Origin of the sequence: Cupriavidus necator, assembly GCF_016127575.1 — a bacterium.
Lineage (GTDB): Bacteria > Pseudomonadota > Gammaproteobacteria > Burkholderiales > Burkholderiaceae > Cupriavidus > Cupriavidus necator_D.
This window is the reverse complement of record NZ_CP066019.1, coordinates 2,723,887-2,835,014: the sequence shown is the minus strand read 5'-3', so window position 1 is coordinate 2,835,014 and position 111,128 is coordinate 2,723,887. Positions and strand designations below refer to the sequence as shown.

105 protein-coding genes and 2 pseudogenes (1 of these 107 running past the window's edge) are annotated in these 111,128 nt (G+C 68.1%); 62 read left to right on the top strand and 45 right to left on the bottom strand.

Going from position 1 to position 111,128, the window contains the following annotated elements:
* Positions 1 to 118: 118 nt before the first annotated feature.
* Both I6H87_RS31730 and I6H87_RS31725 read left to right on the top strand, forming a co-directional pair.
* Complete coding sequence (locus I6H87_RS31730; protein ID WP_011617970.1) at positions 119 to 589, top strand: hypothetical protein; 471 nt, start codon at positions 119 to 121, stop codon at positions 587 to 589.
* Positions 590 to 714: 125 nt separating this feature from the next.
* Complete coding sequence (locus tag I6H87_RS31725; protein WP_010811152.1) at positions 715 to 2,082, top strand: sigma-54 dependent transcriptional regulator; 1,368 nt, start codon at positions 715 to 717, stop codon at positions 2,080 to 2,082.
* Between the two features lie 113 nt (positions 2,083 to 2,195).
* On the opposite strand, the gene I6H87_RS31720 is transcribed toward I6H87_RS31725, so the two are convergent.
* From I6H87_RS31720 to I6H87_RS31710, 3 genes are all read right to left on the bottom strand, one after another.
* The gene (locus tag I6H87_RS31720) at positions 2,196 to 2,585 is read right to left on the bottom strand and encodes a hypothetical protein (protein ID WP_011617969.1); all 390 of its coding nucleotides are present in this window, start codon (positions 2,583 to 2,585) and stop codon (positions 2,196 to 2,198) included.
* Between the two features lie 146 nt (positions 2,586 to 2,731).
* Positions 2,732 to 2,956: a hypothetical protein gene (locus tag I6H87_RS31715; RefSeq protein ID WP_231881471.1), complete on the bottom strand. Its 225-nt coding sequence runs from the start codon at positions 2,954 to 2,956 to the stop codon at positions 2,732 to 2,734.
* 416 nt (positions 2,957 to 3,372) lie between these two features.
* Positions 3,373 to 3,567, bottom strand: coding sequence for a hypothetical protein (locus I6H87_RS31710; protein WP_010811154.1), 195 nt, complete (start codon positions 3,565 to 3,567; stop codon positions 3,373 to 3,375).
* Positions 3,568 to 3,669: 102 nt separating this feature from the next.
* On the opposite strand from I6H87_RS31710, the gene I6H87_RS31705 reads away from it, so the two are divergent.
* Both I6H87_RS31705 and I6H87_RS31700 read left to right on the top strand, forming a co-directional pair.
* Positions 3,670 to 4,743, top strand: a complete 1,074-nt coding sequence (locus I6H87_RS31705; protein ID WP_011617967.1) for a YihY/virulence factor BrkB family protein — start codon at positions 3,670 to 3,672, stop codon at positions 4,741 to 4,743.
* A 173-nt stretch (positions 4,744 to 4,916) separates the two neighbouring features.
* A complete protein-coding gene (locus tag I6H87_RS31700; protein ID WP_010811156.1) occupies positions 4,917 to 6,518 on the top strand; it encodes a peptide chain release factor 3 in 1,602 nt (533 codons plus the stop codon).
* A gap of 90 nt (positions 6,519 to 6,608) precedes the next feature.
* Here the strand turns inward: I6H87_RS31700 and I6H87_RS31695 are convergent, their stop codons facing one another.
* Positions 6,609 to 8,765 (bottom strand): TonB-dependent receptor family protein, encoded by a 2,157-nt coding sequence (locus I6H87_RS31695; protein WP_011617966.1) that lies wholly within the window; start codon positions 8,763 to 8,765, stop codon positions 6,609 to 6,611.
* Positions 8,766 to 9,116: 351 nt separating this feature from the next.
* Here I6H87_RS31695 and I6H87_RS31690 point away from each other — a divergent pair, with 351 nt between their 5' ends.
* Both I6H87_RS31690 and I6H87_RS31685 read left to right on the top strand, forming a co-directional pair.
* On the top strand, positions 9,117 to 10,364 hold the full coding sequence (locus tag I6H87_RS31690) for an MFS transporter (RefSeq protein ID WP_041688258.1): 1,248 nt from the start codon (positions 9,117 to 9,119) through the stop codon (positions 10,362 to 10,364).
* A gap of 459 nt (positions 10,365 to 10,823) precedes the next feature.
* Positions 10,824 to 11,762, top strand: a complete 939-nt coding sequence (locus I6H87_RS31685) for a mechanosensitive ion channel family protein (RefSeq protein WP_011617964.1) — start codon at positions 10,824 to 10,826, stop codon at positions 11,760 to 11,762.
* Here the strand turns inward: I6H87_RS31685 and edd are convergent.
* Positions 11,759 to 13,615 carry a phosphogluconate dehydratase gene (gene edd / locus I6H87_RS31680; protein ID WP_011617963.1) on the bottom strand — a complete coding sequence of 619 codons (1,857 nt, stop codon included), beginning with the start codon at positions 13,613 to 13,615 and terminating at the stop codon, positions 11,759 to 11,761. The genes I6H87_RS31685 and edd overlap by 4 nt on opposite strands.
* A gap of 226 nt (positions 13,616 to 13,841) precedes the next feature.
* Here edd and zwf point away from each other — a divergent pair, with 226 nt between their 5' ends.
* The 5 genes from zwf to I6H87_RS31655 are packed head-to-tail and all read left to right on the top strand — an operon-like array spanning position 13,842 to position 19,107.
* Positions 13,842 to 15,299: a glucose-6-phosphate dehydrogenase gene (gene zwf, locus I6H87_RS31675; protein WP_011617962.1), complete on the top strand. Its 1,458-nt coding sequence runs from the start codon at positions 13,842 to 13,844 to the stop codon at positions 15,297 to 15,299.
* Positions 15,300 to 15,333: 34 nt separating this feature from the next.
* Entirely contained in the window at positions 15,334 to 16,014 is a 681-nt protein-coding gene (pgl, locus tag I6H87_RS31670; RefSeq protein ID WP_011617961.1) for a 6-phosphogluconolactonase, read from the top strand.
* 35 nt (positions 16,015 to 16,049) lie between these two features.
* Positions 16,050 to 17,063 carry a glucokinase gene (gene glk, locus I6H87_RS31665; RefSeq protein ID WP_011617960.1) on the top strand — a complete coding sequence of 338 codons (1,014 nt, stop codon included), beginning with the start codon at positions 16,050 to 16,052 and terminating at the stop codon, positions 17,061 to 17,063.
* Between the two features lie 2 nt (positions 17,064 to 17,065).
* Positions 17,066 to 17,779 carry a response regulator transcription factor gene (locus tag I6H87_RS31660; RefSeq protein WP_011617959.1) on the top strand — a complete coding sequence of 238 codons (714 nt, stop codon included), beginning with the start codon at positions 17,066 to 17,068 and terminating at the stop codon, positions 17,777 to 17,779.
* Positions 17,779 to 19,107, top strand: a complete 1,329-nt coding sequence (locus tag I6H87_RS31655; RefSeq protein WP_011617958.1) for a sensor histidine kinase — start codon at positions 17,779 to 17,781, stop codon at positions 19,105 to 19,107. The genes I6H87_RS31660 and I6H87_RS31655 overlap by 1 nt, the downstream gene beginning before the upstream one ends.
* Before the next feature lie 60 nt (positions 19,108 to 19,167).
* Here I6H87_RS31655 and I6H87_RS31650 read toward each other — a convergent pair whose 3' ends face one another.
* Positions 19,168 to 20,103: a 2-hydroxyacid dehydrogenase gene (locus I6H87_RS31650; protein WP_011617957.1), complete on the bottom strand. Its 936-nt coding sequence runs from the start codon at positions 20,101 to 20,103 to the stop codon at positions 19,168 to 19,170.
* A gap of 385 nt (positions 20,104 to 20,488) precedes the next feature.
* On the opposite strand from I6H87_RS31650, the gene I6H87_RS31645 reads away from it, so the two are divergent.
* Positions 20,489 to 20,944 carry a YccF domain-containing protein gene (locus tag I6H87_RS31645; protein ID WP_010811167.1) on the top strand — a complete coding sequence of 152 codons (456 nt, stop codon included), beginning with the start codon at positions 20,489 to 20,491 and terminating at the stop codon, positions 20,942 to 20,944.
* A gap of 4 nt (positions 20,945 to 20,948) precedes the next feature.
* Here I6H87_RS31645 and I6H87_RS31640 read toward each other — a convergent pair whose 3' ends face one another.
* The 3 genes from I6H87_RS31640 to I6H87_RS31630 are packed head-to-tail and all read right to left on the bottom strand — an operon-like array spanning position 20,949 to position 23,313.
* Positions 20,949 to 21,419 (bottom strand): MarR family winged helix-turn-helix transcriptional regulator, encoded by a 471-nt coding sequence (locus I6H87_RS31640; RefSeq protein ID WP_010811168.1) that lies wholly within the window; start codon positions 21,417 to 21,419, stop codon positions 20,949 to 20,951.
* Positions 21,420 to 21,461: 42 nt separating this feature from the next.
* The gene (locus I6H87_RS31635) at positions 21,462 to 21,641 is read right to left on the bottom strand and encodes a hypothetical protein (RefSeq protein ID WP_011617955.1); all 180 of its coding nucleotides are present in this window, start codon (positions 21,639 to 21,641) and stop codon (positions 21,462 to 21,464) included.
* Positions 21,631 to 23,313: an FAD-dependent oxidoreductase gene (locus I6H87_RS31630; RefSeq protein ID WP_011617954.1), complete on the bottom strand. Its 1,683-nt coding sequence runs from the start codon at positions 23,311 to 23,313 to the stop codon at positions 21,631 to 21,633. Before I6H87_RS31630 ends, I6H87_RS31635 begins: the two co-directional genes overlap by 11 nt.
* 194 nt (positions 23,314 to 23,507) lie before the next feature.
* On the opposite strand from I6H87_RS31630, the gene I6H87_RS31625 reads away from it, so the two are divergent.
* From I6H87_RS31625 to I6H87_RS31615, 3 genes are all read left to right on the top strand, one after another.
* A complete protein-coding gene (locus tag I6H87_RS31625) occupies positions 23,508 to 25,286 on the top strand; it encodes an OPT/YSL family transporter (RefSeq protein ID WP_011617953.1) in 1,779 nt (592 codons plus the stop codon).
* A 123-nt stretch (positions 25,287 to 25,409) separates the two neighbouring features.
* Positions 25,410 to 26,567 (top strand): acyl-CoA dehydrogenase family protein, encoded by a 1,158-nt coding sequence (locus I6H87_RS31620; protein ID WP_010811172.1) that lies wholly within the window; start codon positions 25,410 to 25,412, stop codon positions 26,565 to 26,567.
* 32 nt (positions 26,568 to 26,599) lie between these two features.
* Entirely contained in the window at positions 26,600 to 27,175 is a 576-nt protein-coding gene (locus I6H87_RS31615; protein WP_011617952.1) for a hypothetical protein, read from the top strand.
* Between the two features lie 101 nt (positions 27,176 to 27,276).
* On the opposite strand, the gene I6H87_RS31610 is transcribed toward I6H87_RS31615, so the two are convergent.
* Both I6H87_RS31610 and I6H87_RS31605 read right to left on the bottom strand, forming a co-directional pair.
* On the bottom strand, positions 27,277 to 27,651 hold the full coding sequence (locus I6H87_RS31610) for a hypothetical protein (RefSeq protein WP_010811174.1): 375 nt from the start codon (positions 27,649 to 27,651) through the stop codon (positions 27,277 to 27,279).
* Between the two features lie 171 nt (positions 27,652 to 27,822).
* A complete protein-coding gene (locus I6H87_RS31605; RefSeq protein ID WP_011617950.1) occupies positions 27,823 to 30,669 on the bottom strand; it encodes a M16 family metallopeptidase in 2,847 nt (948 codons plus the stop codon).
* 163 nt (positions 30,670 to 30,832) lie between these two features.
* Here I6H87_RS31605 and I6H87_RS31600 point away from each other — a divergent pair, with 163 nt between their 5' ends.
* Genes I6H87_RS31600 through thpR form a run of 3 tightly spaced genes read left to right on the top strand, consistent with a single transcriptional unit; the run spans position 30,833 to position 33,400 of the window.
* Positions 30,833 to 32,314, top strand: a complete 1,482-nt coding sequence (locus I6H87_RS31600) for an AlkA N-terminal domain-containing protein (protein ID WP_010811176.1) — start codon at positions 30,833 to 30,835, stop codon at positions 32,312 to 32,314.
* On the top strand, positions 32,311 to 32,811 hold the full coding sequence (locus I6H87_RS31595; protein WP_011617949.1) for a methylated-DNA--[protein]-cysteine S-methyltransferase: 501 nt from the start codon (positions 32,311 to 32,313) through the stop codon (positions 32,809 to 32,811). The genes I6H87_RS31600 and I6H87_RS31595 overlap by 4 nt, the downstream gene beginning before the upstream one ends.
* A 19-nt stretch (positions 32,812 to 32,830) precedes the next feature.
* Entirely contained in the window at positions 32,831 to 33,400 is a 570-nt protein-coding gene (thpR, locus tag I6H87_RS31590; protein WP_010811178.1) for an RNA 2',3'-cyclic phosphodiesterase, read from the top strand.
* On the opposite strand, the gene I6H87_RS31585 is transcribed toward thpR, so the two are convergent.
* Positions 33,384 to 34,007, bottom strand: coding sequence for a LysE family transporter (locus I6H87_RS31585; protein ID WP_041688256.1), 624 nt, complete (start codon positions 34,005 to 34,007; stop codon positions 33,384 to 33,386). The genes thpR and I6H87_RS31585 overlap by 17 nt on opposite strands.
* Before the next feature lie 132 nt (positions 34,008 to 34,139).
* Between I6H87_RS31585 and I6H87_RS31580 the strand changes: the two genes are divergently transcribed.
* Both I6H87_RS31580 and I6H87_RS31575 read left to right on the top strand, forming a co-directional pair.
* Positions 34,140 to 35,033: a LysR substrate-binding domain-containing protein gene (locus I6H87_RS31580; protein WP_010811180.1), complete on the top strand. Its 894-nt coding sequence runs from the start codon at positions 34,140 to 34,142 to the stop codon at positions 35,031 to 35,033.
* A gap of 159 nt (positions 35,034 to 35,192) precedes the next feature.
* On the top strand, positions 35,193 to 35,966 hold the full coding sequence (locus I6H87_RS31575; protein ID WP_037025021.1) for a flagellar brake protein: 774 nt from the start codon (positions 35,193 to 35,195) through the stop codon (positions 35,964 to 35,966).
* A 77-nt stretch (positions 35,967 to 36,043) separates the two neighbouring features.
* Here I6H87_RS31575 and I6H87_RS31570 read toward each other — a convergent pair whose 3' ends face one another.
* The 4 genes and pseudogenes from I6H87_RS31570 to I6H87_RS31560 all read right to left on the bottom strand — a co-directional run bounded on the left by I6H87_RS31570 (position 36,044) and on the right by I6H87_RS31560 (position 39,939).
* Complete coding sequence (locus I6H87_RS31570; RefSeq protein WP_010811182.1) at positions 36,044 to 36,892, bottom strand: IclR family transcriptional regulator domain-containing protein; 849 nt, start codon at positions 36,890 to 36,892, stop codon at positions 36,044 to 36,046.
* 177 nt (positions 36,893 to 37,069) lie between these two features.
* Positions 37,070 to 37,283, bottom strand: a pseudogene (locus I6H87_RS34550) (DUF6691 family protein); the annotation flags it as partial.
* A 3-nt stretch (positions 37,284 to 37,286) separates the two neighbouring features.
* Positions 37,287 to 37,412: pseudogene (locus I6H87_RS31565) on the bottom strand (YeeE/YedE family protein); the annotation flags it as partial.
* A gap of 232 nt (positions 37,413 to 37,644) precedes the next feature.
* The gene (locus I6H87_RS31560; RefSeq protein WP_011617946.1) at positions 37,645 to 39,939 is read right to left on the bottom strand and encodes a patatin-like phospholipase family protein; all 2,295 of its coding nucleotides are present in this window, start codon (positions 39,937 to 39,939) and stop codon (positions 37,645 to 37,647) included.
* Positions 39,940 to 40,163: 224 nt separating this feature from the next.
* Between I6H87_RS31560 and I6H87_RS31555 the strand changes: the two genes are divergently transcribed.
* The 5 genes from I6H87_RS31555 to I6H87_RS31535 all read left to right on the top strand — a co-directional run bounded on the left by I6H87_RS31555 (position 40,164) and on the right by I6H87_RS31535 (position 43,166).
* Positions 40,164 to 40,400: a hypothetical protein gene (locus I6H87_RS31555; RefSeq protein ID WP_010811185.1), complete on the top strand. Its 237-nt coding sequence runs from the start codon at positions 40,164 to 40,166 to the stop codon at positions 40,398 to 40,400.
* A 45-nt stretch (positions 40,401 to 40,445) separates the two neighbouring features.
* Positions 40,446 to 40,772, top strand: coding sequence for a hypothetical protein (locus tag I6H87_RS31550; protein WP_010811186.1), 327 nt, complete (start codon positions 40,446 to 40,448; stop codon positions 40,770 to 40,772).
* A gap of 98 nt (positions 40,773 to 40,870) precedes the next feature.
* Complete coding sequence (locus tag I6H87_RS31545) at positions 40,871 to 41,053, top strand: oxidoreductase-like domain-containing protein (protein WP_338031253.1); 183 nt, start codon at positions 40,871 to 40,873, stop codon at positions 41,051 to 41,053.
* Entirely contained in the window at positions 41,050 to 41,913 is an 864-nt protein-coding gene (locus I6H87_RS31540) for an NAD-dependent protein deacetylase (protein ID WP_010811188.1), read from the top strand. The genes I6H87_RS31545 and I6H87_RS31540 overlap by 4 nt, the downstream gene beginning before the upstream one ends.
* 353 nt (positions 41,914 to 42,266) lie before the next feature.
* Entirely contained in the window at positions 42,267 to 43,166 is a 900-nt protein-coding gene (locus tag I6H87_RS31535) for a DMT family transporter (RefSeq protein WP_041688254.1), read from the top strand.
* A 40-nt stretch (positions 43,167 to 43,206) separates the two neighbouring features.
* Here the strand turns inward: I6H87_RS31535 and I6H87_RS31530 are convergent, their stop codons facing one another.
* The 3 genes from I6H87_RS31530 to I6H87_RS31520 form a co-directional block, all read right to left on the bottom strand.
* Entirely contained in the window at positions 43,207 to 43,761 is a 555-nt protein-coding gene (locus tag I6H87_RS31530) for a DUF1439 domain-containing protein (RefSeq protein ID WP_010811190.1), read from the bottom strand.
* Positions 43,762 to 43,881: 120 nt separating this feature from the next.
* A complete protein-coding gene (locus I6H87_RS31525) occupies positions 43,882 to 44,085 on the bottom strand; it encodes a SlyX family protein (RefSeq protein WP_011617943.1) in 204 nt (67 codons plus the stop codon).
* Positions 44,086 to 44,171: 86 nt separating this feature from the next.
* On the bottom strand, positions 44,172 to 44,597 hold the full coding sequence (locus I6H87_RS31520; protein ID WP_011617942.1) for a VOC family protein: 426 nt from the start codon (positions 44,595 to 44,597) through the stop codon (positions 44,172 to 44,174).
* Positions 44,598 to 44,862: 265 nt separating this feature from the next.
* Here I6H87_RS31520 and I6H87_RS31515 point away from each other — a divergent pair, with 265 nt between their 5' ends.
* Complete coding sequence (locus tag I6H87_RS31515) at positions 44,863 to 45,810, top strand: LysR family transcriptional regulator (RefSeq protein ID WP_011617941.1); 948 nt, start codon at positions 44,863 to 44,865, stop codon at positions 45,808 to 45,810.
* A gap of 16 nt (positions 45,811 to 45,826) precedes the next feature.
* Here the strand turns inward: I6H87_RS31515 and I6H87_RS31510 are convergent, their stop codons facing one another.
* The 3 genes from I6H87_RS31510 to I6H87_RS31500 are packed head-to-tail and all read right to left on the bottom strand — an operon-like array spanning position 45,827 to position 48,800.
* Positions 45,827 to 46,603: an enoyl-CoA hydratase gene (locus I6H87_RS31510; RefSeq protein ID WP_010811194.1), complete on the bottom strand. Its 777-nt coding sequence runs from the start codon at positions 46,601 to 46,603 to the stop codon at positions 45,827 to 45,829.
* A 15-nt stretch (positions 46,604 to 46,618) separates the two neighbouring features.
* Entirely contained in the window at positions 46,619 to 47,587 is a 969-nt protein-coding gene (locus tag I6H87_RS31505; RefSeq protein ID WP_010811195.1) for a tripartite tricarboxylate transporter substrate binding protein, read from the bottom strand.
* A gap of 49 nt (positions 47,588 to 47,636) precedes the next feature.
* A complete protein-coding gene (locus I6H87_RS31500; RefSeq protein WP_011617940.1) occupies positions 47,637 to 48,800 on the bottom strand; it encodes a CaiB/BaiF CoA transferase family protein in 1,164 nt (387 codons plus the stop codon).
* A 302-nt stretch (positions 48,801 to 49,102) separates the two neighbouring features.
* Between I6H87_RS31500 and argG the strand changes: the two genes are divergently transcribed.
* The 4 genes from argG to I6H87_RS31480 all read left to right on the top strand — a co-directional run bounded on the left by argG (position 49,103) and on the right by I6H87_RS31480 (position 53,840).
* Positions 49,103 to 50,428 carry an argininosuccinate synthase gene (gene argG, locus I6H87_RS31495; RefSeq protein WP_010811197.1) on the top strand — a complete coding sequence of 442 codons (1,326 nt, stop codon included), beginning with the start codon at positions 49,103 to 49,105 and terminating at the stop codon, positions 50,426 to 50,428.
* A gap of 232 nt (positions 50,429 to 50,660) precedes the next feature.
* Positions 50,661 to 52,001: an MFS transporter gene (locus I6H87_RS31490; RefSeq protein WP_011617939.1), complete on the top strand. Its 1,341-nt coding sequence runs from the start codon at positions 50,661 to 50,663 to the stop codon at positions 51,999 to 52,001.
* Positions 52,002 to 52,018: 17 nt separating this feature from the next.
* Complete coding sequence (locus I6H87_RS31485) at positions 52,019 to 52,609, top strand: RBBP9/YdeN family alpha/beta hydrolase (RefSeq protein ID WP_011617938.1); 591 nt, start codon at positions 52,019 to 52,021, stop codon at positions 52,607 to 52,609.
* Between the two features lie 67 nt (positions 52,610 to 52,676).
* On the top strand, positions 52,677 to 53,840 hold the full coding sequence (locus I6H87_RS31480) for a porin (RefSeq protein ID WP_010811200.1): 1,164 nt from the start codon (positions 52,677 to 52,679) through the stop codon (positions 53,838 to 53,840).
* Positions 53,841 to 54,408: 568 nt separating this feature from the next.
* On the opposite strand, the gene I6H87_RS31475 is transcribed toward I6H87_RS31480, so the two are convergent.
* Positions 54,409 to 55,410 (bottom strand): AraC family transcriptional regulator, encoded by a 1,002-nt coding sequence (locus I6H87_RS31475; protein ID WP_010810820.1) that lies wholly within the window; start codon positions 55,408 to 55,410, stop codon positions 54,409 to 54,411.
* A gap of 116 nt (positions 55,411 to 55,526) precedes the next feature.
* Here I6H87_RS31475 and I6H87_RS31470 point away from each other — a divergent pair, with 116 nt between their 5' ends.
* From I6H87_RS31470 to I6H87_RS31455, 4 genes are read left to right on the top strand one after another with little or no spacing between them, the layout of a single operon-like run.
* The gene (locus I6H87_RS31470) at positions 55,527 to 56,585 is read left to right on the top strand and encodes a beta-keto acid cleavage family enzyme (protein WP_010810819.1); all 1,059 of its coding nucleotides are present in this window, start codon (positions 55,527 to 55,529) and stop codon (positions 56,583 to 56,585) included.
* Between the two features lie 58 nt (positions 56,586 to 56,643).
* Entirely contained in the window at positions 56,644 to 56,844 is a 201-nt protein-coding gene (locus I6H87_RS31465) for a DUF1289 domain-containing protein (RefSeq protein ID WP_010810818.1), read from the top strand.
* A complete protein-coding gene (locus I6H87_RS31460; protein WP_011617937.1) occupies positions 56,841 to 57,557 on the top strand; it encodes a DsbA family oxidoreductase in 717 nt (238 codons plus the stop codon). Before I6H87_RS31465 ends, I6H87_RS31460 begins: the two co-directional genes overlap by 4 nt.
* A 53-nt stretch (positions 57,558 to 57,610) precedes the next feature.
* Positions 57,611 to 58,585, top strand: coding sequence for a Bug family tripartite tricarboxylate transporter substrate binding protein (locus I6H87_RS31455; RefSeq protein ID WP_011617936.1), 975 nt, complete (start codon positions 57,611 to 57,613; stop codon positions 58,583 to 58,585).
* A 67-nt stretch (positions 58,586 to 58,652) separates the two neighbouring features.
* Here I6H87_RS31455 and I6H87_RS31450 read toward each other — a convergent pair whose 3' ends face one another.
* The 3 genes from I6H87_RS31450 to I6H87_RS31440 are packed head-to-tail and all read right to left on the bottom strand — an operon-like array spanning position 58,653 to position 62,165.
* Positions 58,653 to 60,299, bottom strand: a complete 1,647-nt coding sequence (locus tag I6H87_RS31450; RefSeq protein WP_011617935.1) for a fatty acid--CoA ligase — start codon at positions 60,297 to 60,299, stop codon at positions 58,653 to 58,655.
* 11 nt (positions 60,300 to 60,310) lie between these two features.
* Complete coding sequence (locus I6H87_RS31445) at positions 60,311 to 61,159, bottom strand: TauD/TfdA dioxygenase family protein (protein ID WP_011617934.1); 849 nt, start codon at positions 61,157 to 61,159, stop codon at positions 60,311 to 60,313.
* Positions 61,160 to 61,184: 25 nt separating this feature from the next.
* Positions 61,185 to 62,165: a quinone oxidoreductase family protein gene (locus I6H87_RS31440; RefSeq protein ID WP_010810813.1), complete on the bottom strand. Its 981-nt coding sequence runs from the start codon at positions 62,163 to 62,165 to the stop codon at positions 61,185 to 61,187.
* Positions 62,166 to 62,355: 190 nt separating this feature from the next.
* Between I6H87_RS31440 and I6H87_RS31435 the strand changes: the two genes are divergently transcribed.
* Entirely contained in the window at positions 62,356 to 63,354 is a 999-nt protein-coding gene (locus I6H87_RS31435; RefSeq protein WP_037024847.1) for an AraC family transcriptional regulator, read from the top strand.
* Between the two features lie 14 nt (positions 63,355 to 63,368).
* On the opposite strand, the gene I6H87_RS31430 is transcribed toward I6H87_RS31435, so the two are convergent.
* Complete coding sequence (locus I6H87_RS31430; RefSeq protein ID WP_011617932.1) at positions 63,369 to 64,502, bottom strand: NADH:flavin oxidoreductase; 1,134 nt, start codon at positions 64,500 to 64,502, stop codon at positions 63,369 to 63,371.
* On the bottom strand, positions 64,499 to 64,897 hold the full coding sequence (locus I6H87_RS31425) for a RidA family protein (RefSeq protein ID WP_010810810.1): 399 nt from the start codon (positions 64,895 to 64,897) through the stop codon (positions 64,499 to 64,501). The genes I6H87_RS31430 and I6H87_RS31425 overlap by 4 nt, the downstream gene beginning before the upstream one ends.
* 146 nt (positions 64,898 to 65,043) lie before the next feature.
* On the opposite strand from I6H87_RS31425, the gene I6H87_RS31420 reads away from it, so the two are divergent.
* From I6H87_RS31420 to I6H87_RS31410, 3 genes are all read left to right on the top strand, one after another.
* The gene (locus I6H87_RS31420) at positions 65,044 to 65,931 is read left to right on the top strand and encodes a LysR substrate-binding domain-containing protein (RefSeq protein WP_010810809.1); all 888 of its coding nucleotides are present in this window, start codon (positions 65,044 to 65,046) and stop codon (positions 65,929 to 65,931) included.
* Between the two features lie 69 nt (positions 65,932 to 66,000).
* Positions 66,001 to 66,957 (top strand): prolyl aminopeptidase, encoded by a 957-nt coding sequence (gene pip / locus I6H87_RS31415; RefSeq protein ID WP_011617931.1) that lies wholly within the window; start codon positions 66,001 to 66,003, stop codon positions 66,955 to 66,957.
* 42 nt (positions 66,958 to 66,999) lie between these two features.
* Positions 67,000 to 67,653, top strand: coding sequence for a glutathione S-transferase family protein (locus I6H87_RS31410; protein WP_010810807.1), 654 nt, complete (start codon positions 67,000 to 67,002; stop codon positions 67,651 to 67,653).
* Here the strand turns inward: I6H87_RS31410 and I6H87_RS31405 are convergent.
* A complete protein-coding gene (locus I6H87_RS31405; protein ID WP_011617930.1) occupies positions 67,611 to 68,918 on the bottom strand; it encodes an SGNH/GDSL hydrolase family protein in 1,308 nt (435 codons plus the stop codon). The two genes, I6H87_RS31410 and I6H87_RS31405, sit on opposite strands and share 43 nt — an antisense overlap.
* A gap of 135 nt (positions 68,919 to 69,053) precedes the next feature.
* Between I6H87_RS31405 and I6H87_RS31400 the strand changes: the two genes are divergently transcribed.
* A complete protein-coding gene (locus tag I6H87_RS31400) occupies positions 69,054 to 69,959 on the top strand; it encodes a LysR family transcriptional regulator (RefSeq protein WP_011617929.1) in 906 nt (301 codons plus the stop codon).
* A 15-nt stretch (positions 69,960 to 69,974) separates the two neighbouring features.
* Here I6H87_RS31400 and I6H87_RS31395 read toward each other — a convergent pair whose 3' ends face one another.
* From I6H87_RS31395 to I6H87_RS31385, 3 genes are all read right to left on the bottom strand, one after another.
* A complete protein-coding gene (locus I6H87_RS31395) occupies positions 69,975 to 71,192 on the bottom strand; it encodes a cation:proton antiporter (protein WP_011617928.1) in 1,218 nt (405 codons plus the stop codon).
* Between the two features lie 25 nt (positions 71,193 to 71,217).
* Positions 71,218 to 71,949, bottom strand: coding sequence for a 3-oxoacyl-ACP reductase FabG (fabG, locus tag I6H87_RS31390; RefSeq protein WP_011617927.1), 732 nt, complete (start codon positions 71,947 to 71,949; stop codon positions 71,218 to 71,220).
* 70 nt (positions 71,950 to 72,019) lie between these two features.
* Positions 72,020 to 73,249 (bottom strand): NAD(P)/FAD-dependent oxidoreductase, encoded by a 1,230-nt coding sequence (locus I6H87_RS31385; RefSeq protein ID WP_011617926.1) that lies wholly within the window; start codon positions 73,247 to 73,249, stop codon positions 72,020 to 72,022.
* A gap of 296 nt (positions 73,250 to 73,545) precedes the next feature.
* Between I6H87_RS31385 and I6H87_RS31380 the strand changes: the two genes are divergently transcribed.
* Together I6H87_RS31380 and I6H87_RS31375 are read left to right on the top strand one after the other, a co-directional pair.
* Complete coding sequence (locus I6H87_RS31380) at positions 73,546 to 74,580, top strand: aldo/keto reductase (protein WP_010810784.1); 1,035 nt, start codon at positions 73,546 to 73,548, stop codon at positions 74,578 to 74,580.
* 223 nt (positions 74,581 to 74,803) lie between these two features.
* Entirely contained in the window at positions 74,804 to 78,079 is a 3,276-nt protein-coding gene (locus tag I6H87_RS31375; protein WP_011617925.1) for a transglycosylase domain-containing protein, read from the top strand.
* Here the strand turns inward: I6H87_RS31375 and I6H87_RS31370 are convergent.
* Both I6H87_RS31370 and I6H87_RS31365 read right to left on the bottom strand, forming a co-directional pair.
* Positions 78,052 to 78,303: a GlsB/YeaQ/YmgE family stress response membrane protein gene (locus I6H87_RS31370; RefSeq protein ID WP_011617924.1), complete on the bottom strand. Its 252-nt coding sequence runs from the start codon at positions 78,301 to 78,303 to the stop codon at positions 78,052 to 78,054. The two genes, I6H87_RS31375 and I6H87_RS31370, sit on opposite strands and share 28 nt — an antisense overlap.
* Positions 78,304 to 78,425: 122 nt before the next feature.
* Complete coding sequence (locus I6H87_RS31365; protein WP_011617923.1) at positions 78,426 to 79,982, bottom strand: methyl-accepting chemotaxis protein; 1,557 nt, start codon at positions 79,980 to 79,982, stop codon at positions 78,426 to 78,428.
* Between the two features lie 459 nt (positions 79,983 to 80,441).
* Here I6H87_RS31365 and I6H87_RS31360 point away from each other — a divergent pair, with 459 nt between their 5' ends.
* The 6 genes from I6H87_RS31360 to I6H87_RS31335 all read left to right on the top strand — a co-directional run bounded on the left by I6H87_RS31360 (position 80,442) and on the right by I6H87_RS31335 (position 87,711).
* Complete coding sequence (locus I6H87_RS31360; protein WP_011617922.1) at positions 80,442 to 81,098, top strand: PepSY-associated TM helix domain-containing protein; 657 nt, start codon at positions 80,442 to 80,444, stop codon at positions 81,096 to 81,098.
* A 55-nt stretch (positions 81,099 to 81,153) separates the two neighbouring features.
* The gene (locus I6H87_RS31355; RefSeq protein WP_010810779.1) at positions 81,154 to 81,678 is read left to right on the top strand and encodes a DUF2271 domain-containing protein; all 525 of its coding nucleotides are present in this window, start codon (positions 81,154 to 81,156) and stop codon (positions 81,676 to 81,678) included.
* Between the two features lie 18 nt (positions 81,679 to 81,696).
* The gene (locus tag I6H87_RS31350; protein ID WP_011617921.1) at positions 81,697 to 82,536 is read left to right on the top strand and encodes a DUF4198 domain-containing protein; all 840 of its coding nucleotides are present in this window, start codon (positions 81,697 to 81,699) and stop codon (positions 82,534 to 82,536) included.
* Positions 82,537 to 82,550: 14 nt separating this feature from the next.
* Positions 82,551 to 83,558: an FAD:protein FMN transferase gene (locus tag I6H87_RS31345; protein ID WP_174549445.1), complete on the top strand. Its 1,008-nt coding sequence runs from the start codon at positions 82,551 to 82,553 to the stop codon at positions 83,556 to 83,558.
* Positions 83,559 to 83,569: 11 nt separating this feature from the next.
* Entirely contained in the window at positions 83,570 to 85,153 is a 1,584-nt protein-coding gene (locus tag I6H87_RS31340; RefSeq protein ID WP_011617919.1) for a sulfite reductase subunit alpha, read from the top strand.
* A gap of 125 nt (positions 85,154 to 85,278) precedes the next feature.
* The gene (locus I6H87_RS31335; protein WP_011617918.1) at positions 85,279 to 87,711 is read left to right on the top strand and encodes a penicillin acylase family protein; all 2,433 of its coding nucleotides are present in this window, start codon (positions 85,279 to 85,281) and stop codon (positions 87,709 to 87,711) included.
* Between the two features lie 108 nt (positions 87,712 to 87,819).
* On the opposite strand, the gene I6H87_RS31330 is transcribed toward I6H87_RS31335, so the two are convergent.
* Positions 87,820 to 88,497 carry a type 1 glutamine amidotransferase domain-containing protein gene (locus I6H87_RS31330; protein ID WP_010810774.1) on the bottom strand — a complete coding sequence of 226 codons (678 nt, stop codon included), beginning with the start codon at positions 88,495 to 88,497 and terminating at the stop codon, positions 87,820 to 87,822.
* A 119-nt stretch (positions 88,498 to 88,616) separates the two neighbouring features.
* On the opposite strand from I6H87_RS31330, the gene I6H87_RS31325 reads away from it, so the two are divergent.
* The gene (locus I6H87_RS31325) at positions 88,617 to 89,573 is read left to right on the top strand and encodes a LysR family transcriptional regulator (RefSeq protein WP_010810773.1); all 957 of its coding nucleotides are present in this window, start codon (positions 88,617 to 88,619) and stop codon (positions 89,571 to 89,573) included.
* Here I6H87_RS31325 and I6H87_RS31320 read toward each other — a convergent pair.
* Positions 89,560 to 90,252, bottom strand: coding sequence for an SDR family NAD(P)-dependent oxidoreductase (locus I6H87_RS31320; protein WP_011617917.1), 693 nt, complete (start codon positions 90,250 to 90,252; stop codon positions 89,560 to 89,562). The two genes, I6H87_RS31325 and I6H87_RS31320, sit on opposite strands and share 14 nt — an antisense overlap.
* Before the next feature lie 183 nt (positions 90,253 to 90,435).
* A complete protein-coding gene (locus I6H87_RS31315) occupies positions 90,436 to 91,398 on the bottom strand; it encodes a LysR family transcriptional regulator (protein ID WP_011617916.1) in 963 nt (320 codons plus the stop codon).
* 216 nt (positions 91,399 to 91,614) lie between these two features.
* On the opposite strand from I6H87_RS31315, the gene I6H87_RS31310 reads away from it, so the two are divergent.
* The 8 genes from I6H87_RS31310 (at position 91,615) to I6H87_RS31275 (ending at position 98,446) form a co-directional block, all read left to right on the top strand.
* Positions 91,615 to 92,562, top strand: a complete 948-nt coding sequence (locus I6H87_RS31310) for a hydroxymethylglutaryl-CoA lyase (protein ID WP_011617915.1) — start codon at positions 91,615 to 91,617, stop codon at positions 92,560 to 92,562.
* Between the two features lie 8 nt (positions 92,563 to 92,570).
* The gene (locus I6H87_RS31305; protein ID WP_011617914.1) at positions 92,571 to 93,728 is read left to right on the top strand and encodes a CaiB/BaiF CoA transferase family protein; all 1,158 of its coding nucleotides are present in this window, start codon (positions 92,571 to 92,573) and stop codon (positions 93,726 to 93,728) included.
* Positions 93,729 to 93,804: 76 nt separating this feature from the next.
* Positions 93,805 to 94,797, top strand: coding sequence for a tripartite tricarboxylate transporter substrate binding protein (locus I6H87_RS31300; RefSeq protein WP_011617913.1), 993 nt, complete (start codon positions 93,805 to 93,807; stop codon positions 94,795 to 94,797).
* Between the two features lie 101 nt (positions 94,798 to 94,898).
* Entirely contained in the window at positions 94,899 to 95,279 is a 381-nt protein-coding gene (locus I6H87_RS31295) for a DUF427 domain-containing protein (protein ID WP_011617912.1), read from the top strand.
* Between the two features lie 107 nt (positions 95,280 to 95,386).
* On the top strand, positions 95,387 to 96,211 hold the full coding sequence (locus tag I6H87_RS31290; protein WP_010810766.1) for an ABC transporter substrate-binding protein: 825 nt from the start codon (positions 95,387 to 95,389) through the stop codon (positions 96,209 to 96,211).
* A gap of 29 nt (positions 96,212 to 96,240) precedes the next feature.
* Positions 96,241 to 96,981 carry an ABC transporter permease subunit gene (locus tag I6H87_RS31285; protein ID WP_011617911.1) on the top strand — a complete coding sequence of 247 codons (741 nt, stop codon included), beginning with the start codon at positions 96,241 to 96,243 and terminating at the stop codon, positions 96,979 to 96,981.
* Positions 96,974 to 97,759, top strand: coding sequence for an amino acid ABC transporter permease (locus I6H87_RS31280; protein WP_136227892.1), 786 nt, complete (start codon positions 96,974 to 96,976; stop codon positions 97,757 to 97,759). The genes I6H87_RS31285 and I6H87_RS31280 overlap by 8 nt, the downstream gene beginning before the upstream one ends.
* 171 nt (positions 97,760 to 97,930) lie before the next feature.
* A complete protein-coding gene (locus I6H87_RS31275; protein ID WP_011617909.1) occupies positions 97,931 to 98,446 on the top strand; it encodes a DUF2306 domain-containing protein in 516 nt (171 codons plus the stop codon).
* A 12-nt stretch (positions 98,447 to 98,458) separates the two neighbouring features.
* Here I6H87_RS31275 and I6H87_RS31270 read toward each other — a convergent pair whose 3' ends face one another.
* The 6 genes from I6H87_RS31270 to I6H87_RS31245 form a co-directional block, all read right to left on the bottom strand.
* On the bottom strand, positions 98,459 to 98,809 hold the full coding sequence (locus I6H87_RS31270) for a hypothetical protein (protein WP_037024831.1): 351 nt from the start codon (positions 98,807 to 98,809) through the stop codon (positions 98,459 to 98,461).
* Between the two features lie 55 nt (positions 98,810 to 98,864).
* Positions 98,865 to 99,284 (bottom strand): cupin domain-containing protein, encoded by a 420-nt coding sequence (locus I6H87_RS31265; protein WP_010810761.1) that lies wholly within the window; start codon positions 99,282 to 99,284, stop codon positions 98,865 to 98,867.
* A 115-nt stretch (positions 99,285 to 99,399) separates the two neighbouring features.
* Positions 99,400 to 100,218 carry a GntR family transcriptional regulator gene (locus I6H87_RS31260; RefSeq protein WP_011617908.1) on the bottom strand — a complete coding sequence of 273 codons (819 nt, stop codon included), beginning with the start codon at positions 100,216 to 100,218 and terminating at the stop codon, positions 99,400 to 99,402.
* Positions 100,219 to 100,308: 90 nt separating this feature from the next.
* On the bottom strand, positions 100,309 to 101,298 hold the full coding sequence (gene puuE / locus I6H87_RS31255; RefSeq protein WP_051398616.1) for an allantoinase PuuE: 990 nt from the start codon (positions 101,296 to 101,298) through the stop codon (positions 100,309 to 100,311).
* A gap of 38 nt (positions 101,299 to 101,336) precedes the next feature.
* Positions 101,337 to 102,071 carry an aspartate/glutamate racemase family protein gene (locus I6H87_RS31250; RefSeq protein WP_010810757.1) on the bottom strand — a complete coding sequence of 245 codons (735 nt, stop codon included), beginning with the start codon at positions 102,069 to 102,071 and terminating at the stop codon, positions 101,337 to 101,339.
* A 58-nt stretch (positions 102,072 to 102,129) separates the two neighbouring features.
* The gene (locus I6H87_RS31245) at positions 102,130 to 103,653 is read right to left on the bottom strand and encodes an NCS1 family nucleobase:cation symporter-1 (protein WP_041688251.1); all 1,524 of its coding nucleotides are present in this window, start codon (positions 103,651 to 103,653) and stop codon (positions 102,130 to 102,132) included.
* A gap of 308 nt (positions 103,654 to 103,961) precedes the next feature.
* Between I6H87_RS31245 and I6H87_RS31240 the strand changes: the two genes are divergently transcribed.
* From I6H87_RS31240 to I6H87_RS31225, 4 genes are all read left to right on the top strand, one after another.
* Positions 103,962 to 105,143, top strand: a complete 1,182-nt coding sequence (locus I6H87_RS31240; protein WP_010810755.1) for a CaiB/BaiF CoA transferase family protein — start codon at positions 103,962 to 103,964, stop codon at positions 105,141 to 105,143.
* Between the two features lie 65 nt (positions 105,144 to 105,208).
* On the top strand, positions 105,209 to 105,952 hold the full coding sequence (locus I6H87_RS31235) for a FadR/GntR family transcriptional regulator (RefSeq protein ID WP_010810754.1): 744 nt from the start codon (positions 105,209 to 105,211) through the stop codon (positions 105,950 to 105,952).
* Positions 105,949 to 106,764: an enoyl-CoA hydratase gene (locus I6H87_RS31230; protein WP_011617905.1), complete on the top strand. Its 816-nt coding sequence runs from the start codon at positions 105,949 to 105,951 to the stop codon at positions 106,762 to 106,764. Before I6H87_RS31235 ends, I6H87_RS31230 begins: the two co-directional genes overlap by 4 nt.
* Positions 106,765 to 106,847: 83 nt before the next feature.
* Positions 106,848 to 107,825 (top strand): Bug family tripartite tricarboxylate transporter substrate binding protein, encoded by a 978-nt coding sequence (locus tag I6H87_RS31225; protein WP_010810752.1) that lies wholly within the window; start codon positions 106,848 to 106,850, stop codon positions 107,823 to 107,825.
* A gap of 56 nt (positions 107,826 to 107,881) precedes the next feature.
* On the opposite strand, the gene I6H87_RS31220 is transcribed toward I6H87_RS31225, so the two are convergent.
* On the bottom strand, positions 107,882 to 110,044 hold the full coding sequence (locus I6H87_RS31220) for a TonB-dependent siderophore receptor (RefSeq protein WP_011617904.1): 2,163 nt from the start codon (positions 110,042 to 110,044) through the stop codon (positions 107,882 to 107,884).
* A 281-nt stretch (positions 110,045 to 110,325) separates the two neighbouring features.
* On the opposite strand from I6H87_RS31220, the gene I6H87_RS31215 reads away from it, so the two are divergent.
* A complete protein-coding gene (locus tag I6H87_RS31215; RefSeq protein WP_010810750.1) occupies positions 110,326 to 110,592 on the top strand; it encodes a type II toxin-antitoxin system RelB/DinJ family antitoxin in 267 nt (88 codons plus the stop codon).
* A complete protein-coding gene (locus tag I6H87_RS31210; protein ID WP_011617903.1) occupies positions 110,579 to 110,869 on the top strand; it encodes a type II toxin-antitoxin system YafQ family toxin in 291 nt (96 codons plus the stop codon). Before I6H87_RS31215 ends, I6H87_RS31210 begins: the two co-directional genes overlap by 14 nt.
* 111 nt (positions 110,870 to 110,980) lie before the next feature.
* On the opposite strand, the gene I6H87_RS31205 is transcribed toward I6H87_RS31210, so the two are convergent.
* A protein-coding gene (locus I6H87_RS31205; protein WP_037024735.1) for an amidohydrolase crosses the window boundary here: on the bottom strand, positions 110,981 to 111,128 show its final stretch. 1,529 nt of this gene lie beyond the right edge of the window; only the last 148 of its 1,677 coding nucleotides appear in the window; its start codon lies off the right edge, out of view; the stop codon is at positions 110,981 to 110,983.

Below are 111,128 nucleotides of genomic sequence, written 5' to 3'. Positions count from 1 at the left end.
ACCATCCGGGAGCGTGCGGGAAACACGCGCGCCACGCAGACAAAAAACCAGTTCAAAGACTGACAAGTGGTAACCGCAGACGTGTAGTGCCGGGGGATGTTGTTCAACGGGGATTATCATGACCGCAGGAGAGATCCGGCGACCCGCTATCGGGCCTGTCAGGGAGACTAATAACCGCTCCATCCGAGCCATCCATCATGCCTGGGCTGCCGTGGGGGAAGCCGCAGGCGAAGCACCCAGCAAGCGGACCGTCCAAGATGGCGCGACGGCCGAGGTGGCCGCCCTGCTTGCCGACGACAGCGAACTCAGCGACAGCGCACGCGCGGCCGTGGCCAACCTGCTGCGCCGCCATCGCCTGCTCGAAGGCGAACTGACACGCCAGCGCACGCTGTTGCAGGAATGGATCCTGAGCCAACAGACCTACAAGACGCTCTACTACCAATACTCCGGCCAGTCGCAGCAGGCGCCGCGCCTGGAGTTGATGCGTGAAAAGGAGGCTGTGCGGCGGCGTATCCGCGCTCAGCTCCAGGTGGGTGCGGACGATCTTGCCGCGCCCGATGAGCAACTCCGCAGTCTGTCCAGCTCGTGATACCGACGTCGCGCGCGGGTGCGTGCCCGCAGCCAGTTCAGCCCCACCGTCCGCCGCGGCTGCAGGCCGCGACGGCGGACACGGGTGCCCGAACCAAGAACAAGCCTAACGTCCGGGAGATCGTGATGGACCGACTGTGCAAGGCGTCACGCACTGCACAGATCGTGGTCGTGTCGCGTCATGAAGATTTTGGTTTTGACCCGTCTGGCACAGCCACGGGATGGGAAATCCGCCGGATCCAGCAGATTCGCGACCTTGAACGCGTGGTGCGGGCCTGCCCGCCCATGGCAGGCGTGATCGACCTGCAGTCCGACTACAGCGATGCCGAGTTCGCGCAACTCGAACAGGCACTGCAGTACCTGCACATTACGTGGGTGGCCATCACCTCCGATGAAATGCTGGCGCAGGAGCGCGTGCGCCGGCTGATCCGCGACTACTGCGTCGACTACGTGCGCATGCCGTTCTCGATGCCTGAACTGCTCTACACGCTCAAGCATGCGCAGGGCATGGCGTCGCTGCACGGCACGCGCCCGCAGGAGACCGCCTCGCGCGGCACCATGATCGGCGAGTGCGCGGCGATGCGGGCGATGTTCCGCTCGCTGGCCAAGGTGGCGCACAACGAGGCACCGGTGTTCATTTCCGGAGAGTCCGGCACCGGCAAGGAACTCGCCGCGCAGGCGATCCACGATGCCTCGAGCCGGCGCAAGGGACCGTTCATTGCCATCAACTGCGGTGCGATTCCCTCGCACCTGGTGCAGTCCGAGCTGTTCGGGTATGAGAAGGGCGCGTTCACTGGCGCCAACCAGCGCAAGATCGGCTGGATCGAGCAGGCGCAGGGCGGCACGCTGTTCCTCGACGAGATCGGCGACCTGCCGCTGGAAAGCCAGGTGGCGCTGCTGCGTTTCCTGCAGCAGGGCATGATCACCCGCCTGGGCGGGCACCAGTCGATCCCGCTGAACCTGCGCATCATCTCGGCCACGCACGTGGACCTGGTGGCGGCACAGGCCGACGGGCGCTTCCGTTCCGACCTGTTCCACCGGCTATGCGTGCTGACGCTGACCATCCCGGCGCTGCGCGAGCGCGGCGAGGACATCCTGCAGCTGGCCAACGCGGTGCTGGCCGAACACGGGCACGAGGCCCACCGGCGCATTCGCGGGTTCTCGGCCTGCGCAACGCAGGCAATGATGCAGTACGCGTGGCCGGGCAACGTGCGCGAACTGATCAACCGCGTGCGCCGCGCCATCGTGATGACCGACAACCGCAAGATCACCGCCGAAGACCTGCAGCTGCACGGCGGGGCGGAGCTGCCGCGCAAGACCCTTGACGCGATCCGCGAAGAAGCCGAGCGCGAGGCCATCCGCACCGTGATGGCGAGCCACGGCTTTCACGTGGTGCCGGCCGCGCGCGAACTCAATGTCTCGCGCGTGACGCTGTACCGGCTCATGCACAAGCACAACATCCGCGTGGAGAGTCAGGCGACTGCGGGCGAGTAAGCGGCAAGCCGGCGCAGGTTGCCGGAGGCCGGACGCAATCCCAGGCGCCGCAGGAAAGGGGAACAGGCGACGTCCGCCCGCCGGCTCCGCCTTTCCTCGTGCCCGTCGGCACGTCAGCGCACCACTGCCAGGGGCCGCCTGGCCCCGGACTCGCCGCTGGCCGCATCCATCAGCTCGGCGGCAAGGTTCATGCTGAGCTTGCCGCGCGGCTGGCGCGGCGGCCCGTTCTCGTCATGCTGGCGCCACGGCACGATCGCGCCGCGCTCCGGCTTGTCGCGCGCTTGCCGCCCTGGCGTTGACGTGGCGGCACCGGACGGCGTGTCCGGCGAAAGCTGCAGTTCCCCCCAGGCCCAGCCAAAGCCGCGCACGTAAACATCATTGCTGACCGCCGCGTGGCTGTCGGCGCTGGCCGCTTCGGGGCGGTCGAACCAGGCATAGCTTGCCGCCGCGGCGCTGGTTGAGAACACCGCCAGCACCGTGGCGGCAAGCATTCCGGCTGTCATGGCGGGTGCCTCCCTGTGGAAAAAACGGTGCCCGCCGGGGGACGGAGCACCAAATCCGCGCGGGCACGCTGGCTCGCGTACCCGCCATCATTCCGTTCGCGGCGCCAGCCTGCCGCGACATCCTGCGTTGCCAATACTGCCTGCGGTCACGCGCGCCGCTTGCCCGCGTGGCGCCGGAAGGCAGCCCTGGCAACTCCGTGCCTGGCCGTCGCTGCGCAGCCAGCGCCTTGCGCGGCCGGCGTGGCGGGCGGCGTACGCGCCCGCGGATGGGGCAGCAGTGGCGACGACAGCAGGTCCACCACCGACGGCGGCGGACCCGCGAGCCGGTAGGAGCGCCGGCGCGCCGTCATGCGTGATGGCGGATGACGCATGTCTGGGTTTTCTCCTGCATGCAATGGCTGGTTCCATGGGCACGGGCCCATGTGCCCCTGTTTTGCCTGAGCGACAAGTGTGCCAAGGGCCGCAAAGGCTTATGCCACGCGGGTTTGCGGTATGAGGGACGAGCGCGGGCAGGCCTTGGGGCGCGGTGGCAGACCAATCGGTTTCGCCGCTGCAACGCGCCATGCGCGCGGCGGCGCGCGTGGTGGCCGCGCTGGTGCGGCGCCGGGTGCCCGTTGCGTACGCGGGGTGCGGGATAACGCGCTGCGCTAGGCCCGCAGGCGCGCTCTTGCAACGCGTTGCACGCCTGAAACCGGCGTTGCAGTTGACGCGGCCCGGCAACACCTGCACCGGCCGCCGATAGGTCACGCAGAAACAGGTACGCCCCGGTCAGTGTCCTGCGGTGCCGTCAGCGTGGTTGCCCCGATGCCGGCGCGGCTGGTGTGTCGGGAGGATTGAGCGTGGCGGGCGCGGCCGGGGTGGCGCTGGCCGCCGCGCCGGAAATGGGCTTGGGGCCCGGCTGGCTGCGTTCGCAGCCGGCGCAGCCCAGCATGCCGATGATCAGTAGCACGGCCGCAGGGCGCGTGCGGAGGTTGCAGGTCACGGTGCCTCCTTGCGCCGGCGCGCAGGCACGGGTTGCGCCGGCAGGTGTGCCTGGTCCTACTGTAGCAGGTTGCCTCCCTGCGCCGGCTTGGGGCAGCGCGCGATGCGCAGTATGATGAACGCACGGGCCTTCGCCGCACAGACCGCGCCCCGAAGGCATGCGCAACGCACACGCGATCCGCCTGGCGCATCGCGCCAGCACCTGGCCGTGACCGACAATACCGAACACCAGTCCTCTTCCGCCGGCAGCGCGGCGCCACATCACCGCAGGCATCGCCCGCACTGGCTGCCGGACCGCCATACCGGCGCACGCACCCTGCGCGTGGTCGCTGCCGCCATCAACTCCTGGTTCGCGCATCGGGCGGCCAGCAAAGGGGCGGCGCTCTCCTTCTACATGCTGTTCTCGCTGGCGCCTATCCTGGTGCTGGTGATCTCGATCGCCGGCCTGTTCTTCGGCGCCGAGGCCGCACGCGGCGAGATTTTCTCGCAGCTTGAAGGCCTGGTGGGCGAGCAGGGCGCCACGGCCATCCAGGAAATCCTGGCGGCTACGCACCGCGCAGGCGGCAGCGGCATGGCGGCGCTGGTGGCGACGGGCATCCTGCTCGTGGGCGCCACGAGTGCCTTTGCCGAGCTCAAGAGCAGCCTGGACGACATCTGGCATGTGCCGGTGCCCGAGACGGCGGGCTGGCAGCAATTGCTGCGCACGCGCCTGCTGTCATTCAGCCTGGTGCTGGTGCTGGCCTTCATGCTGCTGGTGTCTCTGATCGTCAATGCGGCGCTGGCCGTGGTTGAGCGCCTGTGGGGCCAGTTGTGGACGCAATCGTGGTTCGCGCCGGTGGCCGATGTGCTTTCCACCGCCTTTTCTTTTGCCGTGGTGACGGCGCTGTTCGCGGTGATCTTCAAGATGCTGCCCAATGCGCGCATTGCCTGGCGCGACGTCACCATGGGCGCGGTCATCACAGCCTTGCTATTCTCGATCGGCAAGCGGCTGATCGGCCTGTACCTGGGCAACAGCGCCGTGGCCTCCTCGTACGGGGCCGCGGGCTCGGTGGTGGCGCTGATGCTATGGGTGTATTACTCGGCACAGATCTTCTTTTTCGGCGCGGAACTGACGCGTCAGTACGCGCTGCAGTTCGGCAGCCTGCGCGGCAAGCCGGCAGAGAAGCTGGCGGAATAACTTGCCGCACCTGGGCGCCACAAACCCGGAGCGGTGCCCAAAACCGGTAAAATAGCGCCCCATTCCCTTCGCGTGCCCGCAGAGCCCGGCCCCGCCATCGCCTGCGGGCGCTGCCGGCGCTGGCCCGGCCGCCCGCCGGGCCATCCAATATTTCCCAGTCAAACTCCGCTGCCGTGAGCTCGCTCGTTTCTGAAATTGCGCGTCGACGCACCTTTGCCATCATCTCCCACCCCGATGCGGGCAAGACCACCCTGACCGAAAAGCTGCTGTGGTTCGGCGGCGCCATCCAGGTCGCGGGCGAAGTGCGCGCGCGCAAGGCCGACCGCCACGCCACCTCGGACTGGATGGAGCTGGAAAAGCAGCGCGGCATCTCGGTGACCTCGTCGGTGATGCAGTTCCCCTACCGCCGGGAGACCGCCGATGGCAAGGCCCAGGAGAACATCGTCAACCTGCTCGACACCCCGGGCCACGAGGACTTCTCTGAAGACACCTACCGCACGCTGACCGCGGTGGACTCCGCGGTAATGGTGATCGACTCGGTCAACGGCGTGGAAGCGCAGACCATCAAGCTGCTCAACGTCTGCCGCCTGCGCGACACGCCCATCCTCACCTTCATCAACAAGCTCGACCGCGAAGGCCGTTCGCCGATCGAGCTGCTTGACGAAATCGAGGAGGTGCTGCAGATCCAGTGCGCGCCGATGACCTGGCCGATCGGCATGGGCAAGGCCTTCCGCGGCGTGTACCACCTGATCAACGACAAGGTGCAGCTGTTCGATCCGCACGGCGAGAAGGGCACGGCCGCGATCCTGGACGGGCTGGACAACCCGGAGCTGGACCGCATCCTGGGCAGCCAGGCCGAAGAGCTGCGCATCGAGATCGAGCTGGTGCGCGGTGCCTCGCACACCTTCGACAAGGACGCGTTCCTCAACGGCAAGCAGACCCCGGTCTACTTTGGTTCGGCCATCAACAACTTCGGCGTGCAGTCGCTGCTGGATGCGCTGTGCGAGCTGTCGCCGCCGCCGCTGGCGCGCAACACGGATTCGCGCGTGGTTGAGCCGCAGGAGCCCAAGTTCACCGGCTTCGTCTTCAAGATCCAGGCCAATATGGATCCGCGCCACCGCGACCGCATCGCTTTCGTGCGCGTGTGCTCGGGCCGTTTCGAGCGCGGCATGAAGCTGCTGCACGTGTCCGCCGGCAAGACCGTGGCGATCAACAACGCCATCACCTTCATGGCGCAGGACCGCAACACCACCGAAGAAGCCTATGCCGGCGACATCATCGGCGTGCCCAACCACGGCACCATCCGCCTGGGCGATGTCTTCACCGAGGGCGAGCCGCTCAAGTTCACCGGCATCCCGTCGTTCGCGCCAGAGTTTTTCCGCCGCGCGCGCCTGAACAACCCGCTCAAGGTCAAGCAGCTGCAGAAGGGTTTGCAGCAGCTGGCCGAGGAGGGCGCCACACAGATGTTCCGCCCGCTTGCTTCTAACGACCTGGTGCTGGGCGCGGTCGGTATCCTGCAGTTCGACGTGGTCGCGCACCGGCTCGAGCACGAGTACGGCGTCGATGCCATTTTCGAATCGCATGAATGCGCGACCGCGCGCTGGCTCAAGGGCACGCCCGCGGAGATCGAGAAGCTGATCGCCAAGGCGGGGCATAACGTGGCGCTCGATGGCGCGGGCGACCATGTCTATCTGGCGCCGAGCATGGTGAACCTGCGCCTGACACAGGAGCGGTTCCCGGAGCTGCAGTTCATGGAGACGCGCGAGATCGTTTGATCGCGTACTAAAGCTGCAAAAGCAAAAACGGCTCGCAACTGCGAGCCGTTTTGCTACCTGAGGGGAGCACCCCCTCAGCCTGATTTCGCCTCAATATGCCAGTGACGCCTGGATATAGAACGTCCGCGGCATCCCCACATACTTGCCCGCATTGTTGTCGGTCGAGCGCGTGAAATAGCGCTTGTCGAACACGTTCTTCACCCCAACCGCCACCTTCAGATTCTGCGCCGACTTGCCGAAGTCATAGCCCAGCCGCATGTTCAGCAGCGCATAACCCGGGATATCGCCCAGCGCACCGTTTGCGCTTTCCGCCGTCTGGTAGTTGGTCGACGTGCTCGGATCGCCCGGCGAACGCTGTTTCGACTGCGCGAAGCCATCGACATTGAGTGCCCAGCGGTTGCGCGCATAGCGCATGCCTACGGTGGCCACGTGGCGCGAATAGAACGGCAGGTCGCGCCCGGCGAAGTTGCCCTGGTTGTAGGTGGCTTCGGTGAAGGTGTAGGTGGCGTATGCCGACAGGCCGGCCAGCGACTTGTCGAGCGCGCCGAAGTCATAGCGCAGCGACGATTCCACGCCACGGTGGGTGGTGGCGCCGAGGTTGGTCCACGCGTCCGGCGCGCCGCCGGTGCCGCCGCGCAGTTGCAGCTCGTCGTCGAAATCGATATTGAACAGCGTCAGCTCGCCGCCCCAGCCGTTGGCGTTGAAGTGCGTGCCGACCTCATACGTCTTGGCCTTCTCGGGCGTCAGGCCGTTGGTGGTCTGCGCGATCTGGAAGTACTGCAGCGGGCCGAACGAAACGCCGGCGTTGGCGAACAGCTTCCACTGGTCGCTGACGTGGTACATCACCGCCAGCGACGGCAACGGCTCGTTGGACGAGACGTCGTTGCGAGCGCCGGTGAAGTTGTCGGTCACATACGATCGGATGAACTCATAGCGCAGGCCCGGCGTGATGGTCCAGCTGCCGACGTTGATGGTGTCGTCGATATAGACCGCATTGGCGGTGGTGCCGCCCGTGCGCGACTGGTACACCGGCGAGCGCAGCGTGGTCGGATCGATGGTGCCCGGGGTGTAGAACAGCGTGCGCGATGCCTTTTCGTCGCTGGCTTCGCGCAGGAAGCGGTAGCCGACGCTGACCTCGTGGCTCATGCTCTCGCCGCGGAACAGCTGCGAGTAGCGTGGCTCGATCGCGAACGTGTGGTAATTGCGCGGGGCCGCGGTCAGGCGGCGCAGGTTGGCCTGCGTGCCGGTGCCTTGCTGCTCGATGTTGCTGCCGCGGAAGCTGTCGGTGTAGTACGTCAGCACCTCGAACTTGCGGTTATTGTCGTTGTGGCTGTACTTCAGGCTGAAGTCGCTGCGGCGGCCGTCGAAATTGTCGTAGGGCCGCACCGACTGGAACGGGTCGGCCGCATACTGGGCCGAAGTCAGGCCGCCGGGCATGCCGGCCCTGCCCTCGTAGTAGTGGAAGGCCGCGCTCAGTTCATCGGTCTTCGAGATCCGGTACGTGCCCTTGAGCATCAGGTCGTCGATATTGACGTGGTCGTTGCTCTCGCGATAGCCGTTGCCATGGATGCCCGAGTACAGCAGCGCGCCGCCCAGGCCGTTGTCGTTGGTGCCGCCGATGAATGCGGTCGGGTTGGTCTTGACGCTGCCGCCGTGGCTGTAGATGTCGGTCGACACCGACGCATCGGCCACGAAGGTCTTCGGTATCGGGCGCGTCACGAAGTTGATGATGCCGCCCACGTTCTGCGGGCCGTAGCGCACCGAGCCGGCGCCGCGCACCACGTCGATGGTTTCCAGGTTGCCCAGCGACAACGGCGCCATCGACAGCTGCGGCTGGCCGTAGGGCGCCACTGCCAGCGGCACGCCGTCCATCAGGATGGTCGAGCGCGGCGACAGGCGCGAGGTCAGCCCGCGCACGCCCACGTTGAGCGAGACATCGCTGCCGCCGGTGCCGTTGTTCTCCTGCACCTGCACGCCGGGGATGCGACGCAGCACCTCGCGCACGTTGTTGGCGCCGGCTTCCTGGAAGGTCTCGCGGTCGACGATGGTACGCGCGCCGGGATGCTCCAGCACCTTGGCCTCGTTGGCGTTCTCCAGCCAGTTGCCGACCACGGTGACGGCGTTCAGCGTGGCTTCGGGGTTGGCGGCAGGCGCGGGATCAGCGGCGTGGGCCGGCAGGGCGGCAAGCTGGGCGAACAGCAGGGCGGCGCCGATGGCACCCCCGGAAAGGCGGAAAGCGGGCTGCAAGATGGATTCCTGAGAAGCAGCGCGTTCCGCAAGCCAAGGGGAGGGACGTCGTGGGCGGCCGCGCCAATGGGCCGAGATTATAAATGCGAGTGATTCTCAGAAGCGAAACGGCCAGCACCCGCCGCCCGGGATTGTGGTTTATGTGCATCAATGTGCAGACGTCCGGACACCTAAAAGAGGTGAACTACTAATATTTTTTTCGATAGGTGTGCGCGTGTGGGCATCTGTATGCAGGTATTCAGCAGGCGCTTTAGAATCTTGCCTTTGTGCACTGCAATGGCTGTCGTGGCGTCCTCAACGGCACGGCGGCGCTGGGCGGTGCGCAGCCATCTCCGCCTCCCTCCCGCATCCATGTCTTCCCCAGCCACCGTCCAGGCCGCCGCGCCGGACAGCGTCTTCCGCGACGCCGTTTTCCGCCGTTACTGGTTCGCGCGCCTGTGCACCACGATTGGCTACCAGATCTTTACGGTGGCGGTCGGCTGGCAGATGTACGACCTGACCCGCGACCCGCTGATGCTCGGCATGGTCGGGCTGGTGCAGTTCCTGCCGTCGGTGGTGCTGATCCTGATGTCGGGGCACGTGGCCGACCGCTTCGACCGGCGCCGCATCGTGCGCACCTGTCAGGCGATCGAGGCGCTGCTGGCCGCCGGCATGGCCGTGGCCAGCCTGAGCGGCTGGATCGACAGCCATCACATCTTTGTCTTCGTCGCGCTGATCGGCGCCACGCGCGCGTTCGAGACCCCCACGCTGCAGGCGCTGCTGCCCAGCGTGGTGACGCCGCGCCAGCTGCCGCGCGCGGTGGCGCTGGCCAGCTCCGCCGGGCAGGCCGCCATCATCATCGGCCCGGCAATTGGTGGCTTTGCCTACGTGGCCGGGCCGGGCGTGGTCTACGGGCTGAGTGCCACGCTCTTTGCCATTGCCGCCGTGCTGGTCAGCGGCATCACGCTGCGCCAGGCCGCGCAGCGCCTGACCGCGCCGGTCAGCGTGCGCACCGTGTTTGCCGGGTTTGCCTATATCCGCAGCCGCCCGGTGCTGCTGGGCGCGATTTCGCTGGACCTGTTCGCGGTGCTGCTGGGCGGCGCCGTGGCGCTGCTGCCGATCTACGCGCGCGACATCCTGCACACCGGGCCGTGGGGCCTGGGGCTGCTGCGTTCGTCGCCGGCAGTCGGCGCGCTGGTAATGGCGCTGTGGCTGGCGCGCCATCCGCTGAACCGGCGCGCCGGGCGCATCATGTTCGGCGCGGTGGCGCTGTTCGGGGTGGCTACCGTGGTGTTCGGCGTATCGACCTGGCTGCCGTTGTCGATGGTGGCGCTGGTGGTGCTGGGCGCCTCGGACATGATCAGCGTGGTGGTGCGCTCCACGCTGGTCCAGCTCGAGACCCCGGACGACATGCGCGGGCGCGTGGGCGCGGTCAATTCGGTGTTTATCGGCGCCTCGAACCAGTTGGGCGAGTTCGAGTCCGGCGTCACCGCGGCATTGCTGGGCCCGGTGGGCGCGGTGATCCTGGGCGGCGTCGGCACGCTGCTGGTGGTGGCGCTGTGGATGCGGCTCTTTCCTGCGCTGGCCGCGCGCGACCGGCTGCACGATCATCCGGCCTGACCCATTGCCGGGGCAGGGAGCGTACCCGTTTCTGCGTCCCTGTCGATGCCCGGATGGCGGTATCGCCGACCCCTATTCGCCAACTTTCGTCGCTGAAAGTTGTGCCGCACAGCCGGCCCGCCGCGCCGAGCCTGGCCTGGCTGCCCCTGGTTCCTCCCTCGCTCGGATTTTTCTGATCCGCCGCCAGCCTTGATTGCACAAGGGCTGGCGCGCCTGCACGCAACCGCGTGACGCAATCGCCGGAAACCAAATCCCGCCTTGCTTGTCCCCTTCACTGTATTGCCGTGCCGGCATTGTCGGTGATCGTCCGACATCGCGCTGGCAACGTGCGGCAAGTTGTCAAGCGGGAAATTCCCCGCCAGGCGCCTGGGGGCGATCTGGCAGCCCGCTGCCGCACGCAGAAACGGGTACGCAGCACCGCCTGTCTCCTCCATAACAACCGCAAACGGAGCCGCTCCCATGGACCTGAACTTCATCGATGCGAACAAGCTGGAGGCGGGCTGGACTTACCTGGTCCAGTTCGCCATCAACCAGGGAATGAACTGCCTGGCAGCCATCCTGATCCTGATGGCCGGCTGGTGGCTGTCGGCCCGCGTGGCCCGGGGCGCCCGGCGCGCGCTCAGCGGCACGCACGTGGACGAGACCATGCGCCCGCTGCTGGCCAACGCGCTGCAATGGATGGTGCGCGTGCTGACCATCGTGCTGGTGCTGTCGCAGTTCGGGGTGCAGACCGCCAGCATCATCGCCATGCTGGGCGCCGCGGGACTGGCCATCGGGCTGGCACTGCAGGGCACGCTGCAGAACATTGCCGCCGGCATCATGCTGGTGCTGCTGCGGCCGTTCCGCGTCGGCCAGTACATCGATGCGCAGGGGGTGGCCGGCACCGTGCGCGAGACCGGCCTCTTCATGACCGAGCTGACCACCTTCGATGGCGTCTGCCTGCGCGTGCCAAACGGCAAGCTGTGGGGAAGCGCCATCACCAACTACAGCGAGAACGCCACGCGGCGCGCAGACATCGAGGCCACGGTGACCTTCGACAGCGATGTGCAGCGCAGCCTGGAAGCGCTGCGCGCGATGCTCGCGCGCGAGCCGCGCCTGCTGGCCGAACCCAGGCCCGAGACCATGGTGGTCAACTACACGCAGCAGGGCATCACGCTGAACGTGCGCTACTGGACCTCGAATGACGACTACTGGAACGTGCGTTTCGCGTTCTACGAGCGCATCAAGCATGTGCTGGAACAAGCCGGCAGCAAGCTGGCGGTGCCGATCCAGGAATTGCACGTGCCGGGCGCCGCCTCGGTGCCGGGTGCGGTGAAGGTGGCCGACAGCGCGCCATCGGCGAGCGCGCCGCACCCGGCCGGCGCGGCGTCGCGCCGGCCGGTGCAGCACCTGGGCTAGCCGAGCACGGGTGCGTTGTTGTCGTCGTCGTCCTCGTCCGAAAACAGCGTGCAGGCGCCGCTTTCCGCGGTGCTGACATGGCGGCGGAAGGTGGCGAACAGGTCGCGGCCCACGCCGTGGCGATTGGCGCTGAGGTCCGGACGGGCAGGCGCGCGCGCCTGCCATTCGTCATCCGGCACCAGCACCTCGAGCACGCCCGCGGGCGCATCCACGCGCATCATGTCGCCGCTGCGCACGCGCCCGATCGCGCCCCCGCGCAGCGCCTCGGGGCAGACGTGAATAGCCGCCGGCACCTTGCCCGACGCGCCCGACATGCGCCCGTCGGTCACCAGCGCCACATGGAAGCCGCGGTCCTGCAGCACCGTCAGCGTGGGCGTGAGCTTGTGCAGCTCGGGCATGCCGCACGAGGCCGGGCCCTGCCACGGTAGCACCGCAACGAAGTCTCGCTCCAGCTCGCCGCGCTTGAATGCGTGCAGCACATCGTCCTGATGCTCGAACACCATCGCCGGTGCCTCCACCACCTGGTGCTCGGCCTTGACCGCAGAGGTCTTGATCACCGCGCGGCCTAGCCTGCCGTCCAGCACCTTGATGCCGCCGTCCGGCGCAAAGGGCGCGTCGGCGGCGCGCACGATGCTGTCGTCGAGCGGCGCGGCCGGGCCGTCGATCCAGGTCAGCTTGCCGTCGCGCAGCACGGGTTCGCGCGTGTAGTCCTGCAGCCCGCGGCCGACGATGGTGGTCACGTCGTCATGCACCAGGCCCAGCGACAGCAGCCCGCGGATCACCACGGGCAGCCCGCCTGCGGCCTGGAACTGGTTCACGTCGGCCTTGCCGTTCGGGTACACGCGCGCCAGCAGCGGCACCACGGCCGAGAGCTCGTCAAAGTCGTCCCAGCCCAGCACGATGCCGGCCACGCGCGCCATCGCGATCAGGTGCAGCGTGTGGTTGGTGGAGCCGCCGGTGGCCAGCAGCCCGACGATGCCGTTGACGAAGGCGCGCTCGTCCAGCACCTCGGCCACCGGCGTATAGCGCTCGCCGCCGTGCACCAGCTTCAGCGCCTGGCGCGCGGCCTCGCGCGTGAGCGCCTCGCGCAGCGGTGTGTTGGGGTTGACGAAGGCCGTGCCCGGCAGGTGCAGGCCCATCATCTCCATCAGCATCTGGTTGGAATTGGCGGTGCCGTAGAAGGTGCAGGTGCCGGGGCCGTGGTAGGAGCGGGTCTCGGCCTCGAGCAGTTCCTTGCGGCCGATCTTGCCTTCGGCGTAGAGCTGGCGCGTGTGCGCCTTTTCGTCGTTGCTGATGCCGGTGGTCATCGGCCCGCCCGGCACGAACACGGCCGGCAGGTGGCCGAACGACAGCGCGCCCATCACCAGCCCGGGCACGATCTTGTCGCACACGCCCAGGTACAGCGCGGCATCGAACATCTGATGCGACAGCGCCACCGCCGTGGCCAGCGCAATCACATCGCGCGAGAACAGCGACAGGTCCATGCCGTCCTGGCCCTGCGTGACGCCGTCGCACATCGCGGGCGTGCCGCCGGCAAACTGCGCGGTGCCGCCGGCCTCGAGCGCCGCTTCCTTGAGCCACTGAGGGAAAGCCGCCAGCGGCTGGTGCGCCGACAGCATGTCGTTGTAGGCCGAGACGATCGCCAGGTTGGGCCGCTCGTCGGCCTTCAGCCGGATCTTCGCGGCGTCCGGCATGGCAGCCACCGCATGGGCCAGGTTGGTACAGGAAAGCTGCGCGCGTTCGACCTTCTGCCCGGCCATGGCGTGGGTGCGGTCAAGGTACGCCTGGCGCGAGGCGGCGCTGCGGGAGACGATGCGGGCGGTGACCCGCTCGAGCACTGGATGACGTGGCATGGGGTTCTCCTGCGGGGGAGCTTTCAGCCTAGCGCACTTTGCCGCGTACCGCACGATCCACTGCGCAGCACACGCAGAAACGGGTACGCTTCGCGCTCCGGTCATGCCTTTGCCAAGCAAGTGCCGCGGCCTGCGCCTCGCCAAGCGCTGGCGAGTCACGTAAACTGGCCACACCGCGCGCCTTCCATGGCGGGTCCTCAAATCGCTAAAGGAGTCCAGGGTGAGCATGCCTGATTTCGACATGGTGCTGTTCGGCGGCACCGGCGACCTGGCGCGGCGCAAGCTGCTGCCGTCCCTGTTCGATGCCCACCACGCCGGCCTGCTGCATCCGGCCGCACGCATCCTCGCCACCGGCAGCCAGCCGCTCTCGACCGCGGACTACCTCGCCTCGCTGGAGCAGACCGTGCGCCCCGGGCTAGCCCATGCGCCGCCCGAGTCATGGGACAAGTTCTGCGCGCGCATTGTCTACGTGCAGGCCGATGCACGCGTGCCCGCGCATTTCGATGCGCTCGCGGAGCAGGTGCTGGCACGCAAGCCTGAAGTGGTGGTGTGCTATCTCGCCACCGCGCCGCACCTGTTCGTGTCGATCTGCGAGCAGCTGGCACGCACCGGCCTGAACACGCGCCAGGCGCCCAACGTGCGCATCGTGCTGGAAAAACCGCTGGGGCATGACCTCGAATCCAACGAGGCAATCAACTCGGCAGTGGCGAAGTTCTTCGCCGAAGAGCAGATCTACCGCATCGATCATTACCTCGGCAAGGAGTCGGTGCAGAACCTGATGGCGATCCGCTTCGGCAACGCGCTGTTCGAGCCGCTGTGGCGGCGCGAGTGGGTGCAGGACGTGCAGATCACCATCGCCGAAGAACTCGGCGTGGAAACGCGCGGCGACTTCTACGACCGCACCGGCGCGCTGCGCGACATGGTGCAGAACCACTTGCTGCAGCTCTTGTGCATGGTGGCGATGGAGCCGCCGGCCAGCCTCAGCGAAGATGCCATCCGCGACGAGAAGATCAAGATCCTGAAGGCGCTCAAGCCGATCACGCCGCAGGACGTGGCCGAGAAGACCGTGCGCGGCCAGTACCGCTCCGGTGCCATCGGCGGCAAGCCGGTGCCGGGCTACCTGGAAGAAGCGGGCATCGCGCCCGACAGCCGCACCGAGACCTTTGTCGCGATCAAGGCCGAGATCGCCAACTGGCGCTGGGAAGGCGTGCCGTTCTACCTGCGCACCGGCAAGCGTATGCAGTCGCGCGTGGCCGAGATCGTGATCCATTTCCGCGACGTGCCGCACGCGATCTTCCCGCGGCCGCTGACGCTGTCGCCGCAGAACCGGCTGGTGATCCAGCTGCAGCCGGAAGAAAGCATCCGCCTGTACTGCCTGGTCAAGCAGCCTGGCGACACGCTGGAGCTGACGCCGACCTCGCTCGACCTGGACTTTGCCAACTCGTTCAAGGTGCGCCGCGCCGGCGCCTACGAACGCTTGCTGCTCGACGTGATCCGCGGCCGGCTGGGCCTGTTCGTGCGCCGCGATGAACAAGTGCAGGCCTGGCGCTGGGTCGAACCCATCATCGACACCTGGGATGCCAGCACCGTGCCGCCCAAGCCCTATACCGCCGGCACCTGGGGACCGGCCGCGTCGTCGGCGCTGATGTCGCGCGACGGCGGGCTGTGGCACGAGGAAGCCTGAGCCATGCGCTCGCAGAATCGCAAAGGAAACCATCATGCGCGTGTTTGAGCATCCCACCCCGATGGACCAGGCCGAGGCGCTGGCCATCTCCATCGGCAATGCGCTGGAACTGGCCATCCGCGTCAAGGGCTGGGCGGTGCTGGCGGTCTCGGGCGGACGCTCGCCGGTGGCGATGTTCGAGCGGCTGCGCCACCGGCACGTGCGCTGGGAAGCGGTGACCATCACGCTGGTCGACGAGCGCGTGGTGCCGCCCGAGCACGCCGACAGCAACGCCGCCCTGGTGCGCGCGCACCTGCTGCGCGAGGCCGCTGCCAGTGCCGCTTTCGTGCCGCTGATTGCCGATGCGCAGGACGCTGCCGCGCCGGCACAGGCGGTGGCGCGCGCCAACAGCGCATTCCGCCAGCCAGACGTGGTGGTGCTGGGCATGGGCGAGGACGGCCATACCGCCTCGCTGTTCCCGGATGCGCCCGAACTGCAGGGCGCGCTGAGCGAGCCGCAGCCCGGCTACGTGATCACGCGCCCGTCAGCCGCGCCGCATGCCCGCATCACGCTCAACCTGGCGGCGCTGCTGGCCACCGAGCGCGTGTTCCTGTCAGTGTCGGGCGCGGCCAAGGCCGAGGTGCTCGAACGCGCGCTGCAGGGCCCTGTGCCGTCGTTGCCGGTCAGCCTGGTGCTGTCACGGCACCGGCACGGGCTTGACGTGTTCAAGACCTGACAGACTGATTCCCAAGCGGAGCACTACCCGACACCATGGCCACCACTGCATCCTCCTGCGCTGACTTCCCCCGCCTGCTCGGCGATGTGGGCGGCACCAACGTGCGCTTTGCACTGGAAACCGCACCAATGCGGATCGGCCCGGTGACCGCGCTGAAGGTGGCCGATTTCCCGTCGCTCGAAGCAGCCCTGCGCCAATACCTCGACGGACTTTCCGCGTCGGGCAAGCCGGTGCCGCGCCACGCGGCGATCGGCCTGGCCAACCCGGTGACCGGCGACCAGGTCCGGCTCACCAACCACAACTGGTCGTTCTCGATCGACGGCATGCGGCGCGCGCTCGGGCTGCAGACGCTGGTGGCCATCAACGACTTCACCGCGCTGGCGCTGGCCCTGCCGTACCTGCCTGCCGACGGGCTGGTGCCCGTGCGTGCCGGCACCGCGGTGCGCACCGCGCCGCTCGCGCTGGTCGGGCCGGGCACCGGGCTGGGCGTTTCCGGCCTGGTGCCGGCGCCGGGCGGAGCAGCCGTGGCGCTGGCCGGCGAAGGCGGCCATATCGAGCTGATGCCCGACACTGACGACGAATGGATCGCCTGGCGCGCCGCCCATCGCAACGTTGGCCGGGTGTCGGCGGAGAGGCTCCTGTGCGGCAGCGGCCTGTCGCATATCCATGCCGCGCTGGCCGCAGAAACGGGTACGCTTTTGCTCGCGCCGCTGTTGCCGGAGCAGGTCACCACCGGCGCCTTCGAGCGCCACGACCCGCTGTGCCAGCGCGCCATGGCGGTGTTCTTCGGCCTGCTCGGCTCGGTTGCGGCCGACATCGCCCTGGTGCTGGGCGCACGTGGCGGGGTCTACCTGGGCGGCGGCATCCTGCCACGCTTCGTGCCTGCGCTGCAGGCCTCGGCCTTCGCCGAGCGCTTTGTCGCCAAGGGCCGCATGCGCGGCTGGCTGGAGGCCGTGCCGGTCCACGTCATCACCGCCAGCCACCCCGCGCTGCCGGGACTGGCGCGCGCACTGGCCGAGCAGCTCGACGGCCGCGGCCGGAACGCATAGCCATGCGCGTGCTGCTGGTGGAAGACGACGCCATGATCGGCGACAGCGTCAAGCTGGCGCTGCGCCAGGAAGGCTTTACCGTCGACTGGGTGCGCGACGGCGACGCGGGCCTGGCCGCGGCCAGCACCGCGCAGCACGGCCAGGCGTGCTATGACCTGATCCTGCTCGACCTCGGCCTGCCGCGGCGCCCGGGCCTCGACGTGCTGCGCACCTTGCGCGCGCGCGGCGTGCCGACGCCGGTGCTGATCCTGACCGCGCGCGATGCCGTCGCGGATCGTGTCGCGGGGCTCAATGCCGGCGCCGATGATTACCTGGTCAAGCCCTTTGACCTGCAGGAACTGGCGGCGCGCATGCACGCGCTGGCGCGCCGTGCCGCCGGCCGGGCGGAACCGCTGGTCAGCTACGGCGACATCGTGCTCAACCCCACTACCCGCGAGGCCACCCACCGCGGCGAGCCGGTGCGCCTGTCGGCGCGCGAGTTCGCGCTGCTGGCCGCGCTGATGGCGCGGCCCGGCAAGGTCTGGTCGGTGCCGCAGCTGCAGGAGCGGCTGTACGGCTGGGACGATGAAGTCGGCAGCAATACCGTCGAGGTCTATATCCACGCGCTGCGTAAGAAGTTCGGCGCGGCGCTGATTCGCAATATCCGCGGCGTGGGCTATGTGGTGCCGCGCCTCGATGGGGATGCAGCATCCGTGGGCGAAGGAGACACCCCCTGATGCGCTCCATCCAGCGAACCCTGCTGTGGTGGCTGGCCGCGGGCCTGCTTGCCGGCATCGCCGTCGCCACGGCGCTGATCTACGGGCAGGCACGGCAGGAAGCCAACGCGCTGTTCGACTACCAGATGAAGCAGATGGCCGCGGCATTGCCCAGCCAGTTCGCCGACCCGGTGGCGCCGCCTTTCCTGGGCTCGCCCGGCGACCTGACCCACGCCGACGAGGATGTGGTCATCCACATCTGGGACGGCTCCGGCCGCAGCCTGTACCTGTCGCATTCGCACCCGGCGCTGCCCGCGCGTGCGGAACTGGGCTTTTCCAACGTGACCACGCAGCAGGGCGAATGGCGCCTATACAGCATGCAGCTTGGGCCCACCGTGGTGCAGATCGCGCAGCCGATGAGCGCACGGCGCACCCTGGCCGCGCGCATGGCGCTGCGCACCGTGGCGCCGCTGCTGTTGCTGCTGCCGCTGCTGGGCTGGCTGGTGTGGATGGCAGTGGGGCGCGGCCTGCGCCCGCTGCGCGAAATTGCCACCGAAGTGCGCGCGCGCGACGCCAACACACTGGCGCCGCTGGCCGTGCGCCAGATGCCGGACGAGATCGCTCCGCTGAGCGCAGCGCTGAACCAGCTGCTGGCGCGGCTCTCGCACGCCATCGACACCCAGCGTGCCTTCGTCGCCGACGCCGCGCACGCCCTGCGCACGCCGCTGGCAGCGCTGCAGTTGCAGGCACAGCTGGTGGAGCGCGCCGCCAACGGCGCAGCGCGTGACGAAGCGATCGGCAAGCTGCGCCAGGGGCTGGAGCGGCTGACCCACCTGGTCACCCAGCTTTTGACGCTGGCACGGCAGGAGCCGGGCGCAGCCATGCCCCGGCACGAACCGGTGGAGCTGCATCAACTGGCCGCAAGCGTGGTCGCGGACATGGCGCAGGCAGCGCTGGATCGCAATATCGACCTTGGGCTGGACGGCAGCAAGGACACGTCGCCGGTGGTGGTGCGTGGAGATGTGGATGCGTTGCGCATCCTGCTGACCAACCTGCTGGACAATGCGCTGGCTTATATCCCTGCCGGAAGCCGTATCGATGTGCTGGTGGGTCGCAGCGCCGATGGGCGCGCCGTTGAGCTGGTTGTCAGCGACAACGGGCCGGGGATCCCCGCTGAGGAGCGGGCGCGCGTGTTTGACCGGTTCTATCGGGTGGCCGATGCGCCGACCGGCGGCAGCGGGCTGGGGCTGGCCATCGTGGCGGAGATTGCCCAGTCGCATGGGGCGCGGGTGGTGCTGGAGGATGCGGGGCCGGGGTTGAGGGTGAGGGTGGTGTTTGGGGCCGGGTAGATCTTAGCTGCTGCTTGGGCTGTTGTCGGCGTACCGTTGTCCAATGCAAGAGCTTGCCCCTCAGTCCACCGGCGTCAACAACCCCTCCCCAGCAAAATGCCGCCGCGCATTCTCCAGGAACTGCGTCACGGACGCCGTGATGGCCTCCGGCGACCAGCCAGCCACATGCGGCGTCAGCACGACGTTAGGACAGTCGAACAACACCACCGGCGGCGCCGGCTCGCTCTCATAGACATCCAGCCCCGCCCCGCCAAGCTTGCCAGCGCGCAGCGCTGAAGCCAGCGCTTCGGTATCCACCACGCTGCCGCGCGCGATATTGACGAGGAACCCGGCCGGCCCGAGCGCCGCCAGCACGCTTGCATCGACCAGGTGCCGCGTACCTGCCCCGCCCGGCGTGGCGATCACCAGGTAGTCCGCCCAAGCGGCCAGCGCACCGATGCTGTCGAAGTACCGGTACCCGGCATCTTCGCGCGGCTTGCGGTTGTGATAGCCGATCTCCAGGTCGAAGCCTTCGCCGCGCCGGGCAATACGCCGGCCGATGGTGCCCAGCCCGACGATCCCCAGCCGCTTGCCAGAGACATTGGGCCGCAGCGGCAGTGCAGTGCGCCAGGTGCCTGCGCGCGTGGCCGCGTCCAGCTGCGGCACGGCGCGCACGGTCGCCAGCAGCAGCGCGAAGGCGTGGTCGGCCACGCAGCTGTCGTTGGTGCCGGCGCCATTGGCCACGGCGATGCCGCGTGCGCGGGCGTGGGCCACGGCGATGTTCTCGAAGCCCGCGCCCAGTGCGCACACCAGTTCCAGTGCCGGCATCGCGTCGATCTCCGCCGCGGTCAGGCCGGTGGAGCCGATGGTCAGTACCGCGCGGATGCGTTCGCCCTGCGTGGCGATCTGCGCGGCGCGGCCTTCGGCGTCTGGCGCGTAGAGGATCTCGAATCGTTCGGCAATGGCGTCGCGGTGGTGGGTGGCGACTTGGGTCAGGATCAGCAGCGTGGGCTTCATGGGGGACAGCGGAGCAGGCGATGGAGTCGGAGAAGGGTGACAGCGGGTGGGATGCACCCGGAGTCCGTCACGCGGATAGCGGGCAGACGTCACATTCTAGCGCTGCGGCGCCGGGCTTGCCGAAGGCGACAGCACGCGCGGAGGCACGCAGAAACGGGTACGCTTTGCCCGCGGCAGCGGGGTTTGCGATCGGTCTTGCAGAATGGAATATGCCTATAAACAAGGGTCGAACGCGTTTCCCGAAGGGCCGGCGATGCCGTTCCGCCGGTTTCGGCGAGGCACGCAGAAACGGGTACGCTTTGCTGCCACGACCCGCTCGGCGCCATGCCCGCACCACACCGTTGCGTATCATGCGTGTTCTCTTCCTCACTCGCGAAAGAATGACATGCGCGCAATCGGCAACTTCCTCTGGTTCATCCTTGGCGGCGTGGTCATGGGCCTGGCCTGGTGGCTGGTTGGGCTGCTGGCCTTTATCTCGATCATCGGGATCCCCTGGGGCAAGGCCTGCTTCGTGATCGGCACTTTCACCTTTTTCCCGTTCGGCAAGCAGGCCATCAGCCGGCGCGAGCTGAGCGGACGCGACGATGTCGGCACCGGCGCGCTGGGGCTGGTCGGCAATGTGCTGTGGTTTGTCTTTGCCGGCGTGTGGCTGGCCATCGGCCACGTGATGGCGGCGGTCGCCAACTTCGTAACCATCATCGGCATCCCGTTTGCGATCCAGCACCTGAAGCTGGCCGGCATTGCGCTGGCGCCGATCGGCCAGACCGTGGTCACCAATGAGGTGGCCGACGCAGCGCGCCGCGATGGCGCGCGCGTGCAGGTGGACAACCTGCGCCGCTGAAGGATCAGGCGCCGGCGTCTTCGGCGCCTTCTTCGTCCTGCTGGCCGGCGTGCGCGACCAGCCGGTCGAGCAGGCTGCCCAGCAGCGCCCGTTCGGCGTCGCTCAGGCAGCCGAAGATCTCTGCATTGCGCCTGGCGATCATCGTGATCGCCTGCCGGTACAGCGGCTTGCCCTGTGCTGTCAGTGACAGCACCACGCCGCGCCCGTCGGCCTCGCTGGCCTCCTTGCTGACCAGCCCGCGCGCCACCAGCGCCTGCGCCGAGCGGCTGGCCTGGCCCTTGGTCAGGTTGGCGCGGTGCGCCAGCTCGTTGACCGACAGCGGCGCAAAGGCGCCGATCGCGGCCAGGCAGCGGCCCTCGCCGAGCGGCAGGCCGCATTGCTCCAGGTAGGCGGCGGCGCTGTCCTTGTCGCTGAGCTTGTTGACCTGGTGCAGGCGGTAGGTCAGGAACTGGTCGAGGCGTGGCAGTGGCTTCATGGCGTGTCCTTGTCAGGCGTCGGCATTCTAGCCCTATGTTCCCTATTTCTGGCTGCGCGCCTCGGCTTCGTCGATCAGCGCGAGCACCGGCGCCAGCGCTTCCTGCCGGCTCATCAGGCCCAGGCACACCATTGCCAATAGCAGCGGGGTGCGCGCTTCGCCGGCACGGCCCATGGCCTCGCACAGATGGGTGTAGGCGAGGTCGAGGTCTTCAGCTTGCATGGCGGGCTCCGGTTTGCATCAGGGGGGCAAGGGTGGCGCGCACGGCGTCCCATGACGGTTCGCGCCAGCGTGCCAGGACATAGCCATCGGGGCGGATCAGGTAGAGCGTGCCGGGTCGTGCGCCGTAGCGGGCGTGGGCCTGGCCGGCGACGTCGGCCAGCGCCGTGGCGCCGGCCACGTTGCCGCCGGTGACCACCACGTGTGTCTGCATGGCGTCCGGATGCGCATGCGCGAACGCGGCCAGTGGCTCGGGCAGCGTGGGCGCATCGCTGAAGTACAGCAACGTGAACCGTTGCCCGAAGCATTGCGTGAGGTGCACGACCTCGTCGGGGCCTGCCACGCGCATTTCCGGCGCGGGCAGGCCGGGCGCGGCGCCAGGACAGTCGTCGCCAAAGTCGCTGGGACCGTTCAGCGCCGAATCCGTATAGGCAATCGGTGCCGACTGCCGCGGATTGATCAGTGACCGCACCGCGGGCTCATGCTGCGCCAGACGCAGCGTGGCCTCGCGCATCAGCCGGAAGGCAAAGTCGGGCGGTGCCATGAACTCGGTGCTCTTGGCGCCGTAGGCGATGTTCTGCCGCGTGGCATGCACGCGTTCGGTCGAATAGGAATCGAGCAGGCTTTCGGGCGCCTGGCCGCGCAGCACCCACGCCAGCTTCCAGGCCAGGTTGCCGGCATCGTCCAGCCCGGAGTTGAGCCCGCGCACGCCAAAGATCGGCACCAGGTGCGCGGCGTCGCCGGCAAACAGCACGCGGCCGTGGCGGTAGTCCTGCAAGGTCAGGCACTTGGCGTTGTAGATGGAGATCCACAACGGCCGCCACGGCTCGGTCTCGCCGATCATGTCGAGGTGGCTCTGCACGCGCGGCAGCACGTTCTCCGGCTTGACGGCTTCGTCAGGGTCTTCGTCGTCGCGGATCTGGTAGTCGATGCGCCAGACGTCGTCAGGCTGGCGGTGCATCAGGATGGTCGATCCGGGGTTGGAAGGCGGGTCGAACCAGGCCAGCCGCTCCACCTCGCGCCGCGTCTTCTGCACGATATCGACGATCACGTAGCGGCCTTCGTACTGGGTGCCCTTCATGCGCAGCCCCAGTTGCTCGCGCACGGTGCTGCGCCCGCCGTCGCAGGCCACCAGCCATTGCGCGCCGACCTGCACCACGCCTGCGCCTGTCTGGATCTCGGCCACGACGCCGCTGCCGTGCTGGCGCACCGCCTGCACGCGCGCGCCGAAGCGCACATCCGCTGGCGCAGCGCCGCGCAGCGCGGCGTCGTGGGCGAAGGCTTCCAGGTAGTACTGCTGGATATTGACCATCGGGGCGAAGCGCTCGCCGGCCTCGCTGGGCATGCGGAAATGCAGCACCTCGGCATCGCGGTAGTAGCTACGCCCGCCCACCCACGGCAGGCCGGTTTCGACGGTGGCGCGGTCTGCGCCCACCCAGCCGAGGATCTCCAGCGAACGCCGCGCCATGCAGATGGCCCGGCTGCCGGCGCAGTAGCCGTCGTCGGCTTCCACCACCAGCGCGGCTATGCCCTGGCGCGCCAGCAGCGCGGCCAGCGTCAGGCCGACCGGGCCGCCGCCGGCAATCAGTACCGGCACGCGCTGCGGCCATGGGCGCGATGACGAGGGCGGCGGTGCCGGCGGCACTGCGGCGTGGGGTGCGGTGGAGTCTGGCATGGTGGGGTCGTAGTGTCTCTGCGATGTAGTTGTGTGCGCAACTATATCGACTAGATGGTTGCGCACGAAACTAGTGTTAACCCGGCCGGGAAACGGCCATCCGGCGAAAGTCGGGAACAAGTCGCACATCGCCGCAGACCGGCCTTGGCCTATGCTTCGCAAGAGGCACACTACTTCAGCCCGCCCGCTGCGCCATGCCCACGCTCCCGACCGATGCCGCACCCCGCGCCACCAGGCTGCCTTCGCCGGGCAGCTGGCAGTACCACGTGCTGCTGGGCGCGGCAGGCATGCTGGTGCTGGGCCCGCTGGGCGGCATCGCTGCCGCGTATATGAATTTCTCGCTGGGCTTCTTCGTCGGCGGGCAGGTGCTGGCGGGCATCCTCGGCTCGGTGGTGACGGCGGGCTATGGCGCGCCCGGGCGCCACGGTGCCAACTACATCCAGACCGCGGCGGCGTCGGTGGCGGGCATGGGCGGCATGGCCGTGGTGCTGCAGGCGATGGCGTGGCTGGGCATGGCGCAGCCGCCGCTGTGGCAGCTGGTGCTGTACATGCTGTGCATCGGCATGTTCGGGGTGGGTGTGGGCATGCTGTACACGCCATTGCTGGTGGACCGGATGCAGCTGACCTTTCCGTCGGGGCTGGCCGTGGCCAATATCCTGCGCGCGCTGACCGATCCGGCGCTGCTGCGGCGTTCGGTGGCGCGGCTCGGGGGCGGCATGGCACTGGGCCTGGGCTGCGGCCTGGGCGCCGCGCGCATGCCGTGGCTGGCGGCGCTGGACCTGTCGGCCGCGACCTTCGGCGCCGGGATGATCGTCGGCGCGCGCGTGGGCATTGCCGCGCTGGTGGGCGGGCTGGCCGGCTGGGCCATGACCCCGTGGTTTGTTGCCGCGGGCTGGATGGCGCCTGGCGAGCCCTATCGCAAGGCCACCTTCCTGGTGGCCCTGGGCATGATCATGGGGGCGGCTGCGGTTGATGTGGCCTTGCTGCTGGCGCAGGCGTGCCGCCAGTGGCGCGCGCGCCGCCACCCTGCGCCGCGGCGCGGGCCGGGCATGGGCTGGGTGGCGGCCTGGGCGCTGCTGTGGGGCGCGGCCACGGTGGCGGCGGGCGTGGCATGGTTCGGCCAGCCGTTGGGTTTCCAGTTGATGGCCGTGCTGCTGGTGCTGGTGTTTGCGCTGGTCAACGGCATCTCGGTCGGCATGGTCGACCAGAACCCGATCTCGTCGGCCTTCGTGCTGTCCGTGATCCTGATGGCCGCCGCCGGGCTGCGCGCGCCCCATGTCGGGCTGATCGCCGCCACGGTCTTGCTGGTGGCCACGGCCGAGGCGAGCGACATGCAGCAGGACCGCTCCACCGGCTGGCGCCTGGGCAGCGACCGCATGGTGCAGTTCGGCTACCAGGTGGCGGGCATCGTCGTGGGTGCGCTGGTTGCGGTGGCGATGGCACGGCTGTTCATGCATGCCTACCCGGTGCTGGCGCTGGACCAGACCAGCCTGCCGGCCGACCAGCAGCCGGCGCGCTGGACCTCGGCCATGACATACAAGATCGTGGGCGTGCTGCACGGGCTGGCGCAAAGCCGTGCCGGCCAGCATGTGGCAGTGGCAACGGGCCTCGCGCTCGGCCTGGCTACCGCGGTATTGCGCAAGGCCATCCTCGGCCGGCAGGCGTGGCAGCGCTTCGCGCAAGCCAGCCGGCGCGGGCGGGTGGCGGATTTCCTGCTCGATGCGGTGATCCTGCCTTCGCCCTATGCGTCATCTTTCGGCGGCTTCGTCAACCTGGCGGCGGCCGGGTGGATGGCGGCCGGCGGCGTGGTGGCGAGCGTGGCCGCCGCCGTGGCCAGGCCCGCAAGGCCGGCCCGGGGTTTGCCGCAGGATATGAGCACGGCATCGCTGGTCGGTGGCGGCCTGATCGCGGGCGATGCGCTGGCGGCGCTGGCCATCGGCGTGGCGGGCCTGTTATCCGCCACATTGGGTTGAGGCCGGCTGCGATTGTCAAATTATACTGACGCTTCTGTCCAAGTTTCAGTGGATTGTCAAATCCCGCGACCAGCGTACCATAGGCGGCCAGACTGACGCACTGGCTTGACCCGGAGAATCATCATGGCCCTTGACCAAGAATCCTTTGCCCTGCTGCGCGCCTCGGTGCAGCGCTTCATCGACGAACGCCTGAAGCCCGCCGAAGACACGCTGGAGGAAACCGACGACGTGCCCGCCGAGATCGTCGCGGACATGAAGGAGATGGGCCTGTTCGGCATCTCCATCCCCGAGAACTACGGCGGCATCGGCCTGTCGATGTCGCAGGAATGCGATGTGGTCTACGACCTGGGCCATACCGCCTTTGCCTTCCGCTCGGTGTTCGGCACCAACGTCGGCATCGGCTCGCAAGGCATCCTGATGGATGGCACCGAGGAACAGAAGCAACAGTACCTGCCGCGCATCGCCAGCGGCGAGCTGATCATCTCGTTCGCGCTGACCGAGCCCAATGCGGGTTCCGACGCGGCCTCGCTGCAGACCAAGGCGGAGCTGGATGGCGACCACTATGTCATCAACGGCACCAAGCGCTTCATCACCAACGCACCGCGCGCCGGCGCCTTCACGCTGATGGCGCGCACCGGCGGCGCGGGCGCTTCGGGCATCTCGTCCTTCATCGTGCCGGCCGACACCCCGGGCATCTCGCTGGGCAAGCCGGACAAGAAGATGGGCCAGCGCGGCACCAAGACCTGCGACGTGGTGCTTGAGAACGTGCGCGTGCCGGCCGCCAATATCATCGGCGGCGTGCCGGGCGTGGGCTTCAAGACCGCGATGAAGGTGCTCGACCGCGGCCGCCTGCATATCTCGGCGCTGGCCTGCGGCATGGCGCATCGCCTGATCACCGACGCTGTGGCCTATGCCAGGGAGCGCAAGCAGTTCGGCAAGCCCATCGGCGACTTCCAGCTGATCCAGGCGATGCTGGCCGACAGCCAGGCCGAGCTCTACGCCGGCCTGTCGATGGTGCGCGACTGCGCCCAGCGCTACGACGCCAAGCCCGCCGGCAAGAGCGATCCGGAGGTCAGCATGCTGGCCTCGTGCACCAAGATGTTCTGTACCGAGATGGTGGGCCGCGTGGCCGACCGCGCGGTGCAGATCCATGGCGGCGCCGGCTATATCGCCGAGTACAAGGCCGAGCGCTTCTACCGCGACGTGCGCCTGCTGCGCCTGTATGAAGGCACCACGCAGATCCAGCAGCTGATCATCGCCAAGCAACTGCTGCGCGACTGACCAGGTAAACGCCCCGCGCGGCAGGAGTCGACATGAACACGATGCAGTTACGCGGGCCGGACAGCCCGCTGCAGGCAGGGCATGATGGCGATGCGCCGCACCGGCTGCGCGCCGTGGTGGCAACCTATCGTCCCACGCTGCAGGCCTATACGCTGGCGGTTTCGCCGGCCGAGCTGATGGCGCTCTGCGCGCTGCCGGCAGAGATGGCGGGCGGTGTGGGCGGCACCTGCGATCCACGCGCGCACGCGTACCTGGCGCGCTTGCGTGGCGAGGTCCAGGCCAGCGGCATTGCGTTGCCGGGTGCAATCGTGGTCGCGGTCAGCGGCGGCAGCCTGCAATGCGAGTCTGACCACCTCTACACGCTGTCGCTGCATCCGCGCCGTGGTGACCGGCTGATCGTGCTGGACGGCTATGAGCGGCTGCTCGCGCTTGCGCATGGCGAACGGCGGCAATGCAAGACGCTGGTGTCGGCGGTGCTGTGGCGCGCCGCGCTGGATGTTGCCGCGACGGTGCCGGCGGCGGAGGCCGCCAACGAAACGATCGACGCGGCCGTAGCGCAGTCGTCGTGCGCGGCGCGTTGGGCCAACGCCACGCGGGTGTGGCATTGACCGGGGCATCGGGCACGAAGAACGTGCTCAGCGCAATATGACGGAAGCCGCCTGCATGGCGGCTTTTTCTCTTCTAGTGGCCCGGCGTGCGCGCAAGCCGCTTATTGCGGCCACACGCCATCGACATCGCGCAGCAGGTGGCCGGCGAGGATATAGTCCCCGAGCCGCGTGGCCTTGGCCTCGAGGTCGAGCAGTTCATGGTCCGCCAGCGTGCCGAGATCGAACTGGCAATAGAGATTGCGTTGACGGAACGTGGCCTTGGGTTTGGCCAGCCCTTCGATCAGGGCTTCGCGGGAACGGACGGCGATGCTTTCTTGTCCGCGATACTGCACCTTGATACCGCGCTTTTCTCCGAGCCTGCCGAGTTCGACGGCATCCTGCCATCCTGTCTCGTAGTCCAGCTCAAGCGCCAGCACACCTTCCGAGGCCAGAAGCCTGAGCGCTTCTGCCTTGCTGCCAGCTCGCACGATTGACATCCACACCTCTTATATCGACTTATACTGTACGAATATACAGTCAACCCGGGGTCGCGGCAAGGGGCTTGCACCGGACGCCTGCCGAGCGCTCCCTGCCTTGCCACTGCGATGTTGCGCTGGCCGCGCCTGCGGCCTTTCGCCAGTGCAGCCGAATATTGTTTCCTGCGTATGTCAGGGCTGCGCCTGCGGTGCCGCGCCGGCCGCTTCGTTGCCTGTGCTGCCGGCCGCGCCGGAGCCACTTCCGCTGCCGGTTGCGCCCGCCTGCGCCGGTGCGCCGCTGAAGTCGCCAGCATAGACGCGCGACAGCGTGCCTGGCTGCATGTAACGCCGAATGGCCGCGTTGACGGCGTCCGGCGTGGCGTTGCGCAGGCGCTCTTCGAGTTCGGCGGTGAAGGCCATGGTGCGGCCCAGGTAGAGCTGGTTGGCCAGCGCGCCGGCCAGCGCGGCGTCGTTGCTGCGGCTGACCATGCCCTGCTGCAGCAGGCCGCTGACGGCCTCGGCCAGTTCCTGCGCGGTGATGCCGTCGCGCACGAAGCGCTCCAGCTCCTCGGTCACGGCGCGTTGCAGGCGCGGCAGGTTCTGCGGTGCGTATTGCGCCTGCAGGCCGAAGCGTCCCGCGCGGTCGAGCGCGCCCACCTGCACCCAGCTGCTCGCGCCATAGCTCAGGCCTTCCCGCTGCCGCAGCCGGTCAGCCAGGCGGCCGCGCAGGCTGGCGCCGCCGAGCACGCGGTTGGCAATCATCATCAGCGCATAGTCCGGCGCGTCGTTGGTCAGGTCGATCGGCGTGGAGGCCAGGTAGATGGCATTGGCCTTGCCCGGCGCGGGCAGCGTGAACTCCGCCGGCGGGATCGGCACAAAGGGGCGCTCGACGCGCGCGTAGGGCTGTTGCGCGCTCCAGTCGCCGAACAGCTGCGCTGCCTGCGCGGCCGCGGCCGCGGCATCGAAGTCGCCCACCAGGCTCAGTTGCGCATGGCCCGCGCCATAGAAGCGCGCGTGGAAGTCGCGCACCTGCGCCAGGGTGGCGGCCTGCAGGTCGGCGATGTTCTCGGCAAAGGTGCGCGCATGGCGCGGGTCGCCAGCGGGGTAGGGGTCGCCATGGCGGCCCAGCGCGTTAGACGCCATCACGCCCGGCTCGCGCCGGATGCTCTCGATCTCCGCGATGCTGGTCTTGCGCAGCGTCTCAAACTCCGCCTCGGGGAAGGTCGGTGCGCGCAGCAGGTCGCGCAGCAGGGCCAGCAGTTCCGGCAGGTGCGCGCGGCGCGTCTCGAAGCTGACGGTCACGCGCTCAGAGCTGCCAGAGATGCCGACGCGCGCGCGCAGCGCCTCGATGCGGTCGGCGATCTGCTGGCGGTCCATGCCAGCCGCGCCGCGTCGGAGCATGGAGGCGGTCAGCGCGCCCACCGTGGTCAGCCCCTGCAGGCTCTGCGTGTCGCCGATGCGCAGCACCAGCGCGCCGTGCACCACTTCACCGCGCGCAGGCTTGGGCAGCAACGCCAGCTGCATGCCGTTGGCCAGCGTCTGGCGCGTGGTGTGGGCCTCGATATTGGCGGGGCTGGGATCGAATGCCGCCACCGCGGCCATCGCCTGCCTGCCCTGGTAGCCGCTGACCATGGCCGTGACATCGGGCGCCGGCGGCACCTGCGCGCGCGACGGCTGCTCGGCGGGAAGGAACACGCCCACGGTGCGGTTCGAGGCCTGCAGGTAGTTCAGCGCCACGCGCTGCACGTCTGCCAGCGTGGTGGTCTCGATGCGGTCGCGCGCCAGGAAGAACAGGCGCCAGTCGCCCTTGGCGATGGCCTCGGACAGCGCCACGCCGAGCGCGCCGGGATCGTTCATGTAGTGCTCGTACGCGTTGCGCATGCGCACGCGCGCACGTTCCAGCTCGGCCTCGGTCACGGGCGCCTCGGCAAAGCCCTCGACCTGCGTGATCAGCCCGGCGCGCGCAGCCGCGAGCGGCTGGTCTTTGGACGTCTCGACCATGAGCAGCAGCGCCCCCGGGTCCTTCATCGCATAGAGCGCGGTGCCGACCGACACGGCCTGGCCACGCTCGACCAGTGCCTTGTACAGCCGCCCGCCCGGCGTATCGCCGAGGATGAGGGTCAGCAGCGAGAGTGCCGTGCTGTCCGGATGCGCACCCGGGCTGACGTGGTATTGCGCGGCGACCAGGCTGTTGTCGCCGGGGCGCATCACTACCAGTTCGCGCGCGCCTTCCTGTGCGGGCTCGACGGTATGCTCGGGCGGCAGCACGCGCGTCGGGCGCGGGATTGGCCCGAAGTAGCGCTCGATGCGTGCCAGCGTGGCGGCGGGATCGAACTTGCCGGCCACCACCAGCACCGCGTTGTCGGGCTGGTAGTAGCGGCGATAGAAGGCGCGCAGGCCGTCGATGCTGACGTGCTCGACATCGCTGCGCGCGCCGATCGGGGCCTTGCCGTAGTTGTGCCAGCGGTAGGCGGCGGCCATGGTCTGCTGCATCAGCATGCGCCCGGGGCTGTTCTCGCCCATTTCCATCTCGTTGCGCACCACCGTCATCTCGCTGTCCAGGTCGGCACGCGAGATCACGCTGTTGACCATGCGGTCGGCTTCCATGCGCAGCGCCCAGTCGAGGTTTTCATCGTTGGCGCTGAAGGTGCCGAAGTAGTTGGTACGGTCCTGCGCGGTGGTGCCGTTCACGCTCATGCCGCGCCGGGCGAACTCGGTCGGGATGGTCTTGCCGGGCAGCGATGGCGTGCCCTTGAACAGCAGGTGCTCGAGCAGGTGGGCCATGCCGGTCTCACCGTAGTTCTCATGGCGGCTGCCGACCAGGTAGGTGATGTTGACGGTCGTGGTGGCCTTGGCCGCGTCCGGTGCCAGTACGATGCGCAGGCCGTTGGGCAGGCGGTATTCGGTGATGCCTTCGACCGATGCCACCTGCGTGGCCATGGCAGGCGTCGTCGTGGGGGCGGTCTGCACCGGCTGTGCCAACGCCGGCGCGCAGGCAAGCGAAGCAAGCAAGGACAGGTGCAGGGCAGTGCGGCGCATGGCGTCTCCGGGCGGGCGGTGGCAGTGGGTTGGCGGGTGAGGCACGAAGCGCATTCTAGCCGCCGCCCCTGCCAGGAACTGTGCCGCAGCCCACGCCCGCGCGCCAGAGGGAAATGTCCGAATCCAGCGGGTAAGCGGTTGCCGGTAGCGGTAGCATGCCGTCATGCACCTCGATCCCGACACCTGCTACAAGGCCGTCGCCTCGCACGACCGCCGCTTCGACGGACGCTTCTTCGTGGGCGTGTCGTCGACCGGCGTGTACTGCCGGCCCGTGTGCGCAGTACGCACGCCCAAGCGCGAAAACTGCACCTTCTACGAGAGCGCCGCGGCGGCGGAGAAGCATGGCTTCCGCCCCTGCCTGCGCTGCCGTCCGGAGCTTGCGCCCGGGCATGGGCTGGCCGATATTTCAGGCCGGCTGGCGCAGGCAGCGGCCACGCTGATCGACGAGGGCTTCATGGCCGAAGGCAGCGTGGCCACGCTGGCGGCGCGCATCGGCGTGACCGAGCGGCACCTGCGGCGCCTGTTCGATGCGCAGTTCGGCGTGTCGGTGCTTGAGTACGCGCAGACGCAGCGGCTGCTGCTGGCCAAGCGCTTGCTGGCCGACACCGCGCTGCCGGTGACCGAAGTGGCGCTGGCGGCGGGTTTCGGCAGCGTGCGCCGCTTCAACGATGTGCTGAAGACCCGCTACGGCCTGACGCCGCTGGCGCTGCGCCGCCGCGCCGCCGACGGCGTGGCCGACCGGCTGGTGTTCGACCTGGGTTACCGCCCGCCGTTTGCCTGGGAGGCATGGCTGCGTTTCCTGGCTACCCGCGCGGTGGATGGCATCGAGGCGATCCGGGACGGCACCTATATGCGCACGCTGCTGGTGGATGCCGGCGGCAGCACGCACACCGGCTGGGTACGGATCGAACACGTGCCGCGCCGGCTGGTGCTGCGCGTGACGTTGTCGGCCTCGCTGGCGCGCGTCATTCCGCAGGCGCTGGGCAAGGTGCGCCGCCTGTGCGACCTGGGCTGCCGCCCGGACGTGGTGGACCGGCACCTGGGCGAGCTTGCCGAGGCCATGCCGGGCGTGCGCCTGCCGGGCAGCGTCGATGGCTTCGAGATCGCGGTGCGCGCGGTGGTGGGGCAGGTGATCTCGGTGGTGCAGGCGCGGCGCATCCTGGGCGCGCTGGCGCGGCACGCGGGACAGGCGCTGGACGGCACGCCCCCGGACGGCCTGCGCTACACGTTCCCGAGTGCCGCCGCCATTGCCACACTGCCAGAGCAAGGCTTGCGCGATGCCGGGGTGTCGGCGGGCAAGGCGCGCACGCTGCTGGCGCTGGCGCAGCGCGTGGCCAACGGCACGCTGGCCCTCGATGCGCACGCGCAGCCGGAACTGACCGTGGCGGCGCTGCGCGAGGTCGACGGCATCGGCGACTGGACCGCGCAGTATGTCGCCATGCGCGCGCTGGGCTGGCCCGATGCGTTCCCCGGCACCGACTATGCGCTGCGCAAGGTGCTGGGCGTCAGTACCGTGCGCGCGATGCACGAGCGCACCGCGCAATGGGCACCGTGGCGTGCCTACGCCGCCATCCACCTGTGGCATCGCTACGAAGCGATGAAGGACGCGGCCAGCGCCGCGGCCGAACCGGAGACGATCACATGACCAGCTATCGCCATATCGACAGCCCGCTCGGCACCATCCTGCTGCGCGTGCAAGGCGCACACCTGACCGGCCTCTTCTTCGCCGGGCAGAAATACCATCCCGCGGGCATTGCCGACAGCCGCGACGTGTCGCCGGCCGATGCCGCGGTGCTCGACGGCGCCGCGTCGGAACTGGCCGAATATTTCGCCGGCCGCCGCGATACCTTCACCGTGCCGGTGCGCTTTGCCGGCAGCCCGTTCCAGCAGCGCGTGTGGGAGGCGCTGCTGGCCATCCCCTGCGGCGAGACCGCGTCGTACGGCGAACTGGCCCGCACCCTGGGCCTGCCGCCCACGCATGCGCGCGCAGTCGGCGGCGCGGTGGGACGCAACCCGCTGTCGGTGATCGTGCCCTGCCATCGCGTGCTGGGCAGCGCCGGCGCGCTGACCGGCTACGCCGGCGGCATCGAGCGCAAGCGCGCCTTGCTGCAGCGCGAAGGCGTCGGCACCACGCCCGGCTGATGGCGCTGGCCGCGCTGCCATGCCGCGCCTGTTCATTGCCGTGGAAGTCCCGCCCGCGCGGGCGGCAAGGCTGCTGGCGACCCTGCCGCCCGCGCATGGTGTGCGGCCGGCAGCGCCAGAGCAGGTCCACCTGACCCTGCACTTCCTGGGTGAGTGCAACGTGCCTGGCGCCGCGCTGGAGGCCGCGCTCGACAGCATCCGCGCGCCTGCCTTCCTGCTTCAGGCGGCCGGTACCGGGCGCTTCCGCAGCGGCCAGGGTTCGGTGCTGTGGGCAGGCCTGGCGCCAGGTCCCGGCCTGGACGCGCTGCGCGCCCTGCACGCCGATGTCGGGCAGGCGCTGGCCGGGGCCGCGGGCATTACCCCAGAGCGGCGGCGCTTCCATCCGCACCTGACGCTGGCGCGCTGCAAGCCGTCAGTGCCCGAAAGCGTGCTGCGCGCCTGGCTCGACACGCACCGCACGCTGGCCAGCGAGCCCTGGCACGTGCAGCGGCTGGTGCTGTTCGAAAGCCGGCTCGGCCCGCAAGGTCCCCAGCATCTCGTGCGCCAGGCCTGGCCACTGACGCAGGCTGGCCCTACGCCAGGTTGCTGAGCCCCAGCGCCACGCCCAGCCCGCACAAGGCCGAGCCGATGGTGCGGTCCAGCAGCCGCTGGCGCCGCAGCATCGCCGCGCGCAGCGCCGGCGCGGTGAATACGCACGCCACCAGGCTGAACCACGCCAGGTGCGCCACCGACATGAATCCGCCATAAGCCCATTGCACCGGCACCGGCGTGTGCGCACCGACCACCTGGGTGTAGGTGCTGACCACGAACAGCGTGGTCTTCGGGTTCAGCGCATTGGTCAGGAAGCCCATGCGCAGCGCCGCCCACGGCCGCAGCGTGCGCGCACCTTGCAGGTCTGCTGCCAGCGCCTCGCGGTTGCGCAGGGTCTGGACGCCGATCCACACCAGGTAGGCCGCCCCCAGCATCTTCACCACCGTCAGCATGCTGTGCGCATGAGCCATCAGCAGCGCCACCCCGAACATCGTATAGAGCACATGCACCTGCACCCCCAGCGCGATTCCGAGGGCGCTGAGCAGGCCGGCGCGGCGGCCGTACAGGTAGCTGTTGCGGGTCACCATGGCGAAGTCCGGGCCCGGACTGACAACGGCCAGCACGGTCACGGCGGCGACCGCCAGGGATTCGGCGATTGGGGGCATTTTCTGTCAGGTTACGTTGTAATTATCCGGAGATCGCCACATCGGGAGATCCGGGCGTACCCAATTCTGCGTGCCGGAAAGCGCCGTCACAACCGATATATACTCGCGCAATTACGTGAGAAAAACTGACTGATGCACTGGCTGGGCTGGATCCGATTCTTCGAGGCCGCGGCACGCCACGAAAGCTTTGTCCGGGCGGCGGAGGAACTGCACCTGACCCATGGCGCGGTCAGCCGGCAGATCCGCCAGCTCGAGGACACGCTGGGCGTGGCGCTGTTCGAGCGGCGCAACCGCGGGGTCTTCCTGACCGAGGCGGGGCGCACGCTGTTTGCGGCGTCCACGCAATCGATGGAGGTGCTGGCCGGCGCCGCCGCGCGCATCCGCACGCAGCCGCCGGGGCGAGCGCTGGTGCTGTCATGCGAGCCGACCATCGCCATGCGCTGGCTGATCCCGCGGCTGCCGCGCTTTGCCGCGCGCCATCCCGATATCCCGCTGCACCTGATGGCTGCGGGCGGGCCGATCGACTTCACCCGCAGCGGCGCCGACCTGGCACTGCGGCGCAATGACTTTGCCTTCGATGCGCGCTGGCACGCGCGCGAGGTAGCGCAGGAACGGGTGGGGCCGGTGTGCCGGCCACAGCTTGCGCAGGGGGCAGCCACGGTCCCGGCGCGGCTGCATACGCGCACGCGGCCCGAGGCATGGCAGCGCTGGCAGGCGGTGCGCGGCGATGCCGCCCCCGCCGTGCAGTGCGACGGCGACGCCTGGTATGAACATTTCTACCTCAGCCTGCAGGCCGCCGCAGCGGGGCTGGGCTGGGCCATGGCCTCGCAGCTGATGGCCGCCGACGAGATCGCCGATGGCCGGCTGGCCGCGCCGTTCGGCTTCGTTGCTGACGGAACGGCCTATCATTTGTTGTCGCCCGCGCCGTTTGAACACGACACGCGCCGGCTGGTGCTGCTGGCGTGGTTGCGCGAAGAGGCGCAGGCAACGCTTGCTGCGCCGCCGCCTTTACCCCCGGACGCCTGAAAGCGCCGTGCGCGCTACCCCCCGGAAGTCTGTGCTCAAGTTCTGCCACAGATCTGCCGAAGTGAGAGCATGCGTCTTGCCGGGCATCGGGACACGCGCTTAACATGCGCGCGGCCGGCAGGCCGAAGCCCCCGTACCCGGCGATCCCAGCCACTCCAGATGTTGCGTGAATCCATGAATCAGCACGATGCCTCCGGGCCAGCCGATAACGGCGCCGAATCCGACATTGAGCCGGCGGATGACCGTTATCGCCTGACGCACAACTCGCAGATCGGCACCGTGCTGCGCGACCTGTCCTGGCAGAAGTGCATGCTGAGCGTGCGCACCCGCACCGGGCACCAGTTCGTCACGTCGGTCCTGCACGTCGACCCGGTCGACCGCACCTTCGTGTTCGACTGGTGCAACGCGGAACCCGAGCGGATGTCGCTGATGACCTCGGATGAAAATGCGTTCTCGGGGCTGTTGCGCGGCGTGCCGGTCAACTTTGTGGTGGGCCAGCCGGCCGCCATGCGCTATGAGGAAGGCCCGGCCTTCGTCGTCGAATTCCCCGAGAAGCTCTACCACTTCCAGCGCCGCCGCCATTTCCGCGCGCGCACGCTGGTGACCAGGGGCTACCGCTGCGAGATCCACATGTCGGACAAGACCGTGCTGGGGCTCGATATCGCCGACCTGTCGCTGTCGGGCGTGGGGCTGCGCTCGAAGACGGTCTCGGCAGAGCACCTGCCGGTCGGCACCACGGTCGGCAAGTGCCGGCTGGACTTCCGCGAACTGGGCAAGCTTGAGCTGGACCTGCAGGTGGTTGGCCACTGGCTGGTGGGCCATGACGACAGCGCCATCCACCATTTCGGCTGCGCCTTCATCCATCCGGACGGGCGCATGGAGAACTTCCTGCAGCGGCTGGTATTTGCGCTGGAACTGGCGCACCGGGGCTGAAGCACTGGTGCCGAGGCCGCGCAACCCGGACCCGGCTTACCTCAATCCCGTGCGGCTGCCCGGGTAGTCAGCGGCAATCAGGAGCCGATCAGCCGGCCAATTGCCGCCGCGGCTTCGCGTATCGGCGGCAGCAGCCGCGAGATCATCTCTGTTTCAGAGACACGCGCGGCGCGCACGCTCACGCTCAGCCCCGCCAGCACGATGCCCGAGGCCGAGCGCACCGGGACGGCCATCGCGCGCAGGCCCGGTTCCAGCTCCTCATCGACGATCACGTAGTCCACTTCGCGGGCGCGCTCGAAGCATGCTTCCAGCTCCTGGCGCGAGACCTTGGTCTGCAGCGTGCGCGGGCGCAGTTCGGCGTGCTCGAAGAAGCCGTCCAGCACCGTGGCGGGCTGGTGCGCCAGCAGCAGCCGGCCGTTGGAGGTGCAGTAGGCCGGCAGGCGGCTGCCCATGCCTAGCGAATAGTTCAGCACCCGCTGCACTTCGGAGCGCACCAGGTACAGGATGTCGGTGCCGTCCAGGATCGCCAGCGTGCAGGTCTCGTGGATGCGCGCGCTCAGGTTGTCCAGGATCGGCTGCGCCAGAGACACCAGCGAGGTCGACGAGAAATACGCGTGGCCCAGGTGCAGCACGCGCGGCCGCAGCGCGAACTGGCCGTCCTGCTGGCTGACGTAGCCGAGCTGTTCCAGCGTATAGAGGCAGCGCCGCACCGAGGCGCGCGACAGCTGCGTGCGCTGCGCCACCTGCGAGATCGTCAGCGGGCGCTTGCGTTCCGAGAACGCCTCCAGCACGGTCAGCCCGCGCGCCAGCGACAGCATGAAGTTGGGATCGCCGGCAAAACTGGCGAGCAGGTCGGCCTGGGGCCGGGCAACGCGGACGGTGTCGGCCTGTGCATGGCCAAGACCGAGGGGGCGGAGGACGTCCATTGGGAGGTGTGTTGTCTGGGCTTGTTGTCCGATAATCGCGCAATCTTAAACCGGCTGGCCGCCAGGGGCCAGCCTTTGCTGCATGCGCGCATCGCCCGCATCGCCCGCATCGCCCGCATGGCACGCATGGCACGCATGGCACGCATGGCACGCATGGCACGCGGGCCGGATGCTGCACGGCATCAACGCCCAGGAGCGCTGGCGCCGGCGCGCCAGTGCGAAGGCCACCACTCCCACCAGGATCGCGCCGGCCATGACAAAGGCGAGCGACGGGTCCCAGGCCCCGGCCAGGTCGAGAAACCCCAGGCACCTTGGTCGGGTTGGCCATGCCGGACAGGATCAGGCCGATGCCGAATACCAGCCCGGCCAGCAATGAGAAGAGCGTGCCCATCGGTCAGCCTCCCAGCCAATGGCGCTGCACCAGCACCGTCAGGAAGCCCGCCGCCATGAAGGTCACCGTGGCGGCCAGCGAGCGCACCGAGCCCCGCGACAGGCCGCACACGCCGTGCCCGCTGGTGCAGCAAAGGCGCGGAGCGCCCGCCAGTGCAGCCCGAGGCGCGGATCATAGGCGCCGCATGCCAGGCGGGCGCCCAAAAAAAATGTCGCCGCTGGGGAGCGGCGACCGGGGAAGGTCGTCATTCAAGAGGGGGTCTTGGTGACGTAAAAAGTATAGACATTTGAATTAAGACATTACATACAACTTTGGTAGGGTGCGGCCGGCTCACATTTTCTGGATGCTTATGCTGACCGGCTCAGAAGGGTTTACCCAGGAACAGGTAAAAGCTGTATGTGCCTGCGGCGGCGCGGCCATAGGCCAGGTAAAGCGGGCCCAGCGGACTGTCCAGCGCCAGGAAGACCGAGCCGGACTTGAGCAGCCCGGTCGGGCTCCCCGGCACCAGCGGGTCGCCCATGCGGCCCGCCTCCAGCGAAAAGCCTGCGTACACGCCTTGCAGCAGGGTCTGGCGCGCCAGCTTGTTGTAGTAGACCAGCCGCGCAAACTGCAGGTTGCCGCCCAGCAGTTGCCCGGTGGCATAACCGGATTGCTGCAGGAAGCCGCCCCACTGGAACAGGTCATAGCGCGGCAACGGCTTGCCGCCGATATTGCTGCCGACCTTGAAGGCCAGCGAGACCGTGTTGTCGCCGAACGAGTGGGCATAGATGCCGTCCGCCTGCGCCTTGACATAAGCCTGGTCGGCGCCCAGCCCCGGCTGCGAGCCGTAGATGTGAAACCGGGCCGCATAGCCGAAGCGCGGGAAGTCGACGCTGTCGAGCTGGTCGAAGATGAGCCGCCCGGTGATGGCGCCGCGCCGGATATTGCCCGGGCCTGGCGACAGCGACTCCGGGCCGGTGCTCAGCGTGGCGTGTTCCGCGCCGGTCTGCAAGCCCACGCGCAGCTCGCCGTACTTGGTGAACTGGCTGCCCGCGTCCAGCGCGACGTCAAAGCGGCGCAGGTCATAGGTGGCGATGCGCGTGCTGCCCTGGAAGACATTGACCGGGCGCCGCTCCAGCTCGATGCGCGGCGCGATAAAGAAATACTGGCGCGTATCCAGAGGCTGGTAGAACTCACTGATCAGCGACGAGGTCTGGCCCACCTGCGCATCGGTGCGCCATTCGGCGCCAAGCGCATTGAGCCAGGTGCGCCGGTAGCTGCCCACCAGGTTGAAGTAGGCATCGCCGCGGAAATCCGAGCTCAGCCCGAGCCCGAAGCGCAGGTAGTCGGGACCGTAGGATTTTTCCACCGCATTGACCGCCAGCACGCGCTTGCCGGGCTCTTCCAGGATGCCGTAGTTGACGTGCTCGAAGTCGCCGGTGCCGAACAGGCGGCGCATGTCCTGGTCCAGCGTGGCCTGGTCGACCGGCTGCCCGGGCTTGGTTTCCATCACCGCGGTGGCGTAGTCCGGGTTGACGCGCTGCAGCGGCGCCAGCCGGATCTCATCGACCGGGCGGGTGTCAGGCGGCTGCACCGCCTGTTGCCTGGCGCGCAGTTGTGCATATTGCGCCGGCGGCAGCGCCAGCGGCGCGAGGCGGTCGGCGACCTTGCGCGCGGCAGCCTCGCCGATGGGGATAGTTGCCGGCAGATGGTCGAAGTCGGTCGCGGAAAAATCGCCCAGCGCCGGCTCGATCAGCACGTCGGTGGGCCGCAGCGAGGCCAGCGACGCACGCACGTTCTGCTCGGTCAGGATATTGAGCATCTGGCCGGTCACGCCGATGATCGAGGTCAGTTCCTCACGCCTCATCAGCGGCGTGCCCAGGTTCACCGCGATCACGATATCGGCGCCCATCCTGCGCGCCACGTCCACCGGCAGGTTGTCGGTCAGGCCGCCGTCGACCAGCAGCCGCCCCTCGTACTCGGCCGGCGCCACCGCGCCCGGCACCGACATGCTGGCGCGCATCACGTTGGCCAGCTCGCCCTGGCTGAACACCACCGGCGTGCCTGCCACCAGGTCCGTGGCGACAGCGCGGTAGGGAATCGGAAACTGGTCGAAGTCCCGGTAGCCGGGCACTTTGGCCAGCTGGCGCAGCACGGTCTCCAACTGCACGCCCGAGACCGCGCCCTTGGGCAGCAAGAGGCCGCTGGCCTGCACTCCGATCTCGGGCGTGAACAGGTTGGTGAAATCGTCCTGCTTGCGCCGGATGGTCAGGTCCTGGCGCGGCGGGCGTTCCTTGAAGATCCTGTCGGTGCTCAGGCCGCCGACCAGCCGCTCCATTTCGGCGGGAGCCATGCCGGTGGCATAGGCGCCCCCCACCAGCGAACCCATGCTGGTGCCTGCGATGCAGTCGACCGGGATGCGCATCGCCTCCAGCACCTTGAGCACGCCGATATGGGCCGCGCCGCGCGCGCCGCCGCCCGAGAGCACCAGGCAGATGCGGGGGCGCGCGCCCGCGGCCACCTGCGGCGTGGCTGCCGCGGCCTGGTCTGCGGGCGGCTCGATGCCCGAGGCCGTTGGCATGGATGCCGGCTCAGCGGCCAGGACCGAGCCCGCAGCCAGTGCCAGGACCGCCGGCACGAGCAGTTTGTGCAAGCAATGGAATGAGGCTGCCTTCATGGCACCGTGGGGTTCGCTGTCGGCCGCAACGGGCGGCAGTAGCCCGGCCCGGCATCAGCCGGGCGGGGAGGTCCGGCTATCTTCGGGCAAAATGCGGCATTCTGGCCGCCCCCTCGCGGCCGTGCAAAAACAATTCATCACGCCGTTCGGAAGCGTGCAGATCGGCACGCGGCCCCATGGTGCCCTGCTCTAAGATGGACACAGGCGAGGTGCTTGGGGGTTGCATGTACGGTTATTTCTTTTGCCAGACCGCAGCGGGACAGCTCACGCTCATTCCCCGCGAGAAGGACTGGATGCTGATGCTGGGCAATGGCGTGATGGGGAGGTTCCCGGATGCCCAGGCAGCGGTTGATGCCCTGCACGAAGGCACACTGCGGGTGCAGGGGCGGCGCATCGATGCCAGCGCGCTGGGCGTGCCGGCACGCGCGCACGACTGGCTCTACCATGTACTGAGCCGCTGACGCGGCGTACCGGCGGACGCGCTGTCCCGCCAAAGGGGAATCGCCATGACTGCCCTGGTCGAGTGGGCCCGCGAGCATACCTGCCGGCTGTTTCCGATGTCGGCCGAATACCACCGCAGCGACGGCAATCAGGTGCAGGTCAGCTGGCAGGCCGAGCCGGCCGGCTCGCCCGGACGCTGCCGCCTGAGCGCGGCCCTGCAGTTCGACCAGAGCGTGATCGACGCCGTCTACCTGGCCGACGCCGCCGAACTTGCCCGCATCGGCGCCAGGCTGGCCAGCGTGGTGTCGCGCCGGCTTGCCGAGGACGACATCGCCTGCCTGGCGGGCACGGCGCTGGTGATCCCGGTCGGCGAAGGGCTGCTCAGCCACTGAGGGGTCCGGCGGCAGGCCGGGGCCGGCGGGAATATACTGGCGGTTGATCCGCCAACGCGCCTGTTCGCGAACTGTCAGTGTCCCAAGCGTCCCCTGCCGTGTCCCCCGACGACCCCCGCCCGGTGCCGCCAGAGCGGCCCGGCGATGACGAGTGCTGCGGCTCCGGCTGCGATCCCTGCATCTTCGACTACTACTACCAGGAAATGGACCGCTACCGCGAGGAGCTGCGCGCCTGGGAAGCGCGCCAGGCGGCGCGTCATGCCGAGGATCCGGCAAATTGAGCGAGCCGCTGCAACTCCCGCACCCGACGTCCGCGCTGTTCGATTTCGTGCAGCGCCACCCGCGCCTGTTCGTGCTGACCGGCGCGGGTATCAGCACCGATTCCGGCATTCCCGGCTACCGTGACGCGCGCGGCCAGTGGCAGCGCTCGCAGCCGATCACGCTGCAGGCCTTCCTGGGCTCGCACGCGGGGCGCCAGCGCTACTGGGCGCGCAGCATGCTGGGCTGGCCGGTGGCGTGGCAGGCGCGGCCCAATGCCGCGCACCATGCGCTGTCGCGCCTTGGCGCGCACGGCCGGCTCACGGCGCTGGTCACGCAGAATGTCGACGGCCTGCACCAGCGCGCCGGCAGCGAGGGTGTGATCGAACTGCATGGCAGCCTGGCCAGCGCCATCTGCCTGGACTGTGGCACGCGCCATGACCGCGCCGGCCTGCAGGACTGGCTGCTGGCACAGAACGCCGCGCTGCGCGACGTGATCGCCGAGCCCGCCGCCGATGGCGACGTGCATTTCGAATCGCCGCTGTTCGCGCAGTTCCGCGTGCCCGAGTGCGGGCGCTGCGGCGGCATCCTCAAGCCGGACGTGGTGTTCTTCGGCGAATCCGTGCCGCGCCCGCGGGTAGATGCCGCCCGCGCGGCGCTGGAAGCAGCGGATGCCATGCTCGTGGTCGGTTCGTCGCTGATGGTCTATTCCGGCTACCGCTTCTGCGTCTGGGCCGGACAGATGGGCAAGCCCGTGGCCGCGCTCAACCTGGGCACCACGCGGGCGGACGCGATGCTGGCGCTGAAGGTGGAAGCCGGATGCGCGCCGACGCTGCAGGCGCTGGTGTCCCGGCTGGAGCAGCGCACAACAGAATCGCGTTGACGCGATGGCCGCACTGGCATAGCATCGCCAGACCACATCTTCGAAGTCTTCAATTCCCGCCATGACCGCAGACCGCCAACGCCCCGTCAACGCCGCGCCCCCGGGCCGCGCGTTGCCATGCGTGCGTCGCCAGCCTGCGTTCACATCTGTCGCGCCGCCGCCGTGCATCGGCGGTGCGCACCCGCCGCCGCCGCCGCGCGGCTGACGGGCACGCCCCCCAGCCTCATTCGTCTCCGGTAGTCCCGCATCCGTGTCCCTGTGCGCACGGCAGCCGCACGCCTGTGCGCGCTGCCGCTGTGCCATGGCCGCATGCGCGTCGCTGGAGCCTGCCAAGCTGACGACAGATGACATCCATGACAACCGACAAAGACTGCCCGGCGCATTTCGACGCCGCCACCGGCACACGCACCACCAACACTTCCGCCTGGGCCACGCCCCTCTTCGTGCTGCTGTGGAGCAGCGGCGCCATCGCCGCCCGGCTGGCCCTAGACCACGCCACGCCCTTCGCCTTGCTGACGCTGCGCTTCGCGCTGGTCTGCGCCGTGCTGGGCGCGATCGGCCTGGCCAGGCACCGCCTGCTGCCGCCGCGCGGCGAGTGGCGGTACACCGCCCTGACCGGCTTGCTGCTGATCGGCGGCTACTCCGTCTTTTACTTCCTTGCACTCGACCACGGCATGACACCCGGCGTGCTCGCCACCGTGCTTGGTGCCCAGCCGATGCTGACGCTGCTGCTGACCGAGCGGCGCTTCAGCGCCGCTCGCATGGCGGGCCTGGCCCTCGCGCTCGCCGGGCTGTCCATGGTGGTGGCGGACAGCCTGCTGCTGGCCAGGCTGTCGCTGGCAGGCGTGCTGTGCGCGCTGGCCTCGCTCGCCAGCACGACCGTCGGCGCCATCCTGCAGAAGCGCATCACGCGCGCACCCGCAGAAGTGCTGCCGCTGCAATACGGCGTGAGCCTCGCGGCCTGCCTGCTGTGCCTGCCTTTCCAGCCCTTCGCCTTCGATGCTTCGCTGGCTTTTGCTGCGCCGCTGTTGTGGCTGGCGCTGGTCATTTCGATCGGCGCGACGCTGCTGTTCTACCGCCTGATCCGCGCGGGCAACCTGGTCAACGTCACCAGCCTGTTCTACCTGGTGCCGGCGGGCACGGCGGTGCTCGACTACCTGCTGCTGGGCAACCGCATGGCGCCGCTGGCGATGGCGGGGATGGGGGCGGTGCTGGCGGGGTTGGGGGTGGTGTTCAGAGGTGGCCGGGGTTGAGGTAGAGGAAGAAGGAGCGAGCCTGGCCCGCAGGCTATGCCTACCGCTGCTTCACCTCCACCCGCACCTCATCCTTGCCCACGGTAATCGCCCCCGGCTCCACGTCCTTGCCGCCGACGCGCAGTTCTTCGGGTTTGAACGTATAGACCGGATAGTCCTTCAGCAATTGCTGCGCAACCACAGCGCCGATGGCGTTGAGCTGTTCGCGGTATTGCCCCATGCCGGCGACTTCCACCTGCTGTACGGTCGGGTTGTCGAGCAGCACCGCGCGTTTGGCCGGGTCGTAGCGCACGCCGCTGTTCAGCGCGAGCTTGCCGTCTACCGGCGGGGAGGGCAGCAAGGCGTTGGTCAGGCGTGCGTCGACATGGGTGGTGACGCGGTTGTTGGCCTCGTCCAGCACCAGCCGGGGATGGCTGAGCTGCACGCTGACGACTTCGGCGTAGCGCAGCGTGGCGGGGAAGCGCTGGTCCAGCGCGGTCTGCAGTTCCTGCCGGGAGAGGGAGTACTCGCCGGTCCAGATGTTGTAGCCGGCCAGCGCCGAGGAGGCACCAGCGACGCAGGCGGCGGCAATCAGCAGGGAAAGTTTCAGACGCATGTGGCGGATGGGGCGCGCCTGTCGAGGGCGGCGGTGGATGGAGCCAGCCTGTCAGACCGCGCGGGCGGGATGGCGTTCCGTCACATCGGCGATCGGCCTGCATGGCGCGGGCCGCGTCGATCAGTAGTGCGGCGGGATTTCCTGCTGGGGATCGGCTTCGGCCGCGGTGGTGGCGGCGCTGCGCACCTGCTGGTACAGCGCGCGGAACTGCTCCTGCAGCAGGTCGATCTGATGCTGCTGGCGCGCCACGGTGCTGTTCAGGGTATCAAGCAGGTCTTCCTGGAAGGCGAGCTTGATTTCGAGTTCGTTGATGCGATCGTCCATGGCGTGGTTTCTCCGGCAGGCGGCGCATTGTAAGCCCTTATGCTCAAGGGGCGCGTCGCTGCCGGGAAACCTGCGCGATGCGCGGCTTACTTCGGTGCCGACAGCAGCATCCACATGATGCCGAAGCGGTCGGTGACCATGCCGAACTGGTCGGCAAAGAAAGTCTTGTCCAGCGGCATCACTACCTGGCCGCCTTCCTTCAGGCCGTTGAAGGCCTTTTCGACCGCGGCCTTGTCAGGATAGTTGATCGACAGGGCGAAGCCATGGAAGTCGGGCTGGTTCGAGCAGCGGCCGTCGGAGGCCATGATCACGCTGTCGCCGATCTGGAACTCCATGTGCATGACCTTGTCTTCGGTGCCGGCGCCGGGCTGGCAACCCTCGCCGCCCTTGCCGGCCTCCGGGTTGTCCTTGAACGTCATCCGCATGTTGACCTTGGCGCCGAGAATCTTCTTATAGAACTCAACGGCTTCATCGCAACGGCCTTCGAAGAACAGATAGGGCTGGACTTGCATGACAACTCCTGTAGGTAGGCCGCCGCTCGGGCGGCCGTGGATATCGGCATGGCGCGCGAATCAGGCGGCGCGCTGGCAACTGGCGCATGCTTTTGTGTACGCCGTCCACAATACCTTAGCAAAGAAAATGGACGACGTCCACATTAAATGGGCGGAGTGTGTGCAGGCTGGAGGGCGGGCGGGAAGTCCACGGTGCTGCACTAGAATGGCCGCGACACCACCAAGCGCCAATCCTTTCGACCGTCCTGCCCCAAACGGAGTTGCCTTGCGTTACGAACTGACCGACCTGCGCCTGTTCCAGGCCATTGCCGATGCGCAAAGCCTGTCAGGTGGCGCTTCGGCCACGCATATCACCGCGTCGGCGGCGAGCTACCGGCTGAAGAACCTGGAGCACGCGATGGGCACGCCGCTGTTCGTGCGTACCGCGCGCGGCATGGAGCTGACGCCGGCCGGCGAAACCCTGCTGGTCCATGTGCGCGAACTGTTGCTTGGCGTCGAGCGCATGCACGGCGAGGTGGGACGCTTTTCTGCCGGACTGAAGGGCAATATCCGGCTGCTGGCCAACAGCAGTTCGCTCAACGGTTTCATCATCCCGAGCGTGAGCCGCTTCCTGCTGGCCAACCCGGATGTGAACATCGACCTGGAGGAGCGCGCCAGCCAGTCGATCCTGGCGGCGGTGGCGGCGCATGAAGCCGATGTCGGCATCCTGGCGGGCGATTTCCAGACGGGCGGCGAAGCCACCGGGGTGCGCTCGGTGCGCTACGCGCGCGACGAGCTGATCCTTGCGGTGGCCGCGGATCACCCGCTGGCGCGCGAGCCCGAAGTGCGCTTCGGCGCGGCGCTGGCCTTCGACTTTGTCTGCATGAGCCGCACCAGCAGCAACTTCCTGTTCCTGCGCGACATGGCGCAGCGCGCGGGCAAGGGGCCCAACGTGCGGCTGCATGCGCACAGCTTCGATGCGGTGCTGTCGCTGGCCGAGGCCGGAGTGGGGGTGGCGCTGGTACCGCGCAGCGTGGCGGCGCAGGCCCTGCGCGAGGCGCGCGTGGTGGGGGTGCGGCTGGCAGAGCCGTGGGCGCTGCGCGAACTGAACCTGATCGTGCGCGCCGACGGCAAGCTGCCGGCGTTTGCCGAGGCCTTTGCGCAGTTCCTGCTGAACGATCCGCGCGTGGTGGCCACGCGCGAAGGCGGCGCCGTGGCAGCCACGGCGCCGTAAACACTTTCCCCGCGCTTCAGCGCTTGCGGTTCAGGAAGGTGGCCATGTGCTGCTGTGGCTCGCCGGTGTCGAAGGCGCTGCCGAACTCGGTCACGCTGTTGTTGATCGAGACTTCCAGCGGCGCATCTTCCCACTCGCGCAGCAGGCGCTTCTGCTGGCGCACCGCGACCGGGCCGAAGCCGGCCAGCAGCGCGGCCACGCGTTCGATTTCCAGGTCCAGCTCCGCCAGCGGCACCACGCGGCTCACCAGCCCCCATTGCAGCGCCTCGGCGGCATCGGTGATCTCGCCCGTCAGCAGCATCCACGCCGTGCGCGCATTGCCGATCAGGCGCGGCATCAGCGCGGCGTGGATCACCGACGGGATGCCGACCTTCACTTCCGGCATGCCCAGCTGCGCGTTGTCGGCGGCGATGCGGATATCGCACGCCAGCGCCAGTTCCAGCCCGCCGCCCAGGCACCAGCCCGGCATGCGCGCGATCACCGGCACCGGCAGGTGGCGCACGGCGTCGCACAGGCGGCGCAGGCCGCTGATGAAGGCCTCGGCGCTGGCGCGGTCCAGTGCGGCCATTTCCTTGATGTCGGCACCGCCGACAAAGCCTTTCTCGCCGGCGCCGCGCAGCACCAGCACGCGTACCGCGTCATTGCCGGCCAGCGCTTCGATGGCGCGCGTGAGCGATGCGATCACCGGCGTGCTCAGGATATTGAGCGAGCCCGCCTCGCGGATGGTGACGGTGGCGATGCCGCGCGCGTCGATCTCGACGCCGGCGTGCGGTTCTTGCTGAAGTGCGCTCATGTCGTTCCTTGTGGCTTACTGGAGCCTGGTGAAATGGATGTCCTCGACGACTTGCTTCCAGTGCGCATTCTGCGCCCGGATCAGGTCGCCGAAGGCCTTGCGCGAACTCGGTGCCGGGATCGCACCTTGTTTCTCGATGGCGGCGATCACCTCGGGCTCGGCCAATACCTGGCGCACGGCGTCGTTGAGCTTGTCGAGAATGGCCGAGGGCGTGCCCGCCGGTGCGCCCAGGCCGAACCACGACGGGTTGTTCATCGCCGGCAGGCCGGCCTCGGCATAGGTCGGCACATTGGGCAGCACCTTCAGGCGCTGCTGCGCGGCGACCGCCAGCGGCTTCAGGCGCCCGCCCTGGATCAGGCCGGACGACGACGGGATATTGTCGAACACCACCTGGATCTGGCCTGCCACCGCATCGTTGAGCGCCGGGCCCAGGCCCTTGTATGGCACGTGCAGCATGCGCGTGCCGGTGGCGTTCATGAACAGCTCGCCGTTCATATGGCTCAGTCCGCCGTTGCCGGACGAGCCGAACGAGTACTTGCCCGGGTTGGCCTTCAGCAGCTTGATGAACGACTGCAGGTCCGTGGCCGGGAACGCCGGGTTGACCACCAGCACGTTGGGCACGTCGGCCAGGTTGCTGACCGGCGCGAAGTCCTTGACCGGGTCATAGGCGGTCTTCAGGTAGACGTTGGGGTTGACGGCGTGCGAGCTCTCCACCTCCATCACCAGCGTGTAGCCGTCGGCCGGCTGCCTGGCCGCGTAGGCGCTGCCGACCGCGCCGCCGGCGCCCGGGCGGTTCTCGACCACCACCGGTTGCCCCAGCACCGGGCCCAGGCGCGTGCCGACGATGCGGGCAATGATGTCGGTGGTGCCGCCGGCGGCGTAGGGGACGATCAGCTTGATCGGCCGGTCGGGATACGCGCTTGCATGTGCGGCGCCGCTTGCGCATGCCGCCAGCAGCGCGATGGCGGTGAAGGTCGGTTTCATCGGTGTCTCCGTGTCGGTGTTTTTGGTCTCGTGGGTAGCTGCGCGCCGTTCAGCCCGCCGGGCTGTGTTCGCCCAGCAGCGGCGGCGGTGGCAGCGGCAGGTCGTGCCCGGCCAGCATCGGGTTGCGCACCATGGGTACGCGGCCCATGACGGGGTGTTCGGCCATCTGCATCAGCCCGCGGTGCTGGACCTGCGGGTGGGCGAAGACTTCGGCCATGGTGTGGATCGGCCCCCAGGGCACGCCGGCCGCATCGAAGGCATCGGTCCACGCAGCGCGGGTGCGCGTGGGGAAGAGATCGGTCAGCAGGGCGCGCAGCGCGGGCAGGTGTTCGATGCGCGCGGAATTGGTGGCATAGCGCGGGTCCTGCGCAAGATCCGGCATGCCGGCAACGGCGCAGAAGCGCGCAAACTGGCTGTCATTGCCGATCGCCAGGATCAGGTGGCCGTCGGCGCAGCGGAACACCTCATAGGGCGCGCAGTTGGGATGAGCGTTGCCGCTGCGCTGCGGGTTCTGGCCCGACACCAGGTAGTTGGCAGCCTGGTTGGCGTTCATCGCCACCGCGACATCGAGCAGCGCGATATCCAGGTGCGCACCGAGCCCGGTCGCCTGGCGCTGGTACAGCGCGGCCAGGACTGCGGAGGTGGCATACATGCCGGTGCTCAGGTCGACCACGGCGACGCCGGTGCGCAGCGGCCCGGCGCCGGGCGTGCCGTCGGGCTGGCCGGTGTAGCTCATCAGCCCGCCCATGCCCTGGAATACATAGTCGTAGCCGGGTTTGTCCGCCATCGGCCCGCTCTGGCCGAAGCCGGTGATCGACAGGTAGACCAGGCGCGGGTTGAGCGCCTTGAGCGTGTCGTAGTCCAGCCCGTAGCGGCGCAGCGTGCCGACCTTGTAGTTCTCGACCAGCACGTCGGCCTCGCGCGCCAGCTCACGTACCTGCGCCGCGCCCTCGGGCGTGCCGTAGTCGATCGCGACCGAGCGCTTGCCGCGGTTGCAGCAGATGAAGTAGCCGGACAGGCGCCGGGTGTCGCCGCTGCCCTCGGGCGCTTCCAGGTAGGGCGGGCCCCAGCCGCGGGTATCGTCGCCGCGCTCCGGGTGCTCGACCTTGGTTACCTCGGCGCCCAGGTCGGCCAGGTTCTGGGTACACCAGGGACCGGCCAGGATGCGCGACAGGTCCAGGACCCGGACTCCTTCCAGGGCACGATGCAGCATGACGACTCCGCTTTCAGACAACAGTGCGGCGGAGTATAGGGAGGGGTCCTGGCGCGAACCAGTCGAGAGTTTTGAAAGGCGCGTTCGCGGGATTTGAATGGTCCGGCGGGCCCGGATGCAGGTGGCGCCGGCGCCCCCGCCAGTCCCCGCGTTTGGCGCGTGGGCGCTGCCGTGTCACAATTCGCGTTTGGCACTGACGCGGCGCGTGACTCGGCCGGCCGCGTCGCCGTGCTTCCCGCCGCCCCGGCGCGCGTATTGGAAGCCCGCCCAAGAGCCGACAAATTCACTTAGATTTTCTGGCGATGACTACCATCCTGCAGCACATTCCTTCCGGCCAGCGCGTCGGAATCGCCTTCTCCGGCGGCCTTGACACCAGCGCGGCACTCCTCTGGATGCGCCAGAAGGGCGCTGTCCCCTACGCCTACACCGCCAACCTGGGCCAGCCCGACGAGCCCGACTACGAGGACATCCCGCGCCGCGCCAAGGCCTACGGCGCCGAGGAAGCCCGCCTGGTCGACTGCCGCACGCAACTGGTGGCCGAAGGCATCGCCGCCATGCAGTGCGGCGCGTTCCATATCTCGACCGCCGGCATCACCTACTTCAACACCACCCCGATCGGCCGCGCCGTCACCGGCACCATGCTGGTTGCTGCGATGAAGGAAGATGGCGTCAATATCTGGGGCGATGGCAGCACGTTCAAGGGCAATGACATTGAACGCTTCTACCGCTACGGTCTCCTGACCAACCCCGGCCTGCAGATCTACAAGCCGTGGCTGGACCAGCAGTTCATCGACGAACTGGGCGGCCGCGCCGAGATGTCGGAGTTCATGCGCCAGAACGGCTTCGATTACAAGATGTCGGCCGAAAAGGCGTACTCGACCGACTCCAACATGCTGGGCGCCACCCACGAGGCCAAGGACCTGGAGCACCTGGATTCGGGCATCCGCATCGTGCAGCCGATCATGGGCGTGCAGTTCTGGCGCGATGACGTGGAAGTCAAGCGCGAGGAAGTCACCGTGCGCTTCGAGGAAGGCCAGCCGGTCGCGCTGAACGGCCAGACCTTCGCCAACAGCGTCGACCTGTTCATGGAAGCCAACCGCATCGGCGGGCGCCATGGCCTGGGCATGAGCGACCAGATCGAGAACCGCATCATCGAAGCCAAGAGCCGCGGCATCTACGAAGCCCCGGGCCTGGCGCTGCTGTTCATCGCCTACGAGCGCCTGATCACCGGCATCCACAACGAAGACACCATCGAGCAGTACCGCGACAACGGCCGCCGCCTTGGCCGCCTGCTGTACCAGGGCCGCTGGTTCGACCCGCAAGCCATCATGCTGCGCGAAACCGCCCAGCGCTGGGTGGCCGGCGCCATCACCGGCGAAGTCACCATCGAATTGCGCCGCGGCAACGACTACTCGATCCTGAACACCACCTCGCCCAATCTGACCTACAAGCCGGAACGGCTGACCATGGAAAAGGGCGAGTCGATGTTCACGCCGCTGGACCGTATCGGCCAGCTGACCATGCGCACGCTGGATATCGTCGACACGCGCGAGAAGCTGCAGACGTATGCCAAGAGCGGCCTGCTGTCGACCAAGGTCAGTGCCTCGCTGCCGAAGCTGGAAGACTGAGCGTCGCCGCGCCTCGCCTGACGGCGGGCCAGCCAGAAACCGGCACCTTCGGGTGCCGGTTTTTTTTCGTCTCGGCGTTTTCCCCAGCTGTCCCGGAATGTCAAACGTACGTCCCGGAATATCAAACCGCGCGGTCCCGATCGCCAGATACTGCTTGCGCTCGTCGCCCTTCGGGGGCGGGCTGTGAACGCACGGCGGCGCGAAGACCGCCGGTCTGCTTCCGGAGACGCCCATGTCCAGACCTCGCCTTGCCCTTGCCGCAGAGCCGGCCACGCCGGCCCTGCCGGCTGTTGCCGGAGCGCGCTATGCGTGGCTCGTCTTTGCGCTGACGTTCGCGCTGCTGCTGTCGGACTATATGTCGCGCCAGGTGCTCAACGCGGTGTTTCCGCTGCTGAAGGCCGAATGGCAGCTCGGTGATACAGAGCTGGGCGCGCTCGGCGGCGTGGTGGCGCTGATGGTGGGCGTGCTCGCGATTCCGCTGTCGCTGCTGGCCGACCGCTGGGGACGCGTGCGCAGCCTGATCCTGATGGCGGCGCTGTGGAGCCTGGCCACGCTGGGCTGCGCGGTGGCGGACAGCTTCGGCCAGATGTTCCTGGCGCGGCTTTGCGTCGGCATCGGCGAGGCGGCCTATGGCAGCGTGGGTATCGCGGTGGTGGTGTCGGTGTTCCCGCGCCATCTGCGCGCCAGCCTCAGCGCGGCATTCATTGCCGGCGGCGCGTTCGGCTCGGTGCTTGGCATGGGGCTGGGCGGCGTTCTGTCGGCCCATTTTGGCTGGCGCATCGCCTTTGCCGGGATCGCCGGCTTCGGCCTGGTGATGGTGGCGCTCTACTACCTGACGATCAGCGAGCATCGGCTGCGCGGGCTCCAGCAACGCGTGGGCGCGGCCAACGGCGACGCCGCGGCCTCGGCCCGGCAACTGGAGCCGCGCCGGATCGTACGCGAGCTGCTGACGGTGCCTTCCATGCTCTGCGCCTGCGCGGGAAGTGCGCTGCAGCTGCTGGTGATGGCGGCGCTGCTGGGCTGGCTGCCCAGCTTCCTGTCGCGCGACTACGGCATGGCGACCGGGCGCGCCGGCGTGGCCGCGGCAATGCTGGTGCTGATGGCCGGCGTAGGCATGGTGGCCTGCGGTGCGCTGACCGACCGCGTGGCGCGGCGCGTGCCCGCGCGCAAATGGCAGATGGCCATCGCCTACAGCGTGATTTGCTGCGTCTTGCTGATGACGGCGTTCCGGCTGCCCGCGGGCCACGCGCAGCTGGTGCTGATCGGCGCGGGCATGCTGGTGGTGGGCGGCACCGCCGGCCCCGCCAGTGCGATGGTGGCCAACCTGACGCGGCCTGCCATCCATGCGACCGCGTTTGCCACGCTGACCCTGATCAACAACCTGCTGGGGCTGGCACCAGGCCCGTTCCTGACCGGCGTGCTGGCCGACCACATCGGCCTGACCGGCGCGCTGCAATGGATTCCGCTGGCCGGTGCGGCCGCGGCCCTGCTGTTCTGCCTCGGTCGCCGGCATTACGCGGCGGACCTGCGCCGCCTGGATGGCCACGCTGTGCCTCACGTTATTCCTGCCTGACTCTTTCCAATCCGACCATGACTGCTACCACCCACACTGTCCTGATGGTGCCGGGCCTGCGCGACCACGTCGCCGAGCACTGGCAAACGCTGCTGCAAGCCGAACTGCAGGCGCAGGGGCACGACGTCCGCTGCGTGCCGCCGCTGGAGCACGACAAGCTCAGCTGCGCGGCTCGCGTCGCTGCACTCGATGCGGAACTGGCGGACATCGACAAGCCGGTCGTGCTGGTCGCGCACAGCGCCGGCGTGATGATCACCGTGCACTGGGCGGCACGGCACCAGCGCCAGATCCTGGGCGCGCTGCTGGTGACGCCGCCGGATTTCGCGCAGCCGCTGCCGCCCGGCTATCCGGCGCCGGACGCGCTGGTGCAGGGGGGCTGGCTGCCGACGCCGCTCGCGCCCCTGCCGTTCCCAACTTTGGTTGCTGCCAGCGGCAACGACCCTTTGGCCAGCCATGCGCGCGTCGCGGAGATGGCCGCCGCATGGGGCGGCCGGCTGGTGGACCTGGGCAACGTCGGCCACCTCAACCCTGCCGCGGGCTACGGCCCGTGGCCGCGTGCCCATGACTTGCTGGCGGAACTGGGCACCCTGGTCACGCGCGATTCGTGACCTCGCCGCATCCGCGGCACAACAAAAGAATCCGGCCGCAAAGGCCGGGCAATCAAGGAGGAGAAAAATGAAAACCAGAAGCACCGTCATGGCCCTGATGCTGGGCTGTCCGCTGGCGGCCGCCGCGCAATCGTCGGTCACGCTGTATGGCGTGGCGGACGTCAATGTCGAGTACGTGAACCGCGTCGGCGCTGTGCCGGTTGCCACCAACGGCTTCAACCCGGGGCCAGGCGACAAGGTGTTCCGCATGGCCTCGGGCGGGCTGTCCGGGTCGCGCTGGGGCCTGCGCGGCGCGGAAGATCTTGGTGCGGGATGGCAGGCGTCGTTCGTGCTGGAAAGCGGCTTCAGCCTGGACAGCGGCACCATGCAGCAGAGCGGCCGCCTGTTCGGCCGCCAGGCCTTTGTCGCGCTGCAGCGCGCCGGCATCGGCCAGCTCAGCCTGGGCCGCCAGTACACGTCGATCTTTGAAGCGCTGGCGAACTTCTCGCCTACTGCCTACGCCACGCAATATGAACCGGTGGTGCTGCAGGCGGGCGCCAATTTCCGCGAGGACAACACGGTCAAGTACACCGGCCAGTTCGGCCCGCTGACGGCGCGCGCGCACTGGTCGTTCGGCGCCGGGCTGGCGCTGCCGCAAACGGTTGGCATTGCCACGCCGATCGGCGGCAATGGCGAAGTGCCCGGACAGTTCCGGCGTGACACCGCCTACGGGGCCTCGCTGGCATATGGCACCGGGCCGTTCGGCGCCACTATTGGCTATGACCAGTGGAACCCCACCATCGGCACCAGCAATGGCACCGTGCGCAAGGCGGTCGTGGCGGCGAGCTATGCCTTCGGTCCGGCCAAGATCATGGGGGGCTATCGCTGGGGTCAGAACAAGAATGCCGCTGACGTGGTGATCCAGCGCGATGACTATTACTGGATCGGCGCCAACTACCAGGTCACCCCCGCCGTGGGGCTGACGCTGGAGTACAACTATGACAATGTCAGGAGCCTGTTCGGCAATACGCAGGTCGCCAATCCGTGGCAGCTTGCTTTTGTTGCCAACTATGCGTTCTCGCGGCGCACGGATGTGTACCTGTCTACGGCCTATGCTCGCAATGCCGGGCTGATGCTGGAGTCGCTGGCCACGGTCTATGCCAACAGCCTGTCGTTGGGCAACAGCTATGCGGCGGCCAACGGGCAGCGCAGCATGGTTGGCGTGGCTTTGGGGATGCGGCACAAGTTTTGAGTTGGCTGCAGTTGGATTGTTGCCATGCGGTCGGTTGTCGTTCTTGGCATACGTGGCTGTTTCGCCGGCTTAGCCGGCGAGTCACTTTTTGTCCGAGCGACAAAAAGCGTAGGCCGCCTGCTGCCAGCCGCATCGCGGGGACGCCTACGGCTGCTGCGCAGGCTCAAAATGCGTTGACGGTCATTGGGCGCTTGCGCGGAGCGCAGCCGAAGGCGTTGATGCGATATCGCTCGAGAGCGCGGGCCACCGCCCGACTTGGGGATCGTTCAAAAGCCGGTTATCGCAGGCACTGTCCCTGACTCACATGGCGTAGCAGGGTCGAACCGCGATCACATCCAAACGGCAAGCACCGCCGCCCATATGACCGACGCCGCGTAATTGATTGCCAGCCGCATAGGCGACGCGCTTCTTGCCTACTTCTTGTCGCTTGGACAAGAAGTAGGTCGCCGGCTACGCCGGCGAAACAGCCACGCTAGTCAAGAACGACAACCGACCGCGTAGCGACAGCCCAATCAACCACACCCGCCAACAGCCACCACCCTCAAATTCGCAAAGAACCTTTCCTCTATTACCCCGCCTGCGCCCGCCATGCCGACACGCTGCGCCCAAAACGCCCGCTGAACCACCGCGAGAACGCGCTCAGCGACGAAAACCCCAGCAGCGCGGCCACTTCCGACAGCGGACGCTCGCGGTTCTCCAGGTAGCGGATTACCAGGTCGGCACGGGCCTCGGCAAGGATGTCGGAGTAGGTCGTATGTTCCTGCCCGAGCCGCCGATGCACGGTGCGCCGGTCGACGCTCAGGTGCTGGGCCACGCGTTCGACCGAGCACAGTCCGGTGGGCAGCAGCGCATAGACCAGCTTGCGCACCATGTCCGACATGGTCGCCGCGGTCGACTGCGCCAGCAGCGTGCCGAGATAGTGCTTCACCTGCTGCGCCATCACCGGGTCATACGACGGCAACGGCGCCTCCAGGTCCGAGGCCAGGCAGACGATGCCGTCGAAATCCTGGTTGAAGGTGCAGGGCATGCCGAACACGCGTGAAAACGTGGCCGCGTTGGCCGGCGCGGGGTGGGTGAAGCAGATGCTGCGCGGCCGCCAGGACTGCCCCAGGAACAGCCTCAGCATCCGGAACACCACGCCGACCGCGAGGTCGGCGGCCTGCCGCAAGGTGCCCGGCGCTTCGGTGAGCACCTGCAGCCGGATCATCACCAGTTCATCGCTGTCTTCGATACGCATCGACAGCGATTCATTCTGCAGGCCCATGTAGCGGACCATCGACTCCAGCGCGCGGCGCAGCGTGGGCTCTTCACGCACCACGAAGGCGAGCGGGCCGAGGTTGGAGAACTCGCGCAGCTCGGCCATGCGCAGGCCGAAATCGTCGGCCCCGGTGGCGTGTGCCGACGCATCCAGCAAGCGGCCGACCGAGGCCGCGGGGATGCGGATATCGGGATCGAGCAGGACCGAGCGGTTGATCTTTGCCGCCCTCAGTTGCTGGTACGGATCGAGCCCCAGCGAACGCGCGACTTCCACGTAATTGGTCAGGCTGGCGCTGCGCAGATAGTAGGACATTGGGCGGATTCCGTGCTTTCCCTGAGTGTCCCGAAATGTAAATCGGATGTCCCCAATCGTCAAATCGCGGCCGGTCGTTCACCGATACTCCAACCACTAACCAACCGGAGCCATCCATGCAATTCCTTGACGATTCCCTGCACCCCGAAAACATGGACAAGGTGGTGATCACCGTTGCGCCCTATGGCCCGGAATGGATGCCGCAGGACTTTCCCGAAGACATCCCCGTCACCATGGAAGAGCAGGTCCAGAAAGCCGTGGACTGCTACAACGCCGGCGCCACGGTGCTGCACCTGCACGTGCGCGAACTGGACGGCAAGGGCTCCAAGCGCTTGTCCAAGTTCAACGAGCTGATCGCCGGCGTGCGCGCCGCGGTGCCGGACATGATCATCCAGGTGGGCGGCTCGATCTCGTTTGCGCCGGAAGACGACGGCCAGGCGGCCAAGTGGCTGTCCGACGACACCCGCCACATGCTGGCGGAGCTGGAGCCCAAGCCCGACCAGGTGACCGTGGCGATCAACACCACGCAGATGAACATCATGGAGTTGCTCTATCCGGAATACCTGAAGGGCACCTCGCTGGAACACCCGGCCTACCAGGCCGCCTATCGCGAAATGACCGTGCCGGCCGGCCCGGGCTGGGTGGAAGAGCACCTGCGCCGGCTGCAGGCCTCGGGCATCCAGCCGCATTTCCAGCTGACCGGCATGCACGCGCTGGAAACGCTGGAGCGGCTGGTGCGCGCCGGCGTCTACACCGGCCCGCTGAACCTGACCTGGATCGGCATCGGCGGCGGCTTCGACGGCCCCAACCCGTTCAACTTCTTCAACTTCGTGCACCGCGCGCCGGACGGCTGCACGCTGACCGCCGAGTCGCTGCTGAAGAACGTGCTGCCGTTCAACATGATGGCGATGGCGATGGGCCTGCACCCGCGCTGCGGCATCGAAGACACCATCATCGACCAGCACGGCAACCGCATGACCTCGGTGCAGCAGATCGAGCAGTGCGTGCGCGTGGCGCATGAACTGGGCCGCGAGATCGCATCGGGCAAGGAAGCCCGCGAGATCTACCGCATCGGCACCTGGTACGACAGCGCCGACGCCACGCTGGAAGCCAATGGCATGGCGCCCAACCGCAAGGCGGGGCAGAAGAACCTGCCGCTGCGCGCGGCGGCCTGACCCTGGCCACAGGGCCGGCATACCGGCCGGCCCTTGCCATGCACTACCGGAGTTCGTGATGCATCACCCTGACGCCCTCGCCAATCCCTGCATCAACATCTGCCGCATGGACCTCGCCAACCGCTATTGCCAGGGCTGCGCCAGGACACGGCTGGAAATCGGGCGCTGGGCGCAGATGAGCGAGGCGGAGCGTGCGCAAGTGCTGGCGGCGGCGCCGGCCCGCCGCGGGCAGCGTGCCGCTACGGGCGCTCTGCCATGAACCAGCCTGTCTCCCTCTTCATCCAGGTCGGGTTCGACCTGGTCTGCCCCTGGTGCATGATCGGCAAGCGCCATCTTGAAACGGCGCTGGCGCAGCTGGCCCAGCAACGGCCCGATGTAGCGGTCACGGTCGAATGGCGCAGCTCTCTCCTGTTTCCGACGCTGCCGCCTGCCGGCATCCCCTATCGCAAGTTCAGCCTGGCGCGGCTTGGCAGCGCCGAAGCCGTGGCGCTGCGGCAGGCGCAGGTATGCGCCGCGGCGCGCGAGGCCGGCATCACGCTGGAACTTGACCGCATCGAAGTGCTGCCCAACACCGTGCTTGCGCATCGCCTGATCCGGTATGCGCGCCAGGCTGGTGGCGAGGCGGCCGCATCCGTGCTGATCGACCGATTGTTTGAAGAGTACTTCCTGCGCGGCGAGGACCTCGGCGATCCACGCGTGCTGCACGCCGCGGCGATCGCCTCCGGCATGCCGATGCCGCAAGCGGCGGCACCGGCCACTGTGCAAGACCTGGCATGGCTGCCGCCGCTGCATGGCGAGGATGTGCCGCTACCCAATCCCGGCCTGGGCGTGCCGCGCTTTGTGATCAACGGTGCGCCGCCGATCGCTGGCGCCAGGCCGCCGCGTGCCTTGCTGGAGGCAATGCTGCGGGCGCTGGCCCGCGCGTCTCCCGCTTCCCCACCCCCGCCAGGCATCGCGCTCACCGCCCGGTGACGCCGCGCCCGGCAATGCTGGACAGAAGATCCATACTACATAACGGAGACAACATGCCCACCCACCCTTCATTCCTGCTGCGTATCGCCGCCGTGGCGGCCGGCCTGGCGCTGGCGGCTCCCGCTGCCATGGCCTGGACCAGCAAGCCGGTCCGGATGCTGGTGCCCGCCCCCGCGGGCGGCACCATGGACGTGCTCGCGCGCCTGCTGGCAGACCAGCTGTCGGCCGACCTTGGCCACCCCGTGGTGGTCGACAACAAGCCGGGCGCCGGCGGCGGCATTGCCATCACTACCATGCTGGCCGCGCCCGCTGATGGCCAGACCATCATGGTCACCGCCAGCAATGTGCTGACCGAGATCCCGCATGTGCTCAAGCAGCCGTTCGACCCGCTGAAAGACGTCAGGCCCGTCGCCGCCGTGGCGCGTTCGCGCATGGTGATGATTGGCGCGCCTGGCCTGCCGGCCAAGGACCTGAAGGGCCTGGTCAGCTACGCCCGGGCCAATCCGGGCAAGCTCAGCTTTGCTTCGTACAGCGCCGGCACCGCTTCGCACTACGCGGGCATGATCATGAACCAGAAGGCCGGGCTGGACTTGCAGCATGTGCCCTTTGCCGGTTCCGCGCCGGCGCTGACGCAGGTGATGGGCAATCAGATTGCCGTGATGTACGACGGCATGGTGACCTCGCTGCCGATGATCCGTGCCGGCAAGGTGCAGGTCTATGCCGTGGCGTCGAAGAGCCGCTCGGCGCTGCTGCCGCAGGTGCCAACCTTTGCGGAAATGGGTTACCCCGACATGGAGTTCAGCAACTGGGTGGGCGTGATTGCGTCGTCGAAGCTGTCGCCCGAACTGGCCGAGAAGGTCCACGCGGCTGCCTACAAGGCCGCGGCTTCTGCCAAGGTGCGTGACCGCATGGAGGCGCTCGGTTATGAGCCGCTGCCGGCGCAGCCCCTGCCGCAACTGAGCGAATCAGTGCGCACGGAGTTCGAGCGCAATGCCGGCATCGTCAAGGCGTTCAATATCCAGCCCTGAGTCAGTTCCCGGCAACGCAAAAGGGCAGCCTCATCCGAGGCTGCCCTTTCTTCTTCCTGCTGCCGGCTCAGGCGCCGGTGCTGCGCAAGCGCTTCTTGTCGATCTTGCCGACGCTGGTCTTCGGGATCTCGTCGACAAACAGGATCCGCTCGGATTCCGGCACCGCATATTTGCTGAGCCGGTTGGCCTCGACGCGCGCCAGCAGCGACGTACGAATCGTATCCGCGGTCACCGTTGTGCCAGGCTTGCGCACCACGAATGCCATCGGCCGCTCGCCCCACCTGGCGTCCGGCACGCCGATGACCGCGCACTCCTGCACGCCCGGCACCTGCGTGACCAGGCTCTCGACCTCGATCGACGAGACCCATTCGCCGCCGGTCTTGATCACGTCCTTGATCCGGTCGACGATCTGCACGAAGCCGTCGGCCCCCATTACCGCGATGTCCTGCGTATGCAGGTAGCCGCCGGCCCACAGCTCGGCCGATGCCTCGGGCTTGCCATGGTATGCCCTGGTCAGGAACGGTGCGCGCAGCACGATCTCGCCGCGCGCCTGGCCGTCGCGCGGCACCTCGTGCATCGATTCATCCACCAGGCGGAAGTCCACCATCGCCACCGGCCGCCCCGTCGAGCAGCGCATGCGCACTTCGGTCTCATGGTCGCGATGTGCGTCGCCTGGCGGCAACTGTGCCAGCGCGACGATGGGGCCGGTCTCCGACATGCCATAGCCGGCAAACACATCCATGCCGCGCTCGAGGGCAGCCTCGCACAACGCCGGCGGCAGCGCCGAGCCGCCGATGATGAGCTTCCAGCCCGACAAGTCCTGGCCGCTTGCCTGCGCCGCCTGCAACAGCATCTGCAGCAAGGTCGGCACGCAGTGCGAGAACGTGACCCGCTCGGTCTCGCGCAACTGCAGCAGCATGTCCGGCGCATAGCGCCCCGGCAGCACGATGCGCAGCCCGAGCATGACCGCGACATACGGGATGCCCCAGGCGAGCACGTGGAACATCGGCGTGATCGGCATGTAGACGTCTTCCCGATGCAGGCGCTGTCCTTCGCGCGGCGCGCACAGGCTGGTGGCCGAGGCCAGCGCATGCAGCACGATATCGCGATGGCTGTAGCACACGCCCTTGGGATCGCCGGTGGTGCCCGTCGTGTAGAAGGTGGCGGCGCGGGTGTTCTCGTCGAACTCGGGGAAGTCGAAGTCGGGCGAGGCCGCGCTCAGCAGCGTCTCGTACTCGCCGCAGAACGGCAGAGATGTCGGCGGCACGTGCTGGCCGTCGGCCAGCAGGACAAAGCTGCGCACGCTGGTCAGCTGGCCGCGGATCTCTTCCATCACCGGCAGGAAGTCGGGATGGAGCAGCACCACCTCGGCGCCGGAATCGTTCAGCGTGTACAGGATTTGCTGCGCCGACAGCCGCACGTTGACCGTGAACAGCGTCGCGCCCATCATCGGCACGCCGAAATAGCATTCCAGGTAGCGGTGGCTGTCCCAGTCCATCACCGCCACGGTGGTGCCGTGCGCCACCCCCTGCGCCGCCAGCGCTGAAGCCAGCCGGCCGACACGCCGGTGGAAGTCGCGATAGCTATGGCGCAGTTGCCCGCGGTACGTGATCTGCTGGTCGCCGTAGAGCGACAGCGAATTGAGCAGCAGTTGCCTGACGAGCAAGGGATAGGCATAAGCCTGCGGCGCCGCAGGCACAAGGTTTGGTTGCATGTCTGCCTCCGTCAGAACGGCACGTCGCCGATGATGCCGGCGCGCTCCATTTTGCGCACCGTGGGCGCATAGTCCTGCACTGCGTAATGCTGGGTGCAGCGGTTGTCCCAGATCGCCACGCTGTTCTTCTTCCAGCGCCAGCGCACCTGGTACTCCGGGATCTCCGCCTGCGCGCACAGGTAGTGCAGCAGATCGCCGGCGCCGGGCATGAAATCCTTGCCGAAGCGGACCACGTCGTCGCGGTGGTAGTTGGCAAAGTGCGAGGTGAAGGCGTTGACGAACAGGACCTTCTCGCCCGTCTCCGGGTGGGTGCGCACCACGGGATGCTCCACCATCGGGAACTGCGCCGCCAGCGCGGCACGCTTCTCCGGCGGCATATTGGCGCCGAAGGTGTGTTCGATGCTGTGCTTGGCGCGCAGGCCTTCGATGCGGGCCTTGATGTCCTGCGGCAGGCGGCGGTACGCCTCGCCCATGTTCACCCAGATGGTGTCGCCGCCCACTGCCGGCGTTTCCACGCAGCGCAGCACGCAGCCCATCGGCGGCGCCTGGCGCCAGGTGGCGTCGCAATGGAACGAGTTCTCGTAGTGCTCGACCTTGCTGTCGGGCGACTTGTAGATCTGCACCAGGCCCGGGTGCTCCGGGTCGCTGCCTACCACCGGGTGGTCTTCCAGTTCGCCGAAGCGGCGGGCAAAGGCAACGTGTTCGGCGCGGGTGATGTCCTGGTCGCGCAGGAACAGCACCTTGTGCTGCAGCAGCAGCGCCTTGATCTCGGTGAACAGGCCGGCGTCGCGTGATGCATCGGCCAGGCTGACGCCGCTCAGTTCGGCGCCAATGGTGCAGGTCAGGGGTTCTGCATGCATGGTGTGGTCTCCTCTGTTGTTGTTCTCAGATGACGAAGATCGACGAGCCGGTGGTACGGCGCGCCTCCAGGTCCTGGTGCGCCTGGACCGCGTCTTCCAGCGCATAGCGCTGGTTGATGCCGATGCGGATGCGGCCCGCGCCCACGTGGTCGAACAGCTCGCCCGCCAGCGCTTGCTTCTCCGCAGGGTCGGCGATGTAGTCGGCCAGCGCCGGGCGCGTCAGGAACAGCGATCCCTTCATCGCCAGCAGCACGGGGTCGAACGGCGGAATCGGGCCCGATGCGGTGCCCACGCACACCATGGTGCCGCGCCGCTTGAGCGAATCCAGCGACGCCATGAAGGTGGTCTTGCCGACGCTGTCGAATACCACCGAGACCCCCACGCCGTCGGTCAGCTCGCGCACGCGCTTGGCTACGTCTTCGCGGGTGTACTGGATGATGTGGTCGCAGCCGTGCGCACGCGCCACTTCGGCCTTGGCTTCGGTGGACACCGTGCCGATCACCGTCAGGCCCAGCAGCTTGGCCCACTGCGACACGATCAGCCCGACCCCGCCCGCCGCGGCGTGCAGCAGGATGGTGTCGCCCTGGCTGAACGGATAGATGCGGCGCATCAGGTAGGCCGAGGTCAGCCCGCGCATGGTCATGGCCGCGGCGGTTTCGAAGGCAATGCTCTCGGGCAGGCGGATCAGCGGCGCGGCCGGTACCAGGCGCTCGGTGCTGTAGGCGCCCAGCGTGTTGACGAAGCCGGTGTAGGTGACGCGGTCGCCCGCCGCCACGTTGGTCACGCCCGGGCCGACGGATACCACCACGCCGGCGGCTTCCACGCCCATGCCGCTGGGCAGCGGCACGGGATAGGTGCCATTGCGGAAGTAGGTGTCGGCGTAGTTCAGTCCCACTGCGACGTGGCGGATGCGGACCTGTCCGGGGCCCGGATCGCCCACTTCCATGTGTTCATAGCGAAGCACTTCGGGGCCGCCGGTCTCGTACATGCGGACAACGTTTGCCATGGTCTTGTCTCCTGGAGTCTGGTTGGTGCAGAACACGCTGCAGCTGCAGGGAACTGTAGAGATTGCTGCCCCGGCCGGCTTTGCATTGGCTCCCGATGACTTTGCATTTCATGCCATGCGGCCCTATGATCGCTGCTGCGGCGGGCAGACCGCGCCCCCGACTGACATCTCATCGCAAGGCAACGCTGGCTTGGAAACCCTGATACGTGCTGCCGCACTAACCAACTTCCTCGAGGTTTCGCGCGACCTCGGCCTGGATCCGCAGCCGTTGCTGCGCCAGGCGCGACTGCGGCGGGCCTGGCTGGACGATCCCGACCAGCGCGTCCCGCTCAGCGCCTGCGTGGCGCTGCTGGAAGCCGCCGCGCAGGCCTCGGCCTGCCCGACCTTCGGGCTGCGCATGGCGGAGTCGCGCCAGCTGTCGGACTTTGGCGTGATGAGCCTCTTGATCAGCCAGCAGCCCACGCTGCGCGCCGCGCTTGCCACCACCATCCGCTACCGGCACCTGGTCAATGACTCGGTGGCGCTGTTGCTCGAGGATGCCGGCAGCGCCGTGGTCATCCGGCAGGAAGTGCTCAGCGACGCGCCCTCGCGGCAGGCCACCGAGCTGGCCATCGGCGTCGTCTTCCGCATGTGCGCGCTGCTGCTGGGTCCGCGCTGGCAGCCGATCGGCGTGAGCTTCACGCATGCGCCGCCGGCCGACCTGCGCATCCATCGCCGCCTGTTCGGTTGCCCGCTGGAGTTCAACGCGGACTGCAATGGCATCATCTGCCGCGCGGCCGACCTCGACGCGCCGAACCCGACGGCGGATCCGGTCATGGCACGCTACGCACAGCAGTTCATCGACACGCTGCCGCGCGCCAACCCGCAGTCCATCGGCCATGAAGTGCGCGCCGCCATCTACCTGATGCTGCCAATGGGCCGCGCCACCTGCGAGGCCGTGGCGGAGGGCCTGGGCCTGAGCCTGCGCACCATGCAGCGCCAGCTCGACGACGCGGGCGAGACCTTTACTGAGATCCTGAACGACGTGCGGCGTGAACTGGCGCGACGGTACGTGGAGAACCCGCGCTATTCGCTGCTGCGGGTGTCGCAGTTGCTGGGGTATGGGTCGGCCAGCTCCTTTACCCGGTGGTTTTCTGCGCAGTTCGGGATGGCGCCGGCCAGCTGGCGCAGGGATCACGCGCAACGCTAGCGCGGGCGATGCCGTCAGCCTGGCGTCACCGTCGCGCGTGCTTCGCGCAGCGCCTGCTCGGCATCCTTGATATTGCCCAGCGGCGCGAGGACGGCCGCATCGAACGGCCGCACCGGCTGTCCCTCGCGCACCAGCACCGGCCAGTCCGGATTCGCAAGGGCGCCGCGTCCGAGCGCGACCAGCGTCGCGCCATCGTCCAGCAGGCTGGCCGCGCGCGATGGCTCATGCAGGCTGCCGTTGGCCATGATCGTGAGCCCGGGCGCGGCACGGCGTGCAAGCTGCACCAGCGTCGCGCCGTCGTCCGCGAAGGCGGGCTGCCATGCTTCGTGCTCCGTCACGTGGAGGTAGTCCACGCTGCTTGCCGCGAGCGCGGAGAAAACGGCGGCCGCGCCTTCCGCGCCTTCCGGCCACTTGTGGACGAAATCATTGACCTTGCCTTGCGAGATGCGCACGCCGACGGGGAAGCCAGCTCCCACGGCAACGCGCACCGCGCGGACGGTTTCCAGCGGCAGGCGCATGCGCTGTGCGATGCTGCCGCCCCAGGCGTCCTGGCGTTGATTCGTATAGCTCGTCAGGAACTGATCCAGCAGATAGCCATTGGCACCGTGGATTTCAACGCCGTCGAAACCCGCGTCACGGGCCAGCCGGGCGGCCTGCGCAAAGCCTTCGATGGCCTGCAGGATGTCCGCCTCTTCCATGGCGCGCGGCATCCGGTATGGACCCTTGCCGGCATACACGGTCATTTGCAGCCCCTTGGGCTGCACCGCCGAGGGCCCGACCGTGTGGTCGCGGAAGCGGTTGGCCTGCGACAGCGCACCGGCGTGCATCAGCTGGGCCACGATGCGCCCGCCCTGCTGGTGGACCGCGGCAACCACCTGGCGCCACGCGGCCACTTGCTGCGCATCCGTCAAACCGGGCTGGCCGGCATAGCCCTGGGTATAGGCACGGTCGGTATAGATACCCTCCGTGACGATGAGGCCAAAGCCGCCGCGGGCAAAGCCTGCGTAGTAGCGCGTCATGGCCTCGGTGGGAACGCCTGCGGCGGTGGCGCTGATGCGCGTCATCGGCGCCACCGCGAGCCGGTTGCGCAGCGGCACGCCGTTCAGGGCCAGCGTATCGAACAGTGAGGGCGCGGCGGGCGTGGTCATCGCGCAGCTTCTGCGGCCAGGGCGATGGCTTCGATCTCGATCTTCGCGTCCGGCGAGTAGAGCGCCGAGACCTCGACGATGGTGTCGGCCGGATAGGGGGCAGAGAACCACTTGCGGCGCAGTGCGACGATCTTCGGGAAGTGTGCCATCGAGGTCAGGAAGATCGTCACCTTCACCACGCGGTCCAGCCCCGAGCCGCCCGCCTGCAGCGCGCGCCTGAGGTTGCTGAACGCCTGCTCGGCCTGGGCATCGAAGTCGTCACGGCCCACGATGGCGCCATCGTCGCCGACCCCGGCCTGGCCGGAGACAAAGAGGAAGCCGCCGGCCCGGATGGCTTGCGAAAGCAGATAGGGAGCATAAGGGTCGGGTTGGGTGTGGACTTGTTCCAGTAGCATTGCTGACTCCGGTAGATGATTTAGTAGAATTCACCTGGTCGCCTGGGTGGCCGATCAGATAGGTCAAGTATCGGAGCGGAGATCAGGCCGCGACAAATGGTCGCTTTTCAGTCGACACATGAATACATCTCATCTAAGGGGGAGGCTTGCGCAAACTGCCGCCACTGGGTGCCCTGCGCACCTTTGAAGCCGCCGCCCGGCGCGCCAGCTTCAAGCACGCGGCGGACGAACTGCACGTCACGCCGACGGCGGTCAGCCACCAGATCCGGTTGCTGGAAGAGAGCCTTGGCGTGAAGCTGTTCGAGCGCCAGACCCGCAAGGTGCGCCTGACGCCCGCCGGGCATCAGTTGTTTCCCGCGGTGCGGGACGGCCTGGACGGGATGGAGCGCGCCGTGCTGGCGGTGCAGCGCAGCGCACAGGCCAACGTTGCCACGCTGACGTCGACGGTTGCCTTCATGGCCAGGCGGCTGGCACCGCGCGCCGGCCAGTTCCGCACGGCCTACCCTGACTGGACGCTGCGCCTGGATGCGTCGGACCAGGTCGTCGACCTGGACCACGATGCGGACGCTGCCATCCGCTACGGCAGCGGCAGCTATCCCGGCCTGGTGGTCGAGCCGTTGTTCTGCGACCGGTTTGCGCCGGTCTGCAGCCCCGGCCTGAAGCTGGCCAGCGTGCAAGACCTGAAGCACGCCACGCTGGTGCACTTCGAATGGGGCGCCGGCGCGCGCGATGACGAGCGCGCGCCGGTATGGCACCAGTGGCTGGCGCACGCCGGCGTCGAGGTCACCGATCCACAGGCGGGCCTCAGCTTTACCGACGAGATCCACGCCGTGCAGGCCACCATTGCGGGACAGGGAGTCGGCCTGCTCAGCCTGACGCTGGTCGCCGAAGAGCTGGCCTCGGGCGTGCTGGTGCAGCCCTTCGGGCTTACGCTGGAGAGTTTCCGCTATGACCTTGTCTACAGCGAGCGCGCCGCGGAGCGTCCCGCCACGCGGTTGCTGAGGGACTGGGTGAAGGCGGTGTTCGCCGGTTAAGGGGCGGGCTACTGTTTGACGTTCCCTCCGGCGTACACTGTGGCTCCCGATCTCCGTAGACCCATATCCATGCCGGCCTTGCGCACCCTCTATCCCGAAATCGAGCCCTATGAAACCGGCACGCTGGATGTCGGCGACGGGCATGTCATCTACTACGAGCGTGTGGGCACGCCCGGCGCCAAGCCGGCGGTGTTCCTGCACGGCGGGCCCGGTGGCGGGATCTCTGCGGACCACCGGCGGCTGTTCGATCCGGCGCGCTATGACGTGCTGCTGTTCGACCAGCGCGGCTGCGGGCGTTCGACGCCGCATGCGGGGCTGGAGGCCAACACCACCTGGCACCTGGTCGACGATATCGAGCGCCTGCGCGATCTGGCCGGCGTGGAGCGCTGGCTGGTGTTCGGCGGCTCATGGGGCTCGACGCTGGCGCTGGCCTATGCGCAGAAGCACCCGCAGCGCGTCAGCGAGCTGGTGCTGCGTGGCATCTACACGGTGTCGCAGGCCGAGCTGGACTGGTACTACCAATACGGCGTGTCCGAGATGTTCCCCGACAAATGGGCGCGTTTCCAGGCGCCGGTGCCCGAGGCCGAGCGCGGCAACATGATGGCCGCGTACCGCAAGCTGCTGACTGGTGACGACCAGGACAAGCAGGTGGAAGCGGCACGCGCATGGAGCGTTTGGGAAGGCGAGACCATCACGCTGCTGCCAGACGCCGGCAACAGCGCCAAGCATGACGACGGGCACTTCGCGCTGGCGTTCGCGCGGCTGGAGAACCACTATTTCACGCACCGCTGCTGGCTGGAAGACGGGCAGCTGCTGCGCGACGCGCACAAGCTGGCCGACATCCCCGGCGTGATCGTGCACGGCCGCTATGACATGCCGTGCCCGGTGCGCTATGCCTATGCGCTGCACCAGGCGTGGCCCGCGGCCGATTTCCACCTGATCGAAGGCGCCGGCCATGCGTGGACCGAGCCGGGCATCATGGACCAGCTGATTGCCGCGACCGATCGCTTTGCGGCGCAGCAGTAGTCGCGCGCCGACCACCACCGAAGATCACCACCGGAGACCACGATGGAGCTATACGCCCACCCGTTTTCGTCCTATTGCCAGAAGGTCCTGGTTGCGCTGTACGAGAACGCCATCCCCTTCGAATTCCGGATGCTGTCGCCTGAACACGCGCAGAACATGGACGAACTCGCCAGGCTGTGGCCGCTCAGGCGCATGCCGGTGCTGGTCGATGGCAGCCGCACGGTGTTCGAGTCCAGCATCATCATCGACTACCTGGACCAGCATCACCGCGGCCCGGTGCGCTGGCTGCCGGATTCGCCCGACGCCGCGCTGGAAGTGCGCATGCTCGACCGCTTCTTCGACCAGTACGTGATGACGCCGATGCAACGCATCGTGGCCGACTACCTGCGCCCGGCGGAGCACCGCGATGCCTATGGCGTGGCCGAGGCGCGCAAGCTGCTTGACTCGGCCTACGCCTGGCTCGAGCCAACGCTGGCCGGCCGGGAATGGGCCGCGGGCGGCGCCTTCACTCTGGCCGATTGCGCTGCCGCGCCATCGCTGTTCTACGCGGACTGGGTGCATCCCATCCCCGATGCGCGCGGCAATGTGCGCGCTTATCGCAACCGGCTGCTGGCGCGGCCATCGTTCGCGCGCGCGGTGGACGAGGCGCGGCCTTACCGCCCGCTCTTTCCACCGGGTGCGCCGGACCGGGACTGACGGCCAAGCTCAGGCAGCGCCGCATCGATCTGCGCCGCCATGGCGCGATAGCCCGCGTCGCCGGGATGCAGGTGGTCGCCGCTGTCGAACGCCGGCAGCAGCGCCTGCGGGCGCGCGGGATCGCGCACCGCGGCGTCGAAGTCCACCACCCCATCGAACGCGCCGCCGTTGCGGATCCAGTCGTTGACCGCCAGCCGCACCGCTTCCTTGCCCGGGCTGTCATAGCCGCGGATCGGCGTATCGCGCAGCGCCCCCGCAAACGGCGTGATGGTGGCGCCGATCACGCGCACGCCGCGCGCATGGGCGCGCGCGATCAGGCGGCGGTAGCCCTCGATCAGCTCGGCGGCCTGCGGCACCGCATCGCCCGGTGCAAAGGTGGAGCCTGGCCAGGCGATATCGTTGATGCCGATCGCCGCGATCACGGTGCGCACATGCGGCTGGCTCAGTACGTCGCGATCCAGCCGCGCCAGCGCGGACTCCCCCATGCCATCGCGCAGCAGCCGGCCGCCGGAGATGCCGGCATTGAGCACAGCCACGCCGTTGCCGGCAGCACGCTGTGCCAGCACGTCGGGCCAGCGGCGGTTGGTGTCGGGGGTTGAGCCGTTGCCCTCGGTGATCGAATCGCCGATGGCCACCACGGCGCCGGCATGCCCGGGCGCATCGACCTGCACCTCGCTGAGCAGGATGCGTGCGCTGAACGACTGCGGCGCAGGCAGCGTGGCCTGCCTGGTCGCATTGCCGGCCACGAGCCACGCGGTCTGGCGCCCATCCCAATGGAACGACTCGATCGCTGTCGGTTGCGGCAGGTAGAGGCTGAGTGCCAGTTCGCCCAGTACGGGGGAGTCGAAGACGACCGGATCGCTTGCCACGGACTGGCCAGCCGGGAGGATCACCGACGCGCTGCCGCGGAACGTCACCGCGCTGCTGCCCGCCGCATCGGTACTGCCACCGCCGGCATGGCGCGCGAGTTGCGCCGCGCCGACCGCGACCGGGTGGCGGCCGTAGGGGTTGGACAGCACCACGCGCACGCGCTTGCCGCCCACGCTGAGCCGTACCACCTGGCGCAGCGTCTGGCCGGACAGCACCGCGGGCACGCCGGTCGGCAGCGGCTGGGCGCCGGGCTGCCACACCGGCTGCTGGCTTGCCATCCAGCTGGTCAGCCAGGCCGGGTCTTGCAAGGGGCTGGCCAGCGCCGCGGTGCTGGCGATGGTGGCGGACAACGTCAGCGCAGTCAGGCGGCGCAGGATGCGGGGAATGCGGAACATGGTTTGCCTCGGTTCGTGGACCGGCGTTGGTGCCGGGATGGCGCCAAAGGTAGGGCATTCCAGAAATGACAGGTAGCGGGCAGAATGGCATATCGCTCATGCCATGATGGAATGAGTGGGCACACAAGGAACGGCATGGACACCATCAGGGCAATGCAGGTCTTCGTGCGCGCCGTGGAGCTGGGCAGCCTGTCGGCGGTGGCGCGCGAGCAGCAGTCGACCCAGCCGACCATCAGCAAGGTCGTGGCTGCGCTGGAGAAAGAGATGGGCGTGCGGCTGCTGGAGCGCAGCACCACCAGCCTGTCGCCGACCGAGGCGGGGCGGCGCTTCCATGAGCGCGCGCGCCGCGTGCTGGATGAATACGGCGAGGCGGTCAGCGATGCGCGTGGCATGTCCGGGCAGCCGGCCGGGCGGGTGCGTGTCAGCGCGCCGGCCAGCTTCGGCGTGCTGCGGCTCAATGCGCTGGTGCTGGCGTTCCAGCAGCGCTATCCGGAGGTAGAGGTGGAGTTGCTGTTCGACGACCGCTTCGTCGACCTGGTGGAGGAGGGCGTCGACATCGCGGTGCGCCTCGGCGCCTCGCTGCCGCCCAATGTGGTCGCGCGCCGCATCGCGGTGTCGCCGCGGCTGCTGGTAGCCTCGCCCGACTACCTCGCACGCCATGCGCGCATCCGGCAGCCGGCCGACCTGGCGCGGCACCAGATCCTGCGCTTCACCTGGCTGGCCGCCGGCGACGAGATCGTGCTCGACGGGCCCGGCGGGCAGGCGCCGGTGAGCGCGTCCTGCCGCTACCGCGTCAACAACTCGCTGGCGATGCGCGAAAGCTTCCTGGCCGGCGCCGGCTTTGGCATGACGCCGGCATGGCTGGTGCAGGACCTGCTCGACAGCGGCGCCCTGCAGCGCGTGTTGCCACGCTGGAGCGGTCCGGCGCAGGAAGCCTTCCTGGTCTATCCGTCGCGGCGCTACCAGCCGGAGCGGGTGCGGCTTTTGCTGGACTACCTGGCGCAGGCGATTGCAGGGTTGCCGGGATTGACTCCGGTGTGAGCGGCCGGATGGCGCTTAATGCAACCGGCCCCGCGCTACCAGCATCGTCAACGGCCGCGCCAGCAGCGTGCTGGCCAGCGCCATCAGCAACAGTCCGGAAAACGCCGCGGTGCTGATGATGCGCGCGTCCAGCAGCACGGTCAGCACCACCACCTCGACCAGGCCCTTGGTCTGCAGTAGCGTGCCCAGTGCCAGCGATTCGTGCCAGCCCATGCCGGCGCGGCGCGCGGGCAGCGCGACGCCGGCCATCTTGCCGGTGATCGCGATGACCAGCGACAGCAACGCGATCCACAGTGTCATCGGATTATCCAGCGAGATCTCGGTGCGCAGTCCGGCGGCCAGGAAAAAGAAGGGCAGCAGCACCACCACCGTGACCGGTTCGAGCTGCTGGCGCACACGCTGCGCTTCGCGTGCGGGCCATACCAGTCCGGCGACGAAGCCGCCCATCACATGGTGCAGCCCGGCCAACTCCCCCAGGAATGCCGACGCCAGCACCAGGAACAGCGCCATCGCCAGCAGCAGCTCGGTCTCCGGCGCGCGGCGGCGCAGCAGCCATGCCAGCGCGGGGCGCACTGCCAGGAACATGAACGCCAGGTAAGCACCGGCGCGGGCCGCCACGATGAGGCCGCTGGCGCCGTCCTGGCCGCCATGCTGCAGCAGCACCAGGGTCAGGAACAGCCACACCCAGGCATCGTTGACGGCCGCGCAGCGCAAGGCCAGCTGGCCCAGGCGGGTGCCGGTCAGGCGCATCTCGCGCAGCAGCGCACCCAGCACCGGCAGCGCCGTGACGGCGGTGCAGATGCCCATGGCGCAGGCAAACCAGTAGGGGCTGGCCAGTTCCCCCGCGACCGGCCAGCCGGCCGTGGTCATCCACCAGCCGGCAGCGGCCCCCAGCGCGAACGGCGCCGCAATGCTGCCCAGCGAGATCTGCAGGGTCGCGCGCCAGTGCGCGGGCACGCTGTCTTCGCGCAGGTGCAGGCCGGTCAGGAAGCAGAACAGCGTCACCGCCAGCCACTGCAGGCCGGACAGCATCGGCAGGCGATCAGGGCCGAACAGCGCGGTCCAGCCCTGCGGCGCCAGTTGCCCGAACACCGACGGCCCCAGCACGATGCCGGCCAGCACCTGCACACCAACCAGCGGAAACACCGAGCGCAGGCCGGCACCACGCCATAGCAGATAGGGCAGGGCGACCACCAGCATCGCCTGCAGGAAGAAGATGCTGACCCCGTTCATGGGGTCACGCTGGCGACGACGCGCTTCATCCGAACATGCCCCCGTTGACCGAGATCACCTGGCGCGTGATATAGCCAGCGTCGGGCGACATCAGGAAGGCCACGGTCGCGGCCACTTCGTCGGGCGTGCCGAGCCGCCGCGCCGGGATCATGCGCAGCGCCTCGTCGCGCACGTGCTGCTCGACCATGTCGGTGTCGATCAGGCCGGGCGCCACGCAGTTGACTGTGATGGCGCGTTTGGCAAGTTCGATTGCCAGCGCCTTGGTGGCGCCGATGATGCCGGCCTTGGCCGCGCTGTAGTTGGTCTGGCCGCGGTTGCCCACCAGGCCCGAGACCGACGACAGCGTGACGATGCGCCCGGGCTGGCGTCGCTGCACCATCGGCATCACCACCGGGTTGAGCACGTTGTAGAAGGCGTCGAGGTTGGTGTGCACCACCTCGTCCCATTCGGCGCCGCTCATGGCCGGGAAGGCCGCGTCGCGCGCCAGGCCGGCGTTGCACACCACGCCGTAGTAGCAGTCATGTGCGGCGATATCGGCCAGCAGCGCGGCAGCGGCTTCCTCGCGCCGGGCCACGTCGAAGCACAACACGCGGGCCTTGCGGCCGCAAGCGCGCACCGCGTCGGCGACGGAGTCGGCTTCGTCGCGGCGCGAGCGGCAATGCACCACCACGTCATAGCCGTCGCGGGCCAGCCGCAGGGCGATGGCGCGACCGATGCCGCGCGACGATCCCGTAACCAGTACGGTCGGATTGGTCATACCAGGTGTCCTTGAAAAAAGTCCTCTGCGGGCGCAGGCGCGAACGCGGAACGCGTGCAGATGCGGCGCATCATACGCGGCAGAATTCTTCCAGCACCGCCAGCCGGCGGCGCGGCTCGGCCACGAAGGGGTTGCTGCGGTCCCACGCGTAGCCGGCCAGGATCGACGAGATCATGTCGCGGATCTCGGAGTTGGCATTGGGATGGAAGATCAGTTGCTGGAAGCGGCCCTCGTACCAGGCTTCGACAAACACGCGGAAGCAGTCCACGCCGGCCTTGAGCGGCTGGGCGAAGTCCTGCTCCCAGTCCACGGTGTCGCCGGCAAGCTGGCGCACCAGGCATTGCGCCGCCAGGCTGGCCGACTTGAAGGCGATGGTCACGCCGGACGAGAACACCGGGTCCAGGAACTCCCCGGCATTGCCGAGCAGCGCATAGCCGTTGCCCCACAGGGACTTCACATTGGCCGAATAGCCGGCGATCTGGCGCGCGGGGGTGTCCCACTGCGCGTTGCCAAGCAGCTTTGCCAGGCCGGGTTCCTCGGCCACCAGCGCCCGCAGCCGTTCGGTCTCGGTGCCCGTGTAGCGGTCCAGGAATGCCTTCTCGGCAACCACGCCCTGCGAGCAGCGGCCGTCCGAGAACGGGATGGTCCAGTACCAGACGTCAGGGTGTTGCGGATGCACGCTGATCAGGATCTTGTTGCGATCGAAGGCGCCCGGCGCGATGCGGTCTTCCACGTGGGTGAAGAGCGCGCTGCGCACCGGGAAGCCCGACGGCGATTCCAGCTGCAGCAGGCGCGGCAGGATGCGGCCAAAGCCGGAGGCATCGAGCAGGAACTTCGCGCGCACGCTGTACCGGCTGCCGTCCGGCGCACGCACGGTCACCTCCGGCTGCGCGCCGCTGACGTCGACGTCCTCGACCAGGTGCGAGAAGCGCACCTCGGCGCCCTGGCGCGCCGCCTCGCGGATCAGCACGTCGTCAAAGCGCGCGCGCTGCACCTGGTAGGTGGTGCCCCAGCCGGGCGAGAACTTCTCGCGAAAGTCAAAGGCGGTCTGCTGGTCGCCGCGCGCGAAGGCGGCGCCGTTCTTGTACTGGAAGCCCGCTTCCACCACCGCGCGCAGCATGCCTGCCTCTTCGATGTAGGCCATGCTCTGCGGCAGCAGGCTTTCGCCGATGGAAAAGCGCGGGAACGTCTCCTTCTCGATCACCAGCACCGGAATCCCATGCTTGCGCAGCAAGCCGGCCGCGACCGAGCCCGCGGGCCCTGCGCCGATGATGACGACATCCGTGGTTTCCGTTTTCATAAGGTTCGACTCTTTTCTTCTCTTGCATGAACGCCGCGAGGGTAGCGCAAAGCGTCATCCTCCGCGGCAAACGCGAGAATATGACTGCAAATTGGCTCCCGTTGGCCGGCCTGCAACATATTGAAACCAATTCTCCCGGGCTGGATCCCCGATGGGCCGCACGGAAACCGGCAGGGGGCCAGCAAGCCACGCCGACTCGCGGCAAAATGTGGAACCGTGGTCACAGTCTGCCGTTTCCGCCTGTGCCCTGTGCTTTCACCAACCCGACGCCATCCCACCCCACCCAAGGAGCCACCATGCCCGCCACCACCATGCCCTACCGCCGCCTCGGCGCCAGCAACCTGCGCGTTTCGGCACTTTGCCTGGGCACCATGATGTTCGCCGACCAGACCGATGCGGCCGAAGCCGCCCGCATCGTCGCCAGCGCGCGCGACCACGGCGTGAACTTCATCGACACCGCCGACGTGTATACCAAGGGCGCGTCGGAGCAGATGGTCGGGCGCCTGCTGACCGCCAGCCGCCACGACTGGGTACTTGCCACCAAGCTGGGCAACGCGATGCAGGCGGCGCCCAATCACGGGCACTATTCGCGGACCTGGATCCTGCGCGCGGTGGAGGACAGCCTGCACCGGCTGGCGACGGACTACATCGACATTCTCTATCTGCACCGCGATTATCCCGGCGCGAACCTGGAAGAGGCGGTGCGGGCAATGGGCGACCTGGTGCGCAGCGGCAAGATCCGCTACTGGGCGGTGTCGAACTTCCGCGGCTGGCGCATCGCGGAGATCGCACGGCTGTGCGGCGAGCTGGGCGTGCCGCGCCCGGTGGCATGCCAGCCCTATTACAACCTGCTGAACCGGATGCCGGAGGTGGAGATCCTGCCGGCATGCGAGCACTACGGGCTGGGCGTGGTGCCCTACAGCCCGGTGGCGCGCGGCGTGCTGACCGGCAAGTACGCGCCCGGGCAGGCACCGGGCGAGGGTACGCGCGCCGGCCGCGCAGACCGCCGCATGATGGAAACCGAGTTCCGTGAAGAGTCGCTGCTGATTGCACAGCAGCTCAAGGCCCATGCCGAAGGGCGCGGGCTGACCCCGGGCCAGTTCGCCACGGCGTGGGTGCTGGCCAACCCGATTATCTCGTCGGTCATTGCCGGTCCGCGCACGCTCGCGCAATTCGAGGACTACCTGGGCGCGCCCGCTGCCGTCATCACGCCCGAGGAAGAATCGATGGTCGATGCGCTGGTGTCGCCGGGCCATGCCTCGACGCACGGCTACAACGACCCGGGCTATCCGTTCGGGGGGCGGCCCGTGGCACGCGCGCAGGCAGCCTGATGACCGTTTCGGACAGGGGCGCAATGTGGCTCAGGCGCTGCCTGGAGTGATGCCTGTATGCAACGGCACAATGCCCGCGCGTGCGCTTGCTGCAGGCTGCCTTTACTCCTACTAATATCAAGACAGGCGGCGCGCGGCGTGCGCGCGCCGCGAGAACATTGCGCTTCGAGCCGGTGCATGACAGCCCCTGCGCGCTGCATCGGCCCAACAGGGAAGCCCAAACGTGTCGCGTCGTGGCTGGATCTTCGCTGGCTTGGCGGTCGCCCTTGGTGGGGGCGCCTATGTTGTGTACAGCTTTGTCGCAAGCGAAGTGCACAACTCGCACTTGCAGGCGCGGCTGATCGGCAGCCTGGGGCAGCGGCTGACATTCGAGATCCTGCCGGGCGCCAGCGACAGCATCCGTTTCCCGCATTCCGGGCCCTATGACGCCCGCATGGGCTACGGCCAGGTGCCGCTGTTCGCGCAGCGGCTGGAGCAGCGCGGCTACGTTCCCGCCGAACAGGCGCGCATGTCGCCCGAGATGGTGCGGCTGATCGACGAAGGCCTGTTCACGCCCTACCGCGAGAAGAACCAGGCGGGCCTGCTGCTGCGCGACTGCAACGGGCTGACGCTGGCGTTCGAGCGTTATCCGCAGCGCCAGTACCCGGACTTCGGCACGGTGCCGCCGCTGCTGGTGAGCGCCTTGCTCTATGTCGAGAACCAGGGCCTGCTCAACCCGGAATACCCCAATATGAACCCGGCGCTGGACTGGCGCCGGCTGTCGCGCGCGGTGCTCGACCAGGTGATCCGGCTTGCCGACAAGTCGCATGACGCGCCCGGCGGCAGCACGCTGGCCACGCAGATCGAGAAATACCGGCACTCGCCCGAAGGGCGCACCGCATCGATCCCGGAGAAATTCCGCCAGATGGCGTCGGCGTCGCTGCGTGCCTACCTGGACGGCCCCGACACCCAGCGCGCGCGCGAGCGCATCGTGGTCGACTACCTGAACACGGTGCCGCTGTCGGCGCGCGCCGGCTTCGGCGAGATCAACGGCATCGGCGATGGGCTCTGGGTCTGGTATGGCGAGGACTTCGGCGAGGTCAACCGGCTGCTCAAGGAACTGGACCAGCACGCGCCCGAGCCGCGCCAGGCGCAGGCCTTCAAGCGCGCACTGTCGCTGATCATCTCGCAGCGCCGCCCGTCCTACCACCTGCGCCGCGATGACACCAACCTGGATGCGCTGACCGGCAGCTACCTGCGCCTGCTGGCGGCCAACAACGTCATCACCGCCGAGCTGCGCGACGTAGCGCTGGCGCAGCCGCTGGACAAGGCCGCGCCACCCCAGAGCCCGCCGCAGGAGCCCTTTGTCACGCGCAAGGCCGTCAACCGGGTGCGTGCCGATATCACCCGGCTCACCGGGGTGGAGAGCCGCTACGACATGGACCGGCTCGACCTGACCGTGGACAGCACCGTCAACCGCGAGGCGCAGCGCATCGTCACCGAAACGCTGCAGCGCGTGAACAACAAGGCCGATGCGCGCGCCATGGGCCTGTACGGCCACAACCTGCTGCGCGACCACGACGACCCGTCGAAACTGATGACGAGCTTCACGCTGTATGAGCGCGTGGGCAATGCCAGCGTGGTGCGGATCCAGGCCGACAATATCGACCAGCCCTTTGATATCAACAGCGGCGCGCGCCTGAACCTGGGTTCCACGGCCAAGCTGCGCACGCTGGTGACCTACCTGGAGATCATCAGCGAGCTGCACGCGCGCTATGCCGGCATGACCAGCGCACAGCTGGCCGCGGTGCCGCTGGCACGCCAGGACGCGCTCAGCCACTGGGCGGTCGATTACTTGCTTAAGGCGCGCAAGCCCGCGGAGCGCGAGCTGATGGCCATGCTCGATGCCGCCATGGAGCGCAAGTACTCCGGCGGCGCCGGCGAAGCCTTCTACACCGGCGGCGGCCTGCAGAGCTTCAGCAATTTCGAGCGTGAATCGGGCATGCGCAACCTGACGGTGCGGACCGCATTCCAGCACTCGGTCAACCTGGTCTTCATCCGCATGATGCGCGACATCGTGCGCTACGAGACCTTCCACGCCAGCCCGGACATTGGCGAGCTCTTCGATGACCGCGACGCGCCCGGCCGGCGCGCCTACCTGGAGCGCTTTGCCGACCAGGAGGGCAGCGCCTACATGACGAACTTCTACCAGCGCTACCGCGGCAAGAGTTCTGAGCTGCGCCTGGCCACGCTGCTGGGCCGCGTGCGCATGACTACGCCGCACCTGAATGCGGTGCGCATGTCGGTGACGCTGCTGAGCGCGCGGCCGCACCTGGACGAGGACAGCTACATCCGCATCATGCGCGCCCGCCTGGGCGACAAGCAGCTGGCCGGCGAAGACCTGAGCGCGCTGTACCGCAAGTACGGCAAGGACAAGTTCAACCTGAACGACCGGGGCTACCTGTCACGGGTGCATCCGCTGGAACTGTGGATGGTGGAGTACCTCGACCAGCACCCCGACGCGACGCTGGCAGAGATCCTGAAGGCCAGCACCGCCGAGCGCCAGGAAGTGTACAAATGGCTGTTCCGCACGCGCAGCAAGGCCGGCCAGGACAACCGCATCCGCACGCTGCTGGAGCAAGACGCCTTCACGCGGATTGCGCGGCGCTGGCAGCGGCTGGGCTATCCGTTCGATTCCCTGACGCCGTCGTACGGCAGCGCCATCGGTGCCGCGGGCGACCGGCCGGCCGCGCTGGCGGAGCTGGCCGGCATCCTGCTGGCGGGCGGCGTAGTCACGCAGAACACGGCGGTGCGCAGCCTGGCGTTTGCCGACGGCACGCCGTACGCCACGCGCTACGTGCTGCAGCCGGGTCCGGGCAAGCGGGTATTGCCGGCCGAAGTGGCCGAACTGGCGCGGCGCTCGATGCTGGATGTGGTGGAGCGCGGCACCGCCAGGTCGATCCGCGGCGCCTTCACGGTGCCCGGGCGCGACGGCGCCACGCTGGCGGTGGCGGGCAAGACCGGCACCGGCGACCAGCGCTACCAGGTCTATGGGCCGGGCGGGCGGCTGATTTCGTCGCGCTCGGTGAACCGCTCGGCCACCTTTGTGTTCACGCTGGGCGAGCGCTTCTTCGGCACCGTAGTGGTCAATGTGAGAGAACCCTATGCGGCGCGCTACAGCTTTACCAGCGCGCTGGCGGTGCGGGTCCTGCGGGCGGTCGCGCCGCAGGTGTCGGCGATGGCGCCGGGTGGCGACCGCCCGCTGCTGCGTTGCCATGATGCCGCGCCCGGCCTGCGTACGCCGCGCGTGCCCGCCATGGCCACGCCGGCCGACGCCGTGCCTGGCGCCACGCTGGCCCAGGGCCTCCAGAGCCTCCAGGGGCCGGCGCGCAGCGGCACGCCCAATACTGCCGCGGTACCGCAGGCGCCTGCCGCGCCCGAGGTACCGGCCCTGGCCGACGCGCAGGACGCCGCCGGCGTGCGCCGCGCCAGTCAGCCCTTGCGCCGGACCATGCCGTAGATCACCAGCAGCACGATCGCGCCAATCACCGACGCAATCCAGCCGGCCGGCTGGCCCGGCAGGTACCAGCCCATGGCGCGGCCGACGTAGCCTGCAGCCAGCGAGCCCAGCACGCCCAGGACGATGGTCATGATCCAGCCCATCTTGTCGTCGCCGGGTTTGACCGCCCTGGCGATCAGGCCGACGATAAGGCCAACGAACACGGTGCCAATGAATGCCATCATGATGCGCTCTCCCGGTAGTGGTCTGAGTCCATGCCGGCCGCAAGGGGCGGCCGGTTGCGCTTCATGATACACGCAGCAGTCTGGTGCGTATGACGCTCAAGTGACAAGCGCAGGCGCTGCCGTCAGGCCTGCGCCAGCCGGAACTGGCCGACCGCGTGATGCAGCGCATCGGCCTGGTCTTCCAGCGAGGCGGCGGCGGCCGCGGCTTCTTCCACCAGCGCGGCGTTCTGCTGCGCCATCTGGTCCATCTGCGACACCGCCTGGTTGACCTGCTCGATGCCGCCGGTCTGCTCCTCGGTAGCCGCGCGCATCTCGGCCATCAGGTCGGTCACGCGCTTGACCGCGCCGACGATCTCGTCCATCGCCTTGCCCGCGCTTTCAACCAGCACCGCGCCGTCATCCACGCGCTGCGCCGAGTTGCCGATCAGCGCCTTGATCTCCTTTGCAGCGGTGGCGCTGCGCTGCGCCAGCGTGCGCACCTCGCCGGCCACCACCGCGAAGCCGCGGCCCTGGTCGCCGGCACGTGCCGCTTCCACGGCCGCATTGAGCGCGAGGATGTTGGTCTGGAAGGCAATGCCCTCGATCACGCCGATGATGTCGACCACCTTGCCCGAGGCATTCTTGATCTCGCCCATGGTGTCCACCACCTGGCTGACGATGGTGCCGCCGCGCACCGCGATGTCCGATGCGCCTTCGGCCAGGTGGCTGGCCTGGCGCGCGTTCTCGGCGCTCTGGCGCACGGTGCTGGTGAGCTGCTCCATGCTGGCGGCGGTTTCCTGCAGCGACGCGGCCTGTTCTTCGCTGCGGCGCGACAGGTCGGCGTTGCCCGCGGCGATCTGCTTGGCCGCGCCCGCGATCGAATCGGCCGAGCCGCGGATGCTGCCGATTGCGCCGGTCAGGCGCGCCTGCATGCGATGCATCGCATAGAGGACGCTGTGCTCGTCGCCGGGGCGCACCTCTACCTGGCTGCCGAGGTCGCCTTCGGCAATGCGCCCGGCGATGTGCGCCGTGGTGGCAGGTTCGCCGCCCAGCTGGCGCTGCAGGCTGGCCGCCACGCGCACCATCACCAGCGACATCAGCAAGCCAACCCCCAGCAGGATGCCGAACGCCTTCATCAGTTCGGCGCGGAACGCCGCCTCGATGTCGTCCAGGTACAGGCCCGCGATGAAGTTCCAGTCCCACGGGCGGAAGTTGGCCACGTAGCTCAGCTTGGGCTGCGGCGCATCCGCGCCGGGCTTGGGCCACAGGTACTCGACGAAGCCCTTGCCAGGCCCTTTGCCGATCCCGGCGATTTCGCGGAAGAGGTAGACGCCGTTGGGGTCCTTGGTGCCTTCCATGGCCTTGCCGTTCATCTCCGGCTTGAACGGGTGCATCAATACCACGGTGTCCGAGCGCATCAGCGTGAAATAGCCATCGCTGCCGAAGCGCATCGCGCGCACGCGCTCGATGGCCTGATTCCTGGCCTCGTCCTGCGTCAGCTTGCCGGCCTTGGCCAGCGCCTCGTACTCGGCCACCACCGAGAATGCGGTGTCGGTGACGTGGGCCAGGTCCAGGCGCCGCTCTTCCATGCGTAGCGAGCGGATCTGCCACGCGTTCCACAGCGTGATGCCGAGCAGGCAGATCCAGCTCAGCACCAGCGGCAATAACAGCTTCTTCTTCAGGCTCAGGTTGTGCAGCATTGCTTCCACTCCTCCATATTCCGCGCTCTGCGCGTTTTCTTGTCGGCGACACGCCGGCGGCGTCATGCATCGGTGGCGCCTGTCGCATGCGTGTGAGTCATCGCCTTAACGGCGCAGGAGGCAACTAACTTGACTGGGTAATTTCACCCCTTCGGGTGATATGGTTGATTGGCTTACATGTGCCGTCTTGCTTGTGCGTTGCACATCTCTTCCAGCGAACCAGAGCGCCGCGGACAAGTGATCCGTCCCGCTGCTTCACGTTGTAATGCGCTGTAATCCAGCGCCGTCCCGGACCGTTTGCGATTTCAAATGCGAACGATTATCCTTCTCTCTTCCGCCAACCATTGTGCAGACAATGGCACGCCTGAGCCCGTGTGATGCGCGCAAGGGACGCTCCAGCTATCCGTACACAAGGCAAGACCGGGCCGCCACTTGGGCCGCGCCCGCCGACCAACCGCAATGACCGAAACCCAGCCGGCCTCCGGCCAACAGCGGCGTGCCTTCTGGCTCAAGCATCTCCACCAGTGGCACTGGATCAGTTCCGCGATCTGCCTGATCGGGATGCTGATGTTTGCCGTTACCGGCTTCACGCTCAACCACGCCGCACAGATCGAGGCCAGGCCCGCGGTCGAGACGCGCCACGCCACCATGCCCACGCGCGTGCTCGACAAGGTGCGGGCCGAAGCGCCGGCGGGCGATGCCCAGGGGCGTGAAAAGAAGGCGCCGGTGCCGCCGGTGCTGGCCGACTGGCTGGCGCAGGCGCTGGACATCGACGCCAGCGGGCGCGAGGCCGAATGGTCCGCCGACGAGATCTACGTGGCGCTGCCGCGTCCGGGCGGCGACGCCTGGGTCAGCCTGGAACTCGACAGCGGCGAAGCCCAGTACGAGAAAACCACGCGCGGCGCCATCTCCTACCTGAACGACCTGCACAAGGGCCGCAACACCGGCGCCGCGTGGAGCCTGTTCCTGGATGTGTTCGCGCTGGCATGCCTGGTCTTCAGCGTGACCGGCCTGTTCCTGCTCAAGCTGCATGCGGCCGGGCGCGTGGGGACCTGGCCGCTGGTGGGGCTGGGGCTGGTGGTCCCGGTGCTGCTGGCGCTCCTGTTTATCCATTGAGTCAACCGTTCCAACCGTTTTCCTTCCTGCATCCCACTGACGAGGTTTCTCCGATATGCGCCGACTGCTCACCGTCACCCTGACCGGCATGGCCGCGGTTCCCCTGGCCGGCCCCGCGCTGGCCGCGGACCTGAACGTCAAGGTCGAAATCCCGCGCCTGACCGTGGCCGAGTACCACCGCCCCTATGTGGCGATGTGGGTCGAGCGCGCCGACCAGAGCCCGGTGCAGACCCTGGCGGTCTGGTACGACGGCAAGCTCAGGGACGGCGAAGGCACCAAGTGGCTCAAGGACATGCGCCAGTGGTGGCGCAAGGCCGGCCGCGACCTGCACATGCCGGCCGACGGCATCTCCGGCGCCACGCGCGCGCCGGGCGAGCACGGCGTGAGCTTCAGCGACGACAAGGCGCCGCTGGGCAAGCTGCCCGCCGGCAACTACCAGCTGGTGGTGGAAGCCGCGCGTGAAGTGGGCGGGCGCGAGCTGCTGCGCGTGCCGTTCACGTGGCCGCCGCAAGCCGCACAGACCGCCCGCGCCAAGGGCGAACACGAACTCGGCGGCGTGACCGTCGAACTGAAGCCGTAATCCTTCCGGAGCCAGACGATGAAACCTTCCCTTATGTCCGCCGCATCTACCCGCATCGCCACCCGCGTGGCCGTGCTCGCCCTGGCCGCCCTGGCGCCGCTGGCCGCGCACGCGCACCGCCAGTGGCTGCTGCCGTCGGCTACCGTGCTGTCAGGCAGCGATCCGTGGGTGACCGTGGACGCCGCTGTCTCCAACGACCTGTTCTATTTCGAGCACGTGCCGATGCGGCTCGACAACCTGCAGGTGACCGCGCCCGATGGCAGCGCCGTCAAGGCCGAGAACGCTGCCACCGGCAAGTACCGCAGCACCTTCGACCTGCACCTGACCCAGCCCGGCACGTACCGCGTGGCGGTGGTCAACAACGGCCTGTTCGCCAGCTACAAGGTCGACGGCCAGGCCAAGCGCTGGCGGGGTTCGGCCGAGAACTTCGCCAAGGAAGTCCCGGCCAATGCGCAGGACCTGCAGGCCACCCAGGCCGAAGGCCGCATCGAATCCTTCATCACCGCCGGCAAGCCCAGCGACAAGGGCCTGCGCACCGCCGGCCGCGGCCTGGAACTGGCCCCGATCACGCACCCGAACGACCTGGTCGCGGGCGACACCGCCAGCTTCCGCATGCTGCTCGACGGCAAGCCCGCCAGCAACCTGAAGGTCTCGGTGGTGCCGGGCGGCATCCGCTACCGCGACCAGCTGCAGGAGTTCAGCGCCACCACCGACGCCGACGGCAAGTTCAGCGTCAAGTGGCCGGCCCCAGGCATGTACTGGATGGAAGCCGAGGTGAAGGATGACAAGACCACCTTCAAGCAGGCCAAATCGCGCCGTGCCGTCTATGCGGTGACGGTCGAGGTGCTGCCGCAATAAGCCGGTTGCCGGGTTTGAACCGCGTCCTGGTACCTGTTGCGCTGACCGCGCCCCCACAGCCGCCCGCAGCCGATATGCGGCTGCAGCGCTGGGGCGGCGCGACCATGGGCACGACCTGGTCGGTGGCGGCACTGCTGCCGCCGGCCACGGATGCGGACGCCATCGCCGCCGGCATCCAGGCCGTTCTAGATGGCGTGATCGCGCAGATGAGCAACTGGGAAGCGGATTCCGATCTGAGCCGTTTCAACGGCGCGGCACCCGGCAGCTGGCACGCGCTGCCTGAAGACTGCTTCATGGTGCTGCAATGCGCGCTGCTGGTGGCGCGCGACAGCGGTGGCGCCTATGACCCGAGCGCCGGTCCGCTGGTCGACCTGTGGGGCTTCGGCCCAGCACCGGCGCGCACCGCGCCGCCGTCGCCAGACGCGGTGCAGGCCACGCGCGGCCGCTGCGGCTGGGCCCGCATCGAAGTCGATGCCACGGGCCGGCGCGCCTGGCAGCCGGGCGGCGTGTCGCTGGACTTCTGCGCCATCGCCAAGGGCTTTGCCGTCGACGCGGTGGCAGGCTACCTGTGTGAGCAGGGCCTTGACCACCACTTGACGGAGATCGGCGGCGAACTGCGCGGCCATGGCGTCAAGCCCGACGGCATGCCGTGGTGGGTCGCGCTGGAGGCCCCGCCGGGGCTGGGCAGCGATGCCGCGGGGCAGACGCTGGTGGCACTGCACGGCCTGTCCGTCGCCACTTCCGGCGACTATCGCCGCTATTTCGACAGTGACGGTCGCCGCTACGCCCATACCATCGATCCGCGCACCGGCTATCCGGCCAGCCACGCGCTGGCCTCGGTCACGGTCATCCACGCGCAGTGCATGCTGGCCGATGCGCTGTCCACCGCGCTGACCGTGCTGGGCCCGCAGGCAGGCATGGCGCACGCGCGCCGCCACGGCATTGCCGCGCGCTTCCTGGTGCGCACGCCGGGCGGCTTCGACGAACAGCTGTCCCCGGCCTTTGCCGCGATGCTGGCATGAGCGCGAAGGCCATGCCGTCCGCCATCGCCGGCGCAAGCTGGCTTGCCGTTGCCGGCGGCGTCGCGCTGTCCGTGCTGGGGCCGTCGCGCATGGCTATGGCGGCCGGCGTGGTGGCCGCCTATGCGGGCTTCTGCAGCGCGGTGCTTGCCCACCATCGCCAGCGGCGCGTGCGCGTGGTGGCACTGGCTGGCACGGAAGAGGGCGCGACGCTGGTTGCCTACGCCTCGCAGACCGGGTTTGCCGAACAACTGGCGTTGCAGACCGCCAACGCGCTGCACGGCGCGGGGGTGCCGGTGCAACTGCTGTCGCTGGCCGATGTCGATGCGCGGCGCCTGCAGGCATGCCGCCAGGCGCTGTTTCTGGTCAGCACCACCGGCGAGGGCGACGCCCCCGACAGCGCGTCCGGTTTTGCGCGCCGCTTGCTGGCCGGCGCGGATGGCCTGCAGTCCTTGCGCTACGGCATCCTCGCGCTCGGCGACAGCAGCTACGCGCGCTTCTGCGCCTTCGGCCACGCGCTCGACGGCTGGCTGCAGCGTCACCGCGCGCAGCCGCTCTTTGACCTGGTCGAAGTCGACAACGGCGACGCCGGCGCACTGCGCCACTGGCAGAACCACCTGTCGGCCCTGAGCGGCGGCGCGGAGATTGCCGACTGGGAACGCCCGCGCTATGACAGCTGGCGGCTCGCGCAACGCCGTCATCTGAACCCCGGCAGCCAGGGCGCGCCGGCATTCCACCTGTCGCTGGCGCCGCAGGACGATGCGGCAATGGACTGGCAAGCCGGCGACATCGCCGAGATCGGCCCGTGCCACGCGCCGGCCGAGGTTGAACGGCTGCTGGCGCGGCTTGGCCTCGACGGCGCCACACCGGTGCGCTGCGACGGCCGCGACGCCACGCTCGCCGAGGCGCTGGGCACACGCATGCCGCTGCCTGAGGCGCACTTCGCGGCGATGCAGGGCCTGCCGCCGCAGCAACTGGTGGACACGCTGCCGCCGCTGCCGCACCGCGAATATTCGATCGCCTCGCTGCCGCGGGACGGGCAACTCGAACTGCTGGTGCGGCAGACCCGCTACGACGACGGCCGCCTGGGCCTGGCCTCCGGCTGGCTGACCGAACACGCGGCCGTGGGCACCCGCATCGCGCTGCGCATCCGCACCAACCGCAGCTTCCACCCGCCGGCCGATGACCGGCCCCTGATCCTGGTCGGCAACGGCACCGGGCTGGCCGGGCTGCGCGCCCAGCTCAAGGCCCGCGCCGCGGCCGGGCGGCGCCGCAACTGGCTGCTGTTCGGCGAGCGCTCGGCGCAGCATGATGCGTTCTTTGCCGGGGACCTGGCCGCATGGCAGGCCGACGGCACGCTGCAGCGCGTGGACCATGCCTGGTCGCGTGACGGCGGCGCGCCGCGCTACGTGCAGGACGCCTTGCGCGCGCAGGGCGATACGGTGCGCCAATGGGTGGCGGACGGCGCCGCCATCTATGTCTGCGGCAGCCTGCAGGGCATGGCCGGCGGCGTCCATGACGCACTGGCCGGGATCCTCGGCGCAGACGCGCTGCGCCGGCTTGCCGACGACGGCCGCTACCGGCGCGACGTCTACTGAGCGAACCCGCAGCGGCACACGCCGTGCGGAGATCGGCCGCGCGGCTCGCGCGCTGGCCGGCGATGCACTATCTTCGGTGTGAACTGCAAGACATCTGCAGCCAATCACAACACCGAGGAGACCTGATGTTACGCACCCCCCGCCGCCTGGCCGCTGCGCTGGCCCTGCTCGCCACCACCATCCCGGCCGCCATGGCCGAAGCCCCCGTCCGCAACAACGTGCTGGCCGTGCCCGGCCTGGAAAAGCCCGCCAGCGTGCTGGTCGACCGCTGGGGCGTGCCGCATATCTATGCCGGCACGCTCTACGACGCCTTTTTCGTGCAGGGCTTCATGGCCGCGCGCGACCGCCTGTGGCAGATCGACCTGTGGCGCAAGCGCGGACTCGGCGAAATGGCCAGGGACTTCGGCCCGGCCTATGCCGATGGCGACCGCATGGCGCGCGCGGTGCTGTTCCGCGGCGACATGTACCGCGAATGGCTGGCCTATGGCTCCGACGCCAAGCGCGTGGCCGAGGCCTTCGTGGCCGGGGTGAACGCCTATGTGGCGCTGACCGAGCAGAAGCCCGAGCTGCTGCCGCCGGAATTCCGCAAGCTCAACTACAAGCCTGCGCGCTGGCGTGCCGACGATATCGTGCGCATCCGCCACCACGGCCTGACGCTCAACTTCACCGGCGAAGTCGAACGCGCCCAGCTCTATTGCCAGGCCAAACAGGACGCCCCGCGTGCCGACTGGCTGCGCCGCGAACTCGACCCGCAGATCGAGCCCAGGCTCAGCCCCGGCATCGACCCCTGCACGGTTCCCGCCGCCGAACTGCGCCGCGCCTACGAACTGGCCACCGCCGCAGCGCGCTTCCCGAAAGAGGCGTGGGGCAATGCGCAGGCCGCCAGCATCCCGCTCGACCAGCTCTACGCACTGGTGGACCCCAACAGCGACGCCGGCCGCAGCCTCGGATCGAACAACTGGGTCATCGGCGGCAAGCGCACCACCACCGGCCGCCCGATCCTGGCCAACGACCCGCACCGCTCGCACGGCGCGCCCAGCCTGCGCTATATCAGCCACCTGAACGCGCCGGGGATGTCGGTGATCGGCGCGGGCGAGCCGTTCCTGCCCGGCATCTCGATCGGGCACAACGGCACCATTGCCTTTGGCCTGACGCGCTTCTACATGGACCAGGAAGACCTGTACGGCTACGAGCTCAATCCGGCCAACCCGCATGAGTACAAGTACAAGGGCCGCTGGGAACCGATGGAGAGCATCACCGAAGAGATCGTGGTCAAGGGCGAGTCCGCGCCGCGCAAGGTCACCATCGACTTCACGCGCCACGGCCCGGTGCTGGTTGCCGATGCCGGCCGCGCGCAGGCGTGGGCGCTGCGCGCCGCGTGGCTCGACTACGGCATGGCGCCGTACTTCGGTTCGATGGACTATATGCGCGCGCGCAACTGGGACCAGTTCCGCGCCGCCATGAACCGCTGGGGCGCGCCCGGCGAGAACCAGGTCTATGCCGATACCAGCGGCAATATCGGCTGGATCCCGGGCGGGCTGACCGTCAAGCGGCCCAACTGGGACGGCCTCACGCCGGTGGCGGGCGATGGCCGCTACGAGTGGGCCGGCTACCGCAACATGGACGAGCTGCCGTGGGCCTACAACCCCGCGCCAGGCTACATCGTCACCGCCAACGAGAACAACATCCCGCCCGAGCACCCGGCCGCGAAACTTGGCGTGGGCTATGAATGGAGCGACAGCTCGCGCGCGCGCCGGCTCAAGGCCGTGGTGGGCGCCAATGCGCGCAGCTCGGCGCAGGACTCGATGGCGTGGCAGAACGACACCGTTTCGCTGCCGGCCCAGCGCGTGGTGGCGCTGCTGAGGGACGTGCGCAGCGACGACCCGCAACTGGCCCGCGGCCTGGACCTGCTGCGCGGCTGGGACGGCAACGAGCGTGCCGACAGCGCCGCAGCGGCATTGTTCGAAGTCTGGTTCAGCAAACACCTGCGCCAGGCCGTGGTGCGCGCCGCGCTGACGCCCGAAGCCGCACGCCTGGTCGGTGCCGGCGATGCCGCGCGCGTGGTGGCGGTGCTGGAGCAGCCCGGTCCGTGGATGCCGGTGGAGCGCCGCAATGCGGTGATGCTCGAATCGCTGAAGGCCGCCATGGCGGAAGCGGAAGGCAAGCTCGGCCCCGACCCGCGCGCATGGCAATGGGGCAAGCTTCACACTGCCGTGTTCACGCATCCGATGGACCCGATCCTGAGCGACGCGGAACGCCAGCAGTTCAATGTCAACGCCGGTCCGATCGGCGGCTCGGCCTTCACGCCGATGAACACCAGCTACCGCAATACCGACTTCCGGCTGACCGCGGGCGCGTCGTTCCGCATGGTGCTGGATGTGGGCAACTGGGATGCCTCGCGCGTGATCAACACGCCGGGGCAATCGGGCAATCCCGCCAGCCCGCATTACCGCGACCTGGCGCCGTTGTGGGCCAAGGGGGAGTATTTCCCGCTGGTGTATACGCGCAAGGCGGTGGAGAAGGCCAGCCGGGAGCGGTTGGAGTTGGTGCCGCAGTAAGTGGGACAACCCATGCGTTTGAAGTAGCCATCAAGCTCGGCGTACGCACCCCTCTCCCGCAAGCGGGCGAGGGGTGCAAACCGGCGGCGGCGCGTTTGCCGCCTTCCCTTACTTCAACATCTTCAACAGCGCCTGCGCCGCAGCATCAGACGATGCCGGATTTTGCCCCGTCACCAGCCGCCCCGCGATCACGACATGGCTGGCCCAATCCTCGCCACGCGTGAAGCGCCCGCCATTGGCCTTGAGCATATCCTCCACCAGGAACGGGACTACCTTGGTCAGCTGCACGGCTTCTTCCTCGCTGTTGGTGAAGCCGGTCACTTCCTTGCCCTTGACCAGCGGTTCCCCGTCCGCGCCCCTGGTATGGCGGAACACCGCCGGTGCGTGGCATACCGCTCCCACCGGCTTGCCGGCGCGGTCGAACTGCTCGATCAGCGCGGCGGAGCGCTTGTCTTCGGCCAGGTCCCACAGCGGGCCGTGGCCGCCCGGGTAGAAGATGGCGTCGAAGTCTTCCGCCTTCACCTGGTCCAGCGTCAGCGTGCTGGCCAGTGCGGCCCTGGCGGCCGGGTCACCCTGGAAGCGCCGGGTGGCGTCGGTCTGGGCGCCCGGATCGTCGCTTTTCGGGTCGATCGGCGGTTGGCCGCCCTTGGGCGAGGCCAGCGTGATGTCGGCGCCGGCGTCCTTGAAGACGTAGTAGGGCGCTGCGAATTCCTCCAGCCAGAAGCCGGTCTTCTTGCCGGTATTGCCCAGCTGGTCGTGCGATGTCAGCACCATCAGGATTTTCATTGTTCCGCTCCATGTCGGTTCACAGGCAGCCGGGCGAGAAATGCCTCGGCACTGGCACCATCCTAGGCAGCGGACTATGATTCGAAAACTTCTATTATTAGATCTCTGCTATCCAAAAAATGAATATCGGCAGCAAGGACCTGAACCTGCTGTACGTGTTCCACGTGCTGTATCAGGAGGGCAATGCCTCGCGCGCGGCCGCGCGCATGGCGCTGAGCCAGCCGGCGCTGAGCCACAAGCTCAACCGCCTGCGCGACGAGCTCGGCGATCCGCTGTTCGTGCGTGCGCCGCGCGGCCTGACGCCGACGCCGCGTGCGCACGCGCTGGCGCCACAGGTGCAGCGGCTGGTCGGGGATCTCGACGCGTTCTATGATGCCTGTGCCGGCCACGACTACCTGGCGCGCAGCGAGCACCTGCACATCTACACCACCGACTACATGGAGCAGCTGCTGCTGCCCGCCCTGCTGCCGCGGCTGCGCAGCCAGGCGCCGGGCGTGGTGCTGGTCACGCACAACACGCGCGGCGAGCTGCCGCGCGAGGAACTGGAGAAGGGCACCTGCGACCTGGCGATCGCGGGTTTCTATGAGAACCTGCCCGATACCTTCCACCAGCAGCGGCTGTGCAGCGAGGACTTCGTGGTGCTAGCCTCGCGCGCCAATCCGCGCATCGCCGATGGCCTGGATCTCGACGCCTTCCTGGCGTGCGAACACCTGCTGACCACGCTGACCGGCGACCTCAACGGCGTGGTTGACCGTGCGCTTGCCCGGCAGGGGCACAAGCGCAGGGTGGTGGCGGGATTGTCGAGCTTCCTTGCGCCGAGCCGGCTGGTGCGCGGCACGGAACTGCTGCTGACCTGCCTGCGCTCGGTCGCGGAAGAGGCCGTGGCGCGCGACCCTGATCTGGTGCTGCTGCCGGTGCCGTTCGCGCTGCCCCACGTCGACATGATGCAGATCTGGCACGCGCGCACCGATGCCGACCGGCTGCGGCGCTGGCTGCGCCAGCAGATCCAGGAGGCGGCCAGCGCCATCAGCGCGGCCGAGCCGGCCGCGCGCAAGCCCCGCGTCAGGCGCGGTTGACCACCGGCAGCAGCGCGCCCTGCACCGCGCGCGCCGCATCCGAGGCCAGGAACAGGATCACGTCGGCCAGCGCATCCAGGCTGACCCAGCGCGCGGCATCGGCATCCGGCATGGCCTGGCGGTTCTCGGGCGTATCCAGCACGCTGGGCAGCACCGCGTTGACGCGGATGCCCTGGTCGCGCAGCTCTGCCGACATCGATTCGGTCACACGCGCCAGCGCGTCCTTCGAGGCGCAATAAGCGCTCATCTGCGCCAGCCCGCGCGCCGCCGAGTTGGCACCCACGTTGACGATGGCGCCGCCGCCGGCGGCCAGCATGTGCGGCACCACCGCGCGCGCCATGTTCAGCACCGTGCCCACGTTCATGTCGAACACGTGGTTCCAGGCCTCGGCGCTGGTTTCATGCACGCTTGGGCCCATGGCGAAGCCGCCGGCCAGGTTGCACACCACGTCGATGCGGCCGCATGACTGAACCGCTTGCGCGACGGCCTCGCTCAGCTTGGCGGCATCCAGCAGGTCCGCCTGCAGCGTGAGGTGGCCGGTGCCCGCTTCGGGCAGCGGCGCTGCATGCCGGTCCAGCAGCACCACGCGCGCGCCTGCCTGCGCGAAGGCCTGTGCCACGGCGCGGCCCAGGTTGCCGCGTGCGCCGGTGATCAATACGTTCTTGCCGTTGAAGTTCATTTGCGTGCTCCTGCGCCGTCGTGGCGCGCATGGTCGGGTCAGCATCGCCCGGGGGCCGGCTTTTACCATCGTGGGCCGGGGCGAAAAACGCAAGCCAGTCTACGCACCGCTCCCCAACATTTGCTTGCGAAATTGCCTCGGGCTAACCCTTGAACGGCACAGGAAGTTGCGCGCCACGCCGCGTCATTGCCGATTGCGCCGTGGCTTGCGCGCTGGCGTGGTGTCCGCGGGGGCGGCCGCCGCTTCCGCCGCCGCGGTCTGTTCAAGGAAGGCCACCAGCAGCCGCGCCGCCGGCGACAGCAGTTCCAGGTCGCGGAAGCAGATCGCAAAGCGCCGCCGCGCCCAGTCGTTGCGCAGCGGGATCACGCGCAGGCCGAAGGTAGGCGCGATCGGCGCGGCGATCTCGGCCGGGATGATGGTGATGCCCAGGTCGGCACGCACACAGCGCAGCGCAGCGTCGAAGGTCGAGACCACCGCGCGGTAGCCAATGCCGCGCCCGAGGATGGCCGCATAGCGCGTCAGCATGGTCTGCACCGCGGTCTGGGCGGGCATGCCGATATGGTCGTAGTCCAGCGTGTCCTCGAAGCGGCAGTCCTCGGCCTGCGCCAGCGGATGCGAGGCGTGGACCACTGCCGCGAGCTGGTCGGTGCGGTAGGGCCGGGTCTGGAAGCCTTCCAGGTCGGCCGCGTCCCAGCAGATGCCCAGCGGCGCCGAGCCCTCGCGCAGCGCTCGCACCACGTCACTGCTCAGGCTTTCCTCGATGGTCACGCGCACATCGCGGTTGGCCGGCTGCTGCAGGAAGGCGGCAATATCGTCCGGCAGCGATTCCGCCATTGAGGACACCGTCGCCAGCAGCCGCACCTGCCCGCGTATGCCTGCGCCGTAGTCGGCCATGTCGCGCGCGACGCGGTCCGCCGCCGCCAGCATGGCGCGCGCATGCGCCAGCACCATTTCGCCCGCGGGCGTCGGGATCACGCCGCGGCGGCGCCGCTCCAGCAGGGTTGCGCCAACCGTCCCTTCCAGTTGCGCCAGCCGCTTGCTGATGGCCGATGCCACGATGTGCTCCTGCTCGCCCGCACGCGCCATGTTGCGGGTTTCGCAGACGGCGACGAACAGGCGCAGGCTGGTGAGGTCGAGGTCTCGCATGGTAAGGGGCTGCGTGTTTCCGGAATGGAATGTTAAGCCCCTTTGGTTGCCGGTAATCATTCATCCGGGAATTTCTGGATGTAGCTGTGCGGCGCCCGGCAGACATTCCGGTTCGGAATGTTATCGTGCGCGAATCACCGCTTCAGCTCTTGGGCAGAAACTCATAGAGTTCTTCCGTCGCCCCACTGCGGGGCGCAAACCGGAAGCCCCTGAATCATGTCTGTTCCCTTTCCCCGCCACGCCGTTATCCGCGAAGTCGGATTGCGCGATGGCCTGCAGAGCATCCGCACCATCCTGCCCACGGCCAGCAAGGAAGCGTGGATCCGCGGCGCGTACGCGGCCGGTCTGCGCGAGCTGGAGGTGGGCTCGTTCGTGCCCGCGCACCTGCTGCCGCAACTGGCCGATACCGCGCAGCTGGTCGCGTTCGCGCGCACGCTGCCGGGTTTGTTCGTCTCGGTGCTGGTGCCGAACCTGCGCGGCGCGCAGGATGCGCTGGCCAGCGGCGCGGACCTGATGCTCGTGCCGCTGTCGGCCAGCCATGCGCACAGCCTGGCCAACCTGCGCAAGACGCCGGATGAAGTGGTGGCTGAAGTGGCGCGCATCCGCGCCGCGCGCGATGCCAGCGGCGCGAAGACGCTGATCGAAGGCGGTGTCGGCACCGCGTTCGGCTGCACGCTGCAGGGCCATGTCGATCCCGATGAAGTGCTGCGCCTGATGCAGGCGCTGCTCGATGCCGGCGCCGACCGCGTCAGCCTGGCCGATACCGTCGGCTATGCCGACCCGCACATGGTGCGCGAGCTGTTTGCGCGCGCCGTCGATATCGCCGGCGATCGGTTCTGGTGCGGCCATTTCCACGATACCCGCGGGCTTGGCCTGGCCAACGTCCACGCGGCGCTGGAAACCGGCGTGACCCGCTTTGACGCCTGCCTGGCCGGCATCGGCGGCTGCCCGCACGCGCCCGGCGCCAGCGGCAATGTCACGACCGAAGACCTGGCCTACATGCTCGGCAGCATGGGCATCGACACCGGCATCGATATCGGCCGCTTGCTGGCGCTGCGTGAAGACGTGGCTGGCTGGCTCAAGGACGAAACCCTGCACGGCACGCTGTGGCGCGCCGGCCTGCCCAAGACCTTCCCGGCCCAGCCTGCTGGCGCCGCTGCCTGAGACGCAAGATGACCCAAGACAACAGCAACTCCCTGCCGCTGGCCGGCATCCGCGTGGTCGAATTCACGCATATGGTGATGGGCCCCACCTGCGGCATGATCCTGGCCGACCTGGGCGCCGAGGTGATCAAGGTAGAGCCGCCCGGCGGCGACAAGACGCGCAACCTGCCGGGCCTGGGCATCGGCTTCTTCCGCGCCTTCAACCGCAACAAGAAGAGCGTGGTGCTGGACATCACCACCGAGGAAGGGCGTGCCGCCGCGGCCGAGCTGGCGGGCCAGAGCGACGTGCTGCTGGAGAACTTCCGGCCCGGCCTGATGCAGAAGCTGGGGCTGGACTACGCCACACTGTCGCGCGACTACCCGCACCTGATCTACGTCTCGCACAAGGGCTTCCTGCCCGGCCCGTACGAGAACCGGCTGGCGCTCGACGAGGTGGTGCAGATGATGGGCGGGCTGTCCTACATGACCGGCCCAAGCGGGCGGCCGCTGCGCGCGGGCACCTCGGTCAACGACATCATGGGCGGCATGTTCGGCGCCATCGGCGTGCTGGCCGCGCTGCGCGAGCGCGACCGCACCGGGCGCGGCCAGGAGATCCAGAGCGCGCTGTTCGAGAACTGCGTATTCCTGGCTTCGCAGCATATGCAGCAGTTTGCGATGACCGGCGAGGCGCCGCCGCCGATGCCGTCGCGCGTGTCGGCGTGGAGCGTGTATGACGTCTTTACGCTGGCCGGCGACGAGCAGCTGTTTATCGGCGCGGTCAGCGACAAGCAGTTCGCGACGCTGTGCCAGGTGCTGGAGCATCCGGAGCTTCTCGGCAAGCCCGAGTACGCCAGCAATGCCTCGCGCGTGGCGGTGCGTCCGCAACTGCTCGATGAGCTGGGCGCGATCCTGCGCCACCACCGCAGCGCAGAACTGGCGCCCAGGCTCGAAGCCGCCGGCATCCCCTATGCGCCGATCGTGCGCCCGGACCAGCTGCTCGACGATCCGCACCTGCTTGCCAGCGGCGGGCTGGTGCCGATGCAGGCCGACGACGGCTCGACCACGCCCACGGTGCTGCTGCCGCTGCTGATGGGCGGGCGCCGCCCGGGCGTGCGCCGGCCGCTGCCCAGGGCCGGCGAGCACAACGAAGAGATCCTGTTGCAGCTCGGCCAGGGCCGCGCCGGCTGACCGGTACCACGACGGGCATGCCGCGGCACAGCGGCAGCCCGCAAAGATCCTACGATAACGATACGGAGACAACCTCATGCACCCCCGTCGCATCCTTCTCAAGTCAGCGCTGGCGCTGGCCGCCACCGTGGCCGCCGCGCTGGCCGCGCCCGGCATCGGCGCGCTCGCGCAGGGCAATACCGGCAAACCGGTGCGCCTGATCCTGCCGATCAGCGCCGGTTCCGGCGTGGACACCATCGCGCGCGCGGCCGGTCCGGCCCTGGGCAAGGCCTTTGGCCAGCCGGTGGTGATCGAGAACCTGCCCGGCGCCGGCGGTATCACCGGGGCCGCAGCCGTGGTCAAGGCGCAGCCGGATGGCAGCACGCTCGGGCTGGTCTCGAACAACCATGTCATCAACCCGAGCGTGTTCCGCACCATGCCGTTCGATGCCATCAAGGACATCACCCCGATCAGCGTGATCGGCACCACGCCGCTGGTGCTTGTCGTGAATCCCAAGGTGCCGGCAAGGAACGTGAAGGAACTGGTGGCGCTGCTCAAGGCCAGGCCCGACGGCTACAACTACGGCTCGTCCGGCAACGGCACCATCATCCACCTGGCCGGGGAGATGTTCCTGGACGAGGCCGGCGTGAGTGCGCGCCACGTTCCGTACAAGGGCACGGGCCCGATGATGAACGACCTGATCGCCGGACAGGTGGAACTGGGCGTGGTTGCGCTCAACGCGGTGGCGCCGCACCTGAAGGCCGGCACACTGCGCGCGATCGGCGTGTGCGGCGACAAGCGCTCGTCCGCCGCGCCGGAGATCCCCACCATCGCCGAACAAGGCTTGCCCCACTACAACGTCGCCGGCTGGTTTGCCGTGGTCGGCCCCGCCGGCATGCCGCCGGCAGAGGTAAAGCGCGTGCATGACGCATTTGCCAGGGCCTTCACCTCGCCCGAAGTGCTGGAGGCCATGAAGAAGCAGGCCACCGTGATCGAGCCCGGCACACCCGAGGCGGCCGCCAGCTTCTTCCGCAGCGAGGCCACGCGCTACGCCGCACTGGTGAAGAAGGCCAACGTCAAGGTCGAATAGCGGCGGCTGGGCTGAACCATCGGGCGCGGCCTGCAGGCCGCGCGGCGAACGCCTAGAATGCAGCATCGCCCCCGTGACGATGCCCTGCAGGAGGACGCGCCATGACCGACAAGCCAGTCAGGATCCCCGGCCCCGACCACCCGATCACCATCACGCCGACGGCCGGCAGGGTGGTGGTCAGGGTGGCGGGCATTGCCATTGCGGACAGCGACGCGGCGCTGACCCTGCAAGAGGCGACCTACCCGCCGGTGCAGTACATCCCGCGCGAGCATGTCGACTTGGCGCAGCTGGAGCGTACCGCGCACACGACGTACTGCCCATACAAGGGCGATTGCAGCTACTTCTCCATCCCCGCCGGCGGCGAGCGCGCGCGCAATGCGGTGTGGAGCTACGAGACGCCTTACCCCGCGGTGGCGGCGATCGCCTCGCACCTGGCCTTCTACCCGGACCGCGTCGACAGCATCGAGATTCTCGGCGCCTGAGCGCGCGCCGCCCGGCATGGCGGCATATCCATCTGCGAAACCATTCGTTCCTGATCGGGGCGCGCACCGCTATCGTCTGCCCATCCAGACTTCAGTGAGTGCCTTCCATGTCCTTCCGTTCCTTCCTGCTGCGCGGCGCCATCGTCGCCGGCGTTGCCGTCATGGCCTCCGGTACCGCGCTGGCGGATCGCCTCGACGATATCCGCAAGGCCGGCGTGCTGCACGTGGGCGTGTTCGATGCCAACCCGCCGTTCGGCTTTGTCGATCCGAAGACGCATGCGCCAGCGGGCCTGGATGTCGACTATGCCAACGAGATTGCCAGCCGCCTTGGCGTCAAGGCGGAGTTCCGCGCCACCAACCCCGCCAACCGCATTCCGCTGCTGGCCTCGCAGAAGGTGGATATCGTCGCGGCCAACTTCACCATCACCGATGAACGCCGCCAGCAGATCGGCTTCTCCACGCCTTACTTTGCCAGCGGGCTGCAGTTCATCGCAAGGAAGGGGGCGCTGCGCCAGCCCGATGAACTGAAGGCCTGGCGCCTGGGCGTGGACAAGGGCACCACGCAGGAAACCACGCTGCGCCAGCGCTACCCCGACGCGCGCGTGATCGCCTATGACGATTCGCCGCTGGCGCTGCAGGCGCTGCGCACCGGCGCGATCCAGGCCTTTGCGCAGGACGGCGCCAAGCTCGGCGCGCTGCTGGCCACGCTGCCCAACCGCGACCAGTTCGAGATCTCGCCCTTCACGCTGACGCGCGAATACATGGGCGTGGGCGTGCCCAAGGGCGAGGAGCGCCTGCAGGCCGCCATCGACCAGATCCTGCTGGAGCTGGAGAAGAGCGGCACGGCGGCGCGCATCTACGACAAGTACTTCGGGCCGAAGAGCCAGGCGCCGCTGGCGCGCGACTTCACCATCGGCAGCACGGTCAAGTAAGCACGCCACAGCCTGATCGCCCCTGACCCATGGTTTCCATTCTCTGGCAGTCGTTGCCGGCCAAATACCTGCACTGGCTGCTCGGCGGCTTTGCCATGACGGTGGCGCTGTCGCTGGCGGTGTTCCTGCTCGGCTGCGCGCTGGCCGCAGCCTGGCTGGCGCTGCGCAGGGTGCCGTGGCGCCCCGTGGCCATCGCGGCCAATGCGGTGATCGGGCTGCTGCGCAAGACGCCGCTGCTGGTGCAGCTGTTCTTCTGGTACTTCGGTGCCGCGCAATTGCTGGGCGATGCGGCCATCGGCGCGATCTCGGACTGGCGCGGCCTCCAGATGTGTGCCGTGGCCATTCCCGCGCCGTCGCTGGAAGCGCTGGCCAGCGTATTCGGCATCGCCCTGTATGCCAGCGCCTTCTATGCGCAGGAACTCGAAGCCGGAATCGCCGCGGTGCCGCGCGGGCAGTTCGCCGCGGCGCTGGCGCTGGGCTTCGCGCCGCGTGCCGCGTGGTGGCGCATCGTGCTGCCGCAGGCGCTGCGGATTGCGGCGCGGCCGATGGTGGGGCAGTTTTGCCAGACCATCAAGAACACCTCGCTGGCCATGGCGATCGGCTTTGCCGAACTCTCTTACACCGCGCGCCAGGTCGAGACCGATACGCTGATGGCCTTCCAGGCTTTCGGCATTGCCACGCTGCTCTATGCGGCGTTGATCCTGTCGCTGCAGGCGGTGGCGCCGGCCTTGCTCAGGCGCCTCGGCTGGACCGGAGCACGTCATGCCTGATGGGATGGCAAGCCTGCCGGCGGGCCTGGCGCTGGTATGGGGCCAGCTGCCCTACTTGCTCAAAGGCGCTTTCCCCGAGGGCCCGCTGGCCGGCGCGGCGCTGACGCTGTGGATAGCGGCGCTCGCCTGCGCCGGCGCCACGGTGCTGGGCATTGCGCTGGCGCTGCTGCTGGAGCTTGCGCCATCCAGCGTCACGCGCGTGCTGCGCGCCGTGCTGGCGTTGCTGCGCGCGGTGCCGGTGCTGATGCTGATCTTCTGGACTTACTTCTTGCTGCCGATGCTGGCCGGCGTGCAGGTCAGCGAAGTGCTGACCGTGGTGCTGGCGCTGGCACTGGTGGGCGCCGCGTTTATCGCGCAGAGCCTGCACGCGGGAATTGCCGCGATCGGCGCGGGCCAGCGCCAGGCGGCGCTGGCGCTGGGCATGTCGCGCACGCAGGCACTCTGGCATGTGGTGCTGCCGCAGGCGCTGCGCGCCATGCTGCCGTCCCTGGCCAACACCTGGGTGGCGCTGACCAAGGATACGTCGCTGGCTTATATCGTCGGCGTCAGTGAGCTGTCGACACTGGCCACGCAGGTCAATGGCCGCAGCATGAGCTATGCGGCGGAAGTGTTCGCAGCGGTTGCGCTGCTCTACTTCGTGCTGTGCGTGATGATCGAGGCGGGTGCCGCTGCGGCGCTGCGCCGCCTGCAGGGATCGCACCGGCGCGGCAGGGCCGAGGTCGCGGTGGCGCGCCAGGCCATGGCGCAGTCTGCAAGGGCCGGTGCCCCGATGCTCTGACATCGGCAAAGGCGGGTGCCCCGCGGCTGCCGCCATCCTTGCAATCCCCGCAAGCTTCGCCTTACATGAAGGCTTGCTGTTGCGGCCCGCCCCCACGCAACTCGCCTTGTCTTGCGCGCCGCCACGCCTGTCCAGATCCATTGCGGCACCCACCCGGCTGGAGGCACCATCATGCTCGGACTCACGCAGCTTGGCATCATCCATACCCTGATCAGTCTGGCGGGACTGGCCTGCGGCCTGGTGGCGCTCTCGAGCACCGGCATGGTGCGCCTGCATACCCGGCTCGGACTGGCCTATGTCATCGGCACCGTGCTGAGTTGCCTGACCGGGTTTGGCATCTTCCAGCACGGCGGATTCGGCAAGCCCCATGTGCTGGGCATCGTCACGCTGCTGGTGCTGGCGGTCGCGGTCTGCGCGGCACGCGGTGCATTCGGGCGCATGAGCCGCTACGTGGAGGTGGTGTCGCTGTCGCTGACGGTGTTCTTCCACTTCATCCCGGGCCTGACCGAGACCGGCACGCGCCTGCCGGTGGGCAATCCGGTCTTTGCCAATGCGGAAGCGCCGGAACTGAAGGGGATCGTCGGCGTGCTGTTCCTGGTATTCCTGGCGGGGGCGGTGCTGCAGGTGCGCTATCTGCGACGCGAGCCAGGAGCAGGCGCAGGTTCGTTCCCGGGCCGGATAGCGTGACTGCCGGGCGGCCTAGGGGCCGAGTGCCGCGTCTATCATGGCCACGGCCAGCCCGACCAGCAGCGCAAGCGCCGACGCGATGAACCATCGCACGGTCTTGCGGTATTCATCCACTGCATCGTCCTCGATGCGCAGCGCGCGGTAGAGCGCCACGATCTGCAGCGACACCGCGGCCAGTAGCGAGACCGCGGCGAACAGCGCGCGCAGGTTCCAGTGGCCGGGACTCTCGAAGCCCCAGAACCGCCAGAACGCCAGCGAGAAGCCGAGCAGCACCGTGATCGCGGTGATGATGCCCTGGCGGTAGCCGTTGGGCACCAGTTGCGGCGCGGGCTTGGGCGGAGCCGCTGGCTCGGGAGCAATCATCATGGGGCTCCGTGATCGTGTTGCGTGGCCACAGCCCTGCCGGCACGCCGCGGGCTCAGCTTCGGTTCTCCGGCAACTGCACCACGGCCAGCGTGGCATCGGCAGTACCGACGACCCTGCTGACATGCCCCTTGCCCGTGGTGTCTTCCAGCAATAGCGCACTGCCCGCCGACAGCGGCCGGCGCTCGCCATCGCTGGCTTCGAACTCCATCGCACCAGCCAGCACGAAAATCCACATGCGCAGCGGCGACGGGTGCAGTGCGCCCACCCAGCCGGCCGGCACCAGCAGGAAGCCCTGCCGCGCGGCTTCGTCCAGCGGCGACACCCAGAAGGCGCGCGCGGGCGGCGCGAACAGGCGCTCGGTGATGGCAACGGAAATGGGGCCGAAGTGGGATTCGCCGGCGGCATCCGCGTAAAGCCGTTCGAAGGCCAGCGGTGGACGGGCGGTTGTGACGGGTTCTGCAGCGACAGCCATGGCGCACCTCCCTGCGGCGCATTGCGCGCGGCATTGTTATGCAGCCAGTCTAGGTTGCCGGGCGCGGAGTGCAATGCCGGCCATGAGGCGCCCGCTGGCGCCCCCGCACCGTGCTTCAACCCTTGCTGAAGATGCTGTAGAAGTCCGGCGCGCCGCTGTCGGGCACGCTCAGGTCGAGCGAACCCTCGATGTGTTCCAGGTGTTCCGCCATCAACGCGCTGGCGCGCGCGGCGTCGCGCTGCTCGATGGCGTCGGTCAGCTGGCGGTGCTCATGCTCGGCGCAGGCCGGTGCGCCGGGGCGGTCATACAGCGTGATGATCAGGCATGTCAGTGACACCATCTCGCGGATCAGCTTTTCGAGGATGGCATTGCCGGCCATCTCCGCCAGCAGGATATGGAATTCCCCCGACAGGCGGATCATCGCGGCGCGGTCGCCGCGCGCGCGCGCGTTGTCTTCTTCCATGGCATGGCGGCGCAGGCTGCGGACTTTGGCCGGCGTGGCACGCTGGGCCAGTTCGGCCGCCAGCGCGGGCTCGACCACGCGGCGCGCCTGGAACACCTCGCGCGCCTCGTCCACCGTGGGGCTGGAGACAAAGGCGCCGCGATTGGGCACCAGCGTGACCAGCTTCTCATGCGCCAGGCGCGCGAAGACCTGGCGGATGCGGGCCCGGCTGGCGCCGGTCACTTCGCACAGCCGTTCCTCGACCAGCTTGGTGCCGGCCAGCAGGCGATGCTCCATGATCGCGGTCAGCAGGCTGAGGTAGATGGCCTCGGTGGCGGAAGCTTCGCTGGCGGCGGCCTCCGGGCCGGCGCTTTCCTCCGGTGCGGCATTGGCGGCGGCCTTGGGTGCCGTTTTCAGGGTTGCCTTGGACGCGGGCCGGCGCGGCGTTTTTGCTGCCGCGCCGGGCGCCGCCTTCTTCGATGTGGTTGCCATATCAGGGGACGGACATTTCAGCCTGTCGCCGGAACTGGCGACGAAAGACGGCTATATCGTACACAAATATGGCGACACGGACGGCATTTGTCAGGCCGGGGCAACTTCCTCGGGCATCGTGCCCACGGCTGCGGCATCGCCCGCGGCTTGGAACGGGTGCACCTGCGCCCAGTGGCGGGCGATATCGACACGGCGGCAGATCCACACCTTGTCGTGTCCCTGCACATAGTCGAGAAAGCGCTGCAGCGCGCGGAAGCGGCCCGGGCGGCCGAGCAGGCGGCAGTGCATGCCGATCGACAGCATCTTGGGGCTGTCCTGGCCGCTCGGGTCGCCTTCCTCATACAAGACGTCGAACGCATCCTTCAGGTACTGGAAGAACTGTTCGCCGGTATTGAAGCCCTGCGGCGTGGCAAAGCGCATGTCGTTGGAGTCGAGCGTGTACGGCACCACCAGGTGCGGCTTCTTCTCGCCGCCGGTGACTTCCACCTCGGTCCAGAAGGGCAGGTCGTCGCCGTAGTAGTCCGAGTCGTACAGGAGGCCGCCGTGCTCCACCACCAGGCGGCGCGTGTTGGGGCTGTCGCGGCCGGTGTACCAGCCCAGCGGCAGTTCGCCGGTCAGGTCCTTGATGATCTGCATGCCGATGCGCATGTGCTCGCGCTCGGTGGCTTCGTCGATGCCCTGGTAGTGGATCCAGCGCCAGCCGTGGCAGGCGATCTCGTGGCCCAGTTCGACAAAGGCGCGGGTCAGTTCAGGATGGCGTTGCAGCGCCATCGACACGCCGAAGATGGTCAGCGGCAGGCCGCGCTTCTCGAACTCGCGCAGCAGGCGCCAGACGCCGGCGCGCGAGCCGTATTCGTAGATGCCCTCCATGCTCATGTGGCGGTCGGGGTAGGCCGCGGCGCCGACGATCTCGGAGAGGAACTGCTCGGAGGCGGCGTCGCCGTGCAGCACGCAGTTTTCGCCGCCTTCTTCGTAGTTGAGGACGAACTGCAGCGCAACGCGCGCACCGCCCGGCCAGCGGGCGTGCGGCGGCCGGGCGCCGTAACCGATGAGATCGCGTGGATAGCGGGACTGGAGCATGGTGGTGGAGTCGGAATTGGATCGGGAAGTCATACGGTTCAGTTCAACGCATAAGGGGCCAGCATGCCCGCATACGCCTTGGGCAGCGGCCGCGCCCAGTCGCCGCGCTTGCTGGTGCCCAGGCGCACCGAGACCAGCGCCTCGGCCATCTTGACCGCGCACACCACGCCGTCGATCACCGGTGCGCCGATGGCGTCGGCGATCTCGTCGCACAGGTCGGTCATGCCGGCGCACCCCAGCACGATGCATTCGCTGCGGTCTTCAACCAGCGCCTGGCGGCAGGCCTCGGTGATGATGCGGCGCGCGTCCGAGCCCGGGCGCTCCAGTTCCAGCACGGGCAGGTCGCAGGCGCGCACGTTGTTGCAGAAGCGCTTCATGCCGTAGCGCTCGGCCAGGTGCCAGGCGATATTGCAGGTGCGCGCCAGCGTGGTCACCACGCTGAAGCTGCTGCCGACCACGCTGGCCATATGCATGGCGGCCTCGGCGATGCCGATCACCGGCCCGCGTGCCACCTCGCGCGCGGCGTACAGGCCGGGGTCGCCGAAGCAGGCGATCACGTAGCCGTCCACGCCCTCCTGCTCGCCGGCCAGGATCTCGTCGAGGATGCCGGGCACGGACAGGGCTTCGTCATAGTGGCTTTCGATGGAAGCCGGTCCCATGCGCGGGCTGACCGCGCTGATGCGCGTTCCCGGTGCCGCCACGGCGACGGCGCACTGCCCGATCTTGTCGGTCATGCTCTGGGTGGTATTGGGGTTGATGATCTTCAGCTTCATAGACGCGGCTCTGCTAAGTGCGGTCGAAATCGTGCAGTCGAAAGAATGGTTCCGGGGCTCAGGCCTGGCTGGCGGCACGGCTGCCGAAGTGGCCGGGCATCATGCGCGGCGCCAGTTGCCGGTACAGCACCAGCGCAATGCCCATGCCGATAAACCAGCTGTAGTTGGCCGCGGACTGCCAGGCCGGCACCACCACGCACAGGATCGGGATGATGGCCGCCGGGATCATGGTGGCCACCGCCGCCGGGTTGAAGCCGTTGCGGTACCAGTAGCGGCCGCGCGGGTTCAGCGTGTACAGGTCGTCGACGTCGACATGCTGGCGCCGCACCAGGTAGTAGTCCGCAATCAGGATGCCGAACAGCGGGCCGATGAAGGCGCCCAGCACGTCCAGCGTGTAGTGGATCACCGCCGGATTGTTGTACAGGTTCCACGGCGTGATGAAGATCGAAGCCACGGCCGCGATCATGCCGCCGGTGCGCCAGCTGATGTGCTTGGGCGAGACGTTGGAGAAGTCGAATGCCGGCGAAACGAAGTTGGCGACGATATTGATGCCGATGGTCGCGGTCATGAAGGTGAAAGCGCCCAGCAGCATGGCGAAGGTGCTGTCGATATGGCTGACGGTCTCCACCGGGTCGGTGATCAGCTTGCCGAACACCGGCAGCGTGGCCGAGGTCGTGATCACGGTCAGCAGCGAGAAGCCCAGGAAGTTGACCGGCAGGCCCCAGAAGTTGCCGCGCTTGACCGACTTGAAGTCCTTGGCATAGCGCGAGAAGTCGCCGAAGTTCAGCATCGGGCCGGAGAAATACGACACCACCAGCGCGATCGCGCTCAGCATCACCGGCACCGCTTCCCAGCCGGTGTACTTGACGAAGCTCAGCGTGAAATTGACGTTCTCCCAGCCGGCCTTGTTCACCAGCCAGATCGCCAGCGCGATCATAACCACGTACACCGCCGGGCCGGCCCAGTCGATGAACTTGCGGATGGTCTCCATGCCGGTCCAGAACACCAGCGCCTGCAACACCCACAGCACCATGAATGCGGCCCAGCCCAGCGTGGAGAGTCCGGCAAAGCCGTGCAGCTTCACGTCGGCATAGGGCGCCAGCGCGGGGAAGAAGTGCAGCGCCAGCACCAGGAAGGCGCTGGAAGCCAGGTAGGTCTGGATGCCGTACCACGCCACTGCGATGAGCCCGCGGATCACCGCCGGGATATTGGCGCCGAGCACGCCGAACGAGGCCCGGCAGATCACCGGATAAGGCGTGCCGGTCACCTGGCTGGGCTTGGCCACCAGGTTGCAGAAGTACTGCACGATCAGGATGCCGACCAGCAGCGACACCAGCACCTGCCAGCTGGTCAGCCCCAGCGCGAACAGGCTGCCGGCGGTGATATAGCCGCCCACGCTGTGCACGTCCGACATCCAGAAGGCAAAGATGTTGTAGGTGCCCCAGGTCTGCTTGCGCAGCGGCGCCAGGTCCTCATTGGTCAGGCGTTCGTCATACCCCGGCTTGATCAGGGCGTTGCCGTGTGCGGCATGCCCGGCCTGCACCTGCGGTGCGTCGGCGGGGGTTGCGGTCGTTTGCATCATCTGAGTCTCCTGGCAGATGTGTGTCTTGACGATAGGCGACATGCGGCCGTTGGGCTCTTTGGTGTGCGCCGGTGGAAAGCTGCTTTTTATTGACTACAAAATTGTCTACAAAATTGATTTAGTGTGTAGACGATGTTGTAGATCACGGATTCGTGATTGTCAACATTCGCTTTCCCTGAAGTCTTCTCGCCCAATCCGGAATGTCCTCAGGGGTTTACCCCCGGCTTGATTCGTGCGAATCCTGAATATAGGATGTCCAACATCCCATCTGTAGATGGCCTGGAAAAGAGACAAAATTGGAGACAACTGTGGGGCATGGTCCGCTTTCCCGATTCACCGTACTCGACCTCACGCGCGTGCGCTCCGGTCCGGCCGCCGTGCGCCAGTTCGCCGACTGGGGGGCGACCGTCATCAAGATCGAAGAGCCGGGCCAGGCGCCCGATGACAAGCCGGGCGGTTCGGCGCAGTTTGCCGACTACCAGAACACCCATCGCAACAAGCAGAGCATTACGCTCAACCTCAAGCATCCGGAGGGGCGCGCGCTGTTCCTGGAGCTGGTGCGCAAGGCCGATGTGGTGGTGGAGAACTACCGGCCCAACGTGAAGTTCAAGCTGGGCATCGACTATGAGTCGCTGCGCAAGGTCAATCCGCGCATCGTCTATGGCAGCGTATCGGGGTTCGGGCAGGATGGTCCGTACCACGAGCGCCCGGGTCTGGACCAGATCGCGCAAGGGATCTCCGGCATGATGTCGGTCACGGGCGAACCCGGGCGCGGACCGATGCGCGCGGGGATTCCCGTTGCGGACCTGACCGCCGGTCTGTTCTGCGCGATCGGCCTGATGGTGGCGCTGCTGGAACGCGAAGTGTCCGGCCAGGGCCAGTGGGTGCAGACCTCCCTGCTGCAATCGCAGCTGTGGATGATGGACTTCCAGGCCATGCGCTGGCTGATGAATGGCGAGGTGCCGGGCCAGAGCGGCAACGATCATCCCACCAGCAGCCCGACCGGCGTGTTCCCGACGCAGGATGGCTACATGAATATTGCCGCCATGGGCAACGACATCTTCGCGCGGCTGTGCAAGGTGCTTGAGGTGCCTGAACTCATCGCGGACGAGCGCTTCCTGACGGTGCCGTTGCGTGCCCGCAATCGGCCGGCGCTGAACGCCGCGATCGCCGGGCGCACGCGCACCCGCACCACCGAGGAATGGATCGCCCGCATGAATCGCGAAGGGGTGCCGTGCGGCCCCATCCTCAGCATGAACGAGGCCTTCGCCGATCCGCAGGTCGAACATCTGCGCATGAGCCAGCCCATCGAGCACCCCAGGCTGGGCACGATCTCCGTCGTCGGCCAGCCGGTGATCCTGAGCCGGACCTCGCTGGGCGAACTGGCGCCGGCACCGGAGAGCGGTGAGCACAACCACGACGTGTACCGCTCGCTGCTCGGCCTGGATTCCGCGCGGATCGAAGCGCTTGCAGCGCAGGGGGTCATCTGATTGGGCGCTACCATATCCGCCATGATTGCCCCGCTTCCGGGGCCACGGACATGACGGAGATTCTGATGAAGGCCCAACTTGGCATGGAGATTCGCGGATTCACGAGCCTGCGCCGGCCGGACAACCTGCCCGACGAGATCGCGCACCAGATCCGCCAGCGCATCCTGGACGGCACCCTGGCCCACGGGCAGCAGCTGCCCACGGAGAACGAGCTGGCCACCGCGTTCGACGTGAGCCGCAATGTCGTGCGCGAGGCCATCGCGCGCCTGAAGCTGGCCGGCTACGTTGAAACCCGGCGCGGCACCGGCACGTTCGTGGCGCAGGGCATCGGGCAGCGCAACTTCGAGATCGTCACCGACGAGCTGCTGCATGAGGATGCGCTCGAGCATGTCTTCCAGCTGCGCGTCGAGATCGAATCGGGCGCGGCCGCGCTGGCGGCGCGGTTCCGCACGCCCGCGCAGCTGGAGGCGCTGCGACTGGCGCTGGCGAAGGTCGATGAAGCGGGCGCAGACTGGGAAAAGGGCGCGGACACCGCGCTCGATTTTCACCTCGCTGTGGGCAATGCGACCAACAACCCGTACTTCATCCGCTTGATGGCCCATCTGAGCCATGTGCTCCACGACTCCGTGCGCACGCTGCGTTCCACCTCGACCGGGACCACGCGCATCGCGGAAGTCGAGCAGGAGCACCACGCGATCTTCGACGCCATTGCCGCGGGGAACGCCGACCAGGCGCGCGCCGCCATGCGCTACCACCTGACCAACGGTATTGAAAGACATAAGGCCCGAGCGCCTGGAAAGACAACATGACCACGACACGCATACTGCAAGGCGAGATTACCGATACCCTGCTGGTGGAAAAACGCGGCCGCACCGGCTGGATTACCTTCAACGACCCTGGCCGCCACAACGCCGTCTCATTCGACATGTGGGCGGCACTGCCCCAGGCGCTCGCAGCGTTCGAGCAGGACGACGAAGTGCGCTCGATAGTGCTGACTGGCGCCGGAGAGCGCGCCTTCGTGAGCGGGGCGAACATCGCGCAGTTCGACAACCTGCGCTCCGGCGAAGAGGCCGTCGCGGCCTATGAGCAAGTGGCAGAGGCTGCCCAGCTGGCCCTCTACGACCACGCCAAGCCGACCCTCGCCAGGATCAAGGGCTATTGCATCGGCGGCGGCCTGAATATCGCGCTGTGCTGTGACATCCGGATCGCGTCGTCCGACAGCACCTTTGCCATTCCGGCCGGCAAGCTCGGCCTGGGCTACCGGCTCACCGCAATCCGGAATCTGGTCAGCACGGTCGGCGCCGCCAATGCGCTCGAAATCTTCCTGACCGCCAACCGCTATGCGGCGGCGGACGCCAAGGCCCTTGGCCTGGTCCATCACGTGACCGATGCGGCCGACCTCGACACGACGCTGCAGACACGCCTGGACCAGATTGCCGCCAATGCGCCCCTCACGCTGCGCGCCGGCAAACGCATGATTCGTCAATTGCAGCAGCTGGGCCCGCAGGTCGATATCGCGGGCATGCAGCAGCTCGTCATGCAGTGCTTCGCCAGCGACGATTACCGCGAGGGCAAGCGCGCCTTCGCCGAAAAGCGCAGCCCCGTCTTCAAGGGCCAATAAGCGTTACATCCCGGCGATCCGGGAATATCGGCAATACCGCCACGCATGACGTGGGGACACATACAAAAGAGAGGAGATATGGCATGAACACGAAGCAGAGGCTTGTCCTCGCGATGGCCGTGGCCGGCCTGGGCCTGGCAGGGCACGCGGCGGCCCAATATCCGCAACAGCCCATCCGTATCGTGGTGGGCTATGCGGCCGGGGGCACCACCGACATCCTGGCGCGGGCGCTGGCCGAACAACTGGCCAGCGAGCTGAAGCAGTCGGTGATCATCGAGAACAAGCCCGGCGCGGCCGGCAACTCGGCCGCCGCCTATGTGCAGCAGTCGGCGCCGGATGGCTATACGCTGTTCATGGCAACCGTGTCGAGCCACGGCATCAACCCAGCCTTGTACAAGAAAACGCTGGGCTACGAGCCGGTCAGCGGCTTTGCGCCCGTCAGCATGGTCGCCTCGATCCCGCTCGTGCTGATCACGACCCCGAACCTGCCCGCCAGGAACGTGCCTGACCTGGTGACGCTGGCCCGGAAGAAGTCGGGAGAGCTGAACTACGCATCCAGCGGCAACGGTTCGCCGGTCCACCTGGCCGGTGCGATGTTTGCCCAGAGCGCCAATGCCAAGCTGGTGCATGTGCCGTATCGGGGCGGAGCGCTTGCCAATACTTCGGTGATCGCCGGCGAGACGCAACTGAGCTTCGCCACGCTGCCTGGCGCCCTGCCGCAGGTGAAGGCCGGCAGGCTGCGCGCCATCGCCGTGACCACCAGGGAGCGGTCGCCGCAGCTGCCGGATGTTCCCGCCATGCGTGAAGTGCCGGGCTTCGGCAGCTTCGAGATCAATACCTGGAATGCATTGCTGGCACCGAAAAATACGCCACAGCCGGTGATCGATGCGCTGAACCGGGCCGTCGCCAGGTCACTGGCATCGCCGAAGCTTATTCAGCGCTTCAACGGGGAGGGGGCGACGCCGGCAAGCAGCACCCCGGCCGAACTCAGCCGCTTCGTCAACGCCGAGCTGGCCAAATGGGCTGGCGTCGTGAAAGACCTGGACGTCAAGGTCGACTGAAGGCAGGCGTCCGCAGAAGCGGGGCTTCTGCGGGCGGCCTTGCAGTCCGGCCAATCTCAATACGCAATCTTCGCCGTCAGGCTCACGCTGCGCGGATCCGCGGGCTGGATGTAGTTCTCGTACTGGAAGCCCCAGTAGCGCTTGTTGGTCACGTTATTCAGCGCGGCGCGCAGCGTCAGGTCCTTGCCGGCGACGCGGGTGTTGTAGCTCGCGCCGAGATTGAACACCGTGTAGCCGCCGGCCTCCAGCGTATTGCCCGCGTTCAGCTTGGTATTGCCGGTGTACTTGCCATCGACGCCAAGGCGCAGGCCGGGCACGAACGGCACGCGGTAGCTGATGCGTCCGGCCAGCACCAGGTCAGGCGCACCGGCGACGCGCTTGCCGTTGTTGGCCAGGCCCTTGTCGTAGTACGAGTCCAGGTACATCGCGCTCGCGCCGAATTCCCACTGCGGGCCCAGCCGGTACACGCCGGCCAGTTCCAGCCCCTGGTAGATCGAGGTGCCGTCCTGCTGGCGCGTCGGCACGCCGCCGTTGATGCTGTCGTACTCGGCGCCGCGCTCGATGCGGAAGGCGGCGGCGGTGGCGCTCCAGGCGGCCTGGTCGGCCTTGACGCCGACTTCATACTGCTTGCTGCGGATCGGGCTGAGCAGCTGGCGAGCGTTGGTGTAGCCATCCGGCACGATCGAGCCGGGCTCCAGCGCTTCCACGTAGCTGGCGTAGACCGTGGCCGTGGGCACGGGCTTGAACATCAGCGCCAGCGTGGGCGTGACCACGCCGTTCTTGCTGTAGCTGGAGCTCACCGGCACGTAGCCGTTCTGCTCGAAGTTGGTCACGCGCAGGCCGGCCAGCACCGACCAGCGCTCGCTCAGCTGGACGGTGTCGCTGGCGAACACCGACTTCTGCGTGATGTCGCTGTTGCGCACCTTGTTGAAGGCGGTCGAGCTGAAGTACGTGTTGGTGTTGGGCTCGAAGATATTGCCGGCGCCGATGACGGCGCCGAAGCCGTTGTTGTCATAGCGGTCGATCTGCTTCTGCCACGACAGGCCCGCCACCAGCTGGTGCCCGAACGGCCCGGTGCGGAACTTGCCTTCCAGCATCGCCTGCCATTGGCCCACCTGCTGGTTCTGCGCGGTGTCGTAGCGCTGGTCGCTGTAGTCGCCGGCCTGGTTCAGCAGGTTGTAGGTGCTTTCGTTGCGGCTGCGGTTGACCTTGGTGAAGCTGTAGTTTGTGCTCACCGCCCAGTCCGGATTGATCTGGTAGCGCAGGCCGGTGCTGTACAGCTGCAGGTTGGTGTTCAGGTGCTGGTCGGCACCGGCGAAGTTGCGGATGCGGCCGGACACCGCGGCCGGCAGGGCCGTGTCGCCGTAGCTCCACAGACTGAACGACGGCATCTGGCCAGTGGCGCGACGGTCCTGGTAGATCGAGTCGAAGGTCCAGGTCAGGTCCCTGGTCAGGCGCGCATCCAGGCCCAGCGAGGCGCTGTCGCGCTTGATATTGCGCGCGTTGTAGGGCGTGCCTTCCTCGTGCGTCACGTTCAGGCGGTAGCCGAACATATTGTTCGGGCCGGCGCGCCCGCCCAGGTCGACGTGCTCGCTCCAGACATTGGCGGCGCGGTAGCCCAGTTCGAACGAGGCGGAGAAGGTGTCGGTCGGCTTCTTGGTGACGTAGTTGACGATGCCGCCCGGGGTGGCGAAGCCGTACATGAAGCCCGGCAGCCCCTTGAGCAGTTCCACTTGCTCCATGTGCTCGTAGGGCAGCGTGATGCCGTAGGCCACGAACGGCAGCCCGTTGATCTTGAAGCCGTTCTGCCAGTCGATCTGCAGGCCGCGCACGCTCAGGTAGCTGGACCAGCTGTTGTAGCCGTTGCCGTTGTCGCTGACCGACGCATCCATCGCAAACACATCGCCCAGCTTGGCCACCTGGCGCTCAGCAAGGTCTTCGCCGGTGACGATGGTGGTGGAGTACGGGGTGTCGAGCTGCGTGCGCGAGCCCAGCGCGCCGGTGCTGGCCTTTTTCTCAAGCTGCAGGCCGGAATCGTCGACCGCCGAGGCGCTGACGGTCACCGCGGGCAGCGACTGCGCATCCGCCGGCGCCGCGGCTTGCTGTGCCAGCGCGGCGGTTGCCGGAAAGCCGACCACGACAGCCAGTTGTGCCAGCACGGCGAGATGGCGGGGCATGGGTGCGCGCAGGCGCGCGGCGCGAATGACTTGACGATTCATGAGGGGACCCGCCGGGGCAGGAGACAGGCAAGCCTGTATGTAAATGTAGGTACAAATGCGAATAATTCGCATTTATGAAAAGACCGAATGATGCTAGCGTTGGGATGGGGCGTCAAGACGCCAAATGAGCCTTGTGGTTGAAAACAACGGGGCGGCATCAAACTGGGCGACGTAGCTCATATGAGCTACAATGTGAATACAATTGGCGTGGACAAATCTCAAACTGGTCGAGATGTCCACTTATCCGTTCTCCACTTCGCTATTGTTCGCAGGAGCCTGTCATGTCCGCTTCGACCTTTGTCCGAGCCCGTATCGACGTTGAAATCAAGGAAGAGGCCGCGATCGTTCTGGAAGCGATGGGACTGACGGTTTCAGACGCCGTGCGCATGCTTTTGACGCGCGTGGCACGTGAAAAGGCATTGCCTGTGGAACTGATGACTCCCAATCCAGCAACCATTGCGTCGCTAAAAGAGGCGCGGGCCGGTGGCCTCCGCAAGTTCGGGTCGGTGAGCGACCTGATGGCGGATCTCAACGATGAGGACGATTGAACGGACGACCCAATTCAAGCGCGATTACAAGCGCGAACTCAAAGGGCCGTTCAAGGCGCTGCTGCAAAGCCCGGCTGGTGACTGGTTTGCAATCCTGACTGCCTTGGCGAGTGACATGTCGCTGCCGGACAAATTTCGCGACCATGCGCTTGGCGGCCAGTGGAAGGACTTCCGGGATTGCCATGTTCGGCCAGACCTTTTGCTGATCTATCGGAAGCCAGACCCTTGGACACTGCAACTTGTCCGGCTTGGGTCGCATAGCGAGCTGGCCATGTAACGCGCAGTCCAGACCGCCAGCAAATGAAAAGCGCGCGGCACGATCAGTGCCGCGCGCTTTTTTTCAAGGACAGCAAGCCGCCGCGAATGGCGGCATGCCGTGGATGGCGGCTTAACGCTTGCCGTCCTTCGCGTACACCCGCTCACCCGCCACCCAGGTCTCCAGCACCTGGGTCTTCCAGATGTCTGCCGGCTTGGCCTTGAACAGGTCCTGGTCGACCAGGATGAAGTCGGCCCACTTGCCGGCTTCGAGCGAGCCC

Bases quoted from the DNA above. Each gene is read 5' to 3' on its own strand.
- I6H87_RS31730 (WP_011617970.1), top strand. From the start codon at position 119: ATGACCGCAGGAGAGATCCGGCGACCCGCTATCGGGCCTGTCAGGGAG.
- I6H87_RS31725 (WP_010811152.1), top strand. From the start codon at position 715: ATGGACCGACTGTGCAAGGCGTCACGCACTGCACAGATCGTGGTCGTG.
- I6H87_RS31720 (WP_011617969.1), bottom strand. From the start codon at position 2,585: ATGACAGCCGGAATGCTTGCCGCCACGGTGCTGGCGGTGTTCTCAACC.
- I6H87_RS31715 (WP_231881471.1), bottom strand. From the start codon at position 2,956: ATGCGTCATCCGCCATCACGCATGACGGCGCGCCGGCGCTCCTACCGG.
- I6H87_RS31705 (WP_011617967.1), top strand. From the start codon at position 3,670: ATGCGCAGTATGATGAACGCACGGGCCTTCGCCGCACAGACCGCGCCC.
- I6H87_RS31690 (WP_041688258.1), top strand. From the start codon at position 9,117: ATGTCTTCCCCAGCCACCGTCCAGGCCGCCGCGCCGGACAGCGTCTTC.
- I6H87_RS31685 (WP_011617964.1), top strand. From the start codon at position 10,824: ATGGACCTGAACTTCATCGATGCGAACAAGCTGGAGGCGGGCTGGACT.
- edd (WP_011617963.1), bottom strand. From the start codon at position 13,615: ATGCCACGTCATCCAGTGCTCGAGCGGGTCACCGCCCGCATCGTCTCC.
- zwf (WP_011617962.1), top strand. From the start codon at position 13,842: ATGCCTGATTTCGACATGGTGCTGTTCGGCGGCACCGGCGACCTGGCG.
- pgl (WP_011617961.1), top strand. From the start codon at position 15,334: ATGCGCGTGTTTGAGCATCCCACCCCGATGGACCAGGCCGAGGCGCTG.
- glk (WP_011617960.1), top strand. From the start codon at position 16,050: ATGGCCACCACTGCATCCTCCTGCGCTGACTTCCCCCGCCTGCTCGGC.
- I6H87_RS31660 (WP_011617959.1), top strand. From the start codon at position 17,066: ATGCGCGTGCTGCTGGTGGAAGACGACGCCATGATCGGCGACAGCGTC.
- I6H87_RS31655 (WP_011617958.1), top strand. From the start codon at position 17,779: ATGCGCTCCATCCAGCGAACCCTGCTGTGGTGGCTGGCCGCGGGCCTG.
- I6H87_RS31650 (WP_011617957.1), bottom strand. From the start codon at position 20,103: ATGAAGCCCACGCTGCTGATCCTGACCCAAGTCGCCACCCACCACCGC.
- I6H87_RS31645 (WP_010811167.1), top strand. From the start codon at position 20,489: ATGCGCGCAATCGGCAACTTCCTCTGGTTCATCCTTGGCGGCGTGGTC.
- I6H87_RS31640 (WP_010811168.1), bottom strand. From the start codon at position 21,419: ATGAAGCCACTGCCACGCCTCGACCAGTTCCTGACCTACCGCCTGCAC.
- I6H87_RS31635 (WP_011617955.1), bottom strand. From the start codon at position 21,641: ATGCAAGCTGAAGACCTCGACCTCGCCTACACCCATCTGTGCGAGGCC.
- I6H87_RS31630 (WP_011617954.1), bottom strand. From the start codon at position 23,313: ATGCCAGACTCCACCGCACCCCACGCCGCAGTGCCGCCGGCACCGCCG.
- I6H87_RS31625 (WP_011617953.1), top strand. From the start codon at position 23,508: ATGCCCACGCTCCCGACCGATGCCGCACCCCGCGCCACCAGGCTGCCT.
- I6H87_RS31620 (WP_010811172.1), top strand. From the start codon at position 25,410: ATGGCCCTTGACCAAGAATCCTTTGCCCTGCTGCGCGCCTCGGTGCAG.
- I6H87_RS31615 (WP_011617952.1), top strand. From the start codon at position 26,600: ATGAACACGATGCAGTTACGCGGGCCGGACAGCCCGCTGCAGGCAGGG.
- I6H87_RS31610 (WP_010811174.1), bottom strand. From the start codon at position 27,651: ATGTCAATCGTGCGAGCTGGCAGCAAGGCAGAAGCGCTCAGGCTTCTG.
- I6H87_RS31605 (WP_011617950.1), bottom strand. From the start codon at position 30,669: ATGCGCCGCACTGCCCTGCACCTGTCCTTGCTTGCTTCGCTTGCCTGC.
- I6H87_RS31600 (WP_010811176.1), top strand. From the start codon at position 30,833: ATGCACCTCGATCCCGACACCTGCTACAAGGCCGTCGCCTCGCACGAC.
- I6H87_RS31595 (WP_011617949.1), top strand. From the start codon at position 32,311: ATGACCAGCTATCGCCATATCGACAGCCCGCTCGGCACCATCCTGCTG.
- thpR (WP_010811178.1), top strand. From the start codon at position 32,831: ATGCCGCGCCTGTTCATTGCCGTGGAAGTCCCGCCCGCGCGGGCGGCA.
- I6H87_RS31585 (WP_041688256.1), bottom strand. From the start codon at position 34,007: ATGCCCCCAATCGCCGAATCCCTGGCGGTCGCCGCCGTGACCGTGCTG.
- I6H87_RS31580 (WP_010811180.1), top strand. From the start codon at position 34,140: ATGCACTGGCTGGGCTGGATCCGATTCTTCGAGGCCGCGGCACGCCAC.
- I6H87_RS31575 (WP_037025021.1), top strand. From the start codon at position 35,193: ATGTTGCGTGAATCCATGAATCAGCACGATGCCTCCGGGCCAGCCGAT.
- I6H87_RS31570 (WP_010811182.1), bottom strand. From the start codon at position 36,892: ATGGACGTCCTCCGCCCCCTCGGTCTTGGCCATGCACAGGCCGACACC.
- I6H87_RS31560 (WP_011617946.1), bottom strand. From the start codon at position 39,939: ATGAAGGCAGCCTCATTCCATTGCTTGCACAAACTGCTCGTGCCGGCG.
- I6H87_RS31555 (WP_010811185.1), top strand. From the start codon at position 40,164: ATGTACGGTTATTTCTTTTGCCAGACCGCAGCGGGACAGCTCACGCTC.
- I6H87_RS31550 (WP_010811186.1), top strand. From the start codon at position 40,446: ATGACTGCCCTGGTCGAGTGGGCCCGCGAGCATACCTGCCGGCTGTTT.
- I6H87_RS31535 (WP_041688254.1), top strand. From the start codon at position 42,267: ATGACAACCGACAAAGACTGCCCGGCGCATTTCGACGCCGCCACCGGC.
- I6H87_RS31530 (WP_010811190.1), bottom strand. From the start codon at position 43,761: ATGCGTCTGAAACTTTCCCTGCTGATTGCCGCCGCCTGCGTCGCTGGT.
- I6H87_RS31525 (WP_011617943.1), bottom strand. From the start codon at position 44,085: ATGGACGATCGCATCAACGAACTCGAAATCAAGCTCGCCTTCCAGGAA.
- I6H87_RS31520 (WP_011617942.1), bottom strand. From the start codon at position 44,597: ATGCAAGTCCAGCCCTATCTGTTCTTCGAAGGCCGTTGCGATGAAGCC.
- I6H87_RS31510 (WP_010811194.1), bottom strand. From the start codon at position 46,603: ATGAGCGCACTTCAGCAAGAACCGCACGCCGGCGTCGAGATCGACGCG.
- I6H87_RS31505 (WP_010811195.1), bottom strand. From the start codon at position 47,587: ATGAAACCGACCTTCACCGCCATCGCGCTGCTGGCGGCATGCGCAAGC.
- I6H87_RS31500 (WP_011617940.1), bottom strand. From the start codon at position 48,800: ATGCTGCATCGTGCCCTGGAAGGAGTCCGGGTCCTGGACCTGTCGCGC.
- argG (WP_010811197.1), top strand. From the start codon at position 49,103: ATGACTACCATCCTGCAGCACATTCCTTCCGGCCAGCGCGTCGGAATC.
- I6H87_RS31490 (WP_011617939.1), top strand. From the start codon at position 50,661: ATGTCCAGACCTCGCCTTGCCCTTGCCGCAGAGCCGGCCACGCCGGCC.
- I6H87_RS31485 (WP_011617938.1), top strand. From the start codon at position 52,019: ATGACTGCTACCACCCACACTGTCCTGATGGTGCCGGGCCTGCGCGAC.
- I6H87_RS31480 (WP_010811200.1), top strand. From the start codon at position 52,677: ATGAAAACCAGAAGCACCGTCATGGCCCTGATGCTGGGCTGTCCGCTG.
- I6H87_RS31475 (WP_010810820.1), bottom strand. From the start codon at position 55,410: ATGTCCTACTATCTGCGCAGCGCCAGCCTGACCAATTACGTGGAAGTC.
- I6H87_RS31470 (WP_010810819.1), top strand. From the start codon at position 55,527: ATGCAATTCCTTGACGATTCCCTGCACCCCGAAAACATGGACAAGGTG.
- I6H87_RS31465 (WP_010810818.1), top strand. From the start codon at position 56,644: ATGCATCACCCTGACGCCCTCGCCAATCCCTGCATCAACATCTGCCGC.
- I6H87_RS31460 (WP_011617937.1), top strand. From the start codon at position 56,841: ATGAACCAGCCTGTCTCCCTCTTCATCCAGGTCGGGTTCGACCTGGTC.
- I6H87_RS31455 (WP_011617936.1), top strand. From the start codon at position 57,611: ATGCCCACCCACCCTTCATTCCTGCTGCGTATCGCCGCCGTGGCGGCC.
- I6H87_RS31450 (WP_011617935.1), bottom strand. From the start codon at position 60,299: ATGCAACCAAACCTTGTGCCTGCGGCGCCGCAGGCTTATGCCTATCCC.
- I6H87_RS31445 (WP_011617934.1), bottom strand. From the start codon at position 61,159: ATGCATGCAGAACCCCTGACCTGCACCATTGGCGCCGAACTGAGCGGC.
- I6H87_RS31440 (WP_010810813.1), bottom strand. From the start codon at position 62,165: ATGGCAAACGTTGTCCGCATGTACGAGACCGGCGGCCCCGAAGTGCTT.
- I6H87_RS31430 (WP_011617932.1), bottom strand. From the start codon at position 64,502: ATGACCACGCCCGCCGCGCCCTCACTGTTCGATACGCTGGCCCTGAAC.
- I6H87_RS31425 (WP_010810810.1), bottom strand. From the start codon at position 64,897: ATGCTACTGGAACAAGTCCACACCCAACCCGACCCTTATGCTCCCTAT.
- pip (WP_011617931.1), top strand. From the start codon at position 66,001: ATGCCGGCCTTGCGCACCCTCTATCCCGAAATCGAGCCCTATGAAACC.
- I6H87_RS31410 (WP_010810807.1), top strand. From the start codon at position 67,000: ATGGAGCTATACGCCCACCCGTTTTCGTCCTATTGCCAGAAGGTCCTG.
- I6H87_RS31405 (WP_011617930.1), bottom strand. From the start codon at position 68,918: ATGTTCCGCATTCCCCGCATCCTGCGCCGCCTGACTGCGCTGACGTTG.
- I6H87_RS31400 (WP_011617929.1), top strand. From the start codon at position 69,054: ATGGACACCATCAGGGCAATGCAGGTCTTCGTGCGCGCCGTGGAGCTG.
- I6H87_RS31395 (WP_011617928.1), bottom strand. From the start codon at position 71,192: ATGAACGGGGTCAGCATCTTCTTCCTGCAGGCGATGCTGGTGGTCGCC.
- fabG (WP_011617927.1), bottom strand. From the start codon at position 71,949: ATGACCAATCCGACCGTACTGGTTACGGGATCGTCGCGCGGCATCGGT.
- I6H87_RS31385 (WP_011617926.1), bottom strand. From the start codon at position 73,249: ATGAAAACGGAAACCACGGATGTCGTCATCATCGGCGCAGGGCCCGCG.
- I6H87_RS31380 (WP_010810784.1), top strand. From the start codon at position 73,546: ATGCCCGCCACCACCATGCCCTACCGCCGCCTCGGCGCCAGCAACCTG.
- I6H87_RS31370 (WP_011617924.1), bottom strand. From the start codon at position 78,303: ATGATGGCATTCATTGGCACCGTGTTCGTTGGCCTTATCGTCGGCCTG.
- I6H87_RS31365 (WP_011617923.1), bottom strand. From the start codon at position 79,982: ATGCTGCACAACCTGAGCCTGAAGAAGAAGCTGTTATTGCCGCTGGTG.
- I6H87_RS31360 (WP_011617922.1), top strand. From the start codon at position 80,442: ATGACCGAAACCCAGCCGGCCTCCGGCCAACAGCGGCGTGCCTTCTGG.
- I6H87_RS31355 (WP_010810779.1), top strand. From the start codon at position 81,154: ATGCGCCGACTGCTCACCGTCACCCTGACCGGCATGGCCGCGGTTCCC.
- I6H87_RS31350 (WP_011617921.1), top strand. From the start codon at position 81,697: ATGAAACCTTCCCTTATGTCCGCCGCATCTACCCGCATCGCCACCCGC.
- I6H87_RS31340 (WP_011617919.1), top strand. From the start codon at position 83,570: ATGCCGTCCGCCATCGCCGGCGCAAGCTGGCTTGCCGTTGCCGGCGGC.
- I6H87_RS31335 (WP_011617918.1), top strand. From the start codon at position 85,279: ATGTTACGCACCCCCCGCCGCCTGGCCGCTGCGCTGGCCCTGCTCGCC.
- I6H87_RS31330 (WP_010810774.1), bottom strand. From the start codon at position 88,497: ATGAAAATCCTGATGGTGCTGACATCGCACGACCAGCTGGGCAATACC.
- I6H87_RS31325 (WP_010810773.1), top strand. From the start codon at position 88,617: ATGAATATCGGCAGCAAGGACCTGAACCTGCTGTACGTGTTCCACGTG.
- I6H87_RS31320 (WP_011617917.1), bottom strand. From the start codon at position 90,252: ATGAACTTCAACGGCAAGAACGTATTGATCACCGGCGCACGCGGCAAC.
- I6H87_RS31315 (WP_011617916.1), bottom strand. From the start codon at position 91,398: ATGCGAGACCTCGACCTCACCAGCCTGCGCCTGTTCGTCGCCGTCTGC.
- I6H87_RS31310 (WP_011617915.1), top strand. From the start codon at position 91,615: ATGTCTGTTCCCTTTCCCCGCCACGCCGTTATCCGCGAAGTCGGATTG.
- I6H87_RS31305 (WP_011617914.1), top strand. From the start codon at position 92,571: ATGACCCAAGACAACAGCAACTCCCTGCCGCTGGCCGGCATCCGCGTG.
- I6H87_RS31300 (WP_011617913.1), top strand. From the start codon at position 93,805: ATGCACCCCCGTCGCATCCTTCTCAAGTCAGCGCTGGCGCTGGCCGCC.
- I6H87_RS31295 (WP_011617912.1), top strand. From the start codon at position 94,899: ATGACCGACAAGCCAGTCAGGATCCCCGGCCCCGACCACCCGATCACC.
- I6H87_RS31290 (WP_010810766.1), top strand. From the start codon at position 95,387: ATGTCCTTCCGTTCCTTCCTGCTGCGCGGCGCCATCGTCGCCGGCGTT.
- I6H87_RS31285 (WP_011617911.1), top strand. From the start codon at position 96,241: ATGGTTTCCATTCTCTGGCAGTCGTTGCCGGCCAAATACCTGCACTGG.
- I6H87_RS31280 (WP_136227892.1), top strand. From the start codon at position 96,974: ATGCCTGATGGGATGGCAAGCCTGCCGGCGGGCCTGGCGCTGGTATGG.
- I6H87_RS31275 (WP_011617909.1), top strand. From the start codon at position 97,931: ATGCTCGGACTCACGCAGCTTGGCATCATCCATACCCTGATCAGTCTG.
- I6H87_RS31270 (WP_037024831.1), bottom strand. From the start codon at position 98,809: ATGATTGCTCCCGAGCCAGCGGCTCCGCCCAAGCCCGCGCCGCAACTG.
- I6H87_RS31265 (WP_010810761.1), bottom strand. From the start codon at position 99,284: ATGGCTGTCGCTGCAGAACCCGTCACAACCGCCCGTCCACCGCTGGCC.
- I6H87_RS31260 (WP_011617908.1), bottom strand. From the start codon at position 100,218: ATGGCAACCACATCGAAGAAGGCGGCGCCCGGCGCGGCAGCAAAAACG.
- puuE (WP_051398616.1), bottom strand. From the start codon at position 101,298: ATGCTCCAGTCCCGCTATCCACGCGATCTCATCGGTTACGGCGCCCGG.
- I6H87_RS31250 (WP_010810757.1), bottom strand. From the start codon at position 102,071: ATGAAGCTGAAGATCATCAACCCCAATACCACCCAGAGCATGACCGAC.
- I6H87_RS31245 (WP_041688251.1), bottom strand. From the start codon at position 103,653: ATGATGCAAACGACCGCAACCCCCGCCGACGCACCGCAGGTGCAGGCC.
- I6H87_RS31235 (WP_010810754.1), top strand. From the start codon at position 105,209: ATGAAGGCCCAACTTGGCATGGAGATTCGCGGATTCACGAGCCTGCGC.
- I6H87_RS31230 (WP_011617905.1), top strand. From the start codon at position 105,949: ATGACCACGACACGCATACTGCAAGGCGAGATTACCGATACCCTGCTG.
- I6H87_RS31225 (WP_010810752.1), top strand. From the start codon at position 106,848: ATGAACACGAAGCAGAGGCTTGTCCTCGCGATGGCCGTGGCCGGCCTG.
- I6H87_RS31220 (WP_011617904.1), bottom strand. From the start codon at position 110,044: ATGAATCGTCAAGTCATTCGCGCCGCGCGCCTGCGCGCACCCATGCCC.
- I6H87_RS31215 (WP_010810750.1), top strand. From the start codon at position 110,326: ATGTCCGCTTCGACCTTTGTCCGAGCCCGTATCGACGTTGAAATCAAG.
- I6H87_RS31210 (WP_011617903.1), top strand. From the start codon at position 110,579: ATGAGGACGATTGAACGGACGACCCAATTCAAGCGCGATTACAAGCGC.